This is a genomic window from Stenotrophomonas sp. STEN035 (genome assembly GCF_056759935.1).
Genome location: NZ_JBRRDY010000014.1, coordinates 1 through 114,923, shown reverse-complemented (window position 1 = coordinate 114,923; position 114,923 = coordinate 1). Strand labels below are relative to the sequence as shown.

Sequence of the window (114,923 nt, the reverse complement as noted above, 5' to 3'; positions counted from 1 at the left end):
AACCGTCCGCAGCAGCGGCTGACCGTTCATCTGTGCACCCGCGCGGGTAGCGGAGGTGAAGGTGGCTTCGCCATCCCGGTCCACCTGCAGAAAACCAAGCTCGGCGGGGCCACTTGGCAACACCACATCATTGGCCGTGGCGCTGCCTACTCGATACGCACCGGCCTTGAGCCGGCCCGAGCCGGTATAGCTGAGCCAGCCATCGGGCGCGCGCAGTTCAGCCAGACGTTGCGTCCGCCACTGTTCAATGTCGCGCAGATACTGACGCGCTGCATCGTCGGACAAGCCGCTGCCTGGCGCATTGCATGCACCAAGAACTGCCGCCAACAGCGCTACACCTAGCCATTTCAATGAACGCACGCTTCCCCCGAAGCATTCATACCCATCGGCACCGCGCCCACTCGCGGCGTACTGATCACTCAAACTGTGGCGACCGGCCTACTTGCATCGCTGGACCAGCCACTCCAGGAATCACTGAACACACGCAGCCCCGGCAACCCGGCGTGCGCAAACGCCAGGGCGAGATGACAGGCGGTGACGCCCGAACCACACATCACCGCCATCTGCGCCGGTGCCTGCCCGGATAACAGCGGTGCCAGTTCGGCGCACAGCTCCTGCGCAGGACGGAAACGGCCATCACGCAGGTTCATGCCGAACGGCCGGTTCAGCGCGCCAGGTACATGCCCGGCTACCCGATCCAGCGGCTCGACTTCGCCGCGATAACGTTCACCGGCACGTGCATCAAGCAGCCACGCCGGCGTCTGCGACAAGCGCGACTGCACTTCATCGATGCTGACCACCTGGGCCATATCGAACTGACCGGGATAGGGCGACAACGCTGCGACTACAACCGGGGCCGCATCAAGTGCATGCCCTGCCGACTGCCACGCGGCCAGCCCACCATCAAGCACGGCGACCTTGCGATGACCGATCAATCGCAGCAACCACCACAGGCGCGCGGCCGCCATGCTGCCATCGGCCGCATCGTAGACCACCACCTGGGTATCGGGCGCAATGCCCCAGTGTCCCAGTCGTGCTGCAAAGACCTCACTGTCCGGCAACGGGTGCCGACCATGGCCTTGCTTGCGCATGTCGGAAAGATCTTTCTCCAGATCCGCATAGAGCGCACCGGGAATATGGCCAGCCGCATAGCCAGCGGCGCCGGACTGCTTGTCAGCCAACGAGTAGCGCGCATCCACCACCCGCAACGCGGTGCTGGCGGTGGCGCGGGCATCGACCAAGCGCAATTCGGGCTGCGCCAAGGCATTGGCCAGGTCCGCTACATCCACCAGCGTGGTCCACGAAACTCCGGCCTGGCTCATGCCACCTGCTCCAAACGACGACGAAGGTTATAGAGAATGGCTGCAGTCGCACCCCAGATGCGCTGCCCGGGCCAGCTGTATTCCATGACATGACGAATCCGCCCGCCATGCTCGATATCCACCTGGCGCAGATTGGCCGGATCCATCAGGTAATCCAGCGGCACTTCGAATACCTCGGCCACTTCACCGGGTTCGGGACGTGCGATGAACGCCGGATCCACCACCGCGACCACCGGCGTCACCCGGAAGCCAGTGATGGTGATGAACGGGTCCAGGTAACCCAAGGCCAATACCTGGCTGCGCGGCAGCGCGATTTCTTCATCGCTCTCGCGCAGCGCAGCTGCCAGCGGATTGCGGTCGACGGTTTCGATGCGGCCACCGGGAAACCCGACTTGTCCGCCATGGTTACGCAATGCTTCGGTACGGCGGGTCAAGATCACCTGCGTGCCCTGTGCGCGCGGCACCAGACCGGCCAGTACCGCCGCTTCCACAGGCGGCCCAGGCGGCAATAGATCCTCCAGTTCCGAGCGGTTCCAGCCCGGCCCGGTTGGCGCCCTGGTCAGTGGCATCAAGGCCTGCTGCAGCCGATCACGGCCCTGCAACTGCTCAGCAAACGCCTGCGCGTGGCGGGCGCGCCGTGGCAGCTCCTGTGTCATTACCCGCCGCCGCTCGTCCTCGCTCATGCGCATCCAAGCACCGATCTCGGCGCCATTGCGCCAGCAGCCACGGCAGTAGCCCTGCTCATCAAGCGCGCAGATGCCAATACAGGGGCTGGAGATGACACGAGCAGGTGCATCCATCAATTCCGACATCACGTAAGCGTAACGCGAGGCGCACTTTCGGACCAGTTACCCGCCTTTGCCTGCAAGGAATTTGCATTGTCCGGATGGCAATGGGAGCCGATTCTGCGGATCGGGCAACTCCCAAGCCCATTCATTATGTGACATCCATCAAACTATGGTTGAGCGGAGGTTCATCTAAGGGCACACTCCAGTTGCCGGCAGGGGGAACACGAACCATCCAATGCGCGTGACGCGCGTTCGATCAGCGTGGCTGTTGGACGCCTGCTTCGCACGCATATGGATGGAGCCTTATCGCTTTTCACTCTGTAAGCGGAGCTCGGAAATGAGAATGGCAAAACCCTCCTTGTTGTTATCGGCGCTGGCACTGTCCGCCAGCCTTTCAGTACAGGCCCATGAGCCGCCAACGGACGGCAACCCAAGCACCCCTACCGAAAGCGGCATGGTCGCCGGCATCGATGCCAAGACCGGCAAGCTGCGCAAACTCACCGATACCGAGATCCGCGCACTTTCCGACAAGGCAAACGCAATGCCCTCGGCAAGCCGCAGCGCCGCCGGAGCCAATGCCGCCTGGGCGCGCATTCCACAGACCGGTACCGATGCCGCCAAGACCGTGCGCCTGCAGAGCAACGGCATGAGCACGGCCGACCTGCCCCTGTCCGCGCTCAATTCGTTGAGCATCGAACGCACTGCCACCGGCGAAGTGCGGATCCTGGAGAACGGCGATCCGCTTTCCCATGGCAGACAGGAGGTGTCCGAATGAAGACGCTGCTGCTTTCGGCCGTCATCGGCACCTGCCTGCTCGGCGCCAACGCGCACGCCGCCATCATCACTCCCATCAACCAGGACCCTGCTGGCAAAGGCCTCAACGACCCCACCCTGCGTGCACCGGAAGGCGGCAATCCCGGCAAGACAGTGGGCGAGCAACGCCGCATCGTTTACCAGTTCGCCGCCGATCTGTGGGGCGCTGTATTGCAGAGCGACGTAGAAACATTCGTTGGTGCCAGCTTCCAGGACCTTACCTGCACAGCTACCGGTGGCACCCTCGGCTCGGCCGGCGCCTCTTGGATCGCGACCACGCCACCGACCGCCAACGCGCTGGGCATGGTCTACCACGCCCCATTGGCCAACGCCCTCAATGGCAGCCGCATCACCATTGCCAGTAACGGCACCGATATCACCAGTCGCTTCAACAACAATCTGGGCGGCAGCAACCCCGACGGCACACCGTGCATGACCGGCTCGGGCTGGTACTACGGACTGGACGGCAAGGCACCTGACAACCGGGTCAGCTTCCTCGACGTGGTGATGCACGAGATCGGCCATGGCCTGGGCTTTTCCGGCTTCGTCGGCTACACCAGCGGGCGACTGGGCGAACGCATCGGTATCCCGCAGTACTACGGCTACTCGGACGTCTATACCGAGAACGCATACGACAACCTGTCCGGCAAACGTTTCACCGAAGCCAGCATGACCAACGCGTTGCGCGCAACATCTATCAAGACCCGCGGTGCGCCAGCCTGGAATGGTGCAACCACCAAGGCACAGACACCACTGTGGCTGGACCCCGCAGTGGTGTTGTCTGTCAACGGCAGCAGCGTCGTCACCCAGTTCTTCGGTACCGCGTCCTTCGGCCCTGCGGCCACGCCGGCCAACTTCTCCGGTCCGGTGGTCATTGCCAACGATGGAACCGGCGCCGACAGCGCCGATGCCTGCGAAGCGATCCCCGCCGGCAGCCTCAGCGGCAAGGTTGCCTATATCAATCGCGGCAGCTGCGCGTTCGAGATCAAGGCAGCCAATGCGCAGGCAGCAGGCGCGGTCGCGGCGATCATCGGCAACGTTGCCAGTTCCGGCGACCCCGGCACCGCACCGGGCATGGCAGAGGATGCAAGCGTCAACGCCACCATCCCGACCCTGAGCGTCAACCTTGCCGATGCCAATCTGATCAAGGCAGCGGCGCAGGCAGGCACGGCGCTGACTGCAGCACTGGGAGAAGTTGCAGGACGTTATGCCGGTGCCGATGCCAGCGGGCGTCCGCTGCTGTACGCACCGGCGGTGGTTGCCAGCGGATCGACGTTCTCACACTTCGAAAGTGTGTTGATCCCCGATGCCCTGATGGAGCCGGCCAACAGCCCCAATACCGACGCCGGGCGCATGGTCGACCTCACCCTGGCAGCGTTTGTCGACGAAGGCTGGGATTTGAACGCAGGCACTGCTCGCATCGGCAGCTGCGATACGGGGGTAAAGCTGTTCAAGAACCCCGGTTTGATCGCAGGCGCCAATGTGCAGGCACAGGACCGTCTGTGCCGAACGACGGCCAACGGCAACCGTGCGCTCTACCTGCGCTGCATGAACGACACCGCTGCCTCGCTGAAAGCCGTCAATCTGATCAGTACCGTTGAACAGGCCGGCATCCGCACTTGCGCTGCCAAGGTGACCACGCCGTAAATCCAGTCGAGCAGAGATTGCCGGTAGTGCCGAGCCATGCTCGGCAGAGGCTCTACAAGCGAAACCAGCAGCTCGTCCAGAAACAGCACTGGATGGTGACAAAGAGCCGGCGCCTTGATGACGTCGGCTCTTCTTTTTTGCACAACACTGAAAGCTACCTGGCCTGCAACAACCCAGCTTGCGATGGTCGGCTACTGCGGCCTTGGCCGGTTGCGCGCCTGCACTAGGCTGATCGTTGATGAAGCGCTCCTGCTGGTGTCACTGGTAAAGCCCCTGCCGAGCATGGCTCGGCACTACCGGCATCGAGTGCGCATTTCAGGCAAAAAGAAAGCGCCGGTGTTGCCACCGGCGCTTCTTGTTACATCACTGGTTCGCGCTTACTTGACGCTGACCAGCTTGATCTCGAACTGCACGGCCACGTTCGGCGGGAACGGGGTGCGCGGGTCGGCACCGTAGGCCTTGTCCGGCGGCAGGGTCACTTCCCACTTGGCGCCAGCCGGCATCTGCAGCAGGGTTTCGCGCATGGCAGCCATTTCCACTTCGCTCAGCTTGATCGACGGAATCGACTGTGCCGGGCGAGCTTCGGTCGGACGCTGGCCGTACGGGAACGGACCGGCAACTTCCAGTGCAACGGTGCTGGCCTGGGTCGGCTTGGCACCAGCACCGGCTTCAATCACGCGGTATTGCACGCCGCTGGCCAGGGTCTGCACGCCGGCCTTGGCCTTGTTGGCGGCAATGAACTGGTCACTGCGGGTCTTGTTTTCAGCAGCAGCCTTTTCGTACTCGGCCTTGGCAGCCTGGGCACGGCCCTGCTCGCGACGCTGGAAGGCTTCAACGGCCGGCTTCAGCTGATCGGCGGTGATCGCCGGCTGCTTCTTGGCGTAGGCATCCTGCAGACCCTTCACCACCGAAGCGATGTCCAGCTGCTCGCCACGACCGGTGAGCTCAGCCAGGTTGTTGCCGTAGTCATAGCCGAAGTAATAGCTCAGCTTGCCCTTTTCGGACGCGATGTCCTGGGCGAAAGCGGTGCCGGTGACGGCCAGGGCGGCCACGGCGACCGCGATAGAACGCAACTTCATCAAACAGTTCTCCAGGAATGGTGTCTCAGGGCAAGCATGCCGCTAGAGGCGACGGGTTAGGATAGCCGTCACAAAGGCTGTCCGCCACTGACGACGCTCACCTATGACCGTCTTCGGTTGAAAGAGTTCAATTCATTACTTTTTTTTAACGTTTCGAGGCTTTTCCCTTATGTCCGAGTCACCGGTTTCGATCAGCACCCAGGCAGGCGTCCGCACCATCACCGTGCAGCGCCCGGAGAAGCTCAACGCCCTCAACCGGCTGACCCTGGAAACACTGGATGCAGCCTTTGCCGAAGCGGCGCAGGCTGAGGACGTAAGAGTGGTAATCCTTACCGGTGCTGGCAACAAAGCCTTCGTTGCCGGGGCGGATATCTCTGAGATGAACACGCTGACCCCGGTTCAGGGCCGCGACTTCTCGCTGGTCGGGCAGCGCCTGATGCGCCGGATCGAGCGCCTGAACAAGCCGGTCATCGCCATGGTGAATGGTTTTGCACTGGGCGGCGGCATGGAACTGGCCATGGCCTGCCACCTGCGCATCGCCGCCGACAGCGCCAAGGTCGGCCAGCCGGAGATCAATCTGGGCTTGGTTCCGGGCTTCGGCGGCACCCAGCGCCTGCTGCGCCTGGCCGGTCGTGCGGCCGCGCTGGAACTTTGCCTGCTTGGTGCGCCGATCAGCGCCGAGCGCGCCCTGCAGCTGGGTCTGGTCAACCGCGTGGTGCCGGCTGCCGAACTGGAAGCAGAGACCACCAAGCTGGGCGAGCAGCTGGCCAACGCAGCACCGCTGGCCCTGCGCGGCATTCTCGACGCGATCAACGTCGGTGGTGAGTGTGCTATCGAAGAAGGACTGGAATACGAAAGCGCGCAGTTCGGCCTGGTGTTCTCCACCGACGACATGCGCGAAGGCACCAGCGCCTTCCTGGAACGTCGCAAGCCGGAATTCAAGAATCGCTGAGTTGTCCATGTCCAACGCAAGCGCCATGCCACGCCAACTGCTGCAATTCGTACTGGACGATGATCTGGATGCGGCGCTGCACGCCGGGCTGATGGACTACCTGCCACAGCCCGGCGACGAGCTGCTGGACTCTGCGTACCCGCAGCTGCCACAGCAACTGCAGCAGGCCCAGCAGCAGCTGCGCACAGCCTGGGCTGCACGTGAGCGCTATCGCGCCCGCGCCGCGCGACTTGAACGTCGCGATGCCGAACGGCAAGCGCGTCGTGCGCCACCGCCGGTAGCAGACAGCAAGCCTGCCCTGCCCTCGGCGGCGGCGGCAATCCTGGCGCGGGCCAAGGCGCGCGCCGCAGACAAGTCAGGCACATGACAACAGTGGCAGTGAAGAAATCAACGACGAAGAACACCGCCGCAAAGAAGATCGGCGCCAAGAAGATCGCGGTAAAGAAAGCCCCGGAAAAAAAGCCCGCAGCGGTGAAAGCCACGTCCACACGTGGTAGCAAACGCATGAATGCCGGCGAAGTGCTGGAGATGTTCACACGCCTGCGTGAGCTCAACCCACACCCGACCACCGAGTTGGAGTACAGCTCACCGTTCGAGCTGCTGGTGGCGGTGACCTTGTCGGCGCAGGCCACCGATGTCGGCGTCAACAAGGCTACCCGCAAATTGTTCCCGGTGGCCAATACCGCCCAGGCCATTCTTGCCTTGGGCGAAGAAGGACTGAAGCCCTACATCGCCACCATTGGCCTGTTCAACGCCAAGGCCAAGAACGTGATTGCCGCCTGCGCGATCCTGGTGGAGAAATACGGCGGCGAAGTGCCAGCCGAACGTGCCGCACTGGAGGCCTTGCCCGGGGTTGGCCGCAAGACCGCAAACGTGGTGCTCAATACCGCCTTCGGTCAGCCGACGATGGCGGTGGACACGCATATTTTCCGCGTCTCCAACCGCACCGGGCTCGCTCCTGGCAAGGATGTGCGCGTGGTCGAGGATGGTCTGATGAAGGTGATTCCAGAAGAATTTCTGCAGGATGCGCACCACTGGCTGATCCTGCACGGGCGCTATGTCTGCAAGGCGCGCAAGCCGGATTGTCCGCAGTGCGTGATCCGCGACCTCTGCCACTTCAAGGACAAGACCGCCGACGCTGCGTAAGCGTCGGCGGCTGCCATCTGCACGACACTTTCCGGTAACAGCTCCAAGGCCCAATACGCAGGCCCTTGCGCCACAAGGCCGAAGCTGGTCGCCGAACTGTCACATTTACGCAATCTTTACGCCCTAGCCTTCGCAGCAACCTCCAACTGCCTGCAAGGCTACCCACCCAATGAAACTGCATCGCCAACTCCTCACTGCGGCCGTGGCTGCTGCACTGTTCGCGCCGGCTGCACACGCTGAAGTCGCCATTGACGTTATTGGCGGTTCCGAAATCACCTTCGAAGGCCTGGTCCAGGCTGACGGCAACTGGTTCAGCAATGACAAGGCCGACTTGAACGGCAACACCGGCAAGAACGGCAAGGACAGCGAGTTCGAACTGCGCCGCGCCGAGCTGGTGCTGAAGGGCAAGGGCCCGGGCAATATCGAATGGGTGGTCGGCTACGACGCCAAGGCCGACAAGTTCCTGGACACCAACGTCAAGTACAAGCTGGGCGGCAACAGCAACCACTTCCTGCAGGCCGGCCAGTACAAGCAGCCGAACAGCCTGGAAGAACTGTCCAGCACCAAGAACAACGACTTCATCTCCAAGGCAACCGTGACCAACACCTACGCAGTTGCGCGCCGCCTCGGCGTTGGCTACGGCGTCGGCGACGCCAACTGGTCGGTCACCGCTTCGGCCTTCGGCCGCGAGCTGACCCGTGACCTCGCTCATGGCAGCGGCTACGGCGTGCGCGGCACCTTCGCCCCGATCAACGAGAAGGGCAACATCCTGCACCTGGGCCTGAGCTACGTCGACTACGACACCGACGCCGACCTACTGCGCCTGCGCGCCCGCCCGAACGCCGACCTGGCTACCGTGCGCCTGGTCGACAGCGGCGACCTGAAGGACACCGACCGCCTGAGCACCATCGGTGCTGAAGCCATGTACGTGCGCGGCCCGTTCAAGGCCCAGGGTGAGTACTACAGCTCCAAGGCCAAGCGCTACGACCACGGCAACTACAGCACCGACGGTTACTACATCAGTGGCGTGTGGAACGTCACCGGTGAGACCTGGGGCTATAAGGGCGGCACCCCGAGCCTGGGCCTGCCGGACGAGCCGGGCCGTGGCATGTGGCAGCTGGGCGCACGCTTCGACCACATCGATCTCAACGACGGCGGCCTGAAGGCCCCGGCCGTGGTCGGCGGCACCCCGCTGGTGGACGGCGTGCTCGGCGGCAAGATGGACATCTGGACCGTTGGCGCCAACTGGTACTGGCGTTCGAACTTCAAGGCCTCGCTGAACTATGTGATGGTCGACAGCAACAAGTACTCCTCGTCGAGCAAGAAGTTCGTCAGCGACAAGCCGGACATCCTGGAAGCGCGCCTGCAGTTCTTCTGGTAAGCATTGGCTGCAAGCAACACCACGAACGCCCCGCAAGGGGCGTTCGTCGTTGCAGCGGCTTTGATTTTGTAGGAGCGGCGTAAGCCGCGAAGCTGGTGGTCCGGCCGTGAGACTGATTTCCGCAAACTGAAAATGCACGAGCTTCGCGGCTTACGCCGCTCCTACAACGGCAGGCGCCGCTGCGCTGACTGAAGCTGTGTAAGCTTCGCAGCTTACGCAGCTCCCACAGCCAACTACGGGGGCGCTCCAACCGGACGGATCCATGCGCACCCCACTGCTTCTACTGCTGCTCTGCCTGTCTTTCGCCAGCTTTGCCCAGGACTGTGGTGATGACGCCACTGCGCGCATCATCCAGGCATACCAACAGCGCGACACCGCAGTCCTGCCCGATCGCTCCGGCTGGAGCATCGACAGCGAGCGCGGCGCGTGCCGGGTGTGGCCAGCGAATACTTCGTTGACCTTGGTCGCAGTGCCGTTTCTGGGCCCACTGGGACCCAATGGTGATTCCCAGTCGGGCGATCTGGATGTACTGGTGGTCGACAGCGCCAGCCTGCGTCCACGCGCAGCACTCCGCCTATCTGACGTGATGAGCAGCGATGCCATCCATGTCGACAGCGTCAGTCTGGATACCGCGCGCTACAACCTTTCACCCAGCGTGCGTGCGTTCGGTGTCCGCAGCTCGCGCAGCAATTCTTCGCAGCCCAACCCTTTCAGCGAAACCCGTCTGCAGCTGCTGGTGATCAACGAAAGCCAGCTCGAGGCGATTACCGAGCAGATCGTCATGTCAAGCAACGGCGGCGAATGGGACACACGCTGTGCCGGTGAGTTCCATGAAACAAAGCGCACGCTGGAAGTTGGCCCCGCCCCGGCGCAGGGCTGGGCCACGCTGACGGTACGTGAGCGCAGCGCCAGCACCGTCAGCCGCGAAGATGCAGCTGGCAGCTGCACTGAAGAGCGCGAGGACCACCCCGTTCGCAGTTTCAAGCTGCAGCCGAAGGGTCGCAGCTACCCGCTACCCAGCGAGATCAAAGCAACATTCTGATGACAGGCGTCATTGTCATTTGAACGTCATGTGACAGACGCTGCACTGTCATCAAATCGTTATGGAATAGGCGCCGGGCGGAACTCACCGCACATTCACACCTCCCAGGAGCCACTTGTGATCCACGCCATCAAATCGCGCGCAGCCGTTGCCATCCTCGCTGCGTCGTCCGTGTTCGCCGCCAATGCTGCCGATGTCACCGGCGCCGGCGCGTCCTTCATCTACCCGGTCATGTCCAAGTGGTCGGCGGATTACAACACCGCTACCAGCAAGCGCGTGAACTACCAATCGATCGGCTCGGGCGGCGGCATTGCCCAGATCAAGGCCAACACGGTGGACTTCGGTTCGTCCGATGCCCCGCTGAAGCCGGAAGAACTGGCTGCGGCCGGCCTGGTGCAGTTCCCATCGGTGATCGGCGGCGTGGTGCCGGTACTCAATGTGCCGGGCGTTGAAGCCGGTGCAATGAAGCTGGATGGCCCGACCCTGGCCAACATCTTCCTCGGCAAGATCAGCAAGTGGAATGACCCGGCCATCGCTGCGCTCAACGCCGGCCTGACCCTGCCGGACACCAAGATCACCGTCGTGCACCGTTCCGACGGTTCGGGCACCACCTTCAACTTCGTCAACTTCCTGTCCAAGGTCAACGCTGACTGGAAGACCACCGTCGGTGAAGGCACCAGCGTCCAGTGGCCGGTCGGCATCGGCGGCAAGGGCAACGAAGGCGTGGCCGCCTACGTCAAGCAGATCCGCGGCTCGATCGGTTACGTCGAGTTCTCCTACGCCCTGCAGAACCGCCTGACCTTCTCGCGCATGAAGAATGCCGCCGGCAATTTCGTGCAGCCGCGCGACGAGACCTTCTCGGCCGCTGCCGCCAGCGCCGACTGGGCGAACGCACGTGACTTCTACCTGGTGATGACCAACGCCCCGGGTGAGCAGGCTTGGCCGATCACCGCCACCAACTTCATCCTGATGCGCAAGCAGCCGAAGACGGCTGAAGGCGCCAAGGCCGCCGTCGAATACTTCCGCTGGATCTACGCCAACGGCGACGCCCAGGCCCGTCAGCTGGACTACGTGCCGCTGCCGGACCCGCTGGTCCGCCAGATCGAAACCTACTGGCAGCAGAACCTGCGCTACTGAGTAAAGAGCCGGCGGGACCCTCTCCCTCGTCGTCTCAAGCGCGGATCAGGTGATCCGCGCTTTTTTTTCATCATTTTTGTGGGAGCGGTGTAAACCGCGAAGCGGAAAATTCCCAAAGTCCCGTAGAGCCGAGCCATGTTCGGCTGAGGCTTTACCGGGAAGGGCCCCTGCCGAGCATGGCTCGGCACTACAGGCATTCCCGGAAAGCCCCGCCTCCGGGCCACATTTCTGCCTTTCAGGGCGCCATCCGCCTGGCCGATGGCCATTGATTCTGTGAGCTTTTTCAGATTTTTTTCACGATGTAATCAGGCTGTAACAAAAACATCATTTCATAGCCGCATCCGCCGGCGCTGCCGGCATTTCTCCCGCTATGGAGTGACGCATGAAGCTGCACACGACCGGTCTTGCCGCCCTTTCGCTGGCCATCGCCCTGGGCCTGTCGGCCTGTGGTGACAAGGGTAACCAGGCCGCTTCCGGCCCAGATGCCGCGGGTGCTTCCGCAGCGGCCGCCGGTGACAAGGTTGCCGTCGAAATCTCCGGCGCCGGCGCATCGTTCATCTTCCCGCTGGTGTCCAAGTGGTCGGCAGACTACAACGCTGCTACCGGCGCCAAGATCAACTACCAGTCAATCGGCTCGGGTGGCGGCATCGCCCAGATCAAGGCCGGTACGGTCGACTTCGGCTCCTCCGACAAGCCGCTTTCCACCGAAGAACTGGCGCAGGCAGGCCTGGGCCAGTTCCCGTCGGCAATCGGTGGCGTGGTGCCGGTGGTCAACCTGGAAGGTCTGCAGCCGGGCCAGCTGCGCCTGAGCGGCCCCCTGCTGGCTGACATCTTCCTGGGCAAGATCAAGACCTGGAACGACAAGGCCATCGTCGATGCCAACCCGGGCGTGACCCTGCCGGATACCAAGATCACCCTGGTGCACCGCTCCGACGGTTCGGGCACCACCTTCAACTTCTCCAACTACCTGTCCAAGGTCAGCGGTGAGTGGAAGGAAAAAGTAGGCGAAGGCACCTCGGTGCAGTGGCCGGACGGCGTCGGCGGCAAGGGCAACGAAGGCGTTGCTTCCTACGTGCAGCAGATCAAGGGCTCGGTCGGTTACGTCGAGCTGGCCTACGCACTGCAGAACAACATGCCGTATGCCTCGATGCAGAACGCTGCCGGTACCTGGGTGCAGCCCACCGCCGAGACCTTTGCCGCCGCTGCTGCCAGCGCCGACTGGGCCAACGCCAAGGACTTCAACCTGGTGATCACCAACGCACCGGGCGCCAATGCATGGCCGATCACTGCCACCAACTTCATGCTGATGCACAAGCAGCCTAAGGATGCCAAGCGCAGCGCCGATACCCGCGCGTTCTTCAAGTGGGCTTTCGAGAACGGCAAGACCCAGGCCAACGAGCTGCACTACGTGCCGCTGCCGGCTGAGCTGGTCACCCAGATCGAGGCGTACTGGGCCGCTGAGTTCAAGTGACGCACTGGCGCGGGGCTGCCAAGCGGCCCCGCCTTTGCCAGTGCGTCATCCCCGCGCAGGCGGGGATCGCTCGTGATTCTGCTTTTGCTGTTGCTGTTGCTGTTGCTTTTGTTCCTGCCTTGCCGTTGAAGTCACACGCACCATCAACGGCAAGAGCGATTCCCGCCTACGCGGGAATGACGGCTGAAAAGCGATTCCCGCCTACGCGGGAATGACGAACAAAAGCAGAAACGACGGCTCCCCCCTCCAACGAGGGACTGATATTTCACCGCATCCTCCTGGGCCCCTGCCGCTGCCATGAATGCCATTGCACCGTCCCTAGCTTCCTCGCCCACGTCGCGCGACCTGCGTGACGCCCGCAACGAGCGTCTGTTCCGCTGGTTCCTGGTCGCCACCGTCGTCTTCGTCCTGGTCGCCCTGGCCGGCGCCGCACTGTCCATGCTCTGGGGCGGCCGCCACGCGCTGCAGGAGCAGGGCCTGAGCTTCTTCTACTCCTCCGAGTGGAATCCAGTCGAGAACAAATTCGGTGCACTGGCACCGATCTACGGCACCATTGTCACCGCGCTGATCGCAATGTTGATCGCCGTGCCGGTGAGCTTCGGCATCGCCTTCTTCCTGACCGAAGTCGCGCCACGCTGGCTGCGTGGCCCGGTCGGCACCGCCATCGAACTGTTGGCAGGCATCCCATCGATCATCTACGGCATGTGGGGCCTGTTCGTACTGGTGCCGGTGATGACCGAGTACGTCACCCCGTTCCTCAATGACCACCTTGGCCCACTGCCGGTGATCGGCGCCTTGTTCCGCGGCCCGCCGCTGGGCATCGGCATGCTCACCGCCGGCTTCGTGCTGGCGATCATGGTCATCCCCTTCATCTCCTCGGTGATGCGTGAAGTCTTCCTCACCGTTCCGACCCGCCTGAAGGAATCGGCCTACGCGCTGGGTTCGACCAAGTGGGAAGTGAGCTGGGACATCGTGCTGCCCTACACCCGCTCCGCGGTGATCGGCGGCGTATTCCTCGGCCTGGGCCGTGCGCTCGGCGAAACGATGGCGGTGGCCTTCGTGATCGGCAACAGCGTGCGCCTGACCCCCTCGCTGCTGGAGCCCGGCACCACCATCGCCGCACTGATCGCCAACGACTTCGGCGAAGCCACTGAAACCTACCGTTCGGCGCTGCTGCTGCTCGGCTTCGTATTGTTCATCGTCACCTTCGTGGTGCTGGCACTGGCCCGCCTGATGCTGATGCGACTGTCCCGCAAGGAGGGCAACTGATGTCCGCTTCCGCTGATTCGCTGTACCTGCGCCGTCGCGTCGTCAATGTCGTGGCCCTGTTCATGGGTTGTGCCACCGCCTTGTTCGGTCTGTTCTTCCTCGGCTGGATCCTGTGGACGCTGCTGTCCAAGGGCCTGCCGGGCATCAATCTGGATCTCTTCACCAAGATGACGCCGCCGCCGATGCAGGAAGGCGGTCTGCTCAATGCCTTCTTCGGCAGTGCGGTGATGTGTGCAATGGCCATCGGCATCGGCACGCCGCTGGGCGTCGCCGCCGGCACCTGGCTGGCCGAGTACGGCAACGCCCGCAAGGCCGGCACCGTGGTCCGCTTCGTCAATGACATCCTGCTGTCGGCACCGTCCATCGTGCTCGGCCTGTTCGTCTACACGCTGTACGTGATGCAGACCGGCGGCCAGTTCTCGGCATTTGCAGGCGCGCTGTCGCTGGCCTTCATCGTGCTGCCGGTGGTGATCCGTACCACCGACGAAATGCTGCGACTGGTACCGGTGCAGATGCGCGAAGCTGCGTTGGCACTCGGCGTACCGCAATGGAAAGTAATCATGCAGGTGCTGTACCGCAGCGCCATGGCCGGCATCGTCACCGGCATCCTGCTGGCCCTGGCCCGCATCTCCGGCGAAACCGCGCCGCTGCTGTTCACCGCCTTCGGCAATCAGTACTGGAACAGCAACGTCATGCAGCCGATGGCCTCGGTGCCGGTGGTGATGAACCAGTTTGCCGGCAGCCCGTATGAATCCTGGCAGGTGTTGGCTTGGGCAGGTGCCCTGGTGCTGACCGTGTTCGTCCTGCTGGTCAGCCTCTCCGCGCGCGGCCTGCTGCTGCGCAACCGCATCTCGAACGACTGAACTTAAACGATTGATTGCCATGGACCTTCCCATGAACGACCTCAGCAACGCCGTACCGATGCAGCGCATCTCCGTGCCCGCCGCCAACCAGTCGCTGCACACGCCGGCGCCGGTCAAGCTGGCAGCACGCGGCCTGGACTTCTACTACGACAAGTTCCACGCGCTGAAGAGCATCAACCTGGAGATTCCGGAAAAGCGTGTCACCGCGCTGATCGGCCCCTCCGGTTGCGGCAAGTCCACCCTGCTGCGCATCTTCAACCGCATCTACGCGCTATACCCCAAGCTGGAAGCGCGTGGTGAAGTGCTGCTGGACGGCGAGAACATCCTTTCGCCCAAGTACCCGATGAACCGCCTGCGCTCCAAGGTCGGCATGGTGTTCCAGAAGCCGGTGCCGTTCCCGATGACCATCTTCGAGAACGTCGCCTACGGCATCCGCCACCACGAGAAGCTGTCCAAGGCCGACATGACCGTACGCGTCGAGCAGGCGCTGCGTCAGGGCGCACTGTGGGACGAAGTGAAGGACAAGCTCAACCAGAGCGCGCTGGGCCTGTCTGGCGGCCAGCAGCAGCGTCTGTGTATCGCCCGCGCCGTGGCCCTGCGCCCGGACGTGCTGCTGCTCGACGAGCCGACCTCGGCGCTGGACCCGATCTCCACCAGCCGCATCGAGCAGCTGGTCGAAGAATTGAAGAACGACTACACCATCGCCATCGTCACCCACAACATGCAGCAGGCCGCGCGCGTCTCCGACTACACCGCCTTCATGTACCTGGGCGACCTGATCGAACACGACCGCACCGAAACCATCTTCTCCAACCCCTCCAAGCAGCAGACCGAGGATTACATCACCGGTCGCTTTGGCTGAGGCTGGCGCAGGCGGACCGTGAATCGGTCCGCCGCCCGCTGGACGCCTGGCCATGGACGGCCAAGCCGCACTCCGAAGCCAGATGTATGCCATGGATGGCAACGCAGCTCCCGAACGAATGCAGTCCCACCCGAACAGTCTCCAGCGAGCATTCCATGAATCTTCCCAACGACCACATCGTCAAGAGCTATGACGAAGAACAGCAGCGACTGGTAGCCGAGATCGTGCGCATGGGCGAAATGTCCGTTGCCCAGCTCGAAGCCGCGCTGGACGTGATCGAACGCCGCGACGAGAAGGCCGCGCAGCGCATCGTCGCCAACGACGAGGCCATCGACCAGCTCGAGCAGCAGATCAGCCACGACGTGATGCGCCTGGCCCTGCGTGGGCCGATGGCCCGCGACCTGCGCGAGATCCTCGCCGGCCTGCGCATCCCCGCCGACATCGAGCGCATCGGCGACTATGCCGCCAACGTCGCCAAGCGCTCCATCGCGCTGGCCGCAGTGCCGCCACTGCCGCAGATCCAGGGCGTACGCGCACTCGGCCGGCTCGCCGCGCAGCAGGTCCGCCGCGCGATGGAAGCCTACCGCGACAACGATGCCGAGGCCGCGCTGAAACTGCGTGCCGACGACGCGCGTCTGGACGCCCAGTACACCGCGCTGTTCCGCGAGTTGCTGACCTACATGATGGAAGACCCGCGCAACATCACCCCGTGCACGCACCTGCTGTTCATGGCCAAGAACCTGGAGCGCATCGGCGACCATGCCACCAACATCGCCGAGAACGTGTGGTTCCTGGTACACGGTGATGCGCCGCTGCCGCCGCGCGAGAAGCGTGACGAAACCAGCACGGTCGATCACGCCTGATCCGTTCTAGTAAGGCCGCTGCGCATATGCGCAGCGCCCGCGTTGTCCAAGGCGCCGGCCACCGCTGATGGTCGCTATCCGCTGAATCAAACGGGCCCCAAGCGGGCCCTTTTGCCGTTCCAACGATGGCAAGGTCGCGCCGTTGACCCGGGCTGCTTGTTAAGCTCCAGCCTCCCCCCGGCCCAACCACTACCGGAGACACAATCAATGGCCATCGACATCCGCAAGTCCACCACCCTCGCCTTGGGCGCTGCCCTGCTCGGCGGCATGGCGGCCCCTGCCTTTGCCATGACCGATCTCGCTCAAGGCTATGCACTTGGCGCCAGCGCCCAGACCCCGCCAACCGCAGAAGCGCAGGCCGCCACCGCCACTGCGCAAAGCACCGATGCCGCCGCCAAGCAGAAGGCCGAGGGCAAGTGCGGCGAGGGTAAATGTGGCGAAGGCAAGTGCGGCGCCGACAAGGACAAGCCCAAGACCGATGCCGCCAAGGCTGATGGCGAAGCAGCCGCCGGTGCCGACAAAGCCAAGGCCGAAGGCAAGTGTGGCGAGGGCAAGTGTGGCGGTAAGCACTAAGCCTGGCATACCACCCGACCAGCGCATGCCAGCCCAGGCCAGCGCTGGCCTGGGTCTGCGCCGCTCGCTGCTCGACGCCTTGCAGACGGCACCGGCCGGCGCATTCGATTTCCTCGAATGCGCCCCGGACAACTGGATCGGCGTTGGCGGCAGTTTGGGCGAAGCGCTGTCCGCGCTGTCGCAACGGCATCCGCTCAGCTGCCATGGCCTGTCACTGTCACTGGGTGGCCCGGCCCCGTTGGATGTGGAATTCCTCGCGCGTACGCGGCGCTTCCTCGACCAGCACCAGGTCGCGCTGTACAGCGAGCATCTGAGCTGGTGCACCGATGACGGCCATCTCTACGAACTGCTGCCGCTACCGTTCACCGCCGAAGCCGTGCGCCATGTGGCCGCGCGCATCCGCCAGACCCAGGACATCCTCGGTCGCCGTATCGCCGTGGAAAATGCCTCCTACTACGCCGTACCAGCGGCCGACATGGACGAGGCCGACTTCATCAACGCCGTCCTCGACGAAGCCGATTGCGACCTGCTGCTGGACGTCAACAACGTCTACGTCAACGCCATCAACCACGGCTATGACGCCCGCGCCTTGCTTGCACGCTTGCCCTCGCAGCGCATTGCCAGTTACCACGTTGCCGGCCATCACGACGAAGCCGAAGACCTGAAGATCGACACCCACGGCATGCCGGTCAAGGACGATGTCTGGGCACTGCTGGCCGATACCTACGCCTTGCACGGCGTGCGCCCCACCCTGCTGGAACGCGACTTCAACTTCCCGCCACTGCCCGAGCTGCTGAAAGAACTGGCGCGGATACGTCAATTGCAGCAGGCCACACATGGCTGAGTCGCTGCGCGAACTGCAGATGCGCTTTGCCGGGCACCTGCGCGATCCGTTGCAACAACCTGCTCCGGCGGGTATCGACGACACACGCATGCAGGTGTATCGCGAGCTGTACTTCAACAATATCCTGAGCCTGCTGGCTGCGAATTTCCCGGTAATCACCCGGACCTTGGGTGAGTCGCGCTGGCAGCAACTGGTGCGCGATTTCTGTCGCGAGCATCGGGCACATACGCCGTTGTTTCCGGAAATCGGGCAGGAGTTCATTGCCTTTCTGGACAGTCGTTCGCCTGATCCGCAAGCGCCGTGGCTGCTGGAGCTGGCTCACTACGAATGGATCGAGTTGGCGCTGAAGATCAGCGACGAGCCGTCGCCTGTGCATGATCCTGATGGTGACCTGCTGGCTGCCAGCCCGGTCTGTTCGCCCAGCTGTCGTGCCCTGGCCTACCAGTGGCCGGTGCATCGGATTGGTCTGGAATATCAGCCCAGTGAGCCACCGCTACAGCCGACCTTGTTGCTGGCCCGGCGCGAGGCTCATGGAAACATCGTGTTCTCCGAACTTTCGCCGATGCTGTACCGGTTGTTGGAAAGACTGGAGCAGTTACCCGATCTCAGCGGGCTTGAGCAGCTGCGGGAGTTGGCGACCGAGGCGGGTACAGAAGCGGATGAGGATTTCATCAGCAATGGCGCGGCAATGCTGCAGCAGTTGCGGGGCAAGGGCTGCTTGTTGGGCGCTTCTACCCCCTTCCTTGCGCTGCAGGCGTAGGAGAGGGTTGGGGAGGGCTCGGCTGAGGCATTACCGGTTAAGCCCCTGCCGAGCATGGCTCGGCACTACGGCCTCCTGACAGCGCTTGCAGCCTGCCGCTGACACGGCCACTTGACCCGCTCTGCTACCCTATTGCGATGAACGAATTTGCTGAACCCTCGGTCCCCCGCCCTGCTTTCACGCCGATGGCGCAACGCTTCCGTGGCTTCCTGCCGGTGGTGGTGGACGTGGAAACGGGCGGCTTTGACTGTAATCGCCATGCCCTGCTTGAGATCGCTGCGGTGCCGGTGGAGATGGACGAGAACGGCCAGCTCTACCCTGGCCAGACCGCCAGTGCGCATGTGATTCCAGCCGAAGGCACCGAAATCGACCCCAAGTCGCTGGAAATCACCGGCATTGTGCTCGACCATCCGTTCCGCTTGGCCAAACCGGAGCGTGACGCACTGGAACATGTGTTCGCGCCAATCCGCGCAGCGATGAAAAAGTACAACTGCCAGCGCGCGATCCTGGTCGGCCACAACGCGCATTTCGACCTGAATTTCGTCAACGCCACCGTCGCCCGCAGCGGCCACAAGCGCAACCCCTTCCATCCATTCAGCGTGTTCGACACGGTGACCTTGGCCGGCGTGGCTTACGGCCAGACTGTGCTTGCCCGCGCAGTGCAGGCAGCCGGCTTTGAATGGGATGCCAGTGAGGCGCATAGCGCGGTGTACGACACCGAGCAGACCGCGCGCCTGTTCTGCAAGATCGTCAACGCTTGGCCGACCGCGCCCGGCCGCTGAGCTGCAGGAACGTCAGGCCGCGCAGGTCCTTGCGCGGCCTTCCTTCTTTGCCTGCGCCAATGCGTTCTTGGCACGTTGATAGAACAGCACTGGCGCCTGGTCTTCTTCACCCAGCTGCACTACGCCGGCACTGAAACTCACCTTGATGTCGCCGGCCTCGTGCCCGCCCCACTCGGCGTACTGTCCGAACAGGCGCTGCAGACGCTGGCAGGCGATTTCGGCTTCCGGCAGCGCCGTGTCGCTCAACAGCACCGCGAACTCCTTGTTGCCCAGCCGTGCCGGCATGTCGGATGCACGCAGGCTACGCCGCATCAGGTCGCCTACTTCGCACAGCACCAGATCACCGACCGCGCGCGACCACTCAGCATTGATCTGCTTGAGGTGATCGATGCTCAGCACCACCAAACTCAGCGAGCGCCCGGTGCGCCGCGCCGCCGCCATGTCGCGCGCCAGCGCGTCATCGAATGCGCGACGGTTGGGCAGGCCGCTGAGATCATCTTCATTGGCCAGCCGCTCGAATGCTTCGGCCTGCTCGCGCAGCCGCTGTTCAAGCTGAGCTTTTTCAAGCAGTGCCGCTTCCAGCCGACCGTTCTGCTGATGCACTTGATCTGACCGGGCATGCTCCTGCGCAGCCAACTGCTGCGCCTGGCTGCGTTGTTGCCTGAGCTGCAGCACCAGCCACAGCACAAGCACGAGCAACAACAGGCACACGCCGGCAAGCAAGTCGGGCAGCGCCAATACTGCAAGCGGCGACGAAAAGCCGTCCATTCTGCCCTCCGCCCAGGCGGGTGCCACGGCAACTCCCGCCAACATGCCCAGCGCTGACAGACATCGTTTTGCAAAGACCCTTGCCCTGCCCGACATCGCGCGCATCCCCACGCTCGACCGGGTTACCGGATTCTTCTCTGCTGCCATCGTTCTTGCCCCAAGCTGGTGTGGCGATACTAGCAAACAGGGGCCATGTTGCAGGGTTGAGTAAGGCTCGGCGCTGAGGATTTTCGCTGGAATGTGATTGGCGGTGTGAAAGCACACAATCCTGGCCGGAGGAACTGTAGGAGTGGCGTAAGCCGCGAAGCTGACAACCCCTCAGTTTGCAAAGGCAGTCGCCCCGATCGCCGCAGCAACAACAGCGCACTTTCATTGGCTCCGGACACCACGGTGGCTTCGCGGCTTACGCCGCTCCTACAGCCACACCTGCAAGCAGTCCCGCCTGCGTTGCGATCAACCGTTGGCTGGCCACTGCGGCGCTTCCCAACGAACGATGGCTTCCAAGCCCCCTTCGGGGTGATTGCGCAGGGTCAGGCTGGCACCGTCCTTTTCGGCCAGCGCACGGGCGATGGTCAGGCCCAAGCCGGCGCCGCCGGTCTCGCGTGAGCGCGAGGTCTCCAGGCGCAGGAACGGGGTGAACACGGCTTCGAGCTCGTCCTCGGCCAGCCCCGGCCCGTTGTCACGTACCCGCACCTCGACTGCATCGCCATCGCGGCGTGCGCTCACCTGCGCAGCGCGACCATACTTCACCGCGTTGTCGACCAGGTTGGAGAACAAACGCCGCATCGCCAACGGCCGCAGCATCAGCACCGCGCCGCTCCCCTGCTCCAGCACCGCATCATGACCGGACTCGGCAGCGTCCTCGACCACGCTCTCCAGCAGCGAGTCCAGATCCAGCGCAGCACGTTGCTCAGCGCTCTCGGCGCTGCGGGCAAGCTCCAAACCTTCGCGGATCAAGGCCTGCATCGCAGCGAGGTCACCGATCAGGCGCTCGCGCAACTGCTCGTCCTGCACGTTCTCCAACCGCAGCCGCAGCCGCGTCGACGGCGTCTGCAGGTCATGGGTGATCGCCGCCAACATCTGCGTGCGCTCGCTCAGGTGCCGCTGCAGACGCTTCTGCATGGCATTGAAGGCTTCGGCGGCCCGTTGCACTTCCAGGGGGCCGCTGACCGGCAATGGTTCACGCTGCAGGTCGTGACCGAGCTCGGTGGCGTGGTTTGCCAGCCGCTGCAACGGCGAGCTGGCGATGCGTGCAACCACATAGGCCAGCAGACCAATCGCCAATGCCAGCAACGACAGGAACCATGGGTCGAACGCCGCCCCGCTGCGTCTTGCCACCGCCGGGTACTCCAGCGCCAGCCGCAGCGGTGTGCCGTCAGTGAGCTTCAATTCCACCAGACGACAGCGCGGCGGGGTGAATGCTGGATCGCGCTCACGCATGTGCTGCGATCGCTGTCCGCGTCCGGGTGGCGGCAGGAATTCCGGCAAGGGCGGCATGCAGGCGCGGAAGCTGCTCGCGCGCACTTGCGCACTGGCAACCGCGCCACCGCGTGCGACCAGCACTGCCATCAAAGCCTCGTCCACATCGCCGGTACGGAAGTCGCCTTTGACCTCGCGCACGCTGGGACCGCCCACCGCCAACAAGCGGCTGCGCAGCTCCGGGTTGCCGTCCAGCAGATTGACCAAGCCCTGCAGGCGGTCGGCGATACGCGCAAGGTTCTGCCGCTCGAACTCCTGCTGGCGACGGCTCTCGGCCAGCAGCGTCGCGCCAATCGCCGCCACCATCATGCCGACCAGCAGGATGACGAACAGCCGCCCGGCCATCGACGACAGGAACAGACGCAGCCGCTTCATTCCAGCGTCACCGCACTGGCGAACACATAGCCCTCGTTGCGCACGGTCTTGATCAGGCCATCGGCACCGCCGGCATCGGCCAGCTTCTGCCGCAGACGGCTGATCTGCAGGTCGATGGCACGATCCTGAGATTCGTAGTTTCGACCACTGCTCAGCGACACCAGTTGCTCGCGCGACAGCACCTTGTTGGCATGGGCGACCAACACCCGCAGCAGGCGGAACTCGGCCCCCGACAACATCACCACACGCTTGGCCGGATCAATCAGATGCCGATGTTCCAGATCGAATACCCAGCCTGAGAACAGCGCCCGGCGCATCGCCAGCGGTTCCATGTTGGTCGGCAAGGCCTCGGTCCGGCGCAGCACGTTGCGGATGCGTGCCAGCAGCTCACGCGGCTCGAAGGGCTTGGCCAGGTAATCATCGGCGCCCATTTCCAGCCCAAGCACGCGATCAATCGGCTCGCTGCGTGCGGTGAGCATGATCACCGGCGTGGTCGAACGCACGCGCAGCTCGCGGCATAGCGCCAGACCGTCTTCGCGCGGCAGGTTCAGGTCCAGCACGATCAGGTCGATGTGCTCGCGCGCCAATACCTGGCGCATCTGGTTGCCATCGGCCGCCGTGCTCACGGCATAGCCGGCCCGGCCCAGTTGCTCGGCCAGCAGGCTGCGGATGTCACTGTCGTCGTCTACCACCAACAAGCGGTGCAAGGTCTGTATGTCCGTCATGGGGCAATGATCCATGCTAGCGGATCGTCGTGCGCGGGCGCATACGTGTCGGCGCGTATCAACGCCTGCACTTGATACACGCCGATACATGGCCGGCTGAACCTGATACACGTCGACACATACTGTGCCTTGAGGCTGAACAGGGCACTGACCAAACTGGCATCAACGCCGCACGCTGCGGCCCAGCCTGAGTGCCTGATCACCGTGAAGCTGCTGCCCTCCTCCCGCCGCAACCGCATCCTGATTGCCGCTGCCATCGTCGCCCTGCTCGCCGGCGGCGTGTTCTGGGCCACGCGCAAGCCCGCTGCCCCTTCGATGGCCACCTCGCCGGTCAGCCGTGGCGATCTGGAACAGACGGTCGACGCCACCGGCGTCATCGATGCCTACAAGCTGGTCAGCGTCGGTGCGCAGGCTTCGGGCCAGATCAAGGTGCTGAAGGTGCAGCTAGGTGATGTGGTCAAGCAAGGCGACCTGATCGCCGAGATCGATTCGGTCACCCAGGAGAACAGCCTGAAGAACGCCGAGGCGGCGTTGGAAAACATCCGCGCCCAGCGTGCGGTGCAGACCGCCTCGCTGAAGGAATCCGAGCTAGCCTTCGCCCGCCAGAAGGAGATGCTGGCCGCCGAAGCCACCTCGCGCGCCGACTACGAGTCGGCCGAAGCCAACCTGGCCAGCACCCGCGCGCAGATCCGTGCACTCGATGCACAGATCCGCCAGCGTGAAACCGAACTGGGCACTGCCCAGGCCAACCTCGGCTATACCCGCATCACCGCGCCCATCGACGGCACCGTGGTCGCGGTGGTTGCCGAAGAAGGCCGCACGGTCAACGCCAACCAGTCGGCACCGACCATCGTCAAGCTGGCGCGGCTGGACCTGGTCACGGTGAATGCCGAGATCTCCGAAGCCGACGTGGTCAAGGTCAAGCCCGGCATGCCGGTGTACTTCACCATCCTGGGCAATCCGGACCACAAGTACCAGGCCACGCTGCGCACGGTGAACCCGGCGCCGGCCTCGATCAGCACCGACAGCACCAGCTCCAGCAGCTCTTCCTCGTCCAGCTCCAGCACCGCCGTGTACTACAACGCGCTGTTCGACGTCGAGAACCCGGACGGCACGCTGCGCATCGACATGACCGCGCAGGTCTCGGTGATGCTGGCCCAGGCCAAGGACGCGCTGTTGATTCCCACCGTTGCGCTCGGCCCCAAGGTGCCGGAAGGCGGCCGTGGCCCCGGCGCGACTGCCGCCAATGGCGAGCAACGCGCCGCCCGCAGCAAGCAGGAAGGCCAGCGCCAGCAACGTCGCCAGCCGGATGCCGCCGCACTGGCCAAGAGCAACAGCTACGTGGTCCGCGTGGTCAACAAAGACGGCCAGCCGGAGCCGCGCACGATCAAGGTCGGCCTCAACAACGGCTCCAACGTCGAAGTACTGGAAGGCCTGAAGGAAGGCGAGCTGGTCGTGGTCGGCGAAGTCGCCGCCGGCGAGAAAACCAGCAGCAGCAACCAGCGCGGCCCGATGGGCCCGATGATGGGTGGCCCGCGCCGATGAGCCAGCCGCTGCTGCAACTGCGCGACCTGCGTCGCGAGTTCCCGGCCGGCGAGGAAACCATCGCCGTGCTCAAGGACGTCAACCTCGACATCCATGCCGGCGAGATGGTCGCTATCGTTGGCCAGTCCGGTTCGGGCAAGTCGACCTTGATGAACATCCTCGGCTGCCTGGACCGCCCCACCGTGGGCTCCTACAAAGTGGCTGGACGCGAAACCGGCCGCATGCAACCGGACGAACTGGCCGAGCTGCGCCGCGAGCATTTCGGTTTCATCTTCCAGCGCTATCACCTATTGGGAGATCTGGACGCACGTGGCAACGTGGAAGTGCCTGCGATCTATGCCGGTACACCTGCCGACGCCCGCCGCAGCCGCGCCGAGGCCCTGCTCGCGCGGCTGGGCCTGAGCGACCGCATGGGTCACAAGCCGGGCCAGCTGTCCGGCGGCCAACAGCAGCGCGTCTCCATCGCGCGTGCGCTGATGAACGGTGGCGAGGTGATCCTGGCCGACGAGCCCACCGGCGCGCTGGACAGCGCCTCCGGCGAAGAAGTGATGAACATCCTCGGCGAGCTGCATGCCGAAGGCCAGACCATCATCATCGTCACCCACGACATGCACGTGGCCGAGCACGCACAGCGCATCATCGAGATCCACGATGGCGTGATCGTCGCCGACCGTCGCAACGACAAGGTGCCGGCACTGCAGAAGCAGCAACGCGCTGCCCCCGTGCGCACCGGTGGTAGCGCCTTCCAAGCCGCGCGTGATCGCTTCGTCGAAGCCTTCCGCATGGCTTTGCTGGCAATGAACGCACACCGCCTGCGCACCTTCCTGACCATGCTCGGCATCATCATTGGTATCGCCTCGGTGGTGTCGGTGGTGGCGATGGGCAACGGCTCTCAGCAGCAGATCCTGCAGAACATTTCCTCGCTGGGCACCAATACCATCGATGTATATCCGGGCCGCGGCTTCGGCGACATGCGCTCCGGACGCGTACAGACGCTGAAAAGCAGCGATGCCGAGGCATTGGCCACGCAGAGTTACATCGACAGCGTCACCCCCAGCGTATCCAGCTCGGTGACAGCACGTGTAGGTAACAAGGCTGCGTCGGCACAGGTTGCCGGCATCGGAGATCAGTACTTCAGGGTCAAGGGCATGACCTTGATCAGCGGTCGCTATTTCGACGAAAGCGAAGTAAAGGGCTTGGCACAGGTAGTGGTGATCGACGAGAACACCCGCAACCAGCTGTTCGGCAGTGATGATCCGCTCGGCAAGGTGGTCCTGCTGGGCAATGTGCCGGCTCGGGTGATCGGCGTAGCCAAGCGTCAGTCGATGGGCTTTGGTGGCAGCACCAATCTCAGCGTCTGGGTGCCTTACACCACGGTGATGGCGCGCATGCTGGGGCAGACCTACCTGAGCAGCATCACCTTGCGGGTCAAGGACGACACGCCGATGGATGCCGCGCAATCGGCGATCACCAAGCTGCTGACCCTGCGCCACGGCACCGAGGATTTCTTCCTCAGCAACACTGCCGAGATCCGCGAGACCATCGAGTCCACCACCAAGACCATGACTTTGCTGATCGGTGCGATCGCCGCGATTGCACTGGTCGTCGGCGGCATCGGGGTGATGAACATCATGCTGGTATCGGTGACCGAGCGTACCCGCGAGATCGGCGTGCGCATGGCAGTGGGTGCGCGGCAAAGCGACATCCGCCAGCAATTCCTGATCGAAGCGGTATTGGTCTGCCTGCTCGGCGGCGTGCTCGGCATCGCGCTGGCGCTGTCGATCGGCTGGGCCTTCCAGACCTTTGGTGCCAGCTTCACCCTGCTGTTCTCCACCGGCTCGATCGTTGCCGCCTTCGCCTGCTCGACCCTGATCGGCGTGGCGTTCGGCTTCCTGCCGGCCCGCAATGCCGCCCAGCTCGACCCGGTCGAGGCCTTGGCCCGCGAATGAAGATGACCATGAAAGCACTCCGTCCCCTGCTGCTCTCCACCGCCCTGACCGCCGCCTTGGTCGGCTGCGCCACCACCCCCAGCGCCGACCCTGCCGCCGACCTGCGCGTGCCCAACGTCTATGGACGCGGCGACGCTGCTGCCAATGCGCCGGTGCAGGCCATTGAGCACGAAGTGACCGCACCGGTTGCCGATGTGCACGCCGATGCCTGGTGGCAGGGCTTCTCTGATCCGAACCTGGACCAGCTGATCGAGCGCGTGCTGGCCAGTAATACCGACATGGCCTCGGCCGGTTTGAAGCTGGAACGTGCCCGTGCGCAGGCCGGACTGGCCTCTGCCGACCTGTGGCCACAGGCCAGCGGCTCGGTCAGCGCCAGCGGCAGCCGCAGTACCGACAGCAGCGACAACTGGTCGCGCAACAACAGCGCCAGCGTATCGCTGGGCTGGGAGCTGGACCTGTGGGGAAAGCTGCGTGGCCAGCGCGACATCTCCCGCTGGGAAGCGCAGGCCACCGCGCAGGACCTGCAGAGCACGGCGCTTAGCCTGGTCGGCCAGAGCACCGAGTTGTACTGGCAGTTGGGTTACCTGAATCAGGCGATCGCCACCGGCCAGGCCAATCTTGAGCGCCTGCAGCGCACTGCTTCCTTGGTGCAGACCCAGTTCGACGCCGGCGGTGTTTCGCGATTGGAAGTTCGCCAGGCGCAGCAGAACATCGAGAGCCAGAAGGCCGCGCAATCGCAGCTGGAACAGCAGCGAGTGGAAACCCGCAATGCCTTGACCGTGCTGCTCGATGGCCAGCCCTGGCCGCTGGCGAACGAGCCGCAGAATCTGGATGTCGCGCAGAGCCCGGCACTGGTCGAAGGCATGCCTGCCGAGTTGCTGGCACGCCGGCCGGACCTGCGTGCTGCCGAGCTGCGTCTGCGGCAGTCACTGAAGAGCATCAAGGTGACGGCGACCAGCTATTACCCGAGTCTGAGCCTGAGTGGTTCGGTAGGCAGTTCCACAACTTCGCTGGGTGATGTGCTGACCAACCCGGTAGCAACCTTGGGTGCGGGCCTGAGCCTGCCGTTTTTGAAGTTCCGGCAGATGCAGCTGGATATCAAATCGTCGGATCTGTCGTATCAGATCGCCGCCAATGATTTCCGGCGGACGCTGTATACCGCGCTGTCGGAAGTGGATAACGCCCTGTCGGCGCGCACGCGCCTGGCTGAGCAGGTCGCTGCTGCGCAGGCTTCGTATGACGAGGCGGTTGAGATCGCGCGCTTGTATGAAGTGCGGTATCGCGCTGGCGCTACCGACCTGCGGACGTGGCTGGAAGCGGAGCAGACCCGCCGCAATGCCGAGCTATCGCTGGCGCAGACCAAGCGCAGCCAGCTGGTCAATGATGTGACGCTGTACAAAGCGTTGGGTGGCGGGGCAATGACGAGCCAGTAAACCTGCTTAAGCCCCTCTCCCGCCTGCGGGAGAGGGGTTGGGGTGAGGGGAAGCTTCTAGCGAGAACATGTTGAATAGCGCGCACTTTCGCCTTCGCATTACCCGCCTTCGCGGGGGCAGGCTCTTCGGGCACATTTTCCGGAAGCGGGAGAAGAAACAGCCTCAAGCAAAGTCAAAAGCTCCCCTCATCCGACGCCTCGCGCCACCTTCTCCCGTAAACGGGAGAAGGGACTTAGCCAAACATGGCTTGGTTCCGCAGCATTCCAGGCACCCTACTGCCCCGGCGCGTTCACCCCATGCCGCAGCAAAACCTCCCGCACCTTGTCCAACGGAATAGCCTCCACCGTCTGCCCATTGCCGCTGACCGTGGTCGCCATGAACAAGGCGTTGTAGACCGACTCTTCCACCGCATCCACGCTGGCCTGGAACACCGCGCTCATCTGCTCGTTGGCCAGCTCGGTGGTCTGCAGCTGCGCAGCATCGAACCCGCGCCGCACCGATTCGGCCGTTGAAAACGCCAGCACATAATCGCCACTGCCGTTGGAGGCGGAGCTGCCAGTGCGCCCCAAGCCCATCATTCCGCGCGACGCCAAACGCCGCAGATTGCGATCCGACAACGGCGCGTCGGTTGCCACCACGATGATCACCGAGCCATCGCCGCGATCATCGGCAAGCCCGCGCACATTGCCCTGCGCGGCAACTGCATTCTGGAATGCATAACGGTCCAGCTCGCGTCCAACCGGAGCGCCTTCCACCTGCAATACGCCGCCGAAATTGGCCTGCACCAGCACGCCGACGGTCCAACCACCCAGACTCTCCGGCAGCTTGCGCGACGAGGTACCAATACCGCCCTTCCAGCCAAATGCCACCGTGCCGGTGCCGGCACCTACGCTACCTTCCTGCACCGGTCCGCTCTTCGCGCGTTCCAATGCACGACGCACCGCGTCCGCGGTAACCGGCCGTGCGCGGATGTCATTGAGGCCGCCATCGTTGGTCTCGCCCACCACCACGTTGAGCGAGCGCACCTGCTGCATGTCCGGCTGCGCCAGCATCCACTCGGCCATGGCGTCAGCGGCCTTCCACACACATAGCGTGCAGGTCAGCAGGATCGGGGTTTCCAGTTCGCCCAGTTCGTTGACCTGGGTGCTGCCGACAAATTTGCCGAAGCCATTACCGACATGCAGCGCAGCCGGCACCCGCGAGCGATAGGTGTTGCCGGGATGCGGCAGGATCGCGGTGACGCCAGTGCGCACCGTGTTGCCAGTACTCAGCGTGACCTGGCCAACACGTACGCCGGCTACGTCGGTGATCGCGTTGTTGCTGCCGGGGCTGAAGATGCCGGGTGCGACGCCCAGATCACGTGCGCGTACGCGCGGTGCGTCCTGGGCGGCGGCGCTCAGGACGCAAAGCCCCGCCAGCGCCACAGTCAATCGGAGGAGAAGACGAGGCGGCGTGCGGGGCATGGTGTTCCTTACAGGCGTTGGCGGACGGCCTCGAACAATGCCACACCCGTCGCCACGGATACATTGAGGCTCTCGACGTCGCCCGGCATCGGGATGCGCACCAGCTGGTCGCAGGTTTCGCGGGTCAGGCGGCGCATGCCGTCGGCTTCGCCGCCCATTACCAGCGCCACGTTGCCGCGCAGGTCGAGCTTGTGGATGGTGGTATCTGATTCACCGGCCAGGCCGTAAACCCATACACCCAGCTTCTGCATGTCCTTGATGCAACGGACCAGATTGGTCACCGACACCACCGGAATGCTGTCGGCCGCGCCAGCGCTGACCTTGCGCACGGTCGCGTTGACCGGGGCGCTCTTGTCCTTGGGGATCACCACCGCGGTGACGCCAGCGGCGGCGGCGCTGCGCAGGCAGGCGCCGAGGTTGTGCGGGTCCTGCACCTCGTCCAGCACCAGCACCAGCGCCTTGCCTTCGGCCGCTTCGATCAAGCCTTTCAGCTCGTTCTCGTCCCACAGCTTGGGCGCGGCATAACGTGCGACCACTCCCTGGTGGCGGACCTGGCCGGCCACGCCGCCCAGCGCCTGGGCGTTGACCTTGCGTACGTCGATGCCCTTGCGCAGGGCTTCTTCCTCGATTTCAACGAGGCGGGGGTTCTTGGCGCCAGCCTCGATCAGGACCTCGCGGACGTTTTCCGGGTCTTTTTCAATTGACGAAGCCACGGCGTTGACGCCGACGATCCATTGGTTCTGCTTGCTCATTGCAACCGGCGTGCGGGGTAGAAGACGCGCAATGGTAGTCCATCGGGCCACATGGCATCAGCAACGCCCCCCAGAAAACTGCCGGCACAGGGCCGTGAAACTGAACACACACCGACGCTGGCAACGAAATTAATCTTTCTTAATCAGATCCTTGGCCGCCAATAACACTGCCCCGCCTACGCTGGCCTCACTGGAGTCCAACCGCCGGACACTCCGCCCGCAACTGCCCACTCCGCCTTCAGGAGAACGGATCATGATCGGCAATCGCATCCCAACACTACTGGCCTCGGCACTGCTGATTGGCAGCTTGGCCAGCACCGCCAGCGCCGAAGAGCCCCATCGCATGCAGTCCCAGCACCAAGGCCAGTCGATGCAACGGCGAGCACCGGAAACCTTCCGCGCGCCACGCGCCTACCGTCCGGTTTCGCCACCCCAAGGCTGGGACCGCCGCCCCCCCAACATGGACCACGGCCAGTTCAACCACAACTTCCGTGCCCACCGCACCTACACCATCGGCCCCTACATGGCGCCCCGTGGCTGGGTGAACCGCACCTGGTACTTCGGCGACATCCTGCCTGCACCGTTCTTTGCGCCGGAATATCGCCTGGCCGATTACTGGCTGTTCGATCTGGAAACGCCACCCATCGGCTTTGAGTGGGTACGGTATGGCCACGATGCCTTGCTGATCGATCTGGCCAGCGGTCGTGTCGAACAGACCATGTACGGCATCTTTGGTTGAACAGTCCATTGATGCACGCCTTGCTGTGGTCGGGCATGAACAAAGAAGGCCCGCGCAATGCGCCGGCCGTAGCTCTTTGACGCAGCATCGGATCAAAACTTATTTTTGTGCCCGTTGGGTGGCTTGGCGAGTTGGGGCCGAGGCGGCCGTGCGCCCCTGCGGGCGTGCCCACCCCCGCCGGGGGCCTTTTTTGTCACTATCTCCCCTTCCCGGCCCCCGGTGCTGGGGGCCCTCATCAACACCCCCCCCCCCCCCCCCCCCCCCCCCTTCTCTCTTTGCAGCAGCATCGGATCAATACTTCTGTTTGGTCCGTTTGGCTGGCTTGCCGCGTTCGGGCAGCGGCGCCGGTGCCGGCGGGTCCACCTTGCCGTCCTTGTCCTCGACCAGACGGAAGTCGATCTTGCGCTCTTCCATGCTGGCTTTGAGCACCAAAATGCGGACCCGATCACCAAGCCGGAACTCATTGCCACGGCGGTCGCCGCTCAGCGTCTTGCGGATCGGGTCGAACTGGTAATAGTCGTGCGGCAGCTGGGTCACGTGAACCAGGCCATTGACCTTGGACTCGTACAGTTCGACGAACAGGCCGAAGCTGGTCACACCGCTGATCACGCCGTCGAACTGGCTGCCAACGTGCTTTTCCATCCATGCGGCGCGGAAACGCTCGTCGACCTCGCGCTCAGCCTCGTCGGCACGACGCTCACGTTCGGAGCATTGCAGCGACAAGGCTGCCATTTCGCGCGGGGTATAGGTGTATTTGTCGAGCGGACCGCCGGTCAGCGCGTACTTGATCGCGCGGTGCACCAGCAGATCCGGGTAACGACGGATCGGCGAGGTGAAGTGCGCGTAGGCCTCCAGCGCCAAGCCGAAGTGGCCATTGTTGTCCGGCGAATACACCGCAAGCGACTGGCTGCGCAGCAGCACCGATTCGAGCAACGCCGCATCCGGACGCTCGCGCACCTTCTTCAGCAGCTTGGTGTAATCACCCGGCTGCACCTTGCTCCACGGCGGCAGACTCAGCTTGAACTCCTTGAGGAACTCCAGCAGGTCGGCGAACTTGGATTCCGGTGGCCGCTCATGCACGCGGAACGGTGCCGGCACATGCTTGGACAGCAGATAGCGCGCAGCCTCCACGTTGGCGGCGATCATGCATTCCTCGATCAGCTTGTGGGCGTCGTTGCGCACCATCATGCCGGCCTGGGTGACCTCGCCACGGTTGTCCAGCACGAAGCGCACTTCCGAGGACTCAAACTCGATGGCGCCGCGACGCTCGCGCGCCTTGGACAGGATGCGGTAGAGCTGGTGCAGGTTCTGGATCTGCGGCAGCAACGGGCCGATGAAGGCCTTGGTGTCCGCATCATCCTCACCCACCGCCGCCCACACCTGGGTATAGGTCAGGCGTGCATGTGAGTTCATCACCGCTTCGTAGAACTTCGACTCACTGACCTGGCCATCGCGCCCGATCTGCATATCGCAGACGAAGCACATGCGGTCCTCCTTCGGCCGCAGCGAGCAGATGCCGTTGGACAGCGTCTCCGGCAGCATCGGCACCACGAAACCGGGGAAATACACCGAGGTCGCGCGGCGCTGTGCTTCGTCATCCAGCGGCGTGCCTGGGCGCACGTAGTTGGAGACGTCGGCGATGGCCACCACCAGTCGGAAGCCGTCACGGTTCGGCTCGCAGTACACCGCGTCGTCGAAATCCTTGGCGTCCTCGCCATCGATGGTGACCAGCGGCATGGAACGCAGGTCAACGCGCTTGCCAATCATCGATGCTTCCACCGTCAACGGAACGGCAGTGGCTTCGTCCAGCACTTCCGGCGGGAATTCGTAGGGCAGCTCATGCCCGTGGATGGCGGTTTCCACCACCAGCGACGGGGTCAGCTTGTCGCCGAGCACGGCAATGATCTTGCCGATCGGCGGGCGCCGCGAATCCGGCGCATGGGTCAGTTCGCAGACCACCAGCTGCCCGTCCTTGGCGCCGCCAGTGAGGTCGCCCGGGATCTGGATGTTGCGCTGGATGCGCTTGTCATCCGGCACCACGTAGCTGATGCCAGCCTCGATGCTGAAATGCCCGATCAGACGATTGACGCCACGTTCCAGCACGCGGGCGATGGCGCCTTCACGGCGGCCACGGCGGTCGATGCCGGTGACGTTGGCCAAGGCACGGTCGCCATGCATGACCTTGCGCATCTCATACGGCGACAGGAACAGATCGTCGCCACCCTCGTCCGGGCGCAGGAAGCCGAAGCCTTCCGGGTTGGCGATAACCACACCGGGAATCAGGCTCAACTGGCTGACCGGTGCGAAGCCGCCACGGCGGTTCTGCACCAACTGGCCGTCGCGCACCATCGCGCCGAGGCGCTTGGACAGCGCGTCGGCACGATCCGGTTCAGTCAGGCCCAACGCAGCGGCGATTTCCTCGGCGTTCTGCGGGCCTTCGCAGCGATCCAGCAACTGCAGGATGGCTTCGCGGCTGGCAATCGGCTGCGCGTAGCGCTCGGCTTCGCGCGATGCATACGGATCATCGAAGGCCGCAACCGGCGGACCCGGCTTGCGACGGCCGCGTACGAAACTCTGCGGGGCGGCGTCGTCGGTGAATTTGCGCTTGCCAGGCTTGGCCGCGCCGGAGCGGGCCGGGCCAGCCTTGCCGGACTTGGAGGCGCCTGGCTTGGAGCCGCTGGGCTTGGCAGGTGCGGACAGACTCTCCGGCATCCATGGCGGCAGCTTGGCGGTTTTTGCTTTGGGGGCTTTGCCCGGCGCCTTGCCCGGCTTGCTGCCGGTGGCGGACTTGCGGGCCTTGTCGGCCCCAGTGGTCTTTTTGTTTTTCATCAGCCTCCATGGTACATGCACCTAGGTGTACAGGGCGCACACACGATCACTGCAGATGTTTGTGAAAAAGCGTTGACAAAGATCGTCATCCTCTGCAGAATTCGCGGCCTGAAGTGCCCAGGTGGCGGAATTGGTAGACGCACTAGCTTCAGGTGCTAGCGGGGGCAACTCCGTGGAGGTTCGAGTCCTCTTCTGGGCACCACGTTTCAAGATCAAACCCGCGAAAGCGGGTTTTTTCGTTTCCGGGGTTTGGGAATTGCAGCTTCGCAGCCCACTCTTCACAAAACTGTTGACGCCACCAGAAACGTCCTACATAATCTCGCTCCTGAGTCGCCCGGGTGGCGGAATTGGTAGACGCACTAGCTTCAGGTGCTAGCGGGGGCAACTCCGTGGAGGTTCGAGTCCTCTCCCGGGCACCACGACTCAAACGAAACAACCCGCGAAAGCGGGTTTTTTTGTGCCCGAGATTTTTTATGTAATGCCGAGCCATGCTCGGCAGAGGCTCTATCGGTAACGCCACTGCCGAGCATGGCTCGGCACTACCGTGATCTTCTGCGACGTGAAATTTCTTCACGCAAATCGTTGACAGTTTTCTTCACACTCGGCACAATTCGTCTCCTGAGTCGCCCAGGTGGCGGAATTGGTAGACGCACTAGCTTCAGGTGCTAGCGGGGGCAACTCCGTGGAGGTTCGAGTCCTCTCCTGGGCACCATGACTCAAACGAAACAACCCGCGAAAGCGGGTTTTTTTGTGCCCGCAATTTGTAGTGCCGAGCCATGCTCGGCAGGGGCCTTACAAGCAATCCAACCTGTAGTGCCGAGCCATGCTCGGCAGAAGCCTTACCTACAGCTCCAACCGTAGTGCCAAACCATGCTCGGCAGAAACTCTATCGATAAGGCCTCTGCCGAGCATGGCTCGGCACTACAGAGCTGCTGCTAGTGCCCACCTGCCGATGCAGCACCCGCTCCAGCACCAAACGGCGGCTTGGCCAGCCACACAAGGCCGATGATCAGCAGGAACACCCAGCCCAGCAGCAGGAAGATGTCGTTGAAGCCCATCTGCGAGGCCTGGTGGTTGATCATCTCGTTGAGCACCGCTGCACCATGTTGCAGGTCGCCCTGCCCCATCGCGGTCACCTGCTGATGCATGCCCGGATCGTACAGCGACACATGTTCGGTCAGATCAGCATGATGTTGTTGAGTCCGACGCGCCCACAACCACGTGGTAAGCGACGCCGCGAAGCTGCCCGCCAAGGTGCGCAGGAAGGTCGCCAGGCCAGAGCCGGCGGCGATCTCGCGGCCGTCAAGGTCGGACAACAGGATCTGCAACACCGGCATGAAGAACAGCGCCAATCCAACACCCATCAGCAACTGCACGCCGGCAACGTGCTCGAAGTTGACCTGCAGGTTGAAGCCCGAGCGCATGAAACTGGTCATCGACAATACGAAGAACGCAATCGTCGCCAGGTAGCGCATGTCCACCTTGTGGCCGAACTTGCCCAGCACCGGCGCCACCATGATCGGCAGGATGCCTAATGGTGCAGTCGCCAGACCAGCCCATATCGCGGTATAGCCCATGTCACGCTGCAACCACTGCGGGATCATCAACGCCACCGAGAAGAACGCGGCATAACCAACAATCATCGCCAAGGTGCCTGCGCGGAAGTTGCGATGCCGCAGCAACTTCAGGTCGACTATCGGATCCTTGTCGGTCAGCTCCCAGATCACGAACACCGCCAGCATCACCGCAGCAATACAGGTCAGCACCACGATCTTGGTCGAGTTGAACCAGTCTTCCTCGTTGCCCAGGTCCAGCATCAGCTGCAGGCAGCCGACGCCGATCACCAGGGTGACCAGGCCGACGTAATCCATCTTCGGCCGCTCGGTGGTTTCCACGCGATGGCGCAGCTGACTGCCAACCACCGCGGCAGCGATGACACCGAGCGGCACGTTGATCAGGAAGATCCATTCCCAGCTGTAGTTGTCGGTGATCCAGCCACCGAGAATGGGACCGGCAATCGGCGCGACCACGGTGATCATCGCCAACAAGGCCAGCGCCTGCCCACGTTTCTCCCGCGGATAGATCGACACCAGCAGCGACTGGGTGATCGGGTACATCGGTCCGGCCACGAAGCCCTGCAGCGCGCGCGACACCACCAGCATGCCCATGCTCTGGGCGATGCCGCACAACAAGGAAGCGACCGAGAACGCGATGGTCGCCCATATGAAGAGCTTCACCTCACCGAAACGGCGGCTCAACCAACCCGTCAGCGGCAAGGCAATCGCGGTGCTGACCGCGAACGAGGTGATGACCCAGGTCGCCTGCTGCGAACTGGCACCAAGGTTGCCGGCGATCGTCGGCAACGAGACGTTGGCGATGGTGGTATCCAGCACCTGCATGAACGAGGCCAGCGCCAGGCCAGCCGTGCACAACGCAACATTGGCTGGCCCTGCACCGACCGTCGTGGCCGGCGCCGTGGGAGCTTGAGCGGACATGGTGACCTCAGCTGGCGCGCGCGGACGGCGGCAGGTTGTCCTGGATGATGCTGTGGATCATGGCGTCGGCATCATGCAGCTGCTTGGTATACACCTCAGTGCCGTACACCGTGCCCTTGGCCACGTCAGCCGGCAGCACCGTGCCCTTCTGATCGTGCAGGTTGACCTCGGCCTTCATCGACAGGCCGAGACGCAACGGATGCTCGGCAAGCTGCTTGGCGTCGATGGTGATACGCACTGGCACCCGCTGCACGATCTTGATCCAGTTGCCGCTGGCATTCTGCGCCGGCAGCAACGAGAACGCAGAACCGGTGCCCAGGCCGAGATTGCTGATGTGGCCCTTGTAGGTCACGTCGCCACCGTACAGGTCCGAGCGCAGCTCCACTTCCTGGCCCAGGCGCATATGCCGCAGCTGGGTTTCCTTGAAGTTGGCATCCACCCACATCTGCTCGGCCGGCACCACCGCCATCAAGGCAGCACCCGGCTGCACACGCTGGCCAACCTGCACCGAGCGACGCGCGACATAGCCACTCACCGGCGCAACGATGCCGGCACGCGCTTTGTTGAGGTAGGCCTGGCGCAGCTGTGCGGCCGCAGCCTGCACGTCCGGTTGAGTAGCGATGATGGTGTCATCGACCAGCGCGCGGCTGCGCTCGACGGTCTCACGCGAACCGGCAACGGCGGCTTCGGCAGCGGCCAGCTCGTCACGGGCGTGGGCCAGCTCTTCGTTCGAAATCGCACCGGTAGCCGCAAGGTCACGACGACGGGCGAAGTCTTCGCGGGCCCGCTTTACCGTCACCTGCCTGGCGTTCAATTCCGCCTGCGCACCTTCCACGCTGCGGTACAGGCCGCGAACCTGGCGCACGGTGCTGGCGAGGTTGGCCTGCGCTTGTTGCATGGCCACTTCAGTGTCGGCCGGATCCAGCTGCACCAGCAACTGGCCCTGCTCCACCTTCATGCCGTCATCGGCGGCGATGGACACCACGGTACCGGTGATCTGCGGGGTGATCTGCACTTGGTTACCGCCGACATAAGCATCGTCGGTCTCCTCGGCCCAGCGGCCCAGGAAGTAGTACCACGCGGCAAAGGCTGCCAGCAGGATCAGGATGACGAACAGCAGGCCGCGCAGCAGCTTGCCGCGACGGCTGGGAGCGGCGGCTGCCGCTTCGGGGGAGGAGGTCTGGCTCATTGGGGGGGACTCTCAGGAATGCGTGGTGTCGTTGCCGTTGGCAACGGCCGGCGCCGCGTCGGCGCTGGGTTGGAAGCCGCCGCCCAAGGCGGTGCTCAGGCGTACCGAAGACAACAGCTGCTGGGATTGCAGGTTGCTCAGCCCTTGTTCGGCCTGCAGCAGGCGGTCCTGGGTGCTGAGTACATCGAGGTAGTTGCCGATACCGGCGCGGTAACGCTGCTGCGCCAGCTCGTAGGCGGTCTGTGCGATGCCACGCAGCTGCCGCTGCGCCTGTACCTGTTCGGCCAGCGAGCGGCTGGCATTGACCTGGTCGGCAACGTCGCGCAGGGCGTCCACCAGGATGTGGTTGTAGTTGGCCACGGCAAGGTCATAGTCGGCATCGCTGCTGGCCAGGCCGGCGCGCAGGCGCCCGCCATCGAAGATCGGCAGGCTCAGCGCCGGCGCCAGCAGACCGAAGGTGGAGCCGCTTTCCAGCAGGCTGCCCAGGTCCTTGGACACCACCCCGCCCAAAGCGGTCAGGTTGAGGTTGGGATAAAAGCGGGTCTTGGCGACCTTGACCTGCTTGTCCGCCGCTTCCACACGCCAGCGCGCGGCAACGATATCCGGACGCCGGCCCAGCAGTTCGCTGGGAACCACACCTGGCAGCTGCAGGGCCAGCGGATTCAATTCATTCGGCACCTTGATGTCCAGACCGCGATCCGGCCCCTTGCCCAGCAGCGCGGCCAGTGCATTGCGCGAAACATCGATCTGCTGCTGCGCCGCCAGCTGCTGCTGTTGTGCGGCAGGCAGCCGCGCCTGTGCCTGCTGCACCTGCAGCTCACTGTCGATACCGGCAGCGCGACGCTGGCGGGTCAGCTGCAGGGTCTTCTCGGCGCGCGCCAGTTCGTCATTGGCAACACGCTGCAGCTGGCCGGCATGGGCCAGCTGCACGTAGCCCTGGACAATGACGGCTGCCAGATCCAGACGGGCAGCCTGCGCATCCACGGCAGCGGCGTGGCCACTGTCGACAGCGGCTTCCCAAGCGGCTCGCTTGCCGCCCCACAAGTCGACGCCATAGCTGAAATTGGCGACGGCCTGCACGCTGCCCATGTAATGGCCGCCGATCTCGTCACCGGCCATGGATTCGGGCAGGCGCATGCCGGTATAGCCCGGCGACAGCGACAGGTTGGGCTTGCGCTCGGCATTGCTGCTGGCGGCGTGTGCCTGCGCCTGGCGCAGGCGCGCATCGGCCGCCTCCAGCGAAGGAGAGCCGCGCAGGGCTTCGTCGATCAACGCATCCAACTGCGGGTCGGCGAGTGCACGCCACCAGTCGGCGGCAGGAAAGCCTGCCGCACTGAGCGGTGTACCGGCCAGGCTGCGGCTGCTGTGCAGGCTGTCGGCGTCCAGCAGTCGCCCCTGCGGTTGCAGGCCACGGCTGCTGGCGCAGGCGCCGAGCGCCAACACCAAAGCGCCCAGCAACAGCGGGCGCGCGTAGTTCAAAGGAGAAGTTTTCATGGGGGAGAAAGGGCGTCCCGTACCCGGGCTAACAGGGAAAACAATTGGTCACGTTCGGCATCACTCAGGTCACCCAGGGCCAGATCAATGATCCGGTCGCCACGTACCTTGAGCTGCTGCCACAGCGCGCGGCCTTCGTCGGTCACTACGATCTGCAAGGCTCTTCTGTCCTGCGCATGCGGCTCACGGCGCACTGCACCCAGCGCCTCCAGTCGATCCAGCAGGCGAGTCACCGCGCTGGGCACCTGGTTGATGGCCTGGCCGAGCTCGGCCGCGGTACATGGCGCCATCTGCGAGAGCACCTTGAGTCCCACGTAATGGGTGAAACCAATGCCCAGGCCTTCCTCGGCCATGGTCGCGTCGAGCTGGCGTACCAGCCCGTCGCCTACCTGGCGCAACAGCAGACCAAAGCTGGGGGGTACAGAAGAGGATTCAGTCATGGGGCGGCATTTTATTTCCATATGGAAATATATTCCATGGAATATTTCCATCAAGAAATGAATTCACTGTTACACATATGCAGGGAATCGATGACACCACCTTCACCCGGACCATCACCGCGCTTGGCATCGCCGCCGCCATCCGGATAATCGACGGATCAGGAAGCCGGCGGTCCCCGCCTTGGCCCCGCACAACAGGTAGCACCCACCCGCAATGACTGATTCTGCACGCCCCGCTTACCATGGCTTCGAACAGCAGCCACTGCGCGAATACGCTGAACGCGCCTATCTCGACTACTCCATGTACGTGGTGCTGGACCGCGCCCTGCCGTTCATCGGCGATGGGCTCAAGCCGGTGCAGCGCCGCATCATCTATTCGATGAGCGAACTGGGCCTGGGCGCTGCCGCCAAGCCCAAGAAGTCCGCCCGCACCGTCGGTGACGTCATCGGTAAGTACCACCCGCACGGTGACAGCGCCTGCTACGAGGCACTGGTGCTGATGGCTCAGCCGTTCTCGTTTCGCTATCCGCTGATCGAGGGCCAGGGCAACTTCGGCTCCAGCGACGACCCCAAGTCGTTCGCGGCCATGCGTTACACCGAATCCAAGATGACCCCGATTGCCGAGATGTTGCTGGGCGAGCTGGGCCATGGCACCACCGACTGGACCCCGAACTTCGACGGCACCCTGGAAGAGCCGACCTGGCTGCCGGCACGCCTGCCGCACCTGTTGCTCAACGGCACCACCGGCATCGCCGTGGGCATGGCCACCGATGTGCCGCCGCACAATCTCAATGAGATCGTCAGCGCGCTGGTACGCCTGATCGACGAGCCGGACACCACCATCGCCGAACTGTGCGAGCACGTGAAGGGCCCGGATTACCCGACCACCGCCGAGATCATCACCTCGCCGTCGGATCTGCGGAACATCTACGAAACCGGCAACGGCAGCGTGCGCGCACGCGCCACCTTCAAGAAAGAAGGCGCCAACATCGTCATCGATGCGCTGCCGCACCAGGTCTCGCCGTCCAAGGTGATCGAGCAGATTGCCGCGCAGATGCGCGCCAAGAAGCTGCCATGGCTGGAAGACATCCGCGACGAATCCGATCACGCCAACCCGGTGCGCGTGGTGTTGATGCCGCGCTCCAACCGCGTCGACGCCGAGCAGCTGATGGGCCACCTGTTCGCCATCACCGACCTTGAGCGCAGCTACCGCGTCAACCTCAACGTCATCGGTCTGGACGGTCGTCCGCAGGTCAAGAACCTGAAGATGCTGCTCAGTGAATGGCTGCGCTTCCGCCAGGATACGGTCACCCGCCGCCTCAACCATCGCCTGCAGAAGGTCGAGCGTCGCCTGCACCTGTTGGAAGGCCTGCTGATTGCCTTCCTCAACCTGGACGAAGTGATCCGCATCATCCGCACCGAAGACGATGCCAAGGCTGCGTTGATCGCGCGCTTCGCGCTGAGCGAAGACCAGGCCGAGTACATCCTGGAAACCAAGCTGAAGCAGCTTGCACGCCTGGAAGAGATGAAGATCCGTGGCGAGCAGGATGAGCTGGCCAAGGAACGCGACAAGATCCTGGCCATCCTGCAGAGCAGCGCCAAGCTGAAGAAGCTGGTCAAGGACGAACTGCTGGCTGACGCCAAGAAGTTCGGCGACGAGCGCCGCTCGCCGCTGGTGCAGCGCGGTGCCGCCCAGGCCATCGACGAAACCGAGCTGGTGCCCAGCGAGCCGATGACCGTGGTGCTATCGGAGAAGGGCTGGGTCCGTGCAGCCAAGGGTCACGACGTCGACGGTTCGACCCTGAACTACCGCGACGGCGACAGCCTGCTGGCGGTGGCACGTACGCGCAGCACCCAACAGGTTGCCTTCCTCGATACCGAGGGCCGTGCCTATTCCACGCCGGTGCATACCCTGCCCTCGGCACGTGGCAATGGCGAGCCACTGACCGGCCGTTTCTCGCCGGCCTCGGGCAGCAGCTTCGTTACCGTGGCCAGCGGCGACAACAACACCCGCTTCGTGTTGGCGTCCACGCACGGCTATGGCTTCGTTACCCGCTTCGAGAACCTCACCGGCCGCAACAAGGCCGGCAAGGCGATGCTCAACCTGTCCACCGGTTCGGCGGTACTGACCCCGTCGTTGGTCGCCAACCCGGAAACCGACCGCATCGTCGCGGTCACCAGCGCCGGCAACATGCTCGCCATCCCGGCCAGCGAGTTGCCCGAATTGGACAAGGGCAAGGGCAACAAGATCATCGAGATCCCCAAGGCCAAGCTCTCCACCGAGCGCGTGGTGGCGGTGGTGGCGGTAGGCCCGAGCAACACGCTGCAGGTTCGTAGCGGCCAGCGCACCATGAACCTGTCTTTCAAGGACCTGGAGACGTATCTGGGAACACGGGCGACACGCGGGCATCTGCTGCCGCGTGGGTGGCAGAAGGTTGAAGGGCTGGAAGTTCAGTAAGCAGAGAAGGCCGGGCATTGCCCGGCTTTTTTTGTAGGAGCGGCGTAAGCCGCGAAGCCACAGTTCCAACCGACATCAACAACCAAGAATCACCATTGATCCATTGCTCTCAGCTTCGCGGCTCACGCCGCTCCTACAAGCAATCAGCAACCCGCTCTCGGAGAACCCCATGCAACCCGACTTCTGGCTGCAACGTTGGCAGAACGGTCAAATCGGCTTCCACCGTAACGAGGTGATGCCGCTGCTGCAAAAGCACTGGCCCGAGCTGCAACTCTCCGCAGGCAGCCGCGTGCTGGTACCGCTGTGCGGCAAGACCCTGGACATGCACTGGCTGGCCGCGCAAGGCCATCGTGTGCTTGGCGTTGAATTGTCGCCGATGGCCATCGAGCAGTTCTTCGCTGAAGCCGACATCACCCCGCAGCGCCACAGCAGCCAGCACGGCGAGCATTACAGCGCCGGGCCGATTGAGATCATCTGTGGCGACGCTTTCGCGCTGGATGCAGAATTGCTGGCAGACAGTGCCGGCGTCTACGACCGCGCCGCCCTGATCGCCCTGCCGCCGCACCTGCGCCAGCACTACCGCGACACCTTGTACGGGCAGTTGCCGGTAGGTTGCCAAGGTGTACTGATCACCCTGGAATACCCGCAGGACGAGAAGCAGGGCCCACCGTTCTCAGTGGAGGAAGCCGAAGTACAGCGCTTGTTCGCCAGCCCGTGGCAGGCCGGCCTGCTGGAACGCCGCGACATCCTCGACCAGCAGCCGGACTTTCGCGCCGACGGCGTGAGCGCGCTATCCACCGCCGTATACAGGCTGCAACGCCTGTAGTGGCGACCCATGGTCGGCAGGGGCGTTACCAATTAATTCAAATGCCGACCATGGGTCGGCACTACAGATCAATGCGCCGCGGTGCCCTTGGCGTCCATCTTGCTCAGCTGGTACAGCTCCAGACCAATACGCTTGATCAGGCCCAACTGCTTCTCCAGCCACCAGGCATGGTCTTCCTCGGTGTCACGCAACTGCAGCAGCAGGATGTCGCGGCTGACGTAATCGCCCTGCGCTTCGCACAGTTTCACACCGGCGGCCAGATTGGCGCGCACCTGGTATTCCACCTGCAGATCCTTCTCCAGCATCTCCATCACGGTCACGCCCGGCTCGAAGGCGTGCGGACGCATGTCCGGGTTGCCGCCAAGGAACAGGATGCGACGCAGCAGTGCATCGGCGTGTTCGGTCTCTTCTTCCATCTCATGGCCGATACGCTCGTACAGCGCCAGCAGGCCCTGATCCTCATAACGACGGGAATGGATGAAGTACTGGTCGCGCGCGGCCAGTTCGCCGCGCAGCAGTTCCTTCAGGCACTCAATGACTTCGGGTTTGCCCTGCATGGGGGTGCTCCTGATGATTCGATGGTGCATAGGGTGCCCCATCTGAAAACCCAATGATCTAATCAGAATCACTTTCAGTTGCGATTCCCTCTCTTTCAGCTTCACAAGCTGTCTACAATCGCGACAGAACCGCTACCGGGGGTAGGCCTGTGCTGCGTTGGCTGCTGCGTTCGCTTTGGGTTGTATTGGGGCTGTTGCTGGTAGCGCTGCTGATCATCTGGGGGCTGCTGCGCGGCAGCTTGCCGCAGCTGGACGGGGAACTGGCCCTGCCAGGGCTGTCGGCCCCGGTCAGCATCCAGCGTGATGCCTTGGGAGTAGTCACCATCGAGGCCGCCAACGAGACCGATATGGCCCGCGCCCTGGGCTATGTGCACGCCCAGGAGCGCTTCTTCGAGATGGACCTGATGCGGCGCTCGGCCGCGGGGGAACTGTCCGAGCTGTTCGGCGCCAAGGCCTTGCCGCTGGACAAGCGCATGCGTGTGCACCGCTTGCGCGCCCACACCCAGCAGAACCTGGGCGCGGCCTTGGGCGACAAGCGCGGCGTCATCGAAGCCTATCGCGACGGCGTCAATGCCGGTCTGGCCGCGCTGCCGGTGCGGCCCTGGCCTTATCTGCTGCTACGCCAGCAACCGCGGCCATGGGAGCTGGAGGACTCGGTGCTGACCGGGCTGGCGATGTATGCCGACCTGCAGGACCCGACCAACTCCCGCGAACTGGCGATGGCGCGCATCCGCAGCGTCGTACCGCCTGCCCTGTACGCACTGCTTGCACACGACAGCAGCAGTTGGGATGCCCCCTTGTTCGGCCCGCCCCGTGGCGATGCCGACCTGCCGAACGCCGCAACCTTGGACCTGCGCGTTGCCGGCACCGCGCCACCTGCGCCGGTCGCCGTAGAGTCTGAGGTCTTAGGAAGCAATAACTTCGCGGTAGCAGGCGCCTTGACCGCCGACGGCCGCGCCATCATCGCCGACGATATGCACCTGGGCCTGCGCGCGCCGAATATCTGGTTCCGAGCACGCCTGCGTTATGCCGACCCGACTGCGCCGGAGGGCAAGGTCGATGTTGCAGGATTTACCCTGCCCGGCCTGCCTGCGGTCATCGTCGGCAGCAATACGCGGGTGGCGTGGGCCTTCACCAACAGCTATATCGACACCGCCGACTACACCACCCTGCCCGCCAATGCGCCGCTGCGCACCTTCAACGAGGCAATCGCCGTCGCCGGCGCCAGCCCGGAAATGCTGCTGGTGCGCGAAAGCAATTGGGGCCCGATCCTGCACGAGGAGCCCGACGGGCAGCTGCTCGCTCTGCGCTGGGTGGGCCAGCAAGCTGGCGCGGTCCGTCTGGATTTCGCTGACATGGCCAAGGCCGCCGATCTGGATTCTGCCTTTGCAGTGGCCGATCGCTCAGGCGTCCCTGCACAGAACCTGCTGGTTGCCGACCGCAGCGGCCGCATCGCCTGGCGCCTGATCGGAGCCAGACCTGCGCGCGACCCGGCCTGCCATGCCGATGCAGCGACGCAGGCCAGCTGCCCGCCTTGGCCTATCCGCACCGACCAAGCACCGTCGCTGATTGACCCGCCCGATCACCGTCTGTGGACGGCCAATGGCCGCGTACTCGATGGCGCCGCCCTGGCCGAAGCCGGCGATGGCGGTTATGACTTCGGCGCACGTGCCAAGCAGATCCGCGACGGTCTGTTTGCCCACGAAAGCTTCAAGGAAAGCGACCTGCTGGCGATCCAATTGGACGACCGTGCCCTACTGATGGAACGCTGGTGGAAGCTGCTGCGGCAGACCATCGAACACAGCGACGATCCTGCGCTGAAGCGACTGGAAGCCGCCAGCCGCCAATGGCAGGGCCGCGCTTCCCCCGACTCGGTCAGTTACCGGATGGCACGCGGGTTCCGCGGCATCCTCATGGACAACATGGAAGGCGCGCTGCTGGCCCCGGCCAAAGAACAACTTGGCGAGCGCTACATGGCGCCCAAACTTGCGCAGTTCGAAGGCGTGCTCTGGCCTTTGCTCAAGGAACGTCCGCCGCATCTGCTGCCACCGCCTTATGAAAGCTGGGATGCCTTGCTCGCCGACAGCGCCCGCCAACTTGAGAAGGATCTGGCCACACAGGGCCCGGATCTGGCGCAACGTAGCTGGGGCGAGCGCAACACCGCCGCGATCTGCCACCCGGTCTCGGCAGCGCTACCTGCTGTGTTCAAGCGCTGGCTGTGCATGCCGGCCCAGCCCTTGGCCGGTGATGCCGACATGCCACGCGTGGTCGGGCCCAAGTTCGGCGCCTCCGAACGCATGGTGGTGTCACCCGGTCACGAAGCCGACGGCATCGTGCATATGCCTGGCGGCCAGAGCGGCCATCCGCTGTCGCCGTTCTGGGGCGCAGGCCACGACGACTGGGTCGAAGGCCGGCCAACCCCATTCCTGCCAGGCCAGCCCGCACACAGTATGAGCTTGAGCCCAAGATAAGAAACAGCGCCGCTTACCCCGGCTGACATCTGGGTGTGGAAGCGGTCAGCCGCGAGGCTGGATTTCCCGGAACCATCGATGCATATGCAATCTGATGGTGTCCCTGCTTCGCGGCTTACACCGCTCCCACAAACAGCTGGCTGGCTCGCCGTCACCAATGCACTACGCGCTTACTTCAGCCGCACCGTCCACTCCACTTCGAGCTTGGCCTCGGCGTCGAACAGGCGGCTGATCTGCACCCAGCTCGCGGCTGGATACTTGCCGTCGGCGAAGAAGGTCTTGCGATCGGGAATCGCCTTGATCAAGCCCTCCATATCGGTGGTGAACACGGTTTCCTTCACCACCTGGCTGCTGTCAGCATCAAACTGCTGCAGGATCTTCGTCAGCTTGCCGTAGCAGTCCCGCACCGCGGCCTGCATGTCCGCGCCTCTGCAGGGCACACCGGAAACATGCAAAGTGTCGCCGTCGCGCACCACCCCGGTATAGCCGATATCTGCTTCCCAGGCACCCAATTGATGGCGCTCCAAAGGAACGTCACTGGCATGGGCGAACGAACTGCAAAGCAGGCCAAACATCAACAACGAACAAGCACGCATCGAAAATCCTTTTGACTGAGTACCGAGGAAGTAGCTGCAATTTCGTAGTCACATGCAGCGGTTTTTGCGGTGTGAAAAGCGGCCCATCTCCCCACCCCTCTCCCGCAAGGGGGAGAGGGGCTTTGAAGGCCAATGCAGGCCGATCTTCTGGTGAGCTGTCAGCCTGCCAATGCCTGCTCATGCACACCAGCTACGGCGCGGCCGGACGGATCGGCCATGCTGGCGAAGCTGGCATCCCAGGCGATCGCCGCTGGTGACGAACAGGCAATCGACTTGCCGCCCGGCACCGTTTCCGACGCCGCATGGCTGGGGAAGAACTGCTCGAACACGTGGCGGTAGTAGTACGCCTCCTTGGTCTGCGGCGGGTTGTGCGGGAAGCGCTTGTCGGCAGCGGCCAGCACGCGGTCGCTGACCTGTGCTTCGGCATGCGCCTTCAAACCGTCGATCCAGCCATAGCCGACGCCGTCGCTGAACTGCTCCTTCTGCCGCCACAGGATTTCCTTGGGCAGGTAACCTTCGAAGGCTTCACGCAACACCGCCTTCTCGATGCGATCGCTGGCCTTGTCGACCATCTTGTGGCTTGCGTCCATTTTCATCGCCACGTCGAGGAACTCGCGATCCAGGAACGGCACGCGCGGCTCCACGCCCCAGGCCATCATCGACTTGTTCGCGCGCAGGCAGTCGTAGTTGTTCAGCGCATCGAGCTTGCGCACCAGCTCCTCGTGGAACTCACGCGCGTTCGGCGCCTTGTGGAAGTACAGGTAGCCACCAAAGATCTCGTCGCTGCCTTCGCCGGACAGCACCATCTTCACGCCCATCGCCTTGATCCGGCGCGCCAGCAGGAACATCGGCGTCGAAGCCCGGATAGTGGTGACGTCATAGGTCTCGACGTGGCGGATCACTTCCGGCACCGCGTCCAGGCCTTCCTCGAAGGTGTACTCGAAACCGTGATGCACGGTGCCCAGCGCAGCGGCGGCAACCTCGGCGGCGGCCAGATCCGGCGAGCCCTTCAGACCAATCGCGAAGCTGTGCAGCCGCGGCCACCAGGCTTCACTCTGGCCACCATCTTCGATGCGGTTACGCGCATAGCGTGCAGCAACCGCGGCGACCAGCGACGAATCCAGACCGCCGGAAAGCAATACGCCGTACGGCACATCGGTCATCAGCTGGCGGTGCACGGCACGCTCGAACGCCTCGCGCAGCTCAACCAGCGATACATCCACACCTTCGACCGCGGAGTAGTCGCGCCATGGACGCTCGTAGTACTTGCTCAACGTGTCTGTGCTGCTGTCGTACCAATGACCCGGCGGGAACTGCGCCACGTCGGCACAGGTATCGGACAGCGACTTCATTTCCGAGGCCACGCACAACCGGCCCTGCTTGTCGTGGCCCCAGTACAGCGGCACCACGCCGATCGGGTCACGGGCGATGATCACGCGCTGTTTGGCACGATCCCACAGCGCGAAGGCGAAAATGCCGTTGAGCCTGTTCAAGTAGGACGCCGGTGCGTCCTCGCGGTATAGCGCGTTGATCACTTCGCAGTCCGAGCCGGTCTGGAAGGCGTAGGGCTGGGTCAGTTCCTTCTTCAGCTCCTGGTGGTTGTAGATCTCACCGTTCACTGCCAGCGCCAGCTGGCCGTCGTCGGACAGCAACGGCTGCGAGCCACCAGCAGGGTCGACGATAGCCAGCCGCTCGTGCACCAGGATGGCGCCGTCGTCCACGTAGACGCCGCTCCAGTCCGGGCCGCGATGCCGCTGGCGCTGGGATTGTTCAAGCGCCTGCCGACGCAGCGCCTGCAGGTCGTCACCGGATTGCAGGCCAAAAATGCCGAAGATGGAACACATGGGAAAGCTCCTGGGTTGTGTGGGGACAAACAGTGGAAGCAACGGCTTGAAGACCTGCAGCCGCTCGGTGTTCCCGCCCGGCCACAAAAAAACCCGCATCGGCCGATGCGGGTTTTCTGGTGTCCTGAGCGTGTTGCCTGTTCTAGCTCTGGTCGCAGTCCCGCAGTGGCCGCGCACGATTATTCGCGCGCAGATTATTGCGGTTGTTATTGTTGACGGCGGTGGCCAGGAACGAGGACATGGCGCTGACCGTATCCCGCTTTCGGCGCCCGCGCAACTGTTGCTTTGGCAACCGATTCAGCGGCCGGGCCGGCGCACTCCGCGATAATCGCCCGCCCCGTTGCCCGGACCTGCTGGATGCCCCGTCCCACACCCCGCGTGCTGCTGTACGCCCTCCCCCTGTTCATCCTGCTCGGCTGCACGACCACGCCCAACACCCGCCCACCCAGCGACACCGAGCGCGACGCGCTGTCAGCAGCCGCCGATGGTCAATTCGATTCGGCCCTGCGGGTCGCCAAGATGTACCAGGCCTGGAACGACCCACGTGCACTGGATTGGTACGCGCGCGCAGCAGCGACAACGCCGCGCACCCACCGCAGCACCGGCGCCGAGGAGCAATTGGGCAGGATCCTTGAGCGCGGCCGCCTGGACAGCAGTGACGAACCGCAAAAGCCCGAGGACGTTCGCTTCAAGCCATCGCCACGCAAGGCGTTGCGCTGGTACCTCAGCGCCGCCTACCACGGCTCGCCATATGCCATGCACGACCTGGCACGCTGGTACGAACGCCACGGCGACATGACAGGCGCCCTGCGCTGGCGGCTGCGTTCAGCGGTGTACATGCGTGAGCTGTACAAGCTGGACGCATTGCGCAAGGCAACCCTCGCCTCAACCGAAGCTGCACGCCTTGCCGCCGACCAGCCATCCACCAATGCCGCCATCGCCCGCATCCAACGACAGGCCGCACGTGGCGATGCAGAGGCCCAGGTCGATCTCGGCACCTTGCATGAAGCCGGCATCGGCATGCCCGAGGACATGAACGAGGCGCTGCGCTGGTACCAGCGCGCGGGTGAGCAGGGCAATGTCTATGGCCAGTACTTCAGCGGCTTGGCGCTCGGACGCGGCAGCAAAGGCCTGCGGAAAGATGAAACCGCAGCGGCAGCATGGTTCGCACGCGCCGAGGCTCAGGAGTTCTATCTGGCCGATGAGTCGTACTGGCGCCGGGCCATCGCGCCGCCGTTCTTCATCTTTGAATAGACCGGCCAAGTCTGTACACACAACACTCGGCGCGACAAGACTGCATCAGCACTTCGATGTCGCGCAGAATAAAGCGCTGGCACCTGCAGAGTTGGACATGACGAACACCCCGGTCTTCCGCGAAGAAACCATCGACCGCGCACGCATGCAGCAGATCATCCGTGCGCATCCGCGTGCAGCGGTGTTCGAATCCTGCACGCTGGACGAGGGTGATTTCTCGCGCCTGGACATGGATGGCTACCAGTTCAAGCAGTGCTCGCTGACCAAAACAAACTGGCTGGCTGCATCACTGGAAGAAAGCCAGTGGCAGAAATGCCGCGGCAGCCACTGCGACTTCAGTTGCGCACAGCTCAGCGATTCGCGCTTCGACCATTGCGACCTCAACAACAGCTTCTGGCGACGCGCCACGCTCTCGTCGGTACAGTTCAAGGACTGCAAGCTGACCGGTGCCCACCTGCAGGAAGTCAGCGGCTGGGCGCTGGAGTTCCGCGACTGCCTGCTGGTCAGCGCCGACCTGCGTGGAATGTCATTCCGCAAGGCAGAACTGGAAGGCATGGATTTCTCCGATGCCGACCTGTCAGGCTGCGACTTCCGCGACGCGGTGTTCAGCGGCGGCAGCCTCCGCAACGCGCAGACCCGCCTGACCCGCTTCGAAGGCGCCGACCTGCGCAATACCGATATCAGCGGGCTCAACGTGATGGATGCAAAGCACTTCAAGAAAGCAGTGATTTCCCAGCGTCAGGCTGCGGCAGCGCTGGCGGCTTTTGGATTGATCGTTGATTGACTGCAGAGCCGTTGGCCCGGCAGCTTTGCTGGCCTTACAGCGGGATGCTGTATGCGTGAAAGTCGCCGTCAAGCACCCAGCCCTCGGAAACATACAGCGCCTGTGCGGATTCATTGCTGACAGCCGTGGACAGCGAAAGCCGTATTGCACCAACCGCACGCCCATAGTTCGCCGCTGCCCCCAACAGCTGGGCAGCAACTCCGGCGCGCCGCGCCTCAGGAGCTACAAACAGATCGTTGAGGATGAAGGTGCGGGCAGCAGAGACGGACGAGAAGCTGGGATAAAGCTGTGTGAAGCCAACTGCCGTACCACTGTCCTGGAGCGCAATAAAGATGATCGATTGGTTGTGCTGGAAGCGCTCCAGCAGGAAAGCGCGTGCTAGCGCCAGGTCGCTGGGCTTGCCATAAAACACCCGATAGGCGTCAAACAGCGGGGCCAGCGTCTCGATATCCGCAACGCTGGCTTGCCGTGTCTGAAAACTCTGTGTCTGAATCATGTCGTCCTTGGACCAGGGTCTGAGTTAAGTAGATGTAGCAGAGCAAAGGCACGCTTGAGCAAGCAATACAGGCCTCTTCAGTTCGCATTGATCCTCTGAACCATGAGCGGATTTTTTCCAGCCAACTCTTGAGCGAGGTCCCACACCGGCACTATAGCCAAAGGCAATGAACTCACGGAAGGTCTGCTCCCGACTGACGCACTCGATGCTGCACCAGTATCCGCTTCGGCCTGCAAGTGAGCCTTGCGACACGGGCTGACAAACGCCGGCTTGATAGTACAGACCGCCGCTATCAACTACGCACCACTTTGGAGGCAGGCAACATCCACCCGGTTACGCCCCTCACGCTTGCCCCGATAAAGCGCCTGATCAGCACAACGCACCAACGCCATCGGATCTTCGCCAACAACCGGGATGCAGACAGCTACACCAACGCTGATCGTCACCCGCTGGCCAGCAGCACCGCTAACCTGCTCCACCGCACTACGGAGCCGCTCGCCACGTGCAAGCGCCGCCTGCTGGTCGCAGCCTGGCAGGATCAGCACGAACTCCTCGCCGCCATAACGTGCGACCAGCTCATCTGCACCGGACACCTGCGCGGCCAGGGTCTGCGCCACGCGCCGCAACTGCAGGTCGCCGATATGATGGCCGTGGGTGTCGTTGAACTGTTTGAAGTGATCCACGTCGATCATCATCACCGCCAACGGCTCTTGCCGCTCCGCGCAGCGCTGCCAAGCGCGCGGCAAGGCCTTTTCCATCGCGTGGCGGTTGGCGATACCGGTGAGTCCATCGGTCACAGCCAAAGCTGAAAGCCGGGAGTTGGCACTCTGCAGCTCGGCCGTTCGCTCGCTGATCTTCTGCTCCAGCAGCCGGTTCTGTGCGTTGATCGCGCGAGTGCGCAGACGCACCACCATCACGATGAGCAGCAAACCGGCCACAGCAAAGGCAACCCGAACCCACGGGCGCTGGTACCAGAACGGTGCAACCTGCAGCCGGTAGCTCATGGCCTCGGTGGGTGCGCCACCCAGCACTCGTGCCTGCAGCTGGAAGCTATACGCACCTGCGGGCAAGCGCTGGTAAGTAAGCTCGCGCCCCGCCGTCCAAGGTGACCATTCGTCGTGATAACCAGGCATGCGATAGCGAAACTCGACCTCCGGCTCCATGCTCTGCACGCCGAAGCGCAAGGCCAAGCCCGCGCCGGCGGGCAGGCGCGGCACTGTTTTCGGCACCAGCGGTAGCAGTACCGGTGGGTGATTCGGGCCTTGCAGTTCGACCCGGTCAAGCCGCGCCTGCGGCGCCGGCGCGGTAGATTCAAGCGCCGCTGGATCCAGCTGCAATATGCTGTCGCGGGTGACCACGCGCAGTTGCCCATCGCCGTGCAGGGCGACCGTCATGAAGCCGGGGACGCGGCTATCGCTGACCTGCTGTAGTTGAAACGTCCTGGCACCCGGCTTGCGCCACCACAACTGCCGCGCTGTCCAGGCGAAGCTCCCCTTGGCGTTGTCCTCGCCCTCCAGTTCCATGGGTGCCTGCAGTCCCGTGAGCATGGGCAACTGGGCAACAACAAACTGCTCGCCCTGCAGCCGGTGCACCTGTCGGTCGGAGACTGCGTACAGCACACCGTCGCTGCGGAACAAACGGGTGCCTTGCCCAGCAGTAACCGACAGGCCCTGCGCCACGCCGAAACGCTGTTCAGCGAGCAATTGGCCACTATCGGCAGCGAAGCGCCAGCGCCTCGCGCCACCACCTGCATCACCCGCCCACAACTCGCCAGCGGCAACTTCATACAGCCCTTCAACGGCGCCGCCGCCAATCTGCCACTGCGCCTGCAACTGCCAGCGACCGTCGCGTTGGCCGAGCACGATGACTCGACTCTTGGTCACCGCAAACATGCGCTTGGCGTCGAACGCCGAAGGCACCAGCTTGCTGACGCTGCCACCCAGCATCGGTGGAAGCAGTCGTCGCGGTTGCGTTTGCCCAGGATCCAGCACCGCCAGTCCGTAGCGATCTCCGATCAGAAGACCGGCGTTTGTGCCCTCCAGCGCGAAAGTCTCCAGATCACGACGCGGCCACTGCAGTTGCGAGAACATCGGCGTACCCGCCGCAGAGGGCTGTGCGCTCCACACACCCATGCTCGCCACCCACAGACGACCGTCGTACCAGGTGCTGTCGAAGATGCGTCCGCTCAGACCATTCAGGCGCCCATAGCGCGTCCACGGCAGCGACCAGCGCAGGCGCGCGATTCCATTCTCGCCGGAGATCCACACCGCTCCTTCACGATCCTCCACCAGATCATGCATCTCGCCTGCACAGGCGGCGAAACTGTCGAGCAGGCGCAGCTCAGGTGAGAAGCGCATGATCGTGCCGTCGAAACTGCCGACCGCGAAACCGCCGTCGGCCAAGGCAATGCCGGTATACGGCTCATGCAGACGGAAGGCAGCGTCGGCCTCGGTATCGAGCTTGCGCAGACGCTTGCCATCGCTGAAATGGAAGCCATCGGCAGCGGCGAACAGCACACCGCCGCGATATGCCCAGGCAGCGGGGACACGTAGTTTCGCGAGTGGCTCCATGCCCTCAACCAGAACCATTGCCGCCCTTTCCACGCGGTACAGCCCTTTTTCTGGCACCCGGAAATAGACAGCATCACCGGCAACCAGCGGACGCTCGCGCGCACCGGCGGGAAGCTGCAGCCGTGTTGTACTGCCGTCCCTTTCCAGTACGAACAACGCGCCAGCACTCACCACATGCACGCCACGCGTGGTCTCGCCCAGCGAGAAGACCTCGATCGGCCGCTGTACCAGGCCCGCACTGGCCAAGCGTGGCAGCAGATCGGAAAATCTGTGGGTGCCATCGGGCTGCCGCAGCAGCCGCCCAAACACGCCCGCACCCGCCGCATAAATGCTGCCATCGCGCGCCAGCATGATCGAATACACTGGCGCTTCGCCCGACGCCTCCAGCAGCTCCCACACGCCGCTGCGGAAGATCATCACCCCTTCGCCACTGGCCGCGTAGAGGTTGTCAGTACGGTCAACGACCACGCCTGGATAGGTCGGCGCGCCTGGCAGCTGGCTCACCCCGAACTGCCGCAGCAATGGCAAGCCATGCATCGTGGTGGTGGCGTGCGCCAACGGCAGCACGCACACCAGGACAAGGGCCATCAGCCCATTACGGAACCACATTTGAACCCTGTCCATCTCGCCCCCCCGGCAAGATTGTGCACCTGCACCGTAACAGTTCAGTCCAGCAGTTTTTCGATCAGCTTCCGGTACAGGTCAGGCAGCGCCTCCAGATCGGCTACGCGCACGTTCTCATCGACCTGGTGGATGCTGGCATTCACCGGTCCTACTTCGATGCACTGCGCGCCCAAGGGCGCGATGAAACGGGCGTCGGAAGTCCCACCGCCAGTGCTTTCTTCCGGCGCGCCGCCGGCGAATTCGGCCAATACTTCGCGGGCAACACTGCGCAGGCGCCCTTCCGGCGTGTAGAACGGCTCGCCGCTGCGGTGCCAATGCAGGTCGTAGTCCAGACCATGACGGTCCAACAGCGCACCGATCTCGGCTTCCAGCTTGTCGGCACTCCAATGCGGGTTGTAGCGCAGGTTGAACATCACCTGCAGTTCGCCCGGGATCACGTTGTTGGCGCCGGTGCCGGCGTTGATGTTGGAAATCTGCAGGCTGGTGGACGGGAAGCTTTCGTAGCCATCGTCCCAATGACGGGCGGTCAGCTCAGCCAGGGCCGGCGCGGCCAGATGGATCGGGTTCTTCGCCTTGTCCGGATAGGCGACATGGCCCTGCACGCCCTTGATACGCAACTTCGCCGAGAGGCTGCCACGACGGCCGACGCGCAGCAGGTCACCCAGTTTGGCGGTGGACGAAGGTTCGCCGGTGATACACCAATCGATGCCCTGTCCGCGCTCGACAAACAGCTTGGCAACGTGGCGCACGCCATCGATGGCATCCCCTTCCTCGTCGCTGGTCAGCAGCACTGCCAGCGTACCGGCATGGTTAGGGTGCGCGGCGACAAACTGTTCGGCCGCCACCACGAAGGCGGCAACACTGCCCTTCATGTCGGCAGTGCCGCGCCCGTACAGCACGCCGTCGCGCACTTCCGGTTTGAACGGGTCGCTGCTCCAGGCCTCGACCGGGCCGGTCGGCACTACGTCGGTGTGGCCGAGCAGCACCAATACCGGCGCACCGCTGCCGTGGGTGGCCCAGAGGTTGTCGACTTCACCCAGACGCAGGTGCTCGCAGTTGAAGCCCGCAGCGTTGAGACGGCCTGCGATCAGTTGCTGGCAGCCGGCATCCTCCGGGGTTACCGAGGGGCGGGCTATCAGGTCGCAGGTCAGGGCTAGTACGTCGTTCATTGCAGCCTTCTTGGGTCGGTGGCTTCGCGGCTTGTGCCGCTCCTACAAGCGGTGGCGGATCAGGCGATGTTGAAGCGGGTTTTGAAGCCGTTGTCGCTGAAGCCTTGGCTCAGGGCACCGTCGTCGGTGATCACCAACGGACGCTTGATCAGCTGCGGGTACTCGCGCAGCAGCAGCTTCCACTCGGCATCGGACTCTGGCGACTTGCGGTTGTCCGGCAATTGCCGCCAGGTAGTCGAGGATTTGTTGATCATCGAAGCGAAACCACCGGCCTTGCCGGCCCATTCGAGCAGGGTCTCCGGGCTGGGCTTGTTGTCGCGGTAGTCGATGAAGGTATAGGCGACGTTGAAGCGGTCCAGCCATTTGGTGGCTTTCTTGCAGGTGTCGCAGTTCTTAAGTCCGTAGATCGTGGTCATTCTGAATTCCAAAGCCCGCATGACAAAGCCCCTCTCCCGCTTGCGGGAGAGGGGTTGGGGTGAGGGGAAGCTTCTAGCCCGTAGTCAGAGCTTCCAACCCGCAGAGCAGGAGCGAAGCAAAAGCTCCCCTCATCCGCCCTTCGGGCACCTTCTCCCGCCTGCGGGAGAAGGGAACAGCCTCGCCGCTGGCTTGCTTAGTCAGCCAACCCACGCAGCAGGTCATTGATGCTGGTCTTGCCGAGGGTCCTGGCGTCCACCTGCTTGACGATCACCGCGCAGTACAGCGAATGCGTGCCGTCCTTGGACGGCAGCGAGCCGCTGACCACCACGCTGTACGGCGGCACATAGCCATACGTCACTTCGCCGGTGGCGCGGTTGTAGATGCGGGTGCTCTGACTCAGGAACACGCCCATGCCGATCACGCTGTGGTGACCGACAACCACGCCTTCCACCACTTCCGAACGCGCACCGATGAAGCAATGGTCTTCGATGATGGTCGGGCTGGCCTGCAACGGCTCGAGCACGCCACCGATGCCGGCACCGCCGGACAGGTGGCAATGCTTGCCAATCTGCGCGCAGGAACCCACCGTGGCCCAGGTATCGACCATGGTGCCCTCGCCCACGTGTGCACCGATGTTGGTGAAGCTCGGCATCAGCACCACGTCCTTGCCGAAGTGCGTGCCGCGACGGGCGATCGCGCCCGGCACCACGCGCACGCCGGCCTGGCGGAAGGCAGCCTCGTCGTAGCCTTCAAAGCGCGACTCGACCTTGTCCCAGAACGGCGCCGGGGCGCCGTCCATCACTGCCATGTCGTTGACACGGAAGTACAGCAGCACCGCCTTCTTCAACCACTCGTTGACCTTCCAGCCGCCGTTGCCATCGGGCTCGGCAACGCGGAATTCGCCGGACTCCAAGCCGTCGATCACGCGGTTCACCAGCGCTCGGGTCGATCCTTCGATCTCGTCCATGGTCAGCATGGTGCGGCGCTCGAATGCGCTTTCAATGCTGAACTTCAATTCGGCCACGCCCGGTGCCGGCGGCTTGCGCAGGCTGCGCGGGCCAACCGATGGCGTCACCGGCTTGGTCGACTTCGGCTTGGCAGCGGCAACCTTCTTGACCGGTGCCTTGACCGTCTTCGCAACAGGCTTGGCGACCGGTTTGGTCGTTGCTGCGGCCTTTTTCTTCGGCGCAGCGGCCTTGCTCGGCGCGGCCTTTGCAGGCGCAGCCTTGTTGGCGGTCTTCTTGGTCACGGTCTTCTTGGTTGCGGGCTTGCTTGCCATCAGTGGGGGTCTCCTGGCTTGTTGTCGGGATCCAGGCAGGCAAGCAATGCATCACGCAACGCCTGCATGGAGGTTTCGGTAAGGGGGTGATCGTGGCGATCGGTAAGTTGGAACTGATCCTCGGCGCGCTCGCCAAAGGTGGCAATGCGCGCATCCTGCACACGCAGGCGCTGGTCACGCAGCACGTGCGCAACGTCGGCGAGCAGACCGGGGCGATCCGGTGCGACCAGATTCAAGACAGTCCGGCCTTCATGACTGGCGTCGAGAAACTCGATGCGCGGGGCGAAGCGGAAGTGCTTGAGCTGGCGCGGCATTACCCGCCGCGAGGGGCGCAGGGTCAGGATATTGCCAGCCAGCGCCTTGCGCAGCACAGATTCCAGACGCGCGGCGTCGCCGTCGGCGAAGCTACCTGCTGGCGTCACTTCAAAGGTATCGAAGATGGTGTCGTCGGGGCCGTCGAGCACGCGCGCGCGATGGATGCCGTAGCCGGCACGGTCCAAAGTCATGACGATGGCGGCAAACATGCCGTCGCGATCGGGCGAGTGCACGAACACTTCCAGCGCATCACTCTCAGGCGTGATCCGCCGCACCTTGACCAAGGTGCCGCCCTTGTGGATTTCCACCAGGGACGCGGCCTGCCAGACCAATTGCTCGGGACGGAAGCGCACAAAACTCTCATCCGGCATGGCAGCGAACTGGCGATCGATCACCGCATCTTCATGCCCAAGCAGACGCATCTGTTCGCGCACGCTGTCGCGCGCTTCCTGCACGCGTTCCGCTTCCGGCAACGGATGCTCCAAGCCCTCGCGCAGCGCGCGGCGGGTGGCGAAATACAGGTCGGCCAGCAACCGGTCCTTCCACGCATTCCACATCTTGGGGCTGGTGCCGGCGATATCGGCGCAGGTCAGCAGGTACAGGTAATCGAGACGATCACGATCGCCAACCAGGCCAGCAAAGCGATGGATCACCTCGGGGTCGGTGATGTCCTGCTTTTGTGCAGTGATCGACATGCGCAGATGCTGTTCGACCAGCCACGCCACCAGCTCGGTGTCGGAGCTGCTCAAGCCGTGTGCACTGCAGAACTCGCGCGCGTCCACCGCGCCCAGTTCCGAGTGGTCGCCGCCACGGCCCTTGGCGATGTCGTGGAACAGGCCGGCCAGCAGCAGCAGCTCCGGCTTGCGCAGGCGCGGCCAGACTTCGTGCGCGATGGAGAAGCGCTCATCGGCCCGCCCGCTGGCAAACAAGGCCATGTTCCGCAGCACCATCAAGGTGTGCTGGTCCACCGTATAGACATGGAACAGATCGAACTGCATGCGCCCGGACACCGCCGCGAATGCGGGAATCCACTGGCCGAGCACGCCAAGACGCGCCATCCGCGCCAGCGTATCGACCGCGCGCGGGCCGCGCAGCAAGGCCATGAACTGCTCGCGGATGGCCTCGTCCACAGCGGTATAGGCAGGGATTTCGTCCAGCATTTCGGCCAGACCGCGTGCGGTCATCGAGTGCAGGCCACGCACATCGGAGGTGCGAGCCCAGCAGGCGAACAGCGCAAATATGCTGCGGATGTCGCCATGTGGCCAGAACGGATCGTCGGCGGACAGATAACCGCGGCGCAGCGAGAAACCCTCGCCTACCGGCTGCGGTGTCGCCTCGCCGTCAAACTGTTCTTCAAAACGTTGCAGCAGGCGGTCGCTGATGCGGCGGATCACCGTCGCACTGCGATAGAAGCCCTGCATCATTTTTTCCACGCCCAGGCTTTCGGCATCATCGCCAAAACCCATGCGCGCGGCCAAGGTCTTCTGGTAGTCGAAACGCAGCCGCTCTTCCGGGCGCTGTGCGACCAGATGCAGACCAAAGCGCAGCCGCGCCAATACCTGCCGTTCGCGCTTCAGCGCCGCGGCCTCGTCCAGACCCAGATGGCCCAAGCCGACCAGCGCGTCGATATTGCTTACGCCGAAGGCGCGCAGTGCCATCCAGCCCAGCGTATTGAGATCACGCAGACCGCCCGGGCCATCCTTGATGTCCGGCTCCAGGTTGTCAGCGGTGTCGCCAAAGCGCTGGTGACGCGCAAGCAGCTCTTCGCGTTTGGCCAGGAAGTACTCGCGCGGCGGCCATACCAGGCTGGGCGCTATCGCCCGCGTCAAACCGTGCTGTGCAGCTGCATCGGCGACCAGCGGGCGCGCCTCGATCAAGGCGGTCAGCACCGTCTGATCCGCTGCGGCGTGTACACATTGCGTTGCCGAACGCACCGCATGGCTGGCCGGCAAACCGGCATCCCACAACAAGGCGAACAAGCGTGCCAGTGCGGGTTCGTGGCGCTGCTGCACTTCGGTCTCGGCCAGCACCAGCAGGTCGATGTCCGAGCGCGGAAACAGCTCGCCACGGCCGTAGCCGCCGACCGCGAACAGGGCCAAGCCTGCAGCCACCGGAATGCAGCGCTGCCAGGCTTCAATGATCAGTTGATCGACCGCGCGCGCGCGCAGACCAGGCAGACGCTCCACATTGTCGGTCTGCTCGAAGCGCTTGCCCAAGCGTGCATCAGTGTGGGCAAGTGACTGCCGTGCATCGGCCGCCCATTGCGCATCACCGGCAGGGTCTGCCGGCGTGTCCAGAATCGGGCCCGCCGGCAGTGAGGTCATGCCTGCGCGGATTCCGCCGGCGACAACGTCAATACCTCAACGCCATCCTCGGTCACCACAATGGTGTGTTCCCACTGCGCCGAGAGCTTGCGATCCTTGGTGACCACAGTCCAGCCATCTGGCAGCACCTTGGTGTAGCGGGTGCCTTCATTGATCATCGGTTCGATGGTGAAGGTCATGCCCGCCTTGAGTACCAGGCCCTGGCCCGGACGGCCGTAATGCAGCACCTGCGGCTCGTCGTGGTAGACCTTGCCGATGCCATGGCCGCAGTACTCACGCACCACGCTGAAGCGCTCGCCTTCGGCGAATTCCTGGATCGCATGACCAACATCGCCCAGGGTCGCGCCCGGCTTGACTGCACGGATACCGCGCCACATCGCTTCCTTGGTGGTTTCCACCAGACGCTTGGCCATCACCGACGGCGTGCCGACGTAGTACATGCGGCTGGTATCACCGTGCCAGCCATCCTTGATGACGGTCACGTCGATATTGATGATGTCGCCATCCTTGAGCACCTTGGCTTCGCTGGGAATGCCGTGGCAGATGACGTTGTTGACCGAGGTGCACACGGTCTTGGGGAATCCGCGGTAGCCCACATTGGCCGGGATGGTGCCCTGCACATTGATGATGTGGTCGTTGCAGATGCGATCCAGCTCTTCTGTGGTAACACCGGGCTTGACGTGCGGGGTGATGATGTCGAGCACCTCAGCCGCCAGACGGCCGGCGATGCGCATCTTCTCGATTTCTTCAGGGGTTTTCAGTTGGATTGCCATGTGCCGATTATCCCCCATTTGGACTATTTCGCTAAGTATTTCACATTAATGAACACGGAATCGGGGAGCCGGCCGCCCCCCAGGCCGGGCTTCCCTGACTGGGCATACCCGGCCAACGGCCGCTATTCCATACTCATGCGAATCGTCCCAAACGAATGCCTCGCAGCAGCCCAAACCCCACTGGAACGGGGCTGATTACACGCACGCGCATCACAGAAATTCCCGCCTTGGGACATATCTCATACCCCTCTCGGGCGACCTGGGAACAGACTCAATCCGCACCTGCCGCACCGCTACAGGCCCGTAACCCGGCCTGCGCAGAGCACGACAGCTGCGCTGTCTTTTCTCCAAGGATCACCATGAAGCTCCGCAACGCCCCCCTGTTCACCTGCATCGCCGTTGCTGCCGCAACCGGTGCCGCCCACGCAGCAACAGACACCACGCAGTTCCAGGTCAAGATCACCATTACCGAGTCCTGCGACGTGCACACGGTCAGCGCCACCAACATCGACTTCGGTACCCACGTCCGCTCCACCGACGCCACCCCGATCGACAACCAGGGCGCGTTGCAGCTCAACTGCAGCAAGGGGACGCCTTACCAGATCGCACTGGACCCTGGCCTCAACTCCAGCAGCGCCACCGCCGCCGCCGACAACCGACGCATGATCAGCGCCGACAACAACTTCGTGCCCTACGGCTTGTACCGGGACGCGGCCCGTACCCAGTTCTGGGGCCGGGTGCCGGGCACCAACACCGTCGCAGGCATCGGCAGCGCCGCGCCGCAATCGATACCGGTATTTGGCCGGGTACCTGCGACCAACGTGCCCGCAGGTGTTTATCTGGACACCATCACCGCCACTGTCACCTACTGAGCAGGCCAGCCGCGTGAACAATCGCCACCCGCGCCGGTTGCAGGTGGCGAGCCTGGCACGGCTCGCCACCATCCTTGCACTTGCGCTGCTGCCGCTGCTGCCGAGCAGCGCCGGCAATCTGCAGGTTGCCCCCATCCTGCTGGAATTCGGTAACGCACAGCCCTCGCAGACGCTTTGGCTGACCAACTCGGGCAGCGAACCCCTGCGTGCGCAGATCCGGGTGCAGCACTGGACCCAGGACGACGGACAGGAGCTGCTGCTGCCCTCCGATGTGTTGCTCGCCAGCCCGCCGCTGGTCGATATCGCCGCCGGACACAGCCAATTGATACGCCTGCTGCAGGCGCGCACCGGCAGCCAATCCAGCGAAAATGCTTTCCGGCTCATCGTTGATGAATTGCCCGGTAGCGCCAGCAGCGCGAGCTCCAGCCTACAGTTTCTACTGCGTTACTCCATTCCTGTATTTGTGCTGCCAGAGGGTGTGACACCGCGATTGGAACGCAGCGGCAAACACACTCCCACCGACGCCAGCCGATTGCAGGGCGATTGGCAGGTACGCGATGGCAGCGCCACCTTCTCGCTACACAACCGCGGCACGCAACGCATCCGCATCAGTCAGCTGAGCTGGAGGCCAGCTAGCGGATCATCCATCGACATCACCCCTGGCCTGCTTGGCTACGTACTGGCGGGCCGGCAGATGCGCTGGAGGCTCCCCGTGCCGACCACCCTGCCAGTCAATGGCACCCTCCACGCCAAACTCAATGACGATGTCGACCCTCAACCTCTGCCGCAGGTCGTTACTGGTCCTTAGCGCTGGGCTTGCGCTTGCCACCACGGCCTCTCCAGCCGCACTCGCTGAAGCAACCCGCATGGCAATGCCTGCGCACATGAACGATAGCGAAGAGTCCGAGTTGCACCTGCAAGTGAGCGTCAACCAGATCGACATCGGTGGCTTGACCCGTTTCGTGGTCCGCCAGGACGCCTTGTTCGCCAGCCACACCCATTTGCTCATGCTGGGGCTCAAACTGCCTGCCACGGCCAGCGGACAGGGATTGATCCCGTTGGCGTCGCTGCCCGGCATCAGGCTCCATTACGACGTTCAACTGCAACGCATCGATCTGCAGGTACCGGTGGACATGCTCAACCGTTCACCAACCCACGTGGATCTGCGCAAGGCTGATCACCCTCGCCCAGATCCCGAGCAGCGCGCCGCTGGCGGCGTGCTCAACTACGACCTGTACGGCCAACACAGCAACAACGCAGGCAGTTTGAGCAGCTACAGCGAGCTGCGCCTGTTTGGCGTCGGCGCCGGTATCTGGAGCAATACGCTGGCCCAAGGCTTCAGCAGCAATGGCGGGCATGGCCAAGCCCGCACCAGCAGCACACGCCTGGACAGCAGCTGGCAGCTGGATTTTCCCGAGACAATGCTCAGCCTGAGTATTGGCGACAGCCTGTCCGCCGCACACGGCTGGTCACGCGCACTGCGTTTTGGCGGCGTACGCCTGTCGCGCAATTTCTCGCTGCAGCCCTATCGCATCACCACACCGCCCGCCTCATTTGCCGGCGAAGCAACCCTGCCTTCGACGGTGGATCTGTACATCGACGGCATTCGCAGATCCAGCCAACAACTGCCACCGGGGCGTTTCCAGCTCGACAGCAGCCCCTCGCTCAACGGCACGGGCCAAGCCACGCTGGTCATCACCGATATCAACGGACAGAGCCAGACACTGGGCTTTTCGCTCTATGGCACGCCCGAACTGCTGCAGGCCGGGCTCTCGGACTGGTCCGTCGAGCTGGGAACAATCCGTCGTGACTACGGCCTGCGCTCATTCGCGTATGCCAACACCCCTGTCGCCAGCGCCAGTCTCCGCCAAGGGTTGAGTGACAGCATGACCTTGCAGTGGCATGCCGAAGGCAGCCAGGACATTCATCAGACCGGGCTCGGCGCGGTGATACTGCTAGGCCGGCGCGGCGGCGTGCTCAGCGGATCAGTGGCCGGTAGCCGCGCGGGGCGCCGCAGCGGTCGCCAGCAGGGTTTTGGCTACCAATGGAGCTCGCGTCAGCTCACGCTATCCGCCAGTGCGCTGCGACGCACGGCGGGTTACCGCGACGTCGCCGCGGTTCAGGAGCAGGCCACCCTTTCACGGCGCAGCGAGCAGGCCTTTGCCGGAATCAGTACGCCGCTTGGCCAACTCGGCCTCAGCTACGTGGCGCAGCAGCACCCCGAACAACCGCGCAGCCGCTACGCCAGCCTGAACTGGTCGCATACGCTGCCCGGCAACGGCCAGCTCAACTTCAGCTTCAACCGCAATTTGAGCGACAAGCGCGGTGACAGCGCATTCGCCCATTGGTCACAGCCGCTGGATCGCCACACCACCCGCGCAGCGTCATTTCGACACGGTCGGCACGGCAATCTACTGTCACTGGAAGCCATCCATTCCGCCGTCGAGCAAGGTGCACTGGACTGGCGCACACAGCTCAGCGGCGACCGCGATCAGCGCGGCGTGCGTGGCGAAATCGCCCGTCGTGGGCAGCATGGCCAATGGACGGCTGGCCTGGACCATGACGGTGCACAGCGCAGCGCCACGCAACTCCATGCCAGCGCAAACGGCGCGTTTGCATGGCTCAGCGGCCATGCACACGTATTGCCACGTATAGACGATGCCTTCGCGCTGGTTTCAACCGCCGGCATTGCCGACGTACCGGTGCAGCTGGATAACCGCAGCGTCGGCCGCACCAACAAGCACGGGCAACTGCTCGTATCACAACTCAGCGCCTGGCAGCGCAATCAACTGTCCATCGATCCGCAGCACCTGCCAGCCGACATGCAGCTGGATAGCACCAGCAAGGAGATAGTGCCGGAAACCCGCCGCGGTGTGCTGGTGCCTTTCGCAATGCGCCGAACGCTGGCGTTGCATCTGGGCATACGTGACCGTAACGGTCAGTGGCTGCCTGCCGGCAGCCAAATCACCCTTGAAGCGCCAGACATGCCAGCGACAACCCACCATATCGGCCATGAAGGCAAGATCTACCTACTCGACCCTCCCGCACAGGCGCAGCTGCGATTTGGTATCGGTACCGGCGGCTGCACCGTCGCCTTGCCCGCACTTCCAGCACTGGAAGGCCGCCTCGACCTGGAGGATGTGATGTGTCAATGATGCTGCAACCACGCCCGGCAACACCGCCCCCGCATCGCCGCAGTTGCACATGGGCTTCCCCGCTGCTGGTCGCTGCTCTCTACCTGCCACCAATGCATGCACTCGCCGCACCGTACTGCTCCACATCGAGTTCGCCGGCCCTCAACTTCGGCGCCGTAGCGGGCAGCACCTATCAGGACACCCAGACCTCGTTGACACTGAACTGCTACGGCGGCACTGCCACCTTGTTGACTGCGGCCCTGGTCAGGGTCTGCCTGTTTGTCGGCACCGGCACGGCGGGCGCAGTTGCACCGCGCCTGATGTCCAACGGTGACGGCGCCTTCATGCGCTATGACATGTACGCCGATGCCGCCCGCAGCCAATTGATAGGTCCACACTCCAGCGGCTACCCGCTGTACAGCCTCAGCTTCCGGATCGCTCCCCGCGAAAACCTGAGCATCAGGATCCCGATCTACGGCCGCGTGCCGGCCGGCCAGAATCTGCCCGGCAACCTTCCCTACCGGGACCTGCCATACAACTCGTACGTACGTTACAGCTATGGCTATATACACGCCCCATTGGAAAGCGACTGCCGCGACCGTCTTCCCGGTTATCTCGGTGGCGCCGGGGACATCAGCTTCAACTGGAGCGGCGTATCTGCAAGCGTTCTGCGCAGTTGCCGCATCAGCAACCTTTCCAATATCAATTTCGGCGCTACCCCCGGGCTGAAGGCCGCGCGCGGACAGACCACCTCCGTCCAACTGAAGTGCACCCCCGATGTGGCATGGCAGGTCAGCCTGAACGATGGCCTGCACGCACAATCGGGCGCGCGCTTCATGGCTTCGGCCAGCGAACGTGTGGCCTACGAGCTTTACAGTGACTCAACCCACCTCAGCCGCTGGGGAGACGGCCAGACCAACACCGTCAACGGAGTTGGTACTGGCGCATTACAAAATCTGACGGTTTACGGCCATGTCCCTGCTCAGCCAAACGCAGTGCCAGGCAATTACCAGGACACCGTCACCATGACCCTGACCTATTGAGCACCGTCCGGCAGAAACAGCTCTGCCGGCACAGCAGTACCCGTCTCCGAGAAACGCCCAGCGATGCCTCATCGGTGCGCACCAACAATGTGCGCGGGTCACCGTTGTCAGCCAAGGCGCGCCAGCTGTCAGTTGACCGAACTTAGCAACATCCCCCGTTCAGGTGAAACTGCCAGCGTGAACACGTGTCAGCGCTGCGCTGCCGTGCTTAGCTCATCGCGCACGCAGACGCCATGTCCCATGGCATCGCCGCTGCCGCCAACCGCCGGGAGATTCAACATGCTCACGCGCACGCTTTTCATTACCGCAGCCAGCATTGCATTGACGGGATCTGCAGGCATCGCGCAGGCAGCAACCCAGACCACACAGTTCCAGGTGCGCATCGTCATCACCGAGTCCTGTGATATCCAGGCAGTCGCCGCCAGCGACATCGACTTTGGTAGCGTGGCCCGCGCCACCAGTACGCCGCTCGACGCGCAAGGCACGCTCGAGGTGAACTGCACCAATGGCACCCCTTACAGCATCGGCATGAATCCCGGCGCCAATGCCACCAGTACCACCGCTGCCGCCGACAACCGACGCATGAGCGATGGCGCCAGCAACTTCGTCGCCTATGGCCTGTACCGCGATGCCGGCCGGCAGAATTTCTGGGGCGAGGTCATTGGCACCGACACCTTGGCTGGCACCGGCACCGCCAGTGCACAGACGATCCCGGTCTATGGCCGCGTACCTTCCACCGATGCGCCAGCCGGCAGCTACGGCGACACGGTGATTGCCACGATCACCTATTGAGCCCGGGCCGGATGCAGCCCCCCTGCCCGCGCGTCCGCAACACCGCTCCGCGCCGCCTGTTCCGCGTGCCCTGGGGTCTACTGCTGACGGCCCAACTGGCGAGCGCCGGCAATCTGCAGGTTGCGCCGATCCTGCTGGAATTCGGTGATGGCGTGCAGGCACAGGCACTGTGGCTGGAGAACAACGGCGATCAGCCACTGCATGCACAGGTGCGCATACAGCGCTGGACCCAGAGCAACGCAGCTGACGTGCTTGAACCGTCGCAGATGCTGTTGGCACGCCCTGCCATCGTCCAGATCGGCCCCGGCCAACGGCAGTTGGTGCGCGTGCTACGGCCCGCTCCGTTGCCCGCGGGCGGCACGCAGGAGCAAGCCTATCGTCTGCTGGTGGATGAGCTGCCTGCCATCCACGTCAAACCCAACCAAGGCTTGAATTTCCTGCTGCGCTACTCGATCCCGGCGTTCGTACTACCCGCGGGGGCGAGCCCGCGCGAACTCGGAAGCAAGGCCCCTGCCGACACAAGCGGACTGCATGCCAGCTGGCAGGTAGCTGCCGGCGTGCTGACGCTGACCGTGCACAACACAGGCGCCCAACGCATGCGTCTGAGCCAGTTGCGCTGGCTGCCCGAGAACGGCCCACCGATTGAACTGACACCCGGCCTGCTGGGTTATGTGCTGGCGGGCCAACACATGCGCTGGACGCTTCCGCTACCAAACCCCTTCCCCCTCACCGGTACTTTGCAGGCCAGGCTGAACGATGCCGCCATCCCGCAGCCGCTGCGCTCTGCTGACCTTTGATCTGGCAATACTCATGGCGAGTAGCTCGTCCCTGTCTGCCGCGCCACCTGCCCGCCCGGATGCGGCACTCGCCGGTATTGGCGAGCAGCTGCCTCAGGAGCTGTATCTGGAAGTCCGGATCAATCAGGGCAGCAGCACCCAGCTGGCACGCTTCATCGCTACCGGACAACAGCTGTCTGCCAGCGCGGCAACATTGCAGGAATTGGGCCTGCGCCTGCCTGCGGGCGTGGAGCCCGACCAGCAATCGGTTGATCTGGGCCAACTGCCAGATATCCAGATCAGTTACGACGCCCGCAACCAGCGCCTCGCGCTGCAGCTGCCGCTGGCGGGACTGAGCCGGCCACCTACTCAATTGAGTCTGGCAACGCCTCCCAGCGTGCTCGCGGCAAGCGAAAGCACTCCCGGTCTCATGCTCAACTACGACCTGCACGCGCAACAGCAACGCGGATTCCGCAGCGCCAGCAGCTTCAGCGAGCTGCGCCTGTTCGGCGTTGGAGCAGGCATCTGGTCCACCACCCAGAACAGTAGCGTGGACAGCAGCCCAGGCCGCTGGCAACACCGCAACACCCGTCTGGACAGCCGCTGGCAACTCGACCTGCCCGGTCCGATGCTCAGCCTGAGCATTGGCGACAACGTAACCGGCGCGCTCGAATGGTCGCGCGCCGCCCGCATCGCAGGCGTACACCTGTCGCGAGATTTCTCCCTGCAACCGTACCGTGTGACCACGCCATTGGCATCATTCACTGGCGACGCCTTGCTGCCGTCCACGGTCGACCTGTACATCAATGGCATCCGCCAGGCCAGCCGCAACGTGCAACCAGGGCGATTCCAACTGGACGCCATCCCCACGCTCAACGGCAGTGGCCAGGCGCAGCTGCTGGTGACCGATATCAACGGGGAGCAGCGCATGCTGGAGTTTGCGCTGTACGGCGCGCCCACCTTGCTGCAGGCCGGCCTGAGCGACTGGTCACTGGATATGGGCGTGTTGCGTCAAGACTACGGCCTGCGCTCCTTCGCCTACGGTGACAGGCCGATGGCCAGCGCCAGCCTGCGCCATGGCATGTACCAACAAGTCACGATCGAAGCGCACACCGAGCTCAGCACGGACCTGCAACTGGCCGGCGTTGGCGCGGTGGCCCTGCTGGGAAAGCGTGGCGGGATACTGAGCGGTTCGCTTAGCAGAAGTCGCGCCGGCAACCTGCCCGGACATCAACATGCACTTGGTTATCAGTGGAACGCACACGGTTTCAGTGTCTCGGCCCGCACCCAACGCAGCAGCAGCGGCTTCCGCGATGCCCCGGCGTTTCTTGCCAATGCACCATTCCCGCGCCGTACCGATCAGTTCTTTATAGGTATGGGCAACGTACACAGCGGTCAGTTCAGCCTCAGCTACGTGTCCCAGCACTACCCAGGCAGTGCGCCCACCCGCCTGACCGGACTGGGCTGGTCACGCAACCTGCGCGGCAATGCCTGGCTCAGCGTGCAGCTCCAGCACGACCTGGACAACCGGCAGACAGACAGCGCCAGCCTGTACGTCTCCCTGCCCCTGGGGCGGCTTACCCAGCTCAGCAGCTCGCTACACCATGGCGGCGACGGCAACGTACTGGCGCTGGAGGCACGTCGCAGCGTGCCAGCGGATGCAGGCGGCTGGGGCTGGCGCGCGCAGGCGAACCTGGGCACACGCCGCAGCGCCAACGCCGAACTGAGCCACCTGGGCGACGCCGGCCAGTGGCGTATCGGCATGGACTACGATGCCGCTGCCGGCACCGCCGGGTACGTCGATGCCAATGGCAGTATCGTGTGGTTCGGCCAGAGCATACGCCCCCTGCGCCAGGTTGACGACGCATTTGCCCTGGTCTCGACCAATGGCGTGGCACAGGTCCCGGTGCGACTGGAAAACCGCTTGGTCGGCAGCACCGATGCGCATGGGCAGTTGCTGGTTGCACCGCTGCGCGCCTGGCAGCGCAACCTGATCAGCATCGATACCCTTGGCTTGCCAATGGATTTGCTGCTGGACGCGCCACAGCAGCTGGTAGTGCCCGCATCGGGCAGTGGCGCAAGCGTGGTTTTCAAACTGCAACCAAGTCGCCCGATGCGCCTGCAGATTCGCGACACGGACGGCCAATGGCTGGGCATCGGCAGCACGATCACCGTCGAACTGGCAGGCCAACTCGTAGCAAGCACCGTCGCTGGACATGACGGTGAAGTGTATTTACAGGACCCGCCTGCCGACGCGGTGCTGCGCATCCCGGTGGATGACAGCCATGACTGCGTGATCCCCCTGCCCATCGGCGTGCAAGGCAACGACCCGCCCGTCATCACAACACTGCAATGCCAACCATAAGCGCCCCTGCCAGACGCTCGCTGCGACGCCCAGCCATCGCAACAAAACTCATTTTGCTGCTCGCGCTGGCATGTCCCCAACTTTCCGCTTTCGCGCAAAGCTGCCAGGTAATCCGCAGCCCGAACATTGATTTCGGTGAAATCCGCGGCACCGCCACTACCGATACAGCGGCCACCGTCGTCGTGAGCTGCCAGGGCCAGGCACCGTTCGGCAACCAGATCACCGCCTGCATTTTCCCTGGCGAGGGCATTCCCGGCGGCGTGGCACCGCGCCACATGACAAACGACGCAGGTACCCTGATGAACTACGACCTCTACGCGAACCCGGCGCAGACACAGCTGCTTGGCGCGTTTGGTGGCAGCCAGCCGATTTACGCAATTGCCGTCCAGGCGGGAGCACTGAGCCCACAACAGATTTCGTTCAACATCTATGCCCGCGTCCCGGGTGGTCAGACATTGCCGGCTGCCTACCAATACCAAGGCAGTCCGGGCACCTCCATCCTCCGATACAGCTATGGCCCGCCACTGCTGGCACCCCCAACCGCAGAGAACTGCCGCGATGGCACCTTTCCCTTGCTGGGTGGTGCTGGCCAATCGCAGTTCCTTTTTGGCACTGTCAGCGCGCAAGTGCCCAGCGCCTGCCTGATCACCATCGCCACCGACCTGGACTTTGGCAGCGCCAGCCGTCTCGACGCGCCCCGCGACCAGAGTTCACTGATCCGCCTGCGCTGCGCCACCGGCACCGCATGGACAATGACCCTGAACAACGGCAGCAACCCTGCCAATGGGCAACGCCGGATGGCGTCGAATGGCAACTTCCTGCCCTACGAGCTGTATCTCGACCCGGCGCTGCTCATCCCCTGGGGCGACTCAGAGGCCACCGGTGCCAGTGATGTCGGTGAAAACGAAGACGTCTTTTACCCCGTTTATGGCAGGGTATTCCCGCAGCCAGCCCCCATTCCGGGCAGCTACAGCGACACGATCACGGTGACACTTACTTATTAGGCCGGCCAGAATCACCCGCCGACCCGGAAATTGCACCCAGCCCTGGCAAAGGCTATACTTCGCCGGCTTTTTCGGGCGCATGCCCGTTGAAGCGCGCTGACACCGGGCGTCAACCGGTGAATCCTCACCTGTCGCCCCCATCCGTGCCGGGGTGCCCTGTTCTTCAGGGTTCGGCCACGGAGGCGTCAGGGAAGCCCAACCCCGGAACTGTTTGCGCGCTCCATATAGAAGCCGCGCATCGCAGCACGACTCCAACAAACCGGTCGCGCGCGATGTCAGTTCCACCATCAGGAGTTTTGCAATGCCCCAGATCACCATGCGTCAGATGTTGGAAGCCGGCGTCCATTTCGGCCACCAGACCCGTTACTGGAACCCGAAGATGGGCCAGTACATCTTTGGCGCCCGCGGCAAGATCCACATCATCAACCTGGAAAAGACCGTCCCGCTGTTCAACGATGCGATGAACTTCATCTCCTCGGTTGCACAGAAGCGCGGCACCATCCTGTTCCTGGGCACCAAGCGCAGCGCACGCGAATCCATCAAGGAAGAAGCAGAGCGTTGCGGCATGCCGTTCATGAACCAGCGCTGGCTGGGCGGCACCCTGACCAACTTCGCTACCGTGAAGAAGTCGGTTGCCCGCCTGAAGGAACTGGAAGCCGGTGAAACCGACGGCAGCTTCGACAAGCTGGTCAAGCACGAAGTGCTGGGCCTGCGCCGTGAGCGCGACAAGCTGGAAGCCTCGCTGGGCGGCATCAAGGAAATGAACCGTCTGCCCGACGCTATCTTCGTCATCGACATCGGTCACGAAGACATCGCCATCAAGGAAGCCAAGAAGCTCGGCATCCCGGTGATCGCCGTGGTTGACACCAACTACAACCCGGAACTGGTCGATTACGCCATCCCGGGCAACGACGACGCCATCCGTGCCGTGCAGCTGTACGCTCGCGCCGCTGCTGACGCCGTGCTGGAAGGCAAGGCTGCTGCTCCGAACGCCGCCACCGTGCGCGAAGAAGAGTTCAGCGAAGCCGCTGCTGGCGAAGAAGCCAAGCCGGCTCGCCGCGCTCCGGCCAAGAAGGCTCCGGCCAAGAAGGGTGACGAGGCTTCGGCCTGATCCCCACCGGCGGGCGCAACCATCGCGCCCGCTCCCCCTGTGCCGGCACCAATGGCGCCGAGCACTGACAGGGCTGCGTAACAACGGCCGGCCATCATGGCCGGCCTACCCCTTTCTATTGATGAGGTAATTCCATGGAAATCACTGCTTCCCTGGTCAAGGAACTGCGCGAGCGCACTGGCGCCGGCATGATGGAGTGCAAGCGCGCTCTGTCCGAGACCAATGGCGACATCGACGCGGCGGCTGAAGCCCTGCGCAAGTCCGGCGCTGCCAAGGCCGACAAGAAGTCCGACCGCGTCACCGCTGAAGGCCGCGTTGGCGTTGCCAGCGAAGGCGGCAAGGCTGTGCTGGTCGAAGTGAACTCGGAAACCGACTTCGTTGCCAACGACGTCAACTTCAAGGCGTTCGTCGACGCCGTCGCCGCTGCCGCCCTGGCTTCTGGCGCCGCCGACGTTGAAGCCCTGAAGTCGGTCAAGCTGGCCAGCGGCGAAACCGTTGAAGAAACCCGCGCCACCGCGATCCAGAAGCTGGGTGAAAACATCCAGATCCGTCGCCTGGTCAAGATCGACGGCGCCAACACCGTTGGCACCTACGTGCACAGCAACGGCAAGATCGGCGTGCTGGTCGAACTGGCTGGCGGCAACGCCGAGCTGGCTTCGGGCCTGGCAATGCACGTGGCCGCGATGAACCCGCCGCACAACAAGGCTGCCGACGTTCCGGCCGACTTCGTTGCAAAGGAAAAGGAAATCGAGCTGGCCAAGATGAGCGAAAAGGAAAAGGCCAAGCCGGCTGAAATCCTTGAGAAGATCATCAGCGGCAAGATCAACAAGATCATCAGCGAAGTGACCCTGTACGGCCAGAACTACGTTCTGGACGGCGACAAGACCGTTGAGCAGGCCGTCAAGGCCGCTGGCGGCGACGTCGTCGGCTTCCAGCGCCTGGCCGTTGGCGAAGGCATCGAGAAGGTGGTGGAAGACTACGCCGCTGAAGTTGCCAAGGCGATGCAGGTCTAAGCACCCGCTGCCCGCAACATCTGAAAAAGCCGCGGATTTCCGCGGCTTTTTCTTTGCCGCAAAGTACCTGCGACACCACACTCCCGGCACTGGACTGCAATACCCCGTCTTTGCTTAAGGCATCCTGTATGCTTGAACCACTGCCGCCTGCTTCTTCGACATGTCCCCCGAGCTTACTGCAGCCCTGTCCCTCTGCCGCAACCTGCCCTCGCCACCGGCCATCGCTGTCCGTTTGATCGAGCTTGCGCAGGATCCGGAAACCGACATCGCCAGCGCCGCTGACGTGATAGCACTGGATATGGGCTTGAGCGCACGCATGATGCGCATCGCCAATTCACCGCTGTACGCCAGCCGCCGCCGGATTGAAAACCTGGGCCAGGCATTGACCATGCTCGGTCTCAACGCCACCTTGCAACTGGCACTGGGCTTCAGCCTGTCGCGCGCACTGCGCGAGGACGAAGACCACGCCCTGCTGCTGCAAGCGGTCTGGCGCCGCAGCATCCTCAGCGCCCTGGCCGCGCGCTATCTGGGCCTGGCGCGCAATGTGCGCCGGGTGGAAGAGTTGATGCTGGCCGGCCTGCTGCAGGACATCGGCATCCTTGCCCTGTTGCAGCTGCGTAGCGACAGCTACCCGGGCCTGCTTGCCAGCGCCAGCAGCAATCAGGAACTCCTGGCCCACGAACGCACCATCCTCGACTGCAGCCACGCCGACGTCGGCGCCGAGTTGTGCGAGCAATGGGGCCTGCCGCCTTATCTGGTCGACGCCATCAGGCACAGCGAAGCACCCGCCGAGCCGGTTGATCTGTTCGGCCGCTGCGTCGCCTTGTCCGGGAGCATCGCCGAGATCTGGCTGAGCAAGGATACCGATCAGGCCCGTGACAGCGCGCTGCGCCTGGTGCATGCACAGCTGGACATGGACAGCAGCCAGTTCGAACTGGTGCTGCAGCAGGTCAGCCAGATGCTGCCGGAGATCAGTGCACTGTTCGACGTACCCGTGCCATCGCCTGCCCGCATCACCTACCTGCTCGATCACGCCGCCGAATTGATGGCCCTGCGCAACCTGCGCGAGCTGCAGGACGCTGGCGCCGCCAAGCGACGCGCCGATGACTTCGAACAACAGGCACGCCGTCTGACCGAGCAGGCGCACCTGGACGCACTGACCGGGCTGTTGAACCGGCGCCAGCTGGAAGTGGTGCTGGCGCAGGAATTCGACCGCGCCGGCCGCGCCGACCGTCCGTTGTCGGTGGCCTTCATCGACCTGGACGACTTCAAGAAGATCAACGACCAGCACGGCCATCTGGTCGGTGACCAGGTATTGCAGGCGTTCGCCAGCCAGCTGCAGGGTCAGCTGCGCGGCAGCGATACCGTGGCCCGCTTCGGCGGCGAAGAGTTCGTCGTGCTATTCCCCGGCACCAACGAGCAGACCGCGCTGGAAGTGATCCGCCGCGTACTTGGCGCCATCACCCAAGCCCCGATCGTCACCGTGGCCGACACCCCACTGCATGTGACCTTCTCGGCCGGTGTCGCAACCCATGGGGCATATGAGCGTTTCACCGATATGCGCGATCTGCTCAAGGCCGCCGATGACGTGCTGTATCGCTCCAAGAACCTTGGCCGCAACCGCGTAATTGCCCGCGCACCGGACCCCCACCCCACCGCCTGCTGAACCAGATAGCGATTGACCGGCTTTTTGTCGCTGCGCTGCAACAATAGATGTCACCTGAAACTGCGGCATCCGTTAGAATCCCCCGCGTTTTCCAGCCATCTGAGGTCACCATGTCCAAGCTCGCCTACCGTCGCATCCTGTTGAAACTTTCCGGGGAGGCGCTGATGGGGGATGAGGACTACGGCATCGACCCCAAGGTCATCAACCGCCTGGCCCACGAAGTCATCGAAGCCCAGAGCGCCGGCGTTGAGATCGCCCTGGTGGTTGGTGGCGGCAACATCTTCCGCGGTGCCGGCCTGGCCGCAGGCGGCATGGACCGCGTCACCGGCGACCACATGGGCATGCTGGCGACCGTCATCAACGCCCTCGCCATGCAGGACGCGCTTGAAAAGGCCGGCGGCAAGGCCCGCGTGATGAGCGCGATCAAGATCAACGACGTGTGCGAGGACTACATCCGTCGCCGCGCCATCCGTCATCTGGAAAAGGGCCGCCTGGTGATCTTCGCCGCCGGTACCGGCAACCCGTTCTTCACCACCGATTCGGGCGCTGCCCTGCGCGCGATCGAGATCGGCGCCGACCTGCTGCTCAAGGCCACCAAGGTCGACGGCGTCTATGACAAGGACCCGAACAAGCATGCCGATGCGGTCCGCTACGAGAGCCTGAGCTACGACCAGGTCATCAGCCAGGGCCTGGAAGTCATGGACACGGCCGCCTTTGCCCTGGCCCGTGACAGCGACCTGCCGCTGCGCGTTTTCGACATGAGCCAGCCCGGCGAGCTGCTGAAGATCCTGCACGGCGAGCACATCGGCACCCTGGTGCACGGCCGCGACGCACACTAACCCACGCTGCCGGCGCGGTGGGCAGGGGTAATCGCCTATAATCGGCCGGTTCTAGAAACATCCAGGATTCGGCCGATGATCAACGATATCAAGCAAGATGCGCAGGCGCGCATGACCAAGAGCATTGATGCTCTGCGCCATACCCTTACCACCATCCGCACCGGCCGCGCTTCGCCGGCCCTGCTGGAAGGCATCAAGGTCAAGGCCTACGGCACCGACACCCCCTTGAATCAGGTGGCCAGCATCAGTGTGTCCGAAGGACGCTCGCTGGTGATCACCCTGTTCGACAAGAACATGATCAAGGAAGTGGAAAAGGCCATTTACGCCTCCGACATCGGCATCACCCCCACCACCATGGGCACCGTGATCCGCCTGAACCTGCCGCCGCTCACTGAAGAGCGCCGCAAGGAACTGGCCAAGTCGGTGAGCAAGGAAGGCGAAGAAACCAAGATCGCCATCCGCAACATCCGCCGTGACGCCAACCAGGAAGTGGCCAAGCTGCTCAAGGACAAGGCGATCACCGAGGATGACGACCGTCGCAGCCAGGAAGACATCCAGAAGCTGACCGACAAGGCGATCAAGGACGTCGACGAAGTGGTCAAGCTCAAAGAACAGGAACTGATGGCGGTCTGAGGCGTGTCCTCCGTCCCGCATAGCGACACTGCGGCCGTTGCCGTGCCTGGCCACATTGCCATCATCATGGATGGCAATGGCCGTTGGGCGCAGCAACGCCGGCGGCCGCGCATGATCGGCCACCGCGCCGGTGCGCGCGCGGTCAACCGCAGCATCGATTTCTGCCTCGAGCGTGGCGTTGGCGCACTCACCCTGTTTGCGTTTTCCAGTGAAAACTGGGGCCGCCCGCAGGAGGAAGTCGACTCGCTGATGAAGCTGTTCCTCGGCGCACTGGACCGCGAGGTGGATGAACTCCACCGCCGCGGTGTGCGCGTGCGCTTCATCGGTGACCGCAGCCGCTTCGCCGGCAGTATCGTCCAGCGTATGGACAAGGCCGAGCAACGCACCATCGGCAATACCGCGATGACCCTGAGCATCGCCGCCAGCTATGGTGGTCGCCAGGATATCGCGCTGGCGGCACGGGCCTTGGCCGAACAAGTCGCCGCCGGCACCCTGCGCCCCGAGCAGATCGACGAGCAGGCACTTGGCCAGCACGTAGCGTTGGCCGACATGCCACCGCCTGACCTGTTCATACGCACGGGCGGCGACACCCGCATCAGTAATTTCCTGCTGTGGCAGCTCGCCTACAGCGAGCTGTGGTTCACTGACGTGCTGTGGCCGGATGTCGATGCGGCCGTCCTTCAACTGGCACTTGATGACTACGCCGGGCGTGAGCGCCGCTTTGGTCTGACCAGCGCCCAGATCGCCGCCAACGCGGCAACGAGCGCACATTCATGACCAAAACACGTGTGATTGCAGCGCTGATCATGGCCCCGGTGGCGATCTGCGCAATCCTGTTCCTGCCCAGCCAATGGCTGGCTGCCGCTGCTGCGCTGGTGTTCCTGATCGGCCTGTGGGAGTGGCTCAAACTCACCGGCGTGGTTGGCCTGCCGCGCACCGTGCTGGTGGCGCTGAACCTGCTGCTGATGGTGCTGCTGGTCTGGGCCTCGGACGGCAGCATGGTGCTGTTCCAACTGGCGGCACTGGTCGGCGTTGGCTTCTGGCTGTTGGCCCTGCTGTGGCTGCGATTCTTCGACTTTGGCGCGCATGACGAAAGCAGCGCGCGCATGCTGAAGCTCGCCGCCAGCAGCCTGGCGATCATTCCAGCCTGGGCCTCGCTGGTATTGATTCATGCCGGTAGCAACGGGCACCTATGGCTGCTGACTGCGCTGTCGCTGGTCTGGGCGGCCGATTCCGGCGCCTATTTTGCCGGCCGTACCTTTGGCAAGCACAAGCTGGCCCCACGCATCAGCCCCAACAAAACCATTGAAGGCCTGCTTGGCGGCTTGGTCGCCGGCCTGATCACCGCTGGCGTATTTGGCTGGTTTGCCGGCGTGCAGATGTCGCAGTTCGGCTGGCTGATGCTGGTCACCGCGGTGGCGGTACTAGCCTCGGTGCTCGGCGATCTGTTCGAGAGCCTGCTCAAGCGCCATGCCGGCGCCAAGGACTCGGGGCACATCATTCCCGGCCATGGCGGCGTGTTGGACCGCATCGACGGCGTGCTCGCCGCGCTGCCGGTGTTTGCGCTGGGCAAGGAAATCTTCGGCTTCTAAGCATGTCCACCTCTTCTATACGTCAGGTCGCCATCCTTGGCGCCACCGGCTCCATCGGCACCTCGGCGCTGGATGTGATGGCCCGCCACCCGCAGCAGATGCGCGCCAGCGTGCTGGCTGCGGGCAGCAATGTGGATGCGTTGATCGCACTTTGCCGGCAGCACCGTCCGGATCACGCCGCGATTGCCGACCCGGCGCTGTTCGCGCGTCTACGTGACGGCCTGAAAGACGCCGGACTGTCGACCCAAGCACATGCCGGCCATCAAGCCATCGATGCACTGGCCGCCAGCGACTGCTGCGACACCGTCGTTGCTGCCATTGTTGGCGCCGCCGGTCTGTCCTCGACGCTCGCCGCCGCCCGTGCCGGCAAGCGCCTGCTGCTGGCCAACAAGGAATCGCTGGTCCTGGCCGGCGAGCTGCTGACCCGCGAGGCGGCCAATGCCGGCGCCGAGATCATCCCGATCGACAGCGAACACAACGCCATCTTCCAATGCCTGCGTTCGCGCGATGCGCGGCTGGAAGCCGGTGTGCGCCGCATTATCCTGACCGCCTCCGGCGGCCCGTTCCGTGGCCGCAGCCGCACCGAGCTGGAAGCGGTGACGGTGGCACAGGCCGTCGCCCACCCGAAGTGGTCGATGGGCCCGAAGATCTCGGTCGATTCGGCGACGTTGATGAATAAAGGGCTCGAAGTCATCGAGGCCCACCATTTGTTCAACGTGCCCGGCTCGCGCATCGACGTGCTGGTCCACCCGCAGAGCCTGGTGCACTCGCTGGTTGAGTTCATCGACGGCTCGACCCTGGCCCAGCTTGGCCTGCCAGACATGCGCACTACCCTCGCGGTCGGCCTGGGCTGGCCGCAGCGGATCGAATCGGGCGTCGGCGGGCTGGATCTGCTAACCCAGGGCCGGCTGGATTTCGAGGCGCCGGACATGGACGCCTTCCCCTGCCTGCGCCTGGCCTGGCAGGCAATGGAGGCCGGCGGCAGTGCCCCGGCGATCCTGAACGCCGCCAATGAAGTGGCTGTTTCAGCCTTTCTTCAGGGCCGCATAGGCTTCCTGTCGATTCCGGCACTGGTAGAGCACACCCTCTCTACCCTGCCTTACGTGGCGGCCGATACACTGGACGTCCTGTTGGCAGCTGACGCCCAGGCCCGCCATATCACCGAAACCGCGATTGCCCGCCTGCCGAATGTCTGAATTCACCCTACAACCGAGCTGTGCCCATGGCTGATTTTTTAGGGTCCGTGTGGTGGATGATCGTCAGCCTCGGCGTGCTGGTGACCTTTCATGAATTCGGCCACTACTGGGTTGCCCGCCGCTGTGGGGTAAAGGTTCTGCGCTTCTCGGTGGGCTTCGGCAAGCCGCTGTGGAGCCGCCGCAACCGCAACGGCACCGAGTTCGTCATCGCCGCCATACCGCTGGGCGGCTACGTGAAGATGCTCGACGAGCGCGAGGTCGAGGTCCCGGCCGCTGAACACGCCGTCGCATTCAACAACAAGACCGTCTGGCAGCGCATCGCCATCGTCGCCGCCGGCCCGGCCGCCAATTTGATTCTGTGCATTGCCCTGCTGTGGGCGATGTTTGTGATTGGCCGCCAGGACTACTCGGCCACCATCGGCCGCACCTCTGGCATGGCCGCACAGGCCGGCTTTGTCACCGGCGACCGTATCCTTGCAGTGGAAAACCGCAACGTCGATACCTGGGCCGAGGCCAGCATGGCCTTCACCACCGCCGCCATGGACCGCCAGGATGCGCATGTACGCGTCCGCGACAACCTCGACAACGAACGCACACGGGTGCTGCCGTTGTCGCAGCTGCCGGCTGGTTTTGATGAGCGCCAGGTCCCCGTATTGGCAGGACTCACCTGGCAATTCTTGCTGCAACCAGCCCGGGTGACCCAGGTCGAGGCCGATTCGGCCTCAGCCAACCTGATCCAACCCGGCGATCTGATCTTGGCGGTGGACGGCCAGCGCGTGGAAGATGCCGGGCAAGTCCAGCCCCTGATCCAACAACTGGGCCAGCGTGGCGGCCCGGGCATGATCGAGGTGGAACGTGCAGGCGAGCGACTGGCGCTGGAGATCACCCCGCAGATGGGCCAGACCCCGGACGGCAAGTCCATCTGGCGTATCGGCCTGGGATTCGCCACCAACCAGCCCCCCGTTTACGACGCCCGCCAGCAGTACGGCGTGCTGGCCGCGCTGCCCGCTGCAGTGCGCGAAACCGGCAAATTGGCAGCAGATTCGCTGGGCATGATGCGCCGCATGCTGACCGGCCACGCCTCGGTAAAGAACATTTCCGGGCCGATCACCATCGCCCGCGTGGCCAATGCCTCGGCTGAACGCGGGCTGGATTGGTTCCTGTATTTCCTGGCTTTGCTGTCGCTGAGCCTGTGCATCATCAACCTGTTGCCCATCCCCATCTTGGACGGCGGGCACCTGCTGTATTACCTTATCGAGTTGGTCAAGGGCAGCCCGCTTAGCGAGCGTGCCATGGCTGCCGGCCAATTCATCGGTCTGGCGCTGCTGGCCGGGCTGATGGGACTGGCGTTCTACAACGACATCCTCAGTTTGGTTCCGCGATGAACTTTTTCCCGTTGTCGTCGTCTTACGCCGGCACCCACGCATTATCGAAATCGACTCCAACCGGACGTGATATGACGCGACTTCCCAATCGCCGCTTGCTGGCCCTCGCACTTGCTGCTGGTCTGGCCCTGCCTGTGCTCGCACAGGCGGCCGAGCCCTTTACCGCCAGCGACATCCGCGTGGACGGCCTGCAGCGTATTTCCTCCGGCACCGTGTTCACCTACCTGCCGGTGGAACGCGGCGACACCGTGGACGACGCCAAGATCGGCGACACCATCCGCGCCCTGTACAAGACCGGCTTCTTCGAAGACGTGCAGCTGGACCGCCAGGGCGACATCCTGGTTGTCACGGTCAAGGAACGCCCGGCGATCAACAAGTTGACCGTCACCGGCAACAAGGACATCAAGAGTGAGCAACTGCTCAAAGGCCTGAGCGACATCGGCCTGAGCGAAGGCGGCACCTTCGACCGCCTGAGCCTGGACCGGGTGACCCAGGAACTGCGCCGGCAGTACAACGACCGCGGCAAATACAACGTGGAAATCACCCCGACGGTGAGCCCGCTGGACCGCAACCGCGTCGACGTCGCCATTGCCGTCAAGGAAGGCAAGGCGGCCAAGATCCGCCACGTCAACCTGATCGGCACCGAGAAATTCGAAGCGACCGACATTCTCGATACCTGGGAATCCAAGGAGCACAACTGGGCCTCGTGGTACCGCCGCGATGACCAGTACTCCAAGGAAAAGCTGTCCGGCGATCTGGAAAAACTCAACTCCTGGTACCTGGACCGTGGCTACGTCGATTTCAGCATCGACTCCACCCAGGTCTCGATCAGCCCGGACAAGCGCGACATGTTCGTCACCGCCGGCGTGACCGAGGGCGAGCAGTACAAGATTTCTGACATCAAGGTCACCGGCGACACCATCCTGCCGCAGGCAGACGTGGAGAAGATGGTCATCCAGAAGTCGGGCGATACGTTCTCGCGCGCCCTGCTGGAGTTCAGTGCCGACGGCATCACCAATAGCCTGTCCAACGTTGGCTATGCCTTCGCCAAGGTCAACCCGATCCCGACCAGCAACCGCGCCGATCGCACCGTGGCAGTGAACATGCAGGTGGTCCCGGGTCCACGCGTGTCCGTGCGTCGCATCGTGTTCAAGGGCAACTCGCGTACCAGCGACGAAGTCTTGCGCCGTGAAATGCGCCAGTTCGAGAACAGCTGGTACTCGCAGGCTGCGATCGACCGCTCCAAGATCCGTCTGCAGCGCCTGGGCTACTTCGAATCGGTCGACGTCGAGACCCAGCCGGTGACCGGCAGCAACGACCAGGTCGACGTGGTCTACAACGTCAAGGAAACCACCTCCGGCAGCTTCGTGTTCGGCCTGGGCTATTCGCAGTCCTACGGCATGACCACCTCGGTGCAGCTGTCGCAGAACAACTTCCTCGGCGGCGGCAACCGCGTGTCGGTTGAAGCCTCGCGCAGCAGCTACCTGCAGCGCTATGGCTTCAGCTACACCAACCCCTACTTCACCGACGACGGTGTCTCGCTGGGCTACAACCTGTCCTGGCGCGAACTCGATTACTCCGACTTCAACACCGCCCAGTACAACAGCACCAATGGTTCGGCGCAGGTGGTGTTCGGCGTGCCGATCACCGAGAACGATGCGTTCTCGCTGATGTTCGGCATCGACAGCAACCAGATCACCACCTACTCCGGCTACACCCCGAAGGCGATCATCGATTACATCGATGCAGTCGGTACGCGCACCTTCCACTCCTGGCGTTCGGAGTTGGGCTGGGCACGCGACACCCGTAACGACTACTTCATGCCGACCCGCGGCACCTACCAGCGCCTCGGCCTGGAAACCACGTTGCCGGGTTCGACCGTGGAGTACTACAAGCTGAGCTACCAGTTCTCCAAGTACTGGCCGATCATCCCCTCGTTGGTGATCAATACCCGTCTGGAACTGGGCTACGGCGACTCCTACGGCAAGGACAAGGTCCGCGATATCTGCTGGAACGATATCCCGGGCACTCCAGGCACCCCGGGCACCCCAGCCACCCCGACTACTCCGGCGATCCCGGCCGTCCCCGGCACCGCGGGCACCACGCAGGTGGTGGACTGCGGCAGCAACCCGACTGCCAACCACCGTCAGGTCAAGGCCAGTGGGCTGCCGTTCTTCGAGAACTTCTACGCCGGCGGTACCAACTCGGTGCGTGGCTTCGAAGACAACACCCTGGGCCCGCGCTCGGAAATCATCGGCGGCTATTACAACGGCCAGCCGTTGGGTGGCTCGGTGAAGACGGTAGGCTCGATCGAGGCCTACTTCCCGAAGCTGTTCGACAGCCCGTCGGCGCGTGTCTCGGCGTTCTTCGACTTCGGTAACGTGTACAACGGCACCAGCAATTTCAAGGCCAACGAACTGCGTGCTTCAGCCGGTGTCGCCCTGTTGTGGCGCGCCCCGGTTGGCCCGATCTCGATCAGCTATGCCTTCCCGTTGAAGAAGGAAGATGGCGACGAGATCGAGCGCCTGCAGTTCACCTTTGGTGGTCAGTTCTAAATAGAACTGACCCGCTGACCCGGGGCGTAGCCCCGGGTACCGAAGATTGCGCAATGGCGCAATCTTCGGGCGCGCTCTGGTCTTCCGATTCCCCGCGCCTGTCGGCGCGCCCCCTTTACCAAAGGGGGCTCCACACCAGAATTACTACCTCAAGCTGCCCCGGGAAGCGATACAGTCCCGGGGTTTGCTTTTAAGGGCTTTGCACGTGCAGGTTGTGGAACGGCCTCCCAGCCACGGCGGCCACACTTCGCCCCCGGCCAAAACATCCGTACTTGCGGATGACCCGCCCTTCCGCTGCCCTTGCCCTGCAAGGGTGATAACGTCCGTTCGCATGACCGCCATCGGCGCACACGGTAAACTTGCTGCGTGAATACTCCTACCTATACCGCTCAGGAACTTGCCGACCGTTTCGGCCTGCAGGTGCACGGCGACCCGTCGGTTGCCATCCATGGTGTTGCCACGCTGGCGCATGCCGGCCCCGGGCAGCTGACCTTCCTGGCCAATCCGCGCTACCGGGCTCAGCTGGCTGACAGCAAGGCGTCGATCGTGCTGCTGCGCGCCGATGACGCCGAGGCCGCGCCGGGGGCCGCACTGGTCGCCAAGGACCCGTACACCACCTTCGCCAAGATCGGCGCGCTGTTCGAGACCGTTCCGGTGCGCGAGCCCGGCATCCACCCCAGCGCGGTCATCGACCCCAGCGCGACGGTGGCCGCCAGTGCCCATATCGGACCGCACGTCTGCATCGGCGCACGCAGCGTGATCGGCGAGAGCTGCATCATCGGCGTCGGCAGCATCATCGGTGACGACTGCGTGGTCGAAGCTGGCACGGAACTGCTGGCGCGCGTCACCCTGGTTGCCCGGGTCAAACTGGGCAAGCGCGTGCGCATCCATCCGGGCGCCGTGCTCGGTGCCGAAGGCTTCGGCCTGGCAATGGACAACGGCCACTGGATCAAGGTGCCGCAGCTGGGCGGCGTGCGCATCGGCGACGATTGCGAGATCGGCGCCAACACCTGCATCGACCGCGGCGCACTGGAAGACACCACGCTGGACGAAGATGTGCGCGTGGACAACCTGGTGCAGATCGCCCACAACGTACAGATCGGCGCACACAGCGCCATCGCAGGCTCCACCGGTATTGCCGGCAGCGCCAAGATCGGCCGCTACTGCCTGCTAGGTGGCTCAGTCGGTGTAGTTGGCCACCTGGAAATCTGCGACCACGTCGTCATCACCGGCCGCTCGGTGGTGCGCAACTCGATTACCGAACCGGGCGAATACTCGTCGGGTACCCCTTTGACCGACAACCGCACGTGGCGCAAAAACGCCGCGCGCTTCAAGCAGCTCGATTCGCTGGCACGGCGCATCCTGGCTGTGAGCAAGGAGAAAGAATGAACGCACCACTGCAGATGCCCATCGACGTCAACACCATCCAGACGTTGATCCCGCACCGCTACCCGTTCCTGCTGGTCGACAAGGTTGTCGAACTGGATGTGGACGCCAAGCGCATCATCGCGCACAAGAACGTCACCATCAACGAGCCCTACTTCCAGGGTCACTTCCCGGGCCAGCCGATCATGCCCGGCGTGCTGATCATCGAAGCGCTGGCCCAGGCCGGCGGCGTACTGACCCAGCTCAGCCTTGGCCGCGATGCGCAGTCCAAGCTGTTCTACCTGGTCAAGGTCGACAATGTGCGCTTCATGAAGCAGGTGGTGCCTGGTGACGTGCTGGAACTGCATGTGCAGGTCAAGCGCATGATCCGCAACATGGCGGTCTACTACGGCGAAGCCAAGGTGGATGGTGAAGTGGTCGCACACGCCGAAGTGCTGTGCGCCGGCACCCGCGAATAATCTGCCCGGAGTAAACGATGAGCGATAGCGCCCCCCTGATTCACCCGACCGCGGTCATCGATCCTTCGGCCAAACTCGGCCAAGGCGTGCGCGTGGGTGCATTCACCCTGATCGGCGCCGACGTCGAGATCGGCGACGGCACCGAAGTGGGGCCGCATTGCAGCATCCACGGTCCGACCCGGATCGGTCGCGACAATCGCTTCATCGGCCACGTCGCGGTCGGCGGCGAGCCGCAGGACAAGAAGTTCGCCGGTGAACGCACCGAGCTGGTGATCGGAGACCGCAATGTGTTCCGCGAGTTCGTCACCCTCAGCCGCGGCACTGCCGGCGGCGGTGGCGTGACCAGCATCGGCAACGACAACTGGATGCTGGCCTACGTGCATGTCGCCCATGACTGCCATGTCGCCGACCACTGCGTGTTCTCCAACAACACCACGCTGGCCGGCCACGTCTCGGTCGGCAACTGGGTGATCATCAGCGGCTTCGCTGGTGCCCATCAGTTCTGCCGCATCGGTGACCATGCTTTCCTCGGCATGGGTGCACTGGTCACCGGCGATATCCCGCCGTTCACCATGGTCGGCATCGATGGCCACGGCCGTCCGCGCGGCATCAACAGCGAAGGCCTGAAGCGTCGCGGCTTCGACGCAGAGCGCATCAGTGCGATCAAGCGCGCTTACCGCACCATCTACGTCGCCGGTGTGCCGTTGGCCGAAGCCAAGCTGGCGCTGGCCGAGCAGGCGCAGAGCAGCGATGACGTCAAGCAGATGCTGGACTTCATCGAGCACGGCGAGCGTCCGCTGCAGCGATGAGCGCAGAGACTCGCGAATCGGGCTTGGGTCACGCGCGCAAGCCGCGCATCGCGCTGGTTGCCGGCGAGGCGTCGGGCGACCTGCTCGGCGCCGGCCTGATCAATGCCCTGCGTACGCGCTACCCCGATGCCGAATTTGCCGGCATCGGCGGCGATGTGATGCGCAATGCCGGCTGCGAAACCTGGTTTGATGCCAGCGAGCTGGCGCTGATGGGGCTGGCTGAAATCCTGCGCCATCTGCCGCGCCTGCTTAAGCTGCGCAAGGAATTCCGCCAGCGCGTGCTCGACTGGCAGCCGGATGTATTCATCGGCATCGACGCACCGGATTTCAATCTGGGCGTGGAAAAGTGGCTCAAGCAACGTGGCCTGCGTACCGTGCACTACGTCAGCCCCTCGGTCTGGGCCTGGCGTGAGAAGCGCGCGGAGAAAATCGGTGCCAGCGCTGATCTGGTGCTGTGCCTGTTCCCGATGGAACCGCCGATCTATGCCCGCCACGGTATTGACGCGCGCTTCGTCGGCCATCCGATGGCGGATGAAATCCCACTGCACAGTGATCGCACGGCAGCGCGGCAAGCGCTGGGCATTCCCGAGCAGGCAAAGCTGCTCGCGGTGCTGCCCGGCAGCCGTCTGGGCGAAGTGAGCCGGCTCGGCCCGCCCTTCTTCGCCGCCGCCTGGCAGCTGTGCGAGCAAGACCGCAGCCTGCATATCGTCGTGCCGGCGGCCAACGCCAAGTGCAAGACAATGATCACCGAGCAGATCCGCGGCGCAGCGCTACCCAGCGCGCGCCTGCACCTGCTCGACGGCAAGGCACGCGAAGCGATGATCGCCGCCGACGTGGTGATGCTGGCCTCCGGCACCGCCACCCTGGAGACCATGCTGGTAAAACGGCCGATGGTGGTTGGCTACCGCGTGGCCGAACTCACCTATCGCATCGTCAAGGCGCTTGGCCTGATCAAGGTCAATCGCTTTGCCCTGCCCAATGTATTGGCCGGCAAGGATCTGGCGCCGGAGTTGATCCAGCACGAATGCACCCCAGACAATCTGGCCGTCGCAGTACGTAACTGGTTTGAGCATCCCGATTGCGTCAGCGGCCTGCAGGACGACTACCAGCAGCTGCACCAGCAACTGCGCCAGGACGCCTCGGCACGCGCCGCCGACGCTGTCGCCGGGCTGCTGCAGGCGCCACGCAAGCAAGGCCAGCCGTGACCGCCAAGCGCACTCCCAAGGCAGCGGATGTCTCGCTGTCCTTGTTTGACGATGCCGCCTTGCTGGCACGGCAGGCCCCGCGCCTGGTTGCTGGCGTCGACGAAGCCGGGCGCGGCCCGCTGGCCGGCCCGGTGGCGGTAGCGGCCGTCGTGTTCGATCCCGAACGCCCGCGCATCAACGGCCTGGATGACTCCAAGGCATTGACCGCACTTCGTCGCGATCAACTCTACGAGCGCATCATCGAACGTGCGTTGGCTTACAAGATCGTGATGGTCGACGTAGCCGAGATCGACAGCCTCAATATCTTCCAGGCCACCATGCAGGGCATGCGTCTGGCGGTGGAAGGCGTGGCACATGTCGCCCAGTTCGCCCGCATCGATGGCAACAAGATTCCCAAGGGCCTGCCCTGTCCGGCCGAAGCACTGATCGGCGGTGACGCCATCGACCGCAGCATCATGGCCGCATCGATCCTGGCCAAGGTCAGCCGCGACCGCTTCATGCTGGAGCTGCACCAGCAGCATCCCGAGTACGGCTTCGACCAGCACAAGGGTTATGGCACCCCCTTCCATATGGCCGCGCTGCGCGCACATGGTCCCTGCCCGCAGCACCGGCGCAGCTTCGCCCCGGTACGTGCGAGCCTGGACGCTTCCTGAGTCACATGCCGCGCCGATCAGCGCGGCATGATCTTGATCCCCGGGTCGAGGTGGGTTGAGCCGATGCGCACGTCATACTTGATGTTGTTCTCGCTGGTCACGGCTTTTGCAACGATCAGCACTTCCTGCCGCCTGCCCATGCGCTGCGAATTGAAGTCCTTCTGTCCTGTGTTGCCCGCACTGCGGTAGTACGCGGCCGCACCGGGAGATTCGGCAAACGCCAACGCGAACGGGTCCAATACATCTTCTGAGGTGCGCCAGAGCACCTGCGTACCACTCCGCACCGTGCACACATCCGGAGTGACTACCGGTCCATTTGGACCAGACGCCACATCGACGTAGACCAGTTTGACGATACGCGGCGGTAGATTTTCCGTGCATTGCGACACTTCACCTGGAAGCGGCGGCTGCGTGGCGCAGGCAACAACGCCAGTAACCGTTCCGGTGGAGACGACAAGATAGAGCCACACTCTGTAGTTCATGACGGCCACTCCTCGCTGGGGTCCGCCGCCACGGACAGAAAAACCGGTCTTTACTCTTTACGCACGCCGCTGCCGACCAGCGCGTAACGCTGCAGCGACAGCAAGGCGTCGATGCGCTGTTGCGGTATGCCCTGCTTCAACGCGCTTTCGACGCAGCTGTGCGCACCCGCCTTGTCGCCGAGCAGGGTCAAGGTCTGCGCGCACCACAACGCGACCTCCGCTGCCTGCGTGCCCAGCGCGCGGGCAGCCTGCAGATCCTGCAGCGCGCGTGCACGCTCGCCCAGGTTGGCGCGGTACCAGGACAGCAAGGCCAAGGCATAAGCATCATCGCGGCGCACATCGACGTATTTCTGCGCCAGATGTGCCGCACGCAGATACGGTGCCTGTGCCTGTGCTGCGGTTGCGGGCGCCGCGGCCAGGGCATCGGCCAGATTGCCCCAGTGCAGATAGTCCTCCGGCTCCAGCACCGTCGCCTGTTGGAACAGTTCCGCAGCGACCGCGTATTCGCCGTGATCAAATTTCATCGTGCCAAGATTGGTCAATGCACCGGCATTGGGCTCGATCGACAAGGACATATTGAAGGCGTGCCCGGCCTGCGCGGTGTCACCTTGGGCCAGATACAAGCCACCCAGGCTACCCCATAGGCGACTATCTTCCGGCTGCAACACGGTGGCGGTCACAAACGCATCTATCGCCTTGGGCACATCACCGCGCAGCCAATGGTGGTAGCCCAGCAGTCGATAGATCTGCGCATCACTGGGCCGCGCCGCGATGGCCTGCTGGAACGACTGCAGCGCCTGCTCCTCCTTGCCAAGTGCAGCATAGGTGCGTGCTTGTCCGACCAGACCGTCGGCGCGCAGCGCCGGATCATCAATGACCTGCTGGTACAGCTGCAGCGCCTGTTCGTTCTGGCCACTGACGCGGGCGATCTCCGCCATTGCCAGACTCACCTCGCGCAAGCCGGGGTCCATCGCCTGCGCCCGCGCACAGGCCTGACGTGCGCGCTCAAACGCACCAGCGTCACTGACCCCCTCCAGCCGCGCGATCTGCGCGCGGCAAATGCCTGCCTGGGCCCGCGCGAAGTGCGGATCAATCGCCAGCGCCTGTGCAAACGCCGCCATCGCCCGCTCATTGCCGGCCTCGCCGATTGGTCGCTGCAGCAACGCCAAGCCGCGCAGATAAGCATCATAGGCGTTGACGTCGGTGGTCGGGCTCAAACGCTGCGCCACACCGGATGTCTTCCCGGGCAGATGACCGAGCAGGGCGTGCACGACCTGATTGGCTATCTCGCCCTGCAGCGCGAACACGTCGTTGATCTCGCGGTCATAGGTTTCCGCCCACAGGGTGAAGCCGGTCGTGGTGTCTGACAACCGCGCACTGATACGCACCCGCCCACCTTCCCGGCGCACACTGGCATCCAGCAGTGTCGCCACACCCAAACGGGCGCCGATCCGGCGCACATCGTCACCATCGACATCGCTGCCGGTAGGGACCGCGATCTGGCGCGCGGCCACTTTCAGACCCGGCACATTGGTCAAGGCGTCATGCATCTCGACCGCCAGACCATCGGCGAAATAGCGGTCAGCGGCATCGTCGCTGAGGCTGCTGAATGGCATCACCGCAATCGAAGCACCCGCCACAACCGGCGTGCGACTCCACCACCAGTAGCCCGCACCCAACAGCAGCAGCAACAATGCGCAGCCGATCAGGAACGCGCGTGAACGCATCCACGCCGGTAGCGATAACTTCGGTGCCTCCCGCCACCAGCGCGCAAAGCCTGATTTCTGCTGCTGTGGAAGCTCGGCCGGCAACCGGGGTTCAGCAGCGAACCGTCCAGTCGTTTCTTCTTCAGCTACTGGCAACACCGCCACGGCTGAATCTGCAATCGGCACTGAAGCCGCTGCCGCTGAATCGTTGTTCTCCGGCGGTAACAACTTGCCGATGAAACGGTAACCCAGGCCATGTTGGGTCTGGATGTAACGCGGCTCATGCGAATGGTCGTCAAGTACGGAACGTAACTGCGCGATGGCCCGGGTCAGCACACCCGGCGTCACATGCCGATGGCCCCAGACAGCATCCAGCAACTGGTCGCGCACCAGCAATTCATCGGCATGCCGCAGCAGCATCAACAGCACGGCGAATGCTTTTGGCTCCAGCGATTGATACTGGCCGTCACGGCTGAGCGTATGCGCCAGCGCATCCACGACGATGCCGTCGAAACGGTAGCGCTCGACCGCTTGTCCTGTGTCACCAGGGTCTTCGACCGCACCCATCGGCAAGCCCTCATGAATTCCTCAGAAACCAGCGCAATGACTGTCTGAAGGCTCCGCCCGCCATCATGACCAATGCTACGCCCAAGCGGATGCTGGCGCTGCGTTCTCCCCTCCCGGACGCCCCCCACCCGCAGGAGCACCACCATGTACGCCATCGACCCCCGCCTTCCGCTGCCGCAGGTTCTGGACCAGTACCCGAGCGGCTTTCCGCACCGTCGCAGCCATGTGAACGATTACGTGTTGGTTCCGCGTGAAGTCGATCATTTCAATCGCTTGTTAGCCCGGCTCGGCCGCATCCAGCCGCCATTGCAGACCGACCAGCTGGCCACCGCTGCCCGCAACCTGAACAACGCCGCCCGGGACGACAGCGCCTCGCCCTGCATCGAGCAGCGAATGCGCCACGCCCACCTGCTGGAACAGCTACTGCAGGAGAGCGACTGGGAGCCCGCTGCCGAGGTGAGCTGCGAGCTGCATATGGTCATTGCCTATCTGCACGCCAGCCACCAGCTGATCCCCGACTCGGTCCCCGGCGTCGGGCAGCTGGATCAGGCCATCGTGATCGACACCGCCTGGCCGAAACTGGCCGGCGAAGTCGCCAACTTCCTCGACTACCAGCGTCTGCGCCAGCTGGAGGCCGAACGCCAGGGCCGCGGCTACCATGACATCGCCTTCAACCGCCGCAGCTGGCTGGAACTGCGTGAGATCGAAGCCCGCCTGCATGAACACCAGCGGCGGGTGCGTGAAAGCAGCTACGCACCTGAACCGCTCAGCTACTTCCGTATCCACTGACCGCGACACCGACAGGGCTCCAGCCAGACCCTCCAAGCACATGCTGGAGCCCTGCCGCGCGGGGCTTGGCGACCAAGCCCACCGGGCCCACGGCCGTCCTGATAGTGTGCACATGCGGGCCGCTGGCCCGGGCCGGCGCGCGTAGCGGGCATGTCAAGCCTTGCCCCACCCCGCCCCCGTCGCTACCCTGCACCGGCATACTTCTGGCTCCGCATGTCTACTTCTTCCCGCTTCGTCCATCTCCACGTCCACACCGAATTCTCGATGGTGGACTCCACCATCCGCGTACCCGCCAAACCCGATCAGGCCGACCCCAAGAAGGCCAAGCAGGCCAACCTGCTGAGCCGCTCGGTCGAAATGAAAGCGCCGGCATTGGCCGTCACCGACCTGAACAACATGTTCGCGCTGGTGAAGTTCTACAAGGCTGCCGAAGGCGTGGGCATCAAGCCCATCGCCGGCGCCGACCTGCTGATCACCGAGGACGGCCAGGACCCCTGGCGCATGACCTTGCTGTGCCGCGACCGCGAGGGCTACCTGAGCCTGTCGCGCCTGCTCACCCGTGCGTGGATGGAAGGCCATCGCAACGAGGGCGGCGTCGCCGTGCATCCACAGTGGCTGAAGGACGGCTGCAAGAATCTGTTCGCGCTGGCCGGCCGCCACAGCCTGGCCGGGCGTCTGGCCAATGATGGCCGCCACGATCTGGCCGAGCAGCAGCTCGCCGACTGGCAGCGCGTGTTTGGCGACGGCCTGCACCTGGAACTGACCCGCACCGGTCGCGATGGCGAGGAAGCCTTCAACCAGTTCGCACTGCAGGCTGCCGGCCAACGCGGCCTGCCGGTGGTGGCGACCAACGATGTGCGCTTCCTGTCGCCGGATGATTTCTACGCGCACGAAGCGCGCGTCTGCATTTCCACCGGCCGCGTGCTGGACGACCCAAAGCGTCCACGTGAGTACAGCGCCGAGCAGTACCTGAAGACGCCGGAACAGATGTGCAAGCTGTTCGCCGACATCCCCGACGCGATCGACAACACCCTGGCACTGGCCGAGCGCTGCAACGTCGAAATGCGGCTGGGCACCTACTTCCTGCCCAACTATCCGGTGCCCGACGACCAGACCCTGGACAGCTGGATCCAGAAGATCTCGCGCGACGGCCTGGAAGAGCGCCTGCAGGTGCATCCAATTGCTGCCGGCATGACCCGCGAGGACTATGACGCGCGGCTGGAGTTCGAGCTCAACACCATCATCAAGATGGGCTTCCCCGGCTACTTCCTGATCGTGGCCGACTTCATCCAGTGGGGTAAGAACCAGGGCATTCCGATCGGTCCGGGCCGTGGTTCCGGTGCCGGTTCGCTGGTGGCCTGGGCGTTGAAGATCACCGATCTGGATCCGCTGCCCTACAACCTGCTGTTCGAGCGCTTCCTCAACCCGGAACGCGTGTCGATGCCCGACTTCGACATCGACTTCTGCATGGATCGCCGCGACGAGGTGATCGACTACGTTGCACGCAAGTACGGCCGCGAGCGCGTCAGCCAGATCATCACCTACGGCACCATGGCGGCCAAGGCGGTGGTGCGTGATACCGGCCGCGTGCTCGGCTTCCCGTATGGTCTGGTCGACGGCGTTTCCAAGCTGATCCCCAACATCCTCGGCATCCACCTGAAGGATGCGTTGGGCAAGGGCAAGGAAGGCACGAGTTCGGAAATGGCCTCGGCCGAGCTGATCCAACGCTACGAGTCCGAAGACGACGTCCGCGACCTGATCGACCTGGCCCTGCAGCTGGAAGACCTGACCCGCAACGCCGGCAAGCATGCCGGCGGCGTGGTGATCGGGCCGGAGCCGCTGAGCGAGTTCTGCCCGCTGTACGCCGAACATGACGATGGCGGCATCGGCAAGAACCCGGTCACCCAGTTCGACAAGAACGACGTTGAAGAAGTCGGCCTGGTGAAATTCGACTTCCTCGGCCTGCGCACACTGACCATCATTGATTGGGCGGTGAAGGCGATCAACAAGCGCCACGAGCGCGCCGGCATTCCGCCGGTCGATATCGCCCATATCCCGCTCGACGACGCACCGACCTACAAGGACATCTTCGCCAACGGCAATACCGGCGCGGTGTTCCAGTTCGAATCCTCAGGCATGCGCCGCCTACTGAAGGACGCGCGCCCCGACCGGTTCGAAGACCTGATCGCACTGGTGTCGCTGTACCGCCCCGGCCCGATGGACCTGATTCCCTCCTTCAACGCGCGTAAGCACGGCCAGGAAGAAATCATCTATCCCGATCCGCGTACCGAAGCCATCCTGAAAGACACCTACGGCATCATGGTGTATCAGGAGCAGGTGATGCAGATGGCGCAGATCGTCGGCAATTACTCGCTGGGCGGCGCCGATCTATTGCGCCGTGCGATGGGCAAGAAGGTGCCGGCGGAAATGGCCAAGCACCGCGAGATCTTCCGCGAAGGTGCGGCCACCGGCGGCGTCGACGGCCCCAAGGCCGACGAAATCTTCGACTTGATGGAGAAGTTCGCCGGCTACGGTTTCAATAAGTCGCACGCCGCCGCCTATGCATTGGTCAGCTACCAGACCGCCTGGCTCAAGCGTCACTACCCAGCCGAGTTCATGGCCGCGACGCTGTCCTCGGACATGGACAACACCGACAAGGTGGTCGGCTTCCTGGCCGAGGTGAAGAACCTAGGCCTGACCGTGCTGCCGCCGCGCGTCAACGACTCGGCCTATATGTTCGAGGCCGCCAACGCCGACACCATCCGTTATGGCCTTGGCGCGATCAAGGGCGTCGGCCAAGGTGCCTGCGAAGCGGTAGTCGAGCAACGCGAGCGCGGCGGCGAGTACGCCTCGCTGCTGGATTTCTGCGCACGCGTGGAATCGGGCAAGCTCAACCGCCGCACGCTGGAAGCGATGATCAACTGCGGTGCCTTCGACGGCATCGGCAAGAACCGCGCGACGCTGGCGCTGCAGCTGCCGGAGGTGATCAAGGCCACCGAGCAGATGGCCCGCGAGAAGGCCTCCGGGCAGAACTCGCTGTTCGGCGCACCGGACCCGGTCAGCACCGCCAGCCAGCTCGACCTGCCCGAGAGCAAGGAATGGCCGCTGGCACAGCTGCTCAATGGCGAACGCGAGACCCTGGGCTTCTTCCTCAGCGGCCATCCGTTCGACCCTTACGCCGATGACGTCAAGGAACTGGTCGGCACCGACCTCGGCGGACTCGACAAACTGATTGCACCGGCCTTCCCCTCCAAGGACGGCGAGAAGCGCGCCTGGCGTCAGGAATCCCCGGTGATTCTGGCGGGCATGGTCATTGGCGTGCGCCGCAAGGGCGACAGCCAGGTCTTCGTGACACTGGAAGACGGCAAGGGCCGGGTCGAATGCAGCGCGTTCTCCGATGGCCTGGCCGAATTCGGTCATCTCATGACCAAGGACCGCATCCTGGTGGTCAAGGGCGGTCTGCGCGAAGACGAGTTCAACGGCGGCTATGCCCTGCGCATGCGCCAATGCTGGGACTACGAGCAGCTCTGCGCCGACCACGCGCTGCGCCTGTCGATGCGCGTGGATGGCCGCGGCGGCCCGATCTGGCAACGGATCGACGCCCTGCTCGCCACCGCCCGCCCGGGCCGTACCCCCCTGCGCCTGGACCTGCTGCTCAACGGCAAGCCCGGCAGCATCGCCGGCATGCTCGACCTCGGCAGCAGCGGCTCGGTGCGGGTCACGCCCAAGCTGCTCGACGCCCTGCGCGAGGACCCGGCCGTGCGCCGGGTCAAGGTCAAGTACAGCCCGCCCTGGGCCAATTGATTGTCCGGACGGACGCGTACGGGTTGATACGGCGCGTTCGGCTACACTTCCCCCCTTTCATTGCTGACGGTTTCCGATGAATCCGAACTACCTCGATTTCGAGCAACCCATCGCCGATCTGGAATCCAAGATCAAGGACCTGCGCAATGCCAGCGCCGGGCCGGCGGTCAATGTCGATGCTGAGGTCAAGGCGCTGGAAGACAAGCTGCGCCTGCGTACTGCCCAGATCTTCCGCAACCTGTCCTCGTGGCAGGTGCTGCAGGTGGCCCGCCACCCGTCGCGCCCCTACCCGCTCGACTACATCCGCATCTTCTGCGATGAGTTCCAGGAACTGGCCGGCGACCGCGCCTTTGCCGACGACAAGGCCATTGTTGGCGGCCTGGCCCGCATCGGCGGCCGCTCGGTGATGCTGATCGGCCACCAGAAGGGCCGCGACACCAAGGAAAAGGTGCGCCGTAACTTCGGCATGCCCAAGCCCGAGGGCTACCGCAAGGCCCTGCGCCTGATGAAGATGGCCGAACGTTTCGGCCTGCCGGTACTGACCCTGATCGACACCGCAGGCGCCTGGCCGGGCATCGACGCTGAAGAGCGTGGCCAGTCCGAAGCCATCGCCCGCAACCTGATGGAAATGGCCGAGCTGAAGGTGCCAGTGATCTGCACCGTGATCGGCGAAGGCGGCTCCGGCGGCGCACTGGCACTGGGCGTGGGCGACCGTACCCTGATGCTGGAATACAGCGTCTACTCGACCATCAGCCCGGAAGGCTGCGCCTCCATCCTGTGGAAGGACGCCGGCAAGGCCAAGGACGCCGCCGAGCAACTGGGCATGACCGCCCCGCGCCTGAAGAGCCTGGGCCTGATCGACAAGATGATCCGCGAGCCGATCGGCGGCGCCCACCGCAACCCCACGCAGATGGGCAAGCGCCTGAAGGCCGTACTACTCAATGAGCTGGACGCACTGGAAAAGCTGCCGGTCGACGAACTGCTGGCACGCCGCTACAAGCGCCTGCGCAGCTACGGTGCCTACGAAGCGGCCTAAGCCACTTCCGCCACAGGGACACACGGATGAGTCCGATCATTCTGCTTTCGCTGATCCTGCAGGTCGCCTGCTGCGTGCACGTCGTGCGCACCGGGCGACCGCTGTACTGGATCTTCATCCTGCTGTTCTTCTCCTATCTGGCAGTGCTGATCTACGTGATCGCCGAAGTGCTGCCGGACCTGCGCAACAGCCCGACCGCGCGTCGCGGCCTGCGCCAGGTCCGCGACCAGATCGACCCGCAGCGCGGCAAGCGCCAAGCCGACCAGCGCCTGCGGGTTTCCGACACCGCCGACAACCGCAGACGCCTGGCCCAGGAACACCTGGACCGCGGCGAATATGCCGAAGCGGCGACGCTGTACGAAGGTGCGCTGCGCGGACTGCACAGCGAGGACCCGGACCTGATGCTGGGCCTGGCCAAGGCCCAGTACGGCCTGCAGCAGCCGGCACAGGCACGCAAGACGCTGGAAGCGCTGATCGCGGCCAACCCCAGTTTCCGCTCGCATGACGGCCACCTGCTGTATGCCCGTACCGTGGAGGACAGCGCGGACATTCCTGCCGCCCTGCACGAGTACGAGGCGATGATCGGTGGCTACCCCGGCGAGGAAGCACGGCTTCGCTATGCCTTGTTGCTCAAGCGCGCCGGCCGCGACGACGACGCAGCCAGGCAACTGCAGAACATCCTCGACCGCGCCGAGACCTCGCCGCGCTATTACCAGCAGGCGCAGCGCGCCTGGATCGATGCCGCACGCAAGGAACTGCGGCAGCTGACGCCGGCAGGCTGAGCGCAGGACCATGGCTTTTGTAGGAGCGGCGTAAGCCGCGAAGCTAGTCCTGCTGAAGTCCTTGGCACCTGCGCCATCTGGTGATGTACTTGCTTCGCGGCTTACGCCGCTCCTACAAATACGGTATCCGCCTGCTTGCTGGCACCGGATTGTGGCGACGCGATGCACCGATGGACTGTGTTATCTGCCTTCTCCCCATCCCCGGCGAGGCCAAGCAGCATGATCACCAGCCTGAAAGTCGTGTTGATCGCCATCAGCGTGCTCGCCAGCATGTACCTGATCGCCTGCGCCCTGCTCGCCTTCAATGCCCGCAGCATGCTTTACCACCCGACCCCGCGCAGTGCCGATGTACCGCACTGGACCATGCCGCGCGGCGATGCCGACATCATCGTCTCCAGCAACCGGCAGCACAGCACGCAGATCGTGCTGTATTTCGGCGGCAATGCCGAAGACGTCTCGCAGGCCCTGCCGATGCTGCAGCAGGGCTTCCCAGATGCTGCCATCCACGCCATGCACTACCGCGGCTATGGCGGCAGCAGCGGCTCACCGACCGAAGCCACGCTTACTGGCGATGCCTTGGCGCTGTATGACAGCACCAGCAACGGTCACGCACACGAGATCATCGTGGTTGGCCGCAGCCTCGGCTCGGGCGTCGCCGTGCAACTCGCGGCTGCGCGCCCGGTTCAACGCCTGGTGTTGATCACGCCTTACGACAGCATCGGCGGCCTGGCTGCGCGCATGTTCCCGGCCTTCCCGGTGCGCCTGCTGCTACGCGATCACTACGACTCATGGCGTCACGCCGCCCGGATCACTGCCCCAACCACCTTGATCATCGCCGGCAGGGATGAGGTGATTCCGAATGCGAGTTCGTTGCGACTGCTGCGCGAATTCCGGCCCGGCGTGGCGCAGGCCGTGACCATCGCTGATGCCGATCACAATGATGTGTTTGCCTTTCCGCAGTTTGCGGAGGCCTTGCGGGGGCAGTAAGGGTCACAAGCTCCCCCCCTCCCCAGCCCTCCCCTTGGCTGCGCCAACGGGAGGGGGCAGAGCTCAAGCCCTCCCTTTGGCGCAGCCAAGGGGAGGGTTGGGAGGGGTGCCTTTGATCTTCGCAGCCCCCAAAAAAACTCAGAACGGCTTCGCCAGCACCAGATAGACAATCGCAATGAACAGCACCAGCGGCAGCTCATTGAACCAACGCAGCGTGCCCGAGGACGGCAGCGCCTTGCCCTTGATCGTGCCCTTCAACCAACGCCCGGTGAAGGTGAAGTACACCATCAGCAACACCACCAATCCCAGCTTTGCATGCAGCCAACCAGCAGCGCCCGGCGCCACCATGGTCGGAAACTCCGGCAACACCTTGTAACCCAGCCACAGCACCAGCCCAAGGATGAAGGCAATGCCAAACATCACGTGGCCAAACCGGTACAGACGCTTACCCATCAACTGCAGTCGTTCCACCACCTGCGGCTGCCCCGCAGCCTCGGCGATGTTGACCAGGATCCGCGGCAGGTAGAACACCGCCGCCATCCACGCCACCACAAATACAAGGTGGAAGGTCTTTACCCAAAAATACGACTGCATGCGCTGGCTCCATCGGCGGCGTAGGATGAGCGCCATTTTCGCCCATTCGCACAAGACACGCACATGCAGGACAAGCAGTACGACGCCGATTACTTCCAACGCTGGTATCGCCGCGACGATATCGGCGGCGCAGCACGCCTGGCGCGCAAGGTGCAGCTGGCCGTGGCTGCGGCCGAGTACTACCTGGAGCGCCCGATCCGCAGCGTGCTCGATGTCGGCTGCGGTGAAGGCGCCTGGCGTGCGCCCTTGCTCAAGCTGCGGCCCAAGCTGCAGTACATGGGTTTTGACAGCAGCGAGTATGTGGTGCGCCGCTATGGCCGCACCCGCAACCTGCATCTGGCCAGCTTCGGCGACTTCCAGTGGCTGCGCCCGTGCGCGCCGGTCGACCTGCTGGTCTGCTCGGACGTGATCCACTACGTGCCCAGCCGCGAACTGCGCAAGGGCCTGCCCGGCCTGGCCGAACTCTGCGGCGGGGTCGCCTTCCTGGAGGCATTCACTGCCGAGGACGAGTTCCATGGCGACCACGACGGCTTCCAGCAGCGCCCTGCCCGTTGGTACAAGCGCCAGCTGCGCGAAGCGGGCTTCCGCGGCGTTGGCTCGCATTGCTGGCTGGGGCCCGCATTCAGCGAAGACATCGCCGCGCTGGAAAGGGCCGACTAAAGGCCGATACCGGCTTAACTCGCGCTCTGCGATAGTGCGCTATGCTGCACAGCATCATATGACTGTACATATTGGGACGTCATGCTTTATCAACTGCATGAATTGACCCGCAACCTGCTTGCGCCCTGGGTTCACCAGGCGCAGGCAAATGCGGCGTTCTTCAATAATTCGGGCCACTGGTGGTCGTCGATGCCGGGCGCTGATCGCTTCGCGGCGATGAACGAGCTGTTCCATCGCCTCGGCAAGGATTATGAGAAGCCCGAATGGGGCATCCACGAGCTGGAGCTTGATGGCGAGATCGTGCCGATCGCCCAGCTCACCGAAGTGGAGAAGCCGTTCTGCAAGCTGCTGCGCTTCAAGCGCCACAGCAATGAAACCTCCAAGGTTGAAGCCCTGCTCGCCCAGCCCATCGTGCTGGTGGTGGCGCCGCTGTCTGGCCACCACGCCACGTTGCTGCGCGACACTGTGCGCACCTTGCTGCGCGACCACCGCGTCTATGTGACCGACTGGGTCGACGCGCGCATGGTGCCGGTGGAACAGGGCGAGTTCGGCCTGGACGACTACATCGAGTACGTGCAGGAATTCATCCGCCACCTCGGCGCCGACAACGTGCACGTGGTCAGCGTCTGCCAGCCGACCGTGCCGGTATTGGCTGCAGTGTCACTGATGGCCAGCCGTGGTGAAACCACGCCGCGCTCGCTGGTGATGATGGGCGGGCCGATCGATGCGCGTTGCAGCCCGACCGCGGTCAACAACCTGGCGACCCGCAACCCGATGTCGTGGTTCGAGAACAACGTCATCCACACCATTCCGGCGCCGTATCCGGGCCAGGGTCGTCGCGTCTATCCGGGCTTCCTGCAACACGCCGGCTTCATGTCGATGAATCCCAGCCGCCACCTGATGTCGCATTGGGATTTCTACACCGACCTGGTCAAGGGCGACCTTGACGATGCCAATGCGCATCGCCGTTTCTACGACGAATACAACGCCGTGCTGGACATGCCGGCGCAGTTCTACCTGGACACCATCCGCGTGGTGTTCCAGGAGTTCCTGCTGCCGCGGGGCGAATGGTATGTGCGCGGCGAACACGTCGACCCGTCGGCGATCCGCGACACCGCCCTACTGAGCATCGAAGGCGAGCTGGACGATATCGCCGGCCTCGGCCAGACCGAAGCCGCGCAGGCGCTGTGCACCGGCATCCCGGCCTCGCGCCGCGACCACTTCATCGTCGAAGGCGCCGGCCACTACGGCATCTTCAGCGGCCGCCGCTGGCGCGAAGTGGTGTACCCGAAGATGCGCGATTTCTTCAGTGCCCAGTCCGCACAACCGGCGGCAAAGAAGGCCAGGAAAGCCAGCAGCAACGTAACCCCGCTGCGCCGCCGCGCCCAGCGCTGAACCGGCTTGAGCCCCTCTCCCTGCGGGGTGAGAGGGGCAGCTTGCGAACCATTGGTTCGCTGCCCATCGAACGCCCTTGCGCCAGCGCGAGGGGCGCGGAGCGGGGGTTGGGGGGAGGGTAAATCGAAGCAAGACGGTTTCGGCAATAGCAGTGCCGCCGAAGCTGACAAGCAAACCCCAAGGCCCCGGCACTCCCGGGGCCTTCCGCATTCAAGAAACCGCCTTCAAGCCCACAACCCCCAACACGATCACAGCCAGGCTAAGCAAACGCGCCGTACTGCGCGACTCACCAAAGAACAGCATGTTCACCAGCACCGCAGCCGCCGTTCCCAAGCCAATCCAGACCGCATAGGCAATGCTCAACTGGATGTAACGGAACGACTGGTACAGCAGCACGAACGAAGCACCGAACCCGCCAAAGAACAACACAGCGTTCAACAGACTCTTGCGCCCGCTGTAACGCTTCAGGCCAATCACGCCTACCGTCTCCATCAAGGCCGCGACGATCACCAGAAACCAGCCCATATCAGCCTCCCTGCCCCTCTGCTTCAGACGCGGCGGCAGCCTTGCCATCGGCCAGTTTCAGCGCGATCACACCCGCCACCAGCACCGCCATGAACACGCCCTTGGCCAGGCTGAAGCTGCCATCGAACAGGAAAATATCCATCAACGCCGTGCCCACCGTGCCGACGGCGGCAAACACCGCATACACCGTGCCGGTCGGCAATGATTCGCAGGCCTTGGCCAGCCAATGAAAGTCCACCACGATCACCGCGATGATCGGAATCCAATGCCACCATGCGGCAGCCACATTGAAGCCATACACCCAGACCAGCTCGAACAGACAGGTCAGGGCCACGTAGAACCAGCCTTTACCGGCCATGGCGCTCTCCACAAAAAAATCGCCACCAGCATAACGCGAGGTAGTGCCGAGCCATGCTCGGCAGGGGCTTTAACAGCAATCCAGAATTGTAGGAGCGGCGTCTGCCGCGAAGCTGGCAACAATGGTTGGTCAGGCATTTCTGCAATCTGGCCATCTACCAGCTTCGCGGCTGACGCCTCTCCTACACAATGGTCTATCTGTAACGCCTCTGCCGAGCATGGCTCGGCTCTACAAATAACGAGGGCGCCATCGGCGTCCTCGTCTGCATTCCTTCAATCCGCTGTGCTTACAACCGCACCAGCAGATGCTTGGCCATGGCGCCGTGCAGCTTGCCGATGCCACGTGCCAGATGCAGGGTGCCGAACAGCAGCAGCACGCCTACACCCACCGACACCGGCCACAACCAGAACGCATTGCCGACATTGACGCCGTCGATCCAGATCCCCATCGGCAGGTTGGAGAACAGCGAGACCAGCGGTGCGAAAACCAGCGCCAACGACGTCGACAGCAAGGTCGTCGCCACGGTGAAGTACAGGATGCCCAGCGGCAGCATCAGCAAGAAATACAGCATGGTCAGCCAGGTGCGCCCGTCCGAGAACATCGCACCGATGCGCTGCAGCCAACCCTGGCTGCGATCGGTATAGGTCGGACGACGCGGCATGCGCACGCCCAGCATGGTTTCGATGATGCGGCCCTCAACCAGCGACAACACCCGCACCGAGCCCAGGAACAGCAGCAAGACCGGAATACCAATGATCACGATCAGCAGCGATACCGACAGCGACAAACCGGTAACCACCCAGGTAAAGAAGAAAATGCCGGTAGCCAACGACAACAGCATGTAAAACAGCGCGCCATACGTGTGCGGGTCCATCGCCACACCGAAGAAGCGTGCCAGCAAGGAGCGCGGTGCCGGCTCGCGAGCCGGTGCAACTGCACTGTGCTCAACCGGCGACGCGGTGCTGTCTGCCGTCGCAATCGCGACAGGCGGCACGGCCCGTGCCGCAGGCCGCGGTGTACGCAGCGCGCGATTCACCGTCACTTCGGTTTCGCGGTAGATCTCGGCCACTTCTTCCGGTGCGCCGTAACTGCCGGCGACACCGGCAATCACCTCGGCCTCGCTCTTGCCCGGCTGCTCGGCCAGCTCCGAGCGCAGGTACTCCTCCGCGTCGTACAGCGCGTCCTGGATCATCGCCAGGTCAGCCCCACTCAATGCAGCACGCAGCTGATCCAGGTACTCGGGAATCGTCGTCGGCAGCGCTCGCGCGGTGTATTCGGTATTCATCAGTTGATTCCTTCCAGTACGGACTCGACCGAGTCCCGGGTGGCATTCCACGCTGCTATCCACTGCCGCAGTGCGGCGCGGCCGTCGTCATTGATGCGGTAGTAGCGCCGCGGCGGTCCGGCCACCGATGGCTCCACATGACTTTCCAGCAGGCCCGCGCCTTCCAGATTGCGCAGCACCGGGTACAACGCGCTCTGTTTGCCGCTGAGCACCCCGTCGCCAACCCGCTCCAGCTCCTTGGCAATCAGATAGCCGTACAGCGGCTCCGGCGCCTTGGCCAGCACCGCCAGCAAGGCCAGCGACACCGTGCCTGTGCTCAATTCCTTCTGGAACTTGCGTAGATGGGCATCCAACTCAGTCATGGCCTTCACTCCTGCCGACTAGCGTGAAGCAGATACTAGTACTTAGTTCGCTATAGTGAATATGCCGGTAGTCACCCCCACCTCGGTCACGAGGCTGGCGGGCGGCACGGGCAATCGCGCAGAATCGGGACACACCCAACTGGAATGCGCCCGATGACGCTACGCCCCTGCCTGCTTGCGCTGGCTCTGTCGCTATCCCCGCCGCCGCTGCTGGCGGCCGACGCCCCCGCCAAGTACCGCAGCGCGCAGGAGATCATCGATGCCGCCCCGGCCAGCGACTGGCACAGCCCGGCAGCGGAGAACACGTTGTACATGGATCTGGAAGGTGGCCGCGTCATCATCGAATTGGCCCCGCAGTTCGCCCCCGAGCACGCCGGCAACATCCGCACCATGGCCAGGGAGCACTTCTGGGACGGACTGAGCATCTACCGATCACAGGACAATTTCGTGGTCCAGTTCGGCGACGCCGATGCGGACGATGCGGCCAAGGCGAAGTCGATGGGCAGCGCCAAGACCCACCTGCCTGCAGAGTTCCAACGTCCGCTGGAAGGGCTGGCCTTCACCGCCCTGCCCGACCGCGACGGCTGGGCCGCCAGGACCGGCTTCGTCGGCGACTTCGCAGTCGGTAGTGATGGCAAGAACGCTTGGTTGGCGCATTGCTATGGCGCACTCGGTGCCGGTCGCAACAACGATGAGGACAGCAGCGTCGGTGCGGAACTTTATGTGGTCACCGGTCAATCGCCGCGCCAGCTGGACCGCAACATCACCCTGGTAGGTCGCGTGCTCAAGGGCATGGAGCTGCTGAGCACCATCAAGCGCGGTCCCGATCCGATGGGCTTCTACGAAAACCCCGCACAGCGTACGCAGATCAAGGCGATCAACTTGGCCAGCGAATTGCCTGCCGCGCAGCGGGTAAACCTGCAGGTGTTGCGCACCGATTCGAAGACTTTCGCCGATGCGGTGGAGGCTCGTCGCAATCGTGTGGATGGCTTCTACAAGCGCGCCGCTGGACATATCGACCTGTGCAACATTCCGTTGCCGGTACGGGTCAGGTAACAGCAGCCTTGTAGTGCCGAGCCATGCTCGGCAGAGGCTTTACCGGGAACATCCATTGCCGGGCAAGGCTCGGCACTACGCCCCCTCCCTTTCGCGTAGCGAAGGGGAGGGTTGGGGAGGGGTTGGCTCTTCGCTGGCTGGTCCAGTTGGAGCTTCGCGGCGAATGGCCCGGGGCCACCCAGCGGTACTCCAACAAAAGCGCAGAGCGAAGGTGCTCGGGTTGCCGGCAAAGCCCCTGCCGAGCATGGCTCGGCACTACAGGTACGCCGCTTGACATACCCAGGCAATCAGGCGCTTAATCAATTAACTAATTAGTTAACTGACTACCCATGCCCGCCGACCAGATCTTCGAAGCCCTTGCCTCACGCCCACGCCGCGAGATCCTGGCCTATCTGTCAGCACAGGAGCTCACCGCTGGCGAGATCGGCCAGCGTTTCGAGATGAGTGCGCCGGCCATATCGCGCCATCTCTCGGTTCTCGCCGCCGCCGGACTGGTCATGAGCGAGCGCCGCGGTCAGTTCGTGTTCTACCGGCTTACCCCCGACAACATGGTCAACACCTTGAGTCGCTTTGCCTTCGAGGTCTGCCCAACCGCCGGGCCGCTGCAGCGCGAATCACGTCGCAACGCCAAAACCAAGGCAAAACCTGCCAGCTGACAACCACGAGGCATCGCATGGAACGCAGTCGCACTCCCAACGAAAGCAGTTTTCCGCATGTCTCGATCAATGCCAGTGATGGCAGCCGTGCCGCGGAGGTCACACTACTGACCCAACTCGATGTAGGTGCTGGCGATGCAGTTGCAACAGCAGCAGGGGCACGCCAGGCCCAGCATGCGCATTTCAACGATGCCCTGGATGAGCCTTCGGCACGGCTGTCAGCTCCCGACCTAGCTGCCGGCGACAACGCCGCGCTGTACACGTTCTCGGTGGGCCGCCATGGTCATCCATTCCATCGTCATGCTGCACCGCGCGTGTTCACCGCGATCAGCGGCAGCGGCGGCGCGCGCCTGCGTTTCATCGCCGCCGGTTCGGCCTGCGACACGCCGCAGAATATCCAGCAGGCCCTGCGCCACGTCGAGATTCCCGCCGATTGTCTGTTCACGGTGCGCATGGCCGCTAACACCTGGCACCGGTTTGAGCCGCTGCGCGGCAATGACAGGCATCCAGCCCTGTTCGCGGTTTCATGCCATCCGGACGAAACTGCAGGCGCGCTGGATCCCAAACTGCATGCACAGGTCATGCACGGCGAGGCCGACCTCGCCAGTCTCACTGAACTGATGCCGGCAGCACTGCAGCAGCACACACAACAGGCGCAGGTGTGGACCAGCGTACTCAGCTTCGATCCGCTGCCCCGGCAAGCCTGGGCCTGTGCGCTTCTGCGCCGCCACGCCGGGCAGCTGCGCCAACTGCTGGTGCAACGCCACCCGCGAAGCGGCACTACATCGCACAAGCTCCCCACCTTGCGAGCGAATAGCACACATCAACTGCCGCCGAACTCACTGTTGGCCAAGCAACTGGCGAGTTACCACCATCAGGATCACGTGGATGTTCAGATCGATCAATGCTGGCTGATCGGTAGCAATCCGGAACAACTACTGGCAGCGTTGCTCGCAGCCTTCATCCAACAACCCGCCGGCAGCGTCAGCGGCCTGATGCGGCTACGGAATCTATTGGCGCGGCCGTTGCGACTGCGCACCTCGTCCTTGGGCTGCCCGGTGTCGTCGCTATTGAGCGATGCGCCAACACAACGTTTTGCCCAACGTTTCCCGGTACTGGCCTCTTCCATCAGTGCCAACTCGGCGCAGGTGCTGCTCGGTGCCGATGATCGCCACCTGCAGTTCCGTTCCAGCGTCGCGGTGCAGCGCGATGGCGAGCTGATCACTTTCAGCCTTTCCACCCGCGTGCATTGCCGCAACCCCTTCGGGCATCTGTATATGGCAGCGGTGGACCCGATGCATCACCATTTCATCGCACCGAAGATGCTGAGGACCGCGGTAGATTGCCTGCTTGAGGAAGCCGCAGTTACCCAACAAGCTGGCACTGCAGCCATCGCGACGATGTGAACAACGGCATCGTTCAGACAATGGGACGATGCAGGCAATAAACGGTGACTACCGAAGCCGCCTGTATCGCAGTAGTTTGGCGATTCGTTCCGAAGGAGGCTGCCATGGCCCACGTCACCATTGAATCAACGGGAAGCAACTACGCCCATCGCATCAGCAACGGCGTCCACAGCCTTGTTGCGGATGAGCCAGCCCGGCTGGGCGGCGAGGATGCTGGCATGGCGCCATTCGACCTGTATCTGGCATCACTGGCAGCCTGCACCGCAATTACCTTGCGGATGTATGCAGAGAAAAAAGGCTGGGAGCTGGGTGAGTTCAACGCCGAGCTAACCTCCAGCCGCGATGAAGCCGGTAAGCTGCAGGTGCACCGCATTCTTTCCGCTACCGGCGCGTTGACTGGCGAGCAATGGGAACGGCTACTGGACGTAGCCACCCGCACACCGGTCACCAAGGTGATGGGCGAAGGTGCGACCATCACCAGCGAACACCGCGCCCTGAAGAGTTGAGACGCCATGTTTACGATTGTTGTTATCTGGGATGCAGACAACGCCGAAGTGACGCAGTGGGATGAGACCCCATGGGTCACCACTTTCAAGGATCGCGAAGTGTCGTTGCGTGCTGGGCCGCGTGAGCGTGTGGATGCCAATGGCGTCAGCAGCCAGGTGGCGGTCTATCTGCCCGATGAGTTCAACGAAGAAGAGTTCCAGGAACTGTTTGCCGCGCATGAGAAGCGCATTCCCGAGCTGCATCTGCATGGCTGATGCCTGATGTGGGTGGCTTGTTTGTAGGAGCGGCGTAAGCCGCGAAGCTGGCCATGTTTCAGATCATCAGCTTCGCGGCTGACGCCGCTCCTACAAAACTGTTGATTAGTTCTTTTTGCGGCGGCGCCACCACAGGCGCAGCAACCATGCCAGGAAGCTACCAACCAGAATCAACGGCAGCAGGCCTGCGACGATGCGGATCACATAGGCCACGCTGGTGGTGAATATCTCACCGAAATCGCCAAACGCGCGGCCAATCTCGCTGCGGTTGCGCTGACTGTTGGTCGATTCAATGTTGATGGTCACCAGCTGCGTATCGATACGGCGGTGCTGCTGCGCCGAATCACGATTGGCCTGCTGCAGGCCAGCTTCGATCTCCGACAGGCGTTGCGAAATCGTCAGCAGATCCGCCACCGCCAGATCCTTGCGCTGCTGGTACTCGAGCAGGCGTTCATGCTCGGCCTTCAAACGGTCCTGCATCAACTGGGTATCGGCAACCTGCTGGGCCAGATCCTCGGCCTCGGTGTTGCGGGTGGTCACCTCGCCCTTGTCGCTGGCCAACGCGATCAGCGGCTCCACGCCCTTCGGCGCGACCCGCACCTTGATTGAGCCGCGGGGTGTATCGCCACCCTGCTGGGACACGTTGAGCACTGCGCAGTCGCCGAACTTCGCGCTCTGGCAGGCATCGGATACAGCCTTCACCCGCGGCGCAATATCCTTGCCAGGCAATTGCAGCTGCACGGTGTGCTCATAGGCCAGGAATGCGCCCTCCGGCGATTGCACCGCATCGGCTGCCACCGCCGCGCTCTCGGCCGACATCTCATGCTTTGCGCAACCACCAAGCAGGAGCAACGCGCCCAGTGCCAACGCCAAGGTACTTCCGTGCAATTGCTTCATGCTTCCATGTTCCCAAGAGGTTTCGTGGCCGCAGCATAACGACATAGCTGAATACGAAGGCTAAAAATTTGTGCAGAGCTCACCAACTCCAGTGAATGCAGCGCACCCGCCCCCCTTCGTTCTCGCCAAGACCACATTCCCGGGTGCGCTGCGCTCGCCCGGGCTACAGATGGCGGCCTCGCCCAACCGCCCATTTCGGCAAGCCGACACCAACCAACGGCAGGTGCAGCAGCGGCCCAGTCCACCTATGCTCGGGGATTCCCTCAGTAACAGGATCACCGATGCGCAAGCACCTGCTCGCCGCCGCCCTGCTCGCCAGCCTCGCCGGCTGCCAGAGCGGCGACGCCCCGACCGCGCCGTCCACCACCACCGAGCAGGCCGGCCAGTCCCAGGCCGACGCCCAGTTCGCCGAGCTGTCGAAGAAGGCCTTGGACACCTGGATGCAGCTGTCCCCGGTCAGTGCCACCCAGATCGGTGATCACCGCTACGACAGCCAGCTTGACGACCTGAGCGCGGCCGGCCAGCAGAAGAGCCTGGAGGCCAGCAAGGCCCTGCTCGCCGAGCTGGACAAGCTCGACGTCAGCAAGCTCGGCCGCGAGAACCAGGTGGATGCGGCCATCCTGCGCAACCAGTTGCAGTCGGACATCTGGTCCAACGAAACCATGCAGTCGTGGAAGTGGGACCCGCAGGTCTATAACGGCCTGGCCGGCAGCGCCATCTACGGCCTGATGGCGCGCGAATTCGCGCCGCTGCCGGAGCGCCTGAAGTCGGCCACCGCCCGCATCGAACTGATCCCGCAGATCTTCGCCGCCGCCCGTGCCAACCTGGATCCGGCGCGCGTGCCGAAGATCCACGCCGAAACCGTGGCCAAGCAGAACCGCGGCATCCTCAGCCTGGTTGAAACCTTCATCGTGCCCAACATCGGCCAGCTCGAAGCCGCCGACCAGGAACGCCTGAAGGCCGCCATCGCCACACTGACCACGGCAGTCGAAGAACAGCAGACCTGGCTGGACAAGACCCTGGTTCCGAATGCCAAGGGCGAGTTCCGCATCGGCGCGGAAAAATACGACCAGAAGCTGAAGTTCTCGCTCAACTCCTCGCTGTCGCGCGCCGAGATCGGCGAGCGCGCCCGCGCCGAGTTGACCCGCGTGCGCAAGGACATGTACGGCATCGCTCAGGTGGTGTTGAAGGACAAGCCGGGCGCACCGGAAATGCCGGCCAACCCGACCGACGACCAGCAGCAGAAGGCGATCGAGGCCGCACTGGAACTGGCCTATGCCGACAAGCCGGCCCGCGACAAGGTCGTGGACGATGCCAAGGCCGCGCTCGACCAGTCCACCGAGTTCGTGCGCAAGCATGACCTGATGACCCTGCCCGATGCCCCGGTCGACATCATCCTGATGCCGGAATTCCAGCGCGGCGTGGCCGTGGCCTATTGCGATTCGCCGGGCCCGTTGGACAAGAACCTGAAGACCTTCTACGCGGTCTCGCCGATTCCGGATGACTGGAACGACAAGCAGGTGGATTCCTTCCTGCGCGAATACAACAGCCGCATGATCCACCTGCTGTCCATCCACGAAGGCACCCCGGGCCATTACCTGGAAGGCTGGCACTCGGGCAAGTTCCCGTCGACGCTGCGTGCGGTGCTGCGCTCGGGCCTGTTTGCAGAAGGCTGGGCGGTCTACACCGAACGCATGATGCAGGAGCAGGGCTACCTGGATAACGACCCACTGTTCCACCTGGTGCAGCTGAAGTTCTACCTGCGCACCATTGCCAATGCCATCCTCGACCAGGGGGTGCACGTGGACAACTGGAGTCGCGAGCAGGCCATGCAGCTGATGACCCACGACGCCTTCCAGCAGGAAAGCGAAGCCTCGGGCAAGTGGGTGCGCGCACAGCTCACCTCTGCCCAGCTGCCGACCTACTTCGTCGGTGCGCAGGAGCACTTCGATACCCGCAAGGCAGTGCAGGAAAAGCAGGGTGCCAACTTCAACCTGAAGGCCTACCACGACCAGATGCTGTCCTACGGCGCACCGCCGGTGCGTTTCGCACGCCAGCTGATGCTGGAACAGCCGATCGAGTGATGCCCGGTCCACGTTGATGACTGACCGCAGAAGCCCGGGGGTACCCGGGCTTCTGCATGATCATCAGTCAACACCGACCGACAAGCGGTGCTGATGCTTGTATGCCCCAACACCTGGATACGTTTGACATGAAGTCACTGCTTACCTGCTTTGCCACCGCCAGCCTCATTCTTGCCTCCTGGCAGACAGCGGCGCAGACACCGGCCTCAGCGCAAACCGACTATCTGGAGGCGGGCGCAAGAATGGAGCAGCGCATCGCTCAGCAATCGGCTATGGGTGACATGCCCCGTATCGCTGAGCCGGAAACGCAGGCACTGCTCGACATCCTCTCTGACAGACAGCGCTTCCTAGATTCGCAGACCTATGCCGCGAGCAACCTCGGCCAACTGATGGAAATCTGCGGCCAAGCCAACCGCGTGACAATGGCCTATGTCCTGTCCGGCTTCAAGGATCGCATCGACCCGAAGGCGACTCAGGAGCAGATCGTGCGTCAGATGATCAGGACGATGGAGGAGAACACTCTGTCGTTCCAGCAGGAACTTGAGCAACTGCACCCCTTTTTGATGCGCTGCCTAGCCACGCAGATTCCGCCCATGGCGGGGTTCATGGCCACGCTACCACCGCAGGAGCTGACACCGGTTCGATTGGCTGGCCTGAAGCAGCTGCGCGGCGGGCTGTTGAGCAGCTACATCGGTCATCTGCAAAGCATCCACAACCCGGCATACCGCGTGAGCTACCGCAAGCAGCTGCTTCGGGCCATGGCAGAGAACTCGCATCTGTTCGCATCAGCGCTGCAGCTCCAGGCCCGGCAACAGATCGTAGATGCGGCCGGCAACTCACTAGCCGAGGCGCCGACGGAAGACCGCACGGATATCGAGGCCATCATTGTGTCCATGCGCGACGTAAGCTGTACGGGGCTGTGCGCTTACTGAGGACGGCGCAGGAAGCTCCTGCAGCAGACACAGATGCGAAAGACTTCACAAGGACGGGAATATGGAAAAAGCACATGCGGCGCTGCGCTCGCGCTTTGGCGCAATGGACACGGTCACATTGATGCGGATGTGGCAGGAACAATCGCTGGAGCCTTGGGCGGAAAAAATCCTTGGGGAGGAGCTGCGGGCGCGCGACATCAGTGAAACATCGCTGCAACAGGCTATCCTGCTCAGGCAAGCACCTGCGCTGCCCAGGCCGCCGTCAATCACAGACACGTTCGTCTTTTACGGCATGCTAGGCACGTTCGGCTGCGTCACGTTCGCGATGGCCTTTCACCGCATGCTCACCGGCACCATGGGGCCGGTCATTGCCAATGCTGCCGTCCTTGCTACGCTTATCGTCTACCTCATCATCCTGATCCGTCGGCTGCTCGCGCATCGCGGTTCAACCGTTGGCGTGGGTATTCTGCTGGCGCTGCTCTGGATTCAAGCAGGAAGCCTGGCCCTGTCTGCACTGATTGGGGCAGCCGTGCTCACCTTCGGCTGAGTAAGGACCAATCGCCACAGCGGACCGAGCACCGCCGTGGACGCCCAAGGTCGACGCAGCAACCGGCGCCAAAACGCAACGTGGAATTCCAAGTCAAGGATCTGCCCGCCGTATCCCCGCCGCCCCCGGCCCGATGGAAAACCGCCGTAGCGATCATCGAACGCTTCCCCCCCAACTCAGCGCCGGCCACCTGCGCAGCAGCACCTGACATACATCGCCCTCACGCCCAACAGGCATGCATTCCGGCCTATTGCCCTGACCTGCCCGCCGCCTACAATTCCACCTCCGTTGCACAACAATTCGCCATCACGGGGGACAGCTTCAACATGGAAACAAATCCAATCCTGGCCTGGACGCTGGTATCGGAGTGCCCGATTCCGCAGGATGTGAACGACATCCTGGTGTCAGGCGAGACTGCCGTTGCGGCCTACAAAACTTTCCGTGATTCAGCGGTGTTCACCAACAAGCGCTTGATCGTGCGGGACGCGCAGGGCATCACCGGAAAGAAAGTGGAGATCTATTCGCTGCCGTACTCTTCCATCTACATGTGGTCTTCGGAGAACGGCCACGGCCTGTTCAATTTCAACTCCGAGATCGAACTCTGGACCAAGGCCGGCCATATCAAGGTCAACCTCAACAAGGGCCTGGATGTCCGTCGTCTGGACAAGCTGATCGCCCAGGCCGTGCTGGGCAGCACTGCACCGCCGGCCACCGGCACCCCCCAAGCGATGCCCGGCAACCCGCCGCCATTGCCGTAACCGGACGCAGCGCGAGCCATTCCACCAGCGGCAACATCAGGCCCGACTGCATCAACGGAATCGTTGCCGCCCGTTGAACGCGGAACTCCCCTGCCCTGCGCCGTTGCGGGTCGATCCGATGCCGGGCTTCCCGCACATTCTGGACGTCCCATGACAAGCCAATGCGCGCACTGCCGCCAGCTGGCCCATCACGTTTCCCGTCTGAAGCCTCGCCACACCGCCAGCCCGAGATTCCGGATACAACGATGAGCGAACCCAACTACACCATCAAGCACGACATCCCTTCCGTGGACACCTACCGGCAGCTGCGCCAGGCCAGTGGACTCAGTGCGAAGACGATGGAGGCTGCCAGTCGCGGCCTGCCCAATTCGCTGTTCGCCGTGCAGATCACCCATGCCGGCGAAACGGTGGCGATGGGGCGGGTGATCGGCGACGGGGGCAGCTTTTACCAGGTGGTCGACATCGCGGTGCTCCCTGCGCATCAGGGCCGCGGTCTCGGCAAGAAGGTGATGGCGGAAATCCAGGCCTACATCGAACGTGAGGTGCCAGCTTCGGCCTACGTCAGCCTGCTTGCAGATGGTGAAGCCTACCGCCTCTACCAGCAGTACGGTTTCACGCTGACCGCACCCGCCAGCGTCGGCATGGCTCTCAAGAAAACATGATCTCCAATACCTGCATAACCACCCGCACATCAACGGGGAAGGCATGAACATACGGCCGCTCAGCCATGACGATGTGGGTACCGCGAGCAGGCTTTGCATGACGGCGTTCATGGATTCGGTTGCCTCCACGCTCACTGGCGAAGGCGTCGAGACTTTCCGCACGCTTGCCGCTGCGGAAGCGTTTGCATCCCGCATCAGCGAGGACAACCTGATGTGGTTGGCGGAAGCTTCCGGGCAACCCGCCGGCCTCATCGAGCTGAAGCAGGGGCGACATATCGCAATGCTGTTCATCAGCCCCGAACTGCAGCGCCGCGGCATCGGCCGCCACCTGCTTGCCGAAGCCATCAAACACGCCCGCTCGGATATGCTGACCGTAAGCGCCTCCTTGCCTTCAGTGCCCGCCTACCTCGGCTACGGGTTCCATTGCAGCGGCGAGGTAAGCGAATCGATGGGAATCATCTACCAGCCGATGGAACTACGACTGGACCGCGTCGCCACAGGCGAGTGACCTTGGCGATCGCGCTACGGGCTCTGGAGATCAGCCTGCATCGCGCCAGCCCTGACCACTCCAATGACATCAAGCTCACGAGCAACCGCCATGCAGACCATCGATTGGAACGACTTCCGCAAGGTTGAACTTCGCGTAGGCCGCGTCATCGCCGCCGAGCCTTTCACTGCCGCCCGCAAACCCGCCTACATCCTGCAGGTGGATTTCGGTGTGGAGATCGGCATCCGCAAATCCAGCGCACAGATCACCGCACTATACAGCGCCGAACAGCTGGTCCGGCGGCTGGTGGTGGCAGTGCTCAACTTCCCTCCGAAACAAATCGGCCCACTGATGTCCGAATGCCTGGTGACCGGATTTCACGACGCTGAGGGTCGGGTCAGCCTATGCATGCCCGAGCATGAGGTGCCGCTGGGCACTCGCCTGCTGTAGGTCCTGCAAACGGTCCAGCCTCCCCTGCAGACTGGACGGCCGCCAACCCGCAAGCCCGACACACGGCCTCGACGGCGCTTCGTGCTAGCGTTCTGCACCGAATTCCTCAGCGATGCAAGCAGGAGACAGCAATGGGCAAGGGCCGGCTTGAAGCCTTCAGTGACGGTGTATTGGCTATCATCATCACGATCATGGTGCTGGAAATGCGACCGCCCGAAGGTGCTTCGCTGGACGCGCTACGGCCGCTGTTGACCACCCTGCTCAGCTACCTGCTGAGCTTCGTCTACATCGGCATCTACTGGAACAACCACCATCACCTGCTGCAGGCCTGCCAGAAAGTCACCGGCAGTGTGTTGTGGGCCAACCTGCACCTGCTGTTCTGGCTGTCGCTGTTGCCATTCGCCACCCATTGGATGGATGACTTCAACAACCAGCCACTGCCCTCTGCACTGTACGGCGGCATCCTGCTGGCCGCCGCCATCGCCTACTGGATCCTGCAACGCCGTATCGTCGCTGCCGATGGAGACAGTTCGCGACTGCGTCACGCATTGGGCAACGACTGGAAGGGCAAATTGTCGCCGCTTCTCTATATCAGCGGTATCGTCCTGAGTGTCGTCAACGCGCACATCGCACAGCTACTGTACGCAGCCGTCGCCCTGCTCTGGCTGATTCCCGACCGGCGCATTGAACGCGAGCTTAGCCAGAACAGCTGAGCAGCCGACGGCCACCACCGTTTCGCCTGTTCCTGTTCCTGTTCCCCGCTCCTTGGCAAATGGCCGCAGCCGTACCCACGTTTTACATTTGACCGCCCGGTTTGGGTTACAAAGCCCTGCCTCCCTTCCCATGCAGGACCTTCCATGGCCGTGTCCAAATCCAGTGGGTTTACCGCCGAAGAACAGGCTGCCATGAAGGAACGTGCACGTGAGCTCAAGGCCGAAGCCAAGGCCGGAAAGCTGAAAGCTGACGGCGAAGCCGAACTGCTGGCCAAGATTGCCGAGATGCCAGCCGCCGAGCAGCAGATGGCACAGCGCCTACATGCCATTGTCAGCGCCACCGCACCTTCGCTAGCACCCAAGACCTGGTACGGCATGCCCGCCTACGCGCGCGATGGCAAGGTAGTAGTGTTTTTCCAAGGGGCGAGCAAATTCGGCGCGCGCTATTCCACGCTGGGTTTCAACGACACTGCGACGTTGGACGATGGCGCCATGTGGCCCACCGCTTATGCATTGGTCGAGTTCACACCCGACGTCGAAAAAAAGGTCACCGCACTGATCAAGAAAGCCATGCGCAACCGTGGCAGTAGTCTGCAATAGGCAATCCTCGCGCCTGCGGCTATCTTGTCCTGCCGCACAGAGATCAAGCGCATGTCTTTCTGGACCTGGCTGTTTCCGCGTACGCATGTTGTGTTCTCCAGCCTCCTGACGCGCGAACAGGCGCTGCAGTCACTGCGCGCTGCCACCGCGCGTGGCAACCTGACGGCTACTGGCAGCGTCGCCGGATCGATAGGCGAGCAACATGTACACCTGTATCATCGGGTCGCAATGCGCAACTCGTTCAAACCGCATTTCCGCGGCGAGCTGCGCGCGACCGCTCAGGGCTGCGAACTGCGCGGCAGGTTTGCCTTGCCAGCACTGGTCTACTTCTTTGCATTCTTCTGGCTTGGCTTCTGCGTGCTGTGGAGCGCGGTGACGGCCTCGCAGTTGGGCCGATTTGATCTGATGCTGCTGCCTGCACTACTACCAGGCGTGCTGATGTGCGGCTTTGGTATTGGCCTGTTGCGGCTGGGCCAACATCTGGCCGCTGATGACCCGGCGATCCTGTCACGGGTGATCCGGCAGGCATTACAGTCCCCCTCTGCCTGACCCAGCTGCGAGAACCCTGCTTGTCCAACCACAACGACACCACGCTGGAACTGCAGAAGCTGCAATTTGAAGTGATGCAGCAACTGGAAGTCATCGCCGACGACATCAAGGCTGGACGGCTGGGTGCCGATGAAGGCTCGGCCAAGGCCAAAGCCATCATCGCCGCCAGCGAACAGCAGCGCGTGGCCATGTTCAACGCCGCGATCAGTGCGAACCAACGCCAGCGCAGACGCGCCTGGCTGTTCGCGCTGATGGTGGTCGTCGCCGTCGCAGCCGTGCTGGCCGGCCTGCTGCTGGCTCGCATCGGCACGGCATGAACATGTAGTGCCGAGCCATGCTCGGCAGGAGCCTCACCAGCCATCTTGCAGGAGCGGCGCAAGCCGCGAAACCACAACCACATCGGCCGGCGAAGACCTTACCCCTCCCCAATCCTCCGCTTCGTTGCGCGAAAGGAAGGGGGCGTAGTGCCGAGCCATGCTCGGCAGGGAGCTTTCCGGGTAGTTCCCCTGCCGAGCATGGC

General features: G+C 63.6%; 105 protein-coding genes and 3 tRNA genes (1 of these 108 running past the window's edge). 76 read left to right on the top strand and 32 right to left on the bottom strand.

Annotated elements, in window-relative coordinates; genetic code table 11:
- The 3 genes from ACVOLL_RS09920 to ACVOLL_RS09910 form a co-directional block, all read right to left on the bottom strand.
- Positions 1-351 carry the 5' end (the start) of a DUF1684 domain-containing protein gene (locus tag ACVOLL_RS09920; protein ID WP_481512761.1) on the bottom strand. The gene continues 570 nt to the left of window position 1, outside the view, so 351 of the gene's 921 nt are visible here — the first part of the coding sequence; its start codon is at positions 349-351; the stop codon falls past the left edge of the window.
- A 68-nt stretch (positions 352-419) separates the two neighbouring features.
- Positions 420-1,322, bottom strand: coding sequence for a sulfurtransferase (locus tag ACVOLL_RS09915; protein ID WP_481512752.1), 903 nt, complete (start codon positions 1,320-1,322; stop codon positions 420-422).
- On the bottom strand, positions 1,319-2,122 hold the full coding sequence (locus ACVOLL_RS09910; RefSeq protein ID WP_481512760.1) for a CoA pyrophosphatase: 804 nt from the start codon (positions 2,120-2,122) through the stop codon (positions 1,319-1,321). The genes ACVOLL_RS09915 and ACVOLL_RS09910 overlap by 4 nt, the downstream gene beginning before the upstream one ends.
- A gap of 331 nt (positions 2,123-2,453) precedes the next feature.
- Between ACVOLL_RS09910 and ACVOLL_RS09905 the strand changes: the two genes are divergently transcribed.
- Both ACVOLL_RS09905 and ACVOLL_RS09900 read left to right on the top strand, forming a co-directional pair.
- A complete protein-coding gene (locus tag ACVOLL_RS09905; protein ID WP_481508978.1) occupies positions 2,454-2,885 on the top strand; it encodes a post-PEP-CTERM-1 domain-containing protein in 432 nt (143 codons plus the stop codon).
- Positions 2,882-4,570 carry a PA domain-containing protein gene (locus tag ACVOLL_RS09900; protein WP_481512751.1) on the top strand — a complete coding sequence of 563 codons (1,689 nt, stop codon included), beginning with the start codon at positions 2,882-2,884 and terminating at the stop codon, positions 4,568-4,570. The genes ACVOLL_RS09905 and ACVOLL_RS09900 overlap by 4 nt, the downstream gene beginning before the upstream one ends.
- Positions 4,571-4,947: 377 nt before the next feature.
- Here the strand turns inward: ACVOLL_RS09900 and ACVOLL_RS09895 are convergent, their stop codons facing one another.
- Positions 4,948-5,649 (bottom strand): FKBP-type peptidyl-prolyl cis-trans isomerase N-terminal domain-containing protein, encoded by a 702-nt coding sequence (locus ACVOLL_RS09895; RefSeq protein ID WP_313169427.1) that lies wholly within the window; start codon positions 5,647-5,649, stop codon positions 4,948-4,950.
- Positions 5,650-5,818: 169 nt separating this feature from the next.
- Here ACVOLL_RS09895 and ACVOLL_RS09890 point away from each other — a divergent pair, with 169 nt between their 5' ends.
- The 15 genes from ACVOLL_RS09890 (at position 5,819) to rnt (ending at position 19,594) form a co-directional block, all read left to right on the top strand.
- The gene (locus tag ACVOLL_RS09890; protein ID WP_481512750.1) at positions 5,819-6,601 is read left to right on the top strand and encodes an enoyl-CoA hydratase-related protein; all 783 of its coding nucleotides are present in this window, start codon (positions 5,819-5,821) and stop codon (positions 6,599-6,601) included.
- A gap of 7 nt (positions 6,602-6,608) precedes the next feature.
- Entirely contained in the window at positions 6,609-6,968 is a 360-nt protein-coding gene (locus tag ACVOLL_RS09885) for a hypothetical protein (RefSeq protein WP_481512749.1), read from the top strand.
- 137 nt (positions 6,969-7,105) lie between these two features.
- Positions 7,106-7,747, top strand: a complete 642-nt coding sequence (gene nth / locus ACVOLL_RS09880) for an endonuclease III (RefSeq protein WP_481512759.1) — start codon at positions 7,106-7,108, stop codon at positions 7,745-7,747.
- Positions 7,748-7,916: 169 nt separating this feature from the next.
- Positions 7,917-9,128, top strand: a complete 1,212-nt coding sequence (locus ACVOLL_RS09875) for an OprO/OprP family phosphate-selective porin (RefSeq protein ID WP_481512748.1) — start codon at positions 7,917-7,919, stop codon at positions 9,126-9,128.
- 262 nt (positions 9,129-9,390) lie between these two features.
- Complete coding sequence (locus ACVOLL_RS09870; protein WP_481512747.1) at positions 9,391-10,170, top strand: PA3715 family protein; 780 nt, start codon at positions 9,391-9,393, stop codon at positions 10,168-10,170.
- Between the two features lie 117 nt (positions 10,171-10,287).
- A complete protein-coding gene (gene pstS / locus ACVOLL_RS09865) occupies positions 10,288-11,307 on the top strand; it encodes a phosphate ABC transporter substrate-binding protein PstS (RefSeq protein ID WP_481508972.1) in 1,020 nt (339 codons plus the stop codon).
- Between the two features lie 382 nt (positions 11,308-11,689).
- Positions 11,690-12,778, top strand: coding sequence for a phosphate ABC transporter substrate-binding protein PstS (gene pstS / locus ACVOLL_RS09860; protein ID WP_481512746.1), 1,089 nt, complete (start codon positions 11,690-11,692; stop codon positions 12,776-12,778).
- Positions 12,779-13,075: 297 nt separating this feature from the next.
- Positions 13,076-14,047, top strand: a complete 972-nt coding sequence (gene pstC, locus ACVOLL_RS09855) for a phosphate ABC transporter permease subunit PstC (protein WP_481512745.1) — start codon at positions 13,076-13,078, stop codon at positions 14,045-14,047.
- Complete coding sequence (gene pstA / locus ACVOLL_RS09850) at positions 14,047-14,910, top strand: phosphate ABC transporter permease PstA (protein WP_303746900.1); 864 nt, start codon at positions 14,047-14,049, stop codon at positions 14,908-14,910. The genes pstC and pstA overlap by 1 nt, the downstream gene beginning before the upstream one ends.
- Positions 14,911-14,941: 31 nt before the next feature.
- Positions 14,942-15,772 (top strand): phosphate ABC transporter ATP-binding protein PstB, encoded by an 831-nt coding sequence (gene pstB / locus ACVOLL_RS09845; protein WP_481512744.1) that lies wholly within the window; start codon positions 14,942-14,944, stop codon positions 15,770-15,772.
- 155 nt (positions 15,773-15,927) lie between these two features.
- A complete protein-coding gene (phoU, locus tag ACVOLL_RS09840) occupies positions 15,928-16,635 on the top strand; it encodes a phosphate signaling complex protein PhoU (RefSeq protein WP_481512743.1) in 708 nt (235 codons plus the stop codon).
- Positions 16,636-16,842: 207 nt separating this feature from the next.
- Entirely contained in the window at positions 16,843-17,208 is a 366-nt protein-coding gene (locus ACVOLL_RS09835) for an HvfA family oxazolone/thioamide-modified RiPP metallophore (protein ID WP_481512742.1), read from the top strand.
- Between the two features lie 25 nt (positions 17,209-17,233).
- Complete coding sequence (locus ACVOLL_RS09830; RefSeq protein WP_481512741.1) at positions 17,234-18,052, top strand: HvfB family MNIO-type RiPP peptide maturase; 819 nt, start codon at positions 17,234-17,236, stop codon at positions 18,050-18,052.
- Positions 18,045-18,812, top strand: a complete 768-nt coding sequence (locus tag ACVOLL_RS09825) for an HvfC family RiPP maturation protein (protein WP_481512740.1) — start codon at positions 18,045-18,047, stop codon at positions 18,810-18,812. The genes ACVOLL_RS09830 and ACVOLL_RS09825 overlap by 8 nt, the downstream gene beginning before the upstream one ends.
- A gap of 137 nt (positions 18,813-18,949) precedes the next feature.
- On the top strand, positions 18,950-19,594 hold the full coding sequence (rnt, locus tag ACVOLL_RS09820) for a ribonuclease T (RefSeq protein WP_481512739.1): 645 nt from the start codon (positions 18,950-18,952) through the stop codon (positions 19,592-19,594).
- Between the two features lie 12 nt (positions 19,595-19,606).
- Here the strand turns inward: rnt and ACVOLL_RS09815 are convergent, their stop codons facing one another.
- The 3 genes from ACVOLL_RS09815 to ACVOLL_RS09805 form a co-directional block, all read right to left on the bottom strand.
- The gene (locus ACVOLL_RS09815) at positions 19,607-20,362 is read right to left on the bottom strand and encodes a GGDEF domain-containing protein (protein WP_481512738.1); all 756 of its coding nucleotides are present in this window, start codon (positions 20,360-20,362) and stop codon (positions 19,607-19,609) included.
- A gap of 453 nt (positions 20,363-20,815) precedes the next feature.
- Entirely contained in the window at positions 20,816-22,216 is a 1,401-nt protein-coding gene (locus ACVOLL_RS09810) for an ATP-binding protein (RefSeq protein WP_481512737.1), read from the bottom strand.
- The gene (locus ACVOLL_RS09805) at positions 22,213-22,941 is read right to left on the bottom strand and encodes a response regulator (RefSeq protein ID WP_481512736.1); all 729 of its coding nucleotides are present in this window, start codon (positions 22,939-22,941) and stop codon (positions 22,213-22,215) included. The genes ACVOLL_RS09810 and ACVOLL_RS09805 overlap by 4 nt, the downstream gene beginning before the upstream one ends.
- A 198-nt stretch (positions 22,942-23,139) precedes the next feature.
- Here ACVOLL_RS09805 and ACVOLL_RS09800 point away from each other — a divergent pair, with 198 nt between their 5' ends.
- From ACVOLL_RS09800 to ACVOLL_RS09790, 3 genes are read left to right on the top strand one after another with little or no spacing between them, the layout of a single operon-like run.
- Entirely contained in the window at positions 23,140-24,486 is a 1,347-nt protein-coding gene (locus ACVOLL_RS09800) for an efflux RND transporter periplasmic adaptor subunit (RefSeq protein ID WP_481512758.1), read from the top strand.
- Positions 24,483-26,435 (top strand): MacB family efflux pump subunit, encoded by a 1,953-nt coding sequence (locus tag ACVOLL_RS09795; protein WP_481512735.1) that lies wholly within the window; start codon positions 24,483-24,485, stop codon positions 26,433-26,435. Before ACVOLL_RS09800 ends, ACVOLL_RS09795 begins: the two co-directional genes overlap by 4 nt.
- 8 nt (positions 26,436-26,443) lie before the next feature.
- Positions 26,444-27,868 (top strand): efflux transporter outer membrane subunit, encoded by a 1,425-nt coding sequence (locus ACVOLL_RS09790; protein WP_481512734.1) that lies wholly within the window; start codon positions 26,444-26,446, stop codon positions 27,866-27,868.
- 272 nt (positions 27,869-28,140) lie between these two features.
- On the opposite strand, the gene ACVOLL_RS09785 is transcribed toward ACVOLL_RS09790, so the two are convergent.
- Both ACVOLL_RS09785 and rlmB read right to left on the bottom strand, forming a co-directional pair.
- Positions 28,141-29,331: a DmpA family aminopeptidase gene (locus ACVOLL_RS09785; RefSeq protein WP_481512733.1), complete on the bottom strand. Its 1,191-nt coding sequence runs from the start codon at positions 29,329-29,331 to the stop codon at positions 28,141-28,143.
- An 8-nt stretch (positions 29,332-29,339) separates the two neighbouring features.
- Positions 29,340-30,083, bottom strand: a complete 744-nt coding sequence (rlmB, locus tag ACVOLL_RS09780; protein WP_296252531.1) for a 23S rRNA (guanosine(2251)-2'-O)-methyltransferase RlmB — start codon at positions 30,081-30,083, stop codon at positions 29,340-29,342.
- A 253-nt stretch (positions 30,084-30,336) separates the two neighbouring features.
- Between rlmB and ACVOLL_RS09775 the strand changes: the two genes are divergently transcribed.
- Positions 30,337-30,822, top strand: a complete 486-nt coding sequence (locus tag ACVOLL_RS09775) for an RcnB family protein (protein ID WP_481512732.1) — start codon at positions 30,337-30,339, stop codon at positions 30,820-30,822.
- A 291-nt stretch (positions 30,823-31,113) separates the two neighbouring features.
- Here ACVOLL_RS09775 and rnr read toward each other — a convergent pair whose 3' ends face one another.
- A complete protein-coding gene (gene rnr / locus ACVOLL_RS09770) occupies positions 31,114-33,651 on the bottom strand; it encodes a ribonuclease R (protein ID WP_481512731.1) in 2,538 nt (845 codons plus the stop codon).
- Between the two features lie 115 nt (positions 33,652-33,766).
- Between rnr and ACVOLL_RS09765 the strand changes: the two genes are divergently transcribed.
- The 3 genes from ACVOLL_RS09765 to ACVOLL_RS09755 all read left to right on the top strand — a co-directional run bounded on the left by ACVOLL_RS09765 (position 33,767) and on the right by ACVOLL_RS09755 (position 34,363).
- Positions 33,767-33,853: transfer RNA gene (locus ACVOLL_RS09765), tRNA-Leu, on the top strand.
- Positions 33,854-33,983: 130 nt separating this feature from the next.
- A tRNA-Leu gene (locus tag ACVOLL_RS09760) sits at positions 33,984-34,070 on the top strand.
- 206 nt (positions 34,071-34,276) lie between these two features.
- Positions 34,277-34,363: transfer RNA gene (locus ACVOLL_RS09755), tRNA-Leu, on the top strand.
- Positions 34,364-34,586: 223 nt separating this feature from the next.
- Here ACVOLL_RS09755 and ACVOLL_RS09750 read toward each other — a convergent pair.
- The 4 genes from ACVOLL_RS09750 to ACVOLL_RS09735 are packed head-to-tail and all read right to left on the bottom strand — an operon-like array spanning position 34,587 to position 39,269.
- Positions 34,587-36,146, bottom strand: a complete 1,560-nt coding sequence (locus ACVOLL_RS09750; RefSeq protein WP_481512730.1) for a DHA2 family efflux MFS transporter permease subunit — start codon at positions 36,144-36,146, stop codon at positions 34,587-34,589.
- 7 nt (positions 36,147-36,153) lie between these two features.
- A complete protein-coding gene (locus ACVOLL_RS09745) occupies positions 36,154-37,335 on the bottom strand; it encodes a multidrug transporter (protein ID WP_481512729.1) in 1,182 nt (393 codons plus the stop codon).
- A 12-nt stretch (positions 37,336-37,347) separates the two neighbouring features.
- The gene (locus ACVOLL_RS09740; protein ID WP_481512728.1) at positions 37,348-38,829 is read right to left on the bottom strand and encodes an efflux transporter outer membrane subunit; all 1,482 of its coding nucleotides are present in this window, start codon (positions 38,827-38,829) and stop codon (positions 37,348-37,350) included.
- Positions 38,826-39,269 carry a MarR family winged helix-turn-helix transcriptional regulator gene (locus tag ACVOLL_RS09735; RefSeq protein ID WP_481512727.1) on the bottom strand — a complete coding sequence of 148 codons (444 nt, stop codon included), beginning with the start codon at positions 39,267-39,269 and terminating at the stop codon, positions 38,826-38,828. Before ACVOLL_RS09735 ends, ACVOLL_RS09740 begins: the two co-directional genes overlap by 4 nt.
- Positions 39,270-39,483: 214 nt before the next feature.
- Between ACVOLL_RS09735 and parC the strand changes: the two genes are divergently transcribed.
- On the top strand, positions 39,484-41,727 hold the full coding sequence (parC, locus tag ACVOLL_RS09730; protein ID WP_481512726.1) for a DNA topoisomerase IV subunit A: 2,244 nt from the start codon (positions 39,484-39,486) through the stop codon (positions 41,725-41,727).
- A gap of 169 nt (positions 41,728-41,896) precedes the next feature.
- Positions 41,897-42,553, top strand: coding sequence for a thiopurine S-methyltransferase (locus tag ACVOLL_RS09725; RefSeq protein ID WP_481512725.1), 657 nt, complete (start codon positions 41,897-41,899; stop codon positions 42,551-42,553).
- Between the two features lie 68 nt (positions 42,554-42,621).
- On the opposite strand, the gene ACVOLL_RS09720 is transcribed toward ACVOLL_RS09725, so the two are convergent.
- Positions 42,622-43,110, bottom strand: coding sequence for a bacterioferritin (locus tag ACVOLL_RS09720; protein ID WP_481512724.1), 489 nt, complete (start codon positions 43,108-43,110; stop codon positions 42,622-42,624).
- 149 nt (positions 43,111-43,259) lie between these two features.
- Between ACVOLL_RS09720 and ACVOLL_RS09715 the strand changes: the two genes are divergently transcribed.
- A complete protein-coding gene (locus ACVOLL_RS09715) occupies positions 43,260-45,581 on the top strand; it encodes a penicillin acylase family protein (RefSeq protein ID WP_481512723.1) in 2,322 nt (773 codons plus the stop codon).
- Positions 45,582-45,751: 170 nt separating this feature from the next.
- On the opposite strand, the gene ACVOLL_RS09710 is transcribed toward ACVOLL_RS09715, so the two are convergent.
- Together ACVOLL_RS09710 and asnB are read right to left on the bottom strand one after the other, a co-directional pair.
- Positions 45,752-46,177: a RidA family protein gene (locus tag ACVOLL_RS09710; protein WP_481512722.1), complete on the bottom strand. Its 426-nt coding sequence runs from the start codon at positions 46,175-46,177 to the stop codon at positions 45,752-45,754.
- A gap of 158 nt (positions 46,178-46,335) precedes the next feature.
- Positions 46,336-48,021, bottom strand: coding sequence for an asparagine synthase B (gene asnB / locus ACVOLL_RS09705; protein ID WP_481512721.1), 1,686 nt, complete (start codon positions 48,019-48,021; stop codon positions 46,336-46,338).
- A gap of 46 nt (positions 48,022-48,067) precedes the next feature.
- Between asnB and ACVOLL_RS09700 the strand changes: the two genes are divergently transcribed.
- The 3 genes from ACVOLL_RS09700 (at position 48,068) to ACVOLL_RS09690 (ending at position 50,059) form a co-directional block, all read left to right on the top strand.
- Positions 48,068-48,349 carry a hypothetical protein gene (locus tag ACVOLL_RS09700; protein WP_481512720.1) on the top strand — a complete coding sequence of 94 codons (282 nt, stop codon included), beginning with the start codon at positions 48,068-48,070 and terminating at the stop codon, positions 48,347-48,349.
- A gap of 29 nt (positions 48,350-48,378) precedes the next feature.
- Positions 48,379-49,275 (top strand): tetratricopeptide repeat protein, encoded by an 897-nt coding sequence (locus ACVOLL_RS09695; protein WP_481512719.1) that lies wholly within the window; start codon positions 48,379-48,381, stop codon positions 49,273-49,275.
- A 97-nt stretch (positions 49,276-49,372) separates the two neighbouring features.
- Entirely contained in the window at positions 49,373-50,059 is a 687-nt protein-coding gene (locus ACVOLL_RS09690) for a pentapeptide repeat-containing protein (RefSeq protein WP_481512718.1), read from the top strand.
- 34 nt (positions 50,060-50,093) lie between these two features.
- Here the strand turns inward: ACVOLL_RS09690 and ACVOLL_RS09685 are convergent, their stop codons facing one another.
- The 7 genes from ACVOLL_RS09685 to map all read right to left on the bottom strand — a co-directional run bounded on the left by ACVOLL_RS09685 (position 50,094) and on the right by map (position 60,026).
- Positions 50,094-50,555 (bottom strand): N-acetyltransferase family protein, encoded by a 462-nt coding sequence (locus ACVOLL_RS09685; RefSeq protein ID WP_481512717.1) that lies wholly within the window; start codon positions 50,553-50,555, stop codon positions 50,094-50,096.
- 296 nt (positions 50,556-50,851) lie between these two features.
- Positions 50,852-53,734, bottom strand: a complete 2,883-nt coding sequence (locus ACVOLL_RS09680) for a diguanylate cyclase (RefSeq protein WP_481512716.1) — start codon at positions 53,732-53,734, stop codon at positions 50,852-50,854.
- Between the two features lie 56 nt (positions 53,735-53,790).
- Positions 53,791-54,918 carry a succinyl-diaminopimelate desuccinylase gene (dapE, locus tag ACVOLL_RS09675; protein ID WP_481512715.1) on the bottom strand — a complete coding sequence of 376 codons (1,128 nt, stop codon included), beginning with the start codon at positions 54,916-54,918 and terminating at the stop codon, positions 53,791-53,793.
- Positions 54,919-54,977: 59 nt separating this feature from the next.
- Complete coding sequence (locus tag ACVOLL_RS09670; protein ID WP_481512714.1) at positions 54,978-55,334, bottom strand: Spx/MgsR family RNA polymerase-binding regulatory protein; 357 nt, start codon at positions 55,332-55,334, stop codon at positions 54,978-54,980.
- Between the two features lie 194 nt (positions 55,335-55,528).
- A complete protein-coding gene (gene dapD / locus ACVOLL_RS09665; protein WP_481512713.1) occupies positions 55,529-56,614 on the bottom strand; it encodes a 2,3,4,5-tetrahydropyridine-2,6-dicarboxylate N-succinyltransferase in 1,086 nt (361 codons plus the stop codon).
- Positions 56,614-59,229, bottom strand: a complete 2,616-nt coding sequence (locus tag ACVOLL_RS09660; protein WP_481512757.1) for a [protein-PII] uridylyltransferase — start codon at positions 59,227-59,229, stop codon at positions 56,614-56,616. Before ACVOLL_RS09660 ends, dapD begins: the two co-directional genes overlap by 1 nt.
- 20 nt (positions 59,230-59,249) lie before the next feature.
- Positions 59,250-60,026 carry a type I methionyl aminopeptidase gene (gene map, locus ACVOLL_RS09655; protein WP_481512712.1) on the bottom strand — a complete coding sequence of 259 codons (777 nt, stop codon included), beginning with the start codon at positions 60,024-60,026 and terminating at the stop codon, positions 59,250-59,252.
- Positions 60,027-60,385: 359 nt separating this feature from the next.
- On the opposite strand from map, the gene ACVOLL_RS09650 reads away from it, so the two are divergent.
- The 23 genes from ACVOLL_RS09650 to ACVOLL_RS09540 all read left to right on the top strand — a co-directional run bounded on the left by ACVOLL_RS09650 (position 60,386) and on the right by ACVOLL_RS09540 (position 86,513).
- Positions 60,386-60,898, top strand: coding sequence for a Csu type fimbrial protein (locus ACVOLL_RS09650; RefSeq protein WP_481512711.1), 513 nt, complete (start codon positions 60,386-60,388; stop codon positions 60,896-60,898).
- Positions 60,899-60,911: 13 nt separating this feature from the next.
- Complete coding sequence (locus ACVOLL_RS09645; protein ID WP_481512710.1) at positions 60,912-61,706, top strand: fimbrial biogenesis chaperone; 795 nt, start codon at positions 60,912-60,914, stop codon at positions 61,704-61,706.
- Positions 61,707-61,782: 76 nt separating this feature from the next.
- On the top strand, positions 61,783-64,053 hold the full coding sequence (locus ACVOLL_RS09640; protein WP_481512709.1) for a fimbria/pilus outer membrane usher protein: 2,271 nt from the start codon (positions 61,783-61,785) through the stop codon (positions 64,051-64,053).
- Positions 64,050-65,075, top strand: a complete 1,026-nt coding sequence (locus tag ACVOLL_RS09635; RefSeq protein WP_481512708.1) for a Csu type fimbrial protein — start codon at positions 64,050-64,052, stop codon at positions 65,073-65,075. Before ACVOLL_RS09640 ends, ACVOLL_RS09635 begins: the two co-directional genes overlap by 4 nt.
- 279 nt (positions 65,076-65,354) lie before the next feature.
- On the top strand, positions 65,355-65,867 hold the full coding sequence (locus tag ACVOLL_RS09630; protein WP_481512707.1) for a Csu type fimbrial protein: 513 nt from the start codon (positions 65,355-65,357) through the stop codon (positions 65,865-65,867).
- An 11-nt stretch (positions 65,868-65,878) separates the two neighbouring features.
- The gene (locus ACVOLL_RS09625; protein WP_481512706.1) at positions 65,879-66,664 is read left to right on the top strand and encodes a fimbrial biogenesis chaperone; all 786 of its coding nucleotides are present in this window, start codon (positions 65,879-65,881) and stop codon (positions 66,662-66,664) included.
- Between the two features lie 13 nt (positions 66,665-66,677).
- Positions 66,678-69,008 (top strand): fimbria/pilus outer membrane usher protein, encoded by a 2,331-nt coding sequence (locus ACVOLL_RS09620; protein ID WP_481512705.1) that lies wholly within the window; start codon positions 66,678-66,680, stop codon positions 69,006-69,008.
- Positions 68,996-70,012: a Csu type fimbrial protein gene (locus ACVOLL_RS09615; protein ID WP_481512704.1), complete on the top strand. Its 1,017-nt coding sequence runs from the start codon at positions 68,996-68,998 to the stop codon at positions 70,010-70,012. Before ACVOLL_RS09620 ends, ACVOLL_RS09615 begins: the two co-directional genes overlap by 13 nt.
- A 301-nt stretch (positions 70,013-70,313) precedes the next feature.
- Complete coding sequence (gene rpsB / locus ACVOLL_RS09610) at positions 70,314-71,123, top strand: 30S ribosomal protein S2 (RefSeq protein ID WP_282267380.1); 810 nt, start codon at positions 70,314-70,316, stop codon at positions 71,121-71,123.
- Between the two features lie 134 nt (positions 71,124-71,257).
- The gene (gene tsf, locus ACVOLL_RS09605; RefSeq protein WP_481512703.1) at positions 71,258-72,136 is read left to right on the top strand and encodes a translation elongation factor Ts; all 879 of its coding nucleotides are present in this window, start codon (positions 71,258-71,260) and stop codon (positions 72,134-72,136) included.
- A gap of 160 nt (positions 72,137-72,296) precedes the next feature.
- A complete protein-coding gene (locus tag ACVOLL_RS09600) occupies positions 72,297-73,802 on the top strand; it encodes an HDOD domain-containing protein (protein WP_481512702.1) in 1,506 nt (501 codons plus the stop codon).
- A gap of 110 nt (positions 73,803-73,912) precedes the next feature.
- Positions 73,913-74,641: a UMP kinase gene (gene pyrH, locus ACVOLL_RS09595; protein ID WP_481512701.1), complete on the top strand. Its 729-nt coding sequence runs from the start codon at positions 73,913-73,915 to the stop codon at positions 74,639-74,641.
- A 75-nt stretch (positions 74,642-74,716) separates the two neighbouring features.
- Positions 74,717-75,274 carry a ribosome recycling factor gene (gene frr / locus ACVOLL_RS09590; protein ID WP_481512700.1) on the top strand — a complete coding sequence of 186 codons (558 nt, stop codon included), beginning with the start codon at positions 74,717-74,719 and terminating at the stop codon, positions 75,272-75,274.
- 3 nt (positions 75,275-75,277) lie between these two features.
- Entirely contained in the window at positions 75,278-76,051 is a 774-nt protein-coding gene (gene uppS / locus ACVOLL_RS09585) for a polyprenyl diphosphate synthase (RefSeq protein ID WP_481512699.1), read from the top strand.
- A complete protein-coding gene (locus tag ACVOLL_RS09580; protein WP_481512698.1) occupies positions 76,048-76,866 on the top strand; it encodes a phosphatidate cytidylyltransferase in 819 nt (272 codons plus the stop codon). The genes uppS and ACVOLL_RS09580 overlap by 4 nt, the downstream gene beginning before the upstream one ends.
- A gap of 2 nt (positions 76,867-76,868) precedes the next feature.
- Complete coding sequence (locus tag ACVOLL_RS09575) at positions 76,869-78,062, top strand: 1-deoxy-D-xylulose-5-phosphate reductoisomerase (protein ID WP_481512697.1); 1,194 nt, start codon at positions 76,869-76,871, stop codon at positions 78,060-78,062.
- Between the two features lie 26 nt (positions 78,063-78,088).
- Complete coding sequence (gene rseP / locus ACVOLL_RS09570) at positions 78,089-79,447, top strand: RIP metalloprotease RseP (RefSeq protein WP_481512696.1); 1,359 nt, start codon at positions 78,089-78,091, stop codon at positions 79,445-79,447.
- Between the two features lie 71 nt (positions 79,448-79,518).
- Entirely contained in the window at positions 79,519-82,002 is a 2,484-nt protein-coding gene (gene bamA, locus ACVOLL_RS09565) for an outer membrane protein assembly factor BamA (RefSeq protein WP_481512695.1), read from the top strand.
- Between the two features lie 366 nt (positions 82,003-82,368).
- Entirely contained in the window at positions 82,369-83,391 is a 1,023-nt protein-coding gene (gene lpxD / locus ACVOLL_RS09560) for a UDP-3-O-(3-hydroxymyristoyl)glucosamine N-acyltransferase (RefSeq protein ID WP_481512694.1), read from the top strand.
- On the top strand, positions 83,388-83,846 hold the full coding sequence (gene fabZ, locus ACVOLL_RS09555) for a 3-hydroxyacyl-ACP dehydratase FabZ (protein WP_481512693.1): 459 nt from the start codon (positions 83,388-83,390) through the stop codon (positions 83,844-83,846). Before lpxD ends, fabZ begins: the two co-directional genes overlap by 4 nt.
- Positions 83,847-83,863: 17 nt before the next feature.
- On the top strand, positions 83,864-84,655 hold the full coding sequence (lpxA, locus tag ACVOLL_RS09550) for an acyl-ACP--UDP-N-acetylglucosamine O-acyltransferase (RefSeq protein WP_062166472.1): 792 nt from the start codon (positions 83,864-83,866) through the stop codon (positions 84,653-84,655).
- A complete protein-coding gene (lpxB, locus tag ACVOLL_RS09545) occupies positions 84,652-85,860 on the top strand; it encodes a lipid-A-disaccharide synthase (RefSeq protein WP_481512692.1) in 1,209 nt (402 codons plus the stop codon). The genes lpxA and lpxB overlap by 4 nt, the downstream gene beginning before the upstream one ends.
- A gap of 35 nt (positions 85,861-85,895) precedes the next feature.
- Positions 85,896-86,513, top strand: a complete 618-nt coding sequence (locus ACVOLL_RS09540; RefSeq protein ID WP_481512756.1) for a ribonuclease HII — start codon at positions 85,896-85,898, stop codon at positions 86,511-86,513.
- Between the two features lie 17 nt (positions 86,514-86,530).
- Here ACVOLL_RS09540 and ACVOLL_RS09535 read toward each other — a convergent pair whose 3' ends face one another.
- Complete coding sequence (locus tag ACVOLL_RS09535; protein ID WP_481512691.1) at positions 86,531-86,995, bottom strand: hypothetical protein; 465 nt, start codon at positions 86,993-86,995, stop codon at positions 86,531-86,533.
- 50 nt (positions 86,996-87,045) lie between these two features.
- The gene (locus ACVOLL_RS09530; protein ID WP_481512690.1) at positions 87,046-89,268 is read right to left on the bottom strand and encodes a winged helix-turn-helix domain-containing tetratricopeptide repeat protein; all 2,223 of its coding nucleotides are present in this window, start codon (positions 89,266-89,268) and stop codon (positions 87,046-87,048) included.
- A gap of 144 nt (positions 89,269-89,412) precedes the next feature.
- Here ACVOLL_RS09530 and ACVOLL_RS09525 point away from each other — a divergent pair, with 144 nt between their 5' ends.
- The 5 genes from ACVOLL_RS09525 (at position 89,413) to ACVOLL_RS09505 (ending at position 96,666) form a co-directional block, all read left to right on the top strand.
- Positions 89,413-90,057, top strand: coding sequence for a hypothetical protein (locus ACVOLL_RS09525; protein ID WP_481512689.1), 645 nt, complete (start codon positions 89,413-89,415; stop codon positions 90,055-90,057).
- Positions 90,058-90,270: 213 nt separating this feature from the next.
- On the top strand, positions 90,271-93,861 hold the full coding sequence (dnaE, locus tag ACVOLL_RS09520; RefSeq protein ID WP_481512688.1) for a DNA polymerase III subunit alpha: 3,591 nt from the start codon (positions 90,271-90,273) through the stop codon (positions 93,859-93,861).
- Between the two features lie 76 nt (positions 93,862-93,937).
- The gene (locus tag ACVOLL_RS09515) at positions 93,938-94,897 is read left to right on the top strand and encodes an acetyl-CoA carboxylase carboxyltransferase subunit alpha (protein WP_481512687.1); all 960 of its coding nucleotides are present in this window, start codon (positions 93,938-93,940) and stop codon (positions 94,895-94,897) included.
- A gap of 26 nt (positions 94,898-94,923) precedes the next feature.
- Positions 94,924-95,679, top strand: a complete 756-nt coding sequence (locus ACVOLL_RS09510; protein WP_481512686.1) for a tetratricopeptide repeat protein — start codon at positions 94,924-94,926, stop codon at positions 95,677-95,679.
- A gap of 219 nt (positions 95,680-95,898) precedes the next feature.
- Positions 95,899-96,666, top strand: a complete 768-nt coding sequence (locus tag ACVOLL_RS09505) for an alpha/beta hydrolase (RefSeq protein WP_481512685.1) — start codon at positions 95,899-95,901, stop codon at positions 96,664-96,666.
- A 138-nt stretch (positions 96,667-96,804) separates the two neighbouring features.
- Here the strand turns inward: ACVOLL_RS09505 and ACVOLL_RS09500 are convergent, their stop codons facing one another.
- Positions 96,805-97,260: a CopD family protein gene (locus ACVOLL_RS09500; RefSeq protein ID WP_481512684.1), complete on the bottom strand. Its 456-nt coding sequence runs from the start codon at positions 97,258-97,260 to the stop codon at positions 96,805-96,807.
- A 63-nt stretch (positions 97,261-97,323) separates the two neighbouring features.
- Here ACVOLL_RS09500 and ACVOLL_RS09495 point away from each other — a divergent pair, with 63 nt between their 5' ends.
- Both ACVOLL_RS09495 and ACVOLL_RS09490 read left to right on the top strand, forming a co-directional pair.
- Entirely contained in the window at positions 97,324-97,920 is a 597-nt protein-coding gene (locus tag ACVOLL_RS09495; protein WP_481512683.1) for a class I SAM-dependent DNA methyltransferase, read from the top strand.
- 81 nt (positions 97,921-98,001) lie between these two features.
- Positions 98,002-99,315: a polyhydroxyalkanoate depolymerase gene (locus ACVOLL_RS09490; RefSeq protein ID WP_481512682.1), complete on the top strand. Its 1,314-nt coding sequence runs from the start codon at positions 98,002-98,004 to the stop codon at positions 99,313-99,315.
- A gap of 210 nt (positions 99,316-99,525) precedes the next feature.
- Here ACVOLL_RS09490 and ACVOLL_RS09485 read toward each other — a convergent pair whose 3' ends face one another.
- The 4 genes from ACVOLL_RS09485 to ACVOLL_RS09470 form a co-directional block, all read right to left on the bottom strand.
- Entirely contained in the window at positions 99,526-99,840 is a 315-nt protein-coding gene (locus tag ACVOLL_RS09485; protein ID WP_481512681.1) for a DMT family transporter, read from the bottom strand.
- A gap of 1 nt (position 99,841) precedes the next feature.
- A complete protein-coding gene (locus ACVOLL_RS09480) occupies positions 99,842-100,198 on the bottom strand; it encodes a DMT family transporter (RefSeq protein WP_481512680.1) in 357 nt (118 codons plus the stop codon).
- Between the two features lie 286 nt (positions 100,199-100,484).
- Positions 100,485-101,483, bottom strand: coding sequence for a sensor domain-containing protein (locus ACVOLL_RS09475; RefSeq protein ID WP_481512679.1), 999 nt, complete (start codon positions 101,481-101,483; stop codon positions 100,485-100,487).
- Complete coding sequence (locus ACVOLL_RS09470; protein ID WP_296251505.1) at positions 101,483-101,845, bottom strand: PadR family transcriptional regulator; 363 nt, start codon at positions 101,843-101,845, stop codon at positions 101,483-101,485. The genes ACVOLL_RS09475 and ACVOLL_RS09470 overlap by 1 nt, the downstream gene beginning before the upstream one ends.
- 153 nt (positions 101,846-101,998) lie before the next feature.
- On the opposite strand from ACVOLL_RS09470, the gene ACVOLL_RS09465 reads away from it, so the two are divergent.
- The 5 genes from ACVOLL_RS09465 (at position 101,999) to ACVOLL_RS09445 (ending at position 105,724) form a co-directional block, all read left to right on the top strand.
- Positions 101,999-102,901 carry a peptidylprolyl isomerase gene (locus ACVOLL_RS09465; protein WP_481512678.1) on the top strand — a complete coding sequence of 301 codons (903 nt, stop codon included), beginning with the start codon at positions 101,999-102,001 and terminating at the stop codon, positions 102,899-102,901.
- A gap of 329 nt (positions 102,902-103,230) precedes the next feature.
- Positions 103,231-103,557 (top strand): metalloregulator ArsR/SmtB family transcription factor, encoded by a 327-nt coding sequence (locus tag ACVOLL_RS09460; RefSeq protein ID WP_481512677.1) that lies wholly within the window; start codon positions 103,231-103,233, stop codon positions 103,555-103,557.
- A gap of 17 nt (positions 103,558-103,574) precedes the next feature.
- Complete coding sequence (locus tag ACVOLL_RS09455) at positions 103,575-104,963, top strand: DUF2867 domain-containing protein (protein ID WP_481512676.1); 1,389 nt, start codon at positions 103,575-103,577, stop codon at positions 104,961-104,963.
- Positions 104,964-105,067: 104 nt separating this feature from the next.
- Positions 105,068-105,469: an OsmC family protein gene (locus ACVOLL_RS09450; RefSeq protein WP_481512675.1), complete on the top strand. Its 402-nt coding sequence runs from the start codon at positions 105,068-105,070 to the stop codon at positions 105,467-105,469.
- A 6-nt stretch (positions 105,470-105,475) separates the two neighbouring features.
- Complete coding sequence (locus ACVOLL_RS09445; RefSeq protein ID WP_481512674.1) at positions 105,476-105,724, top strand: hypothetical protein; 249 nt, start codon at positions 105,476-105,478, stop codon at positions 105,722-105,724.
- 105 nt (positions 105,725-105,829) lie between these two features.
- Here the strand turns inward: ACVOLL_RS09445 and ACVOLL_RS09440 are convergent, their stop codons facing one another.
- Complete coding sequence (locus tag ACVOLL_RS09440; RefSeq protein ID WP_481512673.1) at positions 105,830-106,621, bottom strand: DUF4349 domain-containing protein; 792 nt, start codon at positions 106,619-106,621, stop codon at positions 105,830-105,832.
- Between the two features lie 281 nt (positions 106,622-106,902).
- Here ACVOLL_RS09440 and ACVOLL_RS09435 point away from each other — a divergent pair, with 281 nt between their 5' ends.
- From ACVOLL_RS09435 to ACVOLL_RS09385, 11 genes are all read left to right on the top strand, one after another.
- On the top strand, positions 106,903-108,705 hold the full coding sequence (locus ACVOLL_RS09435; protein ID WP_481512672.1) for a DUF885 domain-containing protein: 1,803 nt from the start codon (positions 106,903-106,905) through the stop codon (positions 108,703-108,705).
- 128 nt (positions 108,706-108,833) lie between these two features.
- Positions 108,834-109,637 carry a hypothetical protein gene (locus tag ACVOLL_RS09430; RefSeq protein ID WP_481512671.1) on the top strand — a complete coding sequence of 268 codons (804 nt, stop codon included), beginning with the start codon at positions 108,834-108,836 and terminating at the stop codon, positions 109,635-109,637.
- Positions 109,638-109,698: 61 nt separating this feature from the next.
- Positions 109,699-110,184 (top strand): hypothetical protein, encoded by a 486-nt coding sequence (locus ACVOLL_RS09425; protein WP_481512670.1) that lies wholly within the window; start codon positions 109,699-109,701, stop codon positions 110,182-110,184.
- A 326-nt stretch (positions 110,185-110,510) separates the two neighbouring features.
- Positions 110,511-110,942 (top strand): PH domain-containing protein, encoded by a 432-nt coding sequence (locus tag ACVOLL_RS09420; RefSeq protein WP_481512669.1) that lies wholly within the window; start codon positions 110,511-110,513, stop codon positions 110,940-110,942.
- Between the two features lie 245 nt (positions 110,943-111,187).
- The gene (locus tag ACVOLL_RS09415; protein WP_481512668.1) at positions 111,188-111,604 is read left to right on the top strand and encodes a GNAT family N-acetyltransferase; all 417 of its coding nucleotides are present in this window, start codon (positions 111,188-111,190) and stop codon (positions 111,602-111,604) included.
- A 97-nt stretch (positions 111,605-111,701) separates the two neighbouring features.
- Entirely contained in the window at positions 111,702-112,112 is a 411-nt protein-coding gene (locus ACVOLL_RS09410; protein ID WP_481512667.1) for a GNAT family N-acetyltransferase, read from the top strand.
- A 90-nt stretch (positions 112,113-112,202) separates the two neighbouring features.
- Positions 112,203-112,541, top strand: coding sequence for a tRNA-binding protein (locus tag ACVOLL_RS09405; RefSeq protein ID WP_481512666.1), 339 nt, complete (start codon positions 112,203-112,205; stop codon positions 112,539-112,541).
- Between the two features lie 131 nt (positions 112,542-112,672).
- Positions 112,673-113,254, top strand: a complete 582-nt coding sequence (locus ACVOLL_RS09400; protein ID WP_481512665.1) for a TMEM175 family protein — start codon at positions 112,673-112,675, stop codon at positions 113,252-113,254.
- A gap of 144 nt (positions 113,255-113,398) precedes the next feature.
- Positions 113,399-113,854, top strand: coding sequence for an iron chaperone (locus ACVOLL_RS09395; RefSeq protein WP_481512664.1), 456 nt, complete (start codon positions 113,399-113,401; stop codon positions 113,852-113,854).
- Positions 113,855-113,905: 51 nt separating this feature from the next.
- Positions 113,906-114,403 carry a hypothetical protein gene (locus ACVOLL_RS09390; protein WP_481512663.1) on the top strand — a complete coding sequence of 166 codons (498 nt, stop codon included), beginning with the start codon at positions 113,906-113,908 and terminating at the stop codon, positions 114,401-114,403.
- Between the two features lie 20 nt (positions 114,404-114,423).
- Positions 114,424-114,720, top strand: coding sequence for a hypothetical protein (locus ACVOLL_RS09385; protein WP_481512662.1), 297 nt, complete (start codon positions 114,424-114,426; stop codon positions 114,718-114,720).
- Positions 114,721-114,923: the final 203 nt, after the last annotated feature.

Bases quoted from the DNA above. Each gene is read 5' to 3' on its own strand.
- ACVOLL_RS09535 (WP_481512691.1), bottom strand. From the start codon at position 86,995: ATGAACTACAGAGTGTGGCTCTATCTTGTCGTCTCCACCGGAACGGTT.
- ACVOLL_RS09435 (WP_481512672.1), top strand. From the start codon at position 106,903: ATGCGCAAGCACCTGCTCGCCGCCGCCCTGCTCGCCAGCCTCGCCGGC.
- rnr (WP_481512731.1), bottom strand. From the start codon at position 33,651: ATGAAAAACAAAAAGACCACTGGGGCCGACAAGGCCCGCAAGTCCGCC.
- ACVOLL_RS09905 (WP_481508978.1), top strand. From the start codon at position 2,454: ATGGCAAAACCCTCCTTGTTGTTATCGGCGCTGGCACTGTCCGCCAGC.
- ACVOLL_RS09745 (WP_481512729.1), bottom strand. From the start codon at position 37,335: ATGAGCCAGACCTCCTCCCCCGAAGCGGCAGCCGCCGCTCCCAGCCGT.
- ACVOLL_RS09825 (WP_481512740.1), top strand. From the start codon at position 18,045: ATGGCTGAGTCGCTGCGCGAACTGCAGATGCGCTTTGCCGGGCACCTG.
- ACVOLL_RS09785 (WP_481512733.1), bottom strand. From the start codon at position 29,331: ATGCCCCGCACGCCGCCTCGTCTTCTCCTCCGATTGACTGTGGCGCTG.
- ACVOLL_RS09470 (WP_296251505.1), bottom strand. From the start codon at position 101,845: ATGACTGAGTTGGATGCCCATCTACGCAAGTTCCAGAAGGAATTGAGC.
- ACVOLL_RS09890 (WP_481512750.1), top strand. From the start codon at position 5,819: ATGTCCGAGTCACCGGTTTCGATCAGCACCCAGGCAGGCGTCCGCACC.
- dapD (WP_481512713.1), bottom strand. From the start codon at position 56,614: ATGGCAAGCAAGCCCGCAACCAAGAAGACCGTGACCAAGAAGACCGCC.
- ACVOLL_RS09390 (WP_481512663.1), top strand. From the start codon at position 113,906: ATGTCTTTCTGGACCTGGCTGTTTCCGCGTACGCATGTTGTGTTCTCC.
- ACVOLL_RS09425 (WP_481512670.1), top strand. From the start codon at position 109,699: ATGGAAAAAGCACATGCGGCGCTGCGCTCGCGCTTTGGCGCAATGGAC.
- ACVOLL_RS09465 (WP_481512678.1), top strand. From the start codon at position 101,999: ATGACGCTACGCCCCTGCCTGCTTGCGCTGGCTCTGTCGCTATCCCCG.
- tsf (WP_481512703.1), top strand. From the start codon at position 71,258: ATGGAAATCACTGCTTCCCTGGTCAAGGAACTGCGCGAGCGCACTGGC.
- ACVOLL_RS09625 (WP_481512706.1), top strand. From the start codon at position 65,879: ATGCAGCCCCCCTGCCCGCGCGTCCGCAACACCGCTCCGCGCCGCCTG.
- dapE (WP_481512715.1), bottom strand. From the start codon at position 54,918: ATGAACGACGTACTAGCCCTGACCTGCGACCTGATAGCCCGCCCCTCG.
- ACVOLL_RS09870 (WP_481512747.1), top strand. From the start codon at position 9,391: ATGCGCACCCCACTGCTTCTACTGCTGCTCTGCCTGTCTTTCGCCAGC.
- ACVOLL_RS09485 (WP_481512681.1), bottom strand. From the start codon at position 99,840: ATGGGCTGGTTTCTGGTGATCGTCGCGGCCTTGATGGAGACGGTAGGC.
- ACVOLL_RS09455 (WP_481512676.1), top strand. From the start codon at position 103,575: ATGGAACGCAGTCGCACTCCCAACGAAAGCAGTTTTCCGCATGTCTCG.
- phoU (WP_481512743.1), top strand. From the start codon at position 15,928: ATGAATCTTCCCAACGACCACATCGTCAAGAGCTATGACGAAGAACAG.
- pstA (WP_303746900.1), top strand. From the start codon at position 14,047: ATGTCCGCTTCCGCTGATTCGCTGTACCTGCGCCGTCGCGTCGTCAAT.
- dnaE (WP_481512688.1), top strand. From the start codon at position 90,271: ATGTCTACTTCTTCCCGCTTCGTCCATCTCCACGTCCACACCGAATTC.
- ACVOLL_RS09495 (WP_481512683.1), top strand. From the start codon at position 97,324: ATGCAGGACAAGCAGTACGACGCCGATTACTTCCAACGCTGGTATCGC.
- ACVOLL_RS09750 (WP_481512730.1), bottom strand. From the start codon at position 36,146: ATGTCCGCTCAAGCTCCCACGGCGCCGGCCACGACGGTCGGTGCAGGG.
- rseP (WP_481512696.1), top strand. From the start codon at position 78,089: ATGGCTGATTTTTTAGGGTCCGTGTGGTGGATGATCGTCAGCCTCGGC.
- ACVOLL_RS09875 (WP_481512748.1), top strand. From the start codon at position 7,917: ATGAAACTGCATCGCCAACTCCTCACTGCGGCCGTGGCTGCTGCACTG.
- ACVOLL_RS09830 (WP_481512741.1), top strand. From the start codon at position 17,234: ATGCCAGCCCAGGCCAGCGCTGGCCTGGGTCTGCGCCGCTCGCTGCTC.
- ACVOLL_RS09505 (WP_481512685.1), top strand. From the start codon at position 95,899: ATGATCACCAGCCTGAAAGTCGTGTTGATCGCCATCAGCGTGCTCGCC.
- nth (WP_481512759.1), top strand. From the start codon at position 7,106: ATGAATGCCGGCGAAGTGCTGGAGATGTTCACACGCCTGCGTGAGCTC.
- ACVOLL_RS09790 (WP_481512734.1), top strand. From the start codon at position 26,444: ATGAAAGCACTCCGTCCCCTGCTGCTCTCCACCGCCCTGACCGCCGCC.
- ACVOLL_RS09530 (WP_481512690.1), bottom strand. From the start codon at position 89,268: ATGGGTGCGGTCGAAGACCCTGGTGACACAGGACAAGCGGTCGAGCGC.
- ACVOLL_RS09450 (WP_481512675.1), top strand. From the start codon at position 105,068: ATGGCCCACGTCACCATTGAATCAACGGGAAGCAACTACGCCCATCGC.
- ACVOLL_RS09525 (WP_481512689.1), top strand. From the start codon at position 89,413: ATGTACGCCATCGACCCCCGCCTTCCGCTGCCGCAGGTTCTGGACCAG.
- ACVOLL_RS09410 (WP_481512667.1), top strand. From the start codon at position 111,702: ATGACGGCGTTCATGGATTCGGTTGCCTCCACGCTCACTGGCGAAGGC.
- ACVOLL_RS09475 (WP_481512679.1), bottom strand. From the start codon at position 101,483: ATGAATACCGAATACACCGCGCGAGCGCTGCCGACGACGATTCCCGAG.
- ACVOLL_RS09810 (WP_481512737.1), bottom strand. From the start codon at position 22,216: ATGAAGCGGCTGCGTCTGTTCCTGTCGTCGATGGCCGGGCGGCTGTTC.
- ACVOLL_RS09630 (WP_481512707.1), top strand. From the start codon at position 65,355: ATGCTCACGCGCACGCTTTTCATTACCGCAGCCAGCATTGCATTGACG.
- ACVOLL_RS09685 (WP_481512717.1), bottom strand. From the start codon at position 50,555: ATGATTCAGACACAGAGTTTTCAGACACGGCAAGCCAGCGTTGCGGAT.
- ACVOLL_RS09430 (WP_481512671.1), top strand. From the start codon at position 108,834: ATGAAGTCACTGCTTACCTGCTTTGCCACCGCCAGCCTCATTCTTGCC.
- ACVOLL_RS09460 (WP_481512677.1), top strand. From the start codon at position 103,231: ATGCCCGCCGACCAGATCTTCGAAGCCCTTGCCTCACGCCCACGCCGC.
- ACVOLL_RS09500 (WP_481512684.1), bottom strand. From the start codon at position 97,260: ATGCAGTCGTATTTTTGGGTAAAGACCTTCCACCTTGTATTTGTGGTG.
- ACVOLL_RS09740 (WP_481512728.1), bottom strand. From the start codon at position 38,829: ATGAAAACTTCTCCTTTGAACTACGCGCGCCCGCTGTTGCTGGGCGCT.
- pstC (WP_481512745.1), top strand. From the start codon at position 13,076: ATGAATGCCATTGCACCGTCCCTAGCTTCCTCGCCCACGTCGCGCGAC.
- ACVOLL_RS09775 (WP_481512732.1), top strand. From the start codon at position 30,337: ATGATCGGCAATCGCATCCCAACACTACTGGCCTCGGCACTGCTGATT.
- ACVOLL_RS09620 (WP_481512705.1), top strand. From the start codon at position 66,678: ATGGCGAGTAGCTCGTCCCTGTCTGCCGCGCCACCTGCCCGCCCGGAT.
- ACVOLL_RS09895 (WP_313169427.1), bottom strand. From the start codon at position 5,649: ATGAAGTTGCGTTCTATCGCGGTCGCCGTGGCCGCCCTGGCCGTCACC.
- ACVOLL_RS09420 (WP_481512669.1), top strand. From the start codon at position 110,511: ATGGAAACAAATCCAATCCTGGCCTGGACGCTGGTATCGGAGTGCCCG.
- ACVOLL_RS09900 (WP_481512751.1), top strand. From the start codon at position 2,882: ATGAAGACGCTGCTGCTTTCGGCCGTCATCGGCACCTGCCTGCTCGGC.
- ACVOLL_RS09725 (WP_481512725.1), top strand. From the start codon at position 41,897: ATGCAACCCGACTTCTGGCTGCAACGTTGGCAGAACGGTCAAATCGGC.
- ACVOLL_RS09680 (WP_481512716.1), bottom strand. From the start codon at position 53,734: ATGTGGTTCCGTAATGGGCTGATGGCCCTTGTCCTGGTGTGCGTGCTG.
- ACVOLL_RS09635 (WP_481512708.1), top strand. From the start codon at position 64,050: ATGATGCTGCAACCACGCCCGGCAACACCGCCCCCGCATCGCCGCAGT.
- rpsB (WP_282267380.1), top strand. From the start codon at position 70,314: ATGCCCCAGATCACCATGCGTCAGATGTTGGAAGCCGGCGTCCATTTC.
- ACVOLL_RS09670 (WP_481512714.1), bottom strand. From the start codon at position 55,334: ATGACCACGATCTACGGACTTAAGAACTGCGACACCTGCAAGAAAGCC.
- ACVOLL_RS09445 (WP_481512674.1), top strand. From the start codon at position 105,476: ATGTTTACGATTGTTGTTATCTGGGATGCAGACAACGCCGAAGTGACG.
- ACVOLL_RS09640 (WP_481512709.1), top strand. From the start codon at position 61,783: ATGAACGATAGCGAAGAGTCCGAGTTGCACCTGCAAGTGAGCGTCAAC.
- ACVOLL_RS09815 (WP_481512738.1), bottom strand. From the start codon at position 20,362: ATGGACGGCTTTTCGTCGCCGCTTGCAGTATTGGCGCTGCCCGACTTG.
- pstB (WP_481512744.1), top strand. From the start codon at position 14,942: ATGAACGACCTCAGCAACGCCGTACCGATGCAGCGCATCTCCGTGCCC.
- ACVOLL_RS09480 (WP_481512680.1), bottom strand. From the start codon at position 100,198: ATGGCCGGTAAAGGCTGGTTCTACGTGGCCCTGACCTGTCTGTTCGAG.
- ACVOLL_RS09805 (WP_481512736.1), bottom strand. From the start codon at position 22,941: ATGACGGACATACAGACCTTGCACCGCTTGTTGGTGGTAGACGACGAC.
- ACVOLL_RS09575 (WP_481512697.1), top strand. From the start codon at position 76,869: ATGTCCACCTCTTCTATACGTCAGGTCGCCATCCTTGGCGCCACCGGC.
- parC (WP_481512726.1), top strand. From the start codon at position 39,484: ATGACTGATTCTGCACGCCCCGCTTACCATGGCTTCGAACAGCAGCCA.
- ACVOLL_RS09710 (WP_481512722.1), bottom strand. From the start codon at position 46,177: ATGCGTGCTTGTTCGTTGTTGATGTTTGGCCTGCTTTGCAGTTCGTTC.
- ACVOLL_RS09405 (WP_481512666.1), top strand. From the start codon at position 112,203: ATGCAGACCATCGATTGGAACGACTTCCGCAAGGTTGAACTTCGCGTA.
- ACVOLL_RS09600 (WP_481512702.1), top strand. From the start codon at position 72,297: ATGTCCCCCGAGCTTACTGCAGCCCTGTCCCTCTGCCGCAACCTGCCC.
- fabZ (WP_481512693.1), top strand. From the start codon at position 83,388: ATGAACGCACCACTGCAGATGCCCATCGACGTCAACACCATCCAGACG.
- ACVOLL_RS09690 (WP_481512718.1), top strand. From the start codon at position 49,373: ATGACGAACACCCCGGTCTTCCGCGAAGAAACCATCGACCGCGCACGC.
- ACVOLL_RS09490 (WP_481512682.1), top strand. From the start codon at position 98,002: ATGCTTTATCAACTGCATGAATTGACCCGCAACCTGCTTGCGCCCTGG.
- ACVOLL_RS09650 (WP_481512711.1), top strand. From the start codon at position 60,386: ATGAAGCTCCGCAACGCCCCCCTGTTCACCTGCATCGCCGTTGCTGCC.
- ACVOLL_RS09795 (WP_481512735.1), top strand. From the start codon at position 24,483: ATGAGCCAGCCGCTGCTGCAACTGCGCGACCTGCGTCGCGAGTTCCCG.
- ACVOLL_RS09615 (WP_481512704.1), top strand. From the start codon at position 68,996: ATGCCAACCATAAGCGCCCCTGCCAGACGCTCGCTGCGACGCCCAGCC.
- ACVOLL_RS09735 (WP_481512727.1), bottom strand. From the start codon at position 39,269: ATGACTGAATCCTCTTCTGTACCCCCCAGCTTTGGTCTGCTGTTGCGC.
- ACVOLL_RS09395 (WP_481512664.1), top strand. From the start codon at position 113,399: ATGGCCGTGTCCAAATCCAGTGGGTTTACCGCCGAAGAACAGGCTGCC.
- ACVOLL_RS09440 (WP_481512673.1), bottom strand. From the start codon at position 106,621: ATGAAGCAATTGCACGGAAGTACCTTGGCGTTGGCACTGGGCGCGTTG.
- ACVOLL_RS09400 (WP_481512665.1), top strand. From the start codon at position 112,673: ATGGGCAAGGGCCGGCTTGAAGCCTTCAGTGACGGTGTATTGGCTATC.
- ACVOLL_RS09510 (WP_481512686.1), top strand. From the start codon at position 94,924: ATGAGTCCGATCATTCTGCTTTCGCTGATCCTGCAGGTCGCCTGCTGC.
- ACVOLL_RS09910 (WP_481512760.1), bottom strand. From the start codon at position 2,122: ATGGATGCACCTGCTCGTGTCATCTCCAGCCCCTGTATTGGCATCTGC.
- bamA (WP_481512695.1), top strand. From the start codon at position 79,519: ATGACGCGACTTCCCAATCGCCGCTTGCTGGCCCTCGCACTTGCTGCT.
- ACVOLL_RS09720 (WP_481512724.1), bottom strand. From the start codon at position 43,110: ATGCAGGGCAAACCCGAAGTCATTGAGTGCCTGAAGGAACTGCTGCGC.
- lpxB (WP_481512692.1), top strand. From the start codon at position 84,652: ATGAGCGCAGAGACTCGCGAATCGGGCTTGGGTCACGCGCGCAAGCCG.
- rnt (WP_481512739.1), top strand. From the start codon at position 18,950: ATGAACGAATTTGCTGAACCCTCGGTCCCCCGCCCTGCTTTCACGCCG.
- ACVOLL_RS09885 (WP_481512749.1), top strand. From the start codon at position 6,609: ATGTCCAACGCAAGCGCCATGCCACGCCAACTGCTGCAATTCGTACTG.
- ACVOLL_RS09835 (WP_481512742.1), top strand. From the start codon at position 16,843: ATGGCCATCGACATCCGCAAGTCCACCACCCTCGCCTTGGGCGCTGCC.
- map (WP_481512712.1), bottom strand. From the start codon at position 60,026: ATGGCAATCCAACTGAAAACCCCTGAAGAAATCGAGAAGATGCGCATC.
- ACVOLL_RS09515 (WP_481512687.1), top strand. From the start codon at position 93,938: ATGAATCCGAACTACCTCGATTTCGAGCAACCCATCGCCGATCTGGAA.
- asnB (WP_481512721.1), bottom strand. From the start codon at position 48,021: ATGTGTTCCATCTTCGGCATTTTTGGCCTGCAATCCGGTGACGACCTG.
- pyrH (WP_481512701.1), top strand. From the start codon at position 73,913: ATGTCCAAGCTCGCCTACCGTCGCATCCTGTTGAAACTTTCCGGGGAG.
- ACVOLL_RS09580 (WP_481512698.1), top strand. From the start codon at position 76,048: ATGACCAAAACACGTGTGATTGCAGCGCTGATCATGGCCCCGGTGGCG.
- ACVOLL_RS09415 (WP_481512668.1), top strand. From the start codon at position 111,188: ATGAGCGAACCCAACTACACCATCAAGCACGACATCCCTTCCGTGGAC.
- frr (WP_481512700.1), top strand. From the start codon at position 74,717: ATGATCAACGATATCAAGCAAGATGCGCAGGCGCGCATGACCAAGAGC.
- ACVOLL_RS09695 (WP_481512719.1), top strand. From the start codon at position 48,379: ATGCCCCGTCCCACACCCCGCGTGCTGCTGTACGCCCTCCCCCTGTTC.
- rlmB (WP_296252531.1), bottom strand. From the start codon at position 30,083: ATGAGCAAGCAGAACCAATGGATCGTCGGCGTCAACGCCGTGGCTTCG.
- ACVOLL_RS09915 (WP_481512752.1), bottom strand. From the start codon at position 1,322: ATGAGCCAGGCCGGAGTTTCGTGGACCACGCTGGTGGATGTAGCGGAC.
- pstS (WP_481512746.1), top strand. From the start codon at position 11,690: ATGAAGCTGCACACGACCGGTCTTGCCGCCCTTTCGCTGGCCATCGCC.
- lpxA (WP_062166472.1), top strand. From the start codon at position 83,864: ATGAGCGATAGCGCCCCCCTGATTCACCCGACCGCGGTCATCGATCCT.